This is a genomic window from Arthrobacter sp. ISL-28, from assembly GCF_018613875.1.
In the GTDB taxonomy this organism is placed as follows: domain Bacteria; phylum Actinomycetota; class Actinomycetes; order Actinomycetales; family Micrococcaceae; genus Arthrobacter.
The window spans coordinates 55,718-167,266 of the sequence record NZ_JAGGPJ010000017.1 but is presented as its reverse complement, the minus strand read 5'-3'; the positions used below and the strand labels follow the sequence as shown (position 1 = coordinate 167,266).

99 protein-coding genes and 4 pseudogenes (1 of these 103 running past the window's edge) are annotated in these 111,549 nt (G+C 64.7%); 42 read left to right on the top strand and 61 right to left on the bottom strand.

The window, feature by feature from the left end; all coding sequences use genetic code 11:
• The 3 genes and pseudogenes from J7E80_RS14420 to J7E80_RS14410 form a co-directional block, all read right to left on the bottom strand.
• Nucleotides 1-379, bottom strand: a pseudogene (locus tag J7E80_RS14420) (inositol-3-phosphate synthase); the annotation flags it as partial.
• A 260-nt stretch (nt 380-639) separates the two neighbouring features.
• Nucleotides 640-780 carry a hypothetical protein gene (locus tag J7E80_RS23865; RefSeq protein WP_311380843.1) on the bottom strand — a complete coding sequence of 47 codons (141 nt, stop codon included), beginning with the start codon at nt 778-780 and terminating at the stop codon, nt 640-642.
• Between the two features lie 145 nt (nt 781-925).
• Entirely contained in the window at nt 926-3,079 is a 2,154-nt protein-coding gene (locus J7E80_RS14410) for a glycogen debranching N-terminal domain-containing protein (protein WP_215052665.1), read from the bottom strand.
• A gap of 444 nt (nt 3,080-3,523) precedes the next feature.
• On the opposite strand from J7E80_RS14410, the gene J7E80_RS14405 reads away from it, so the two are divergent.
• A complete protein-coding gene (locus J7E80_RS14405) occupies nt 3,524-3,949 on the top strand; it encodes a nuclear transport factor 2 family protein (RefSeq protein ID WP_251036879.1) in 426 nt (141 codons plus the stop codon).
• 79 nt (nt 3,950-4,028) lie between these two features.
• Here J7E80_RS14405 and J7E80_RS14400 read toward each other — a convergent pair whose 3' ends face one another.
• Nucleotides 4,029-4,442: a thermonuclease family protein gene (locus J7E80_RS14400; RefSeq protein ID WP_215052663.1), complete on the bottom strand. Its 414-nt coding sequence runs from the start codon at nt 4,440-4,442 to the stop codon at nt 4,029-4,031.
• Between the two features lie 339 nt (nt 4,443-4,781).
• Nucleotides 4,782-5,048, bottom strand: coding sequence for a DUF1876 domain-containing protein (locus J7E80_RS14395; protein WP_215052661.1), 267 nt, complete (start codon nt 5,046-5,048; stop codon nt 4,782-4,784).
• Nucleotides 5,049-5,280: 232 nt separating this feature from the next.
• Here J7E80_RS14395 and J7E80_RS14390 point away from each other — a divergent pair, with 232 nt between their 5' ends.
• The gene (locus J7E80_RS14390) at nt 5,281-5,865 is read left to right on the top strand and encodes a histidine phosphatase family protein (protein ID WP_215052659.1); all 585 of its coding nucleotides are present in this window, start codon (nt 5,281-5,283) and stop codon (nt 5,863-5,865) included.
• 52 nt (nt 5,866-5,917) lie between these two features.
• Here the strand turns inward: J7E80_RS14390 and J7E80_RS14385 are convergent, their stop codons facing one another.
• The 7 genes from J7E80_RS14385 to J7E80_RS14355 form a co-directional block, all read right to left on the bottom strand.
• Nucleotides 5,918-6,082: a hypothetical protein gene (locus J7E80_RS14385; protein WP_215052657.1), complete on the bottom strand. Its 165-nt coding sequence runs from the start codon at nt 6,080-6,082 to the stop codon at nt 5,918-5,920.
• A gap of 68 nt (nt 6,083-6,150) precedes the next feature.
• Nucleotides 6,151-6,369 carry a hypothetical protein gene (locus J7E80_RS14380; protein WP_251036877.1) on the bottom strand — a complete coding sequence of 73 codons (219 nt, stop codon included), beginning with the start codon at nt 6,367-6,369 and terminating at the stop codon, nt 6,151-6,153.
• Nucleotides 6,370-6,503: 134 nt separating this feature from the next.
• On the bottom strand, nt 6,504-7,691 hold the full coding sequence (locus J7E80_RS14375; RefSeq protein WP_215052655.1) for a VWA domain-containing protein: 1,188 nt from the start codon (nt 7,689-7,691) through the stop codon (nt 6,504-6,506).
• Entirely contained in the window at nt 7,688-9,979 is a 2,292-nt protein-coding gene (locus J7E80_RS14370) for a DUF5682 family protein (protein ID WP_215052653.1), read from the bottom strand. Before J7E80_RS14370 ends, J7E80_RS14375 begins: the two co-directional genes overlap by 4 nt.
• 3 nt (nt 9,980-9,982) lie before the next feature.
• The gene (locus J7E80_RS14365; protein ID WP_215052651.1) at nt 9,983-11,089 is read right to left on the bottom strand and encodes an AAA family ATPase; all 1,107 of its coding nucleotides are present in this window, start codon (nt 11,087-11,089) and stop codon (nt 9,983-9,985) included.
• A complete protein-coding gene (locus tag J7E80_RS14360) occupies nt 11,086-12,543 on the bottom strand; it encodes a DUF5691 domain-containing protein (RefSeq protein ID WP_215052649.1) in 1,458 nt (485 codons plus the stop codon). Before J7E80_RS14360 ends, J7E80_RS14365 begins: the two co-directional genes overlap by 4 nt.
• Nucleotides 12,540-13,838, bottom strand: a complete 1,299-nt coding sequence (locus tag J7E80_RS14355; protein WP_215052647.1) for an SWIM zinc finger family protein — start codon at nt 13,836-13,838, stop codon at nt 12,540-12,542. Before J7E80_RS14355 ends, J7E80_RS14360 begins: the two co-directional genes overlap by 4 nt.
• 126 nt (nt 13,839-13,964) lie before the next feature.
• Here J7E80_RS14355 and J7E80_RS14350 point away from each other — a divergent pair, with 126 nt between their 5' ends.
• Entirely contained in the window at nt 13,965-14,567 is a 603-nt protein-coding gene (locus J7E80_RS14350; protein ID WP_215052645.1) for a dihydrofolate reductase family protein, read from the top strand.
• A 59-nt stretch (nt 14,568-14,626) separates the two neighbouring features.
• Here the strand turns inward: J7E80_RS14350 and J7E80_RS14345 are convergent, their stop codons facing one another.
• Nucleotides 14,627-15,220 (bottom strand): HhH-GPD-type base excision DNA repair protein, encoded by a 594-nt coding sequence (locus J7E80_RS14345; RefSeq protein ID WP_215052643.1) that lies wholly within the window; start codon nt 15,218-15,220, stop codon nt 14,627-14,629.
• Between the two features lie 85 nt (nt 15,221-15,305).
• On the opposite strand from J7E80_RS14345, the gene J7E80_RS14340 reads away from it, so the two are divergent.
• From J7E80_RS14340 to ggt, 4 genes are all read left to right on the top strand, one after another.
• On the top strand, nt 15,306-16,244 hold the full coding sequence (locus J7E80_RS14340; protein WP_215052684.1) for a 5'-3' exonuclease: 939 nt from the start codon (nt 15,306-15,308) through the stop codon (nt 16,242-16,244).
• A 244-nt stretch (nt 16,245-16,488) separates the two neighbouring features.
• Complete coding sequence (locus J7E80_RS14335) at nt 16,489-16,773, top strand: hypothetical protein (protein ID WP_215052641.1); 285 nt, start codon at nt 16,489-16,491, stop codon at nt 16,771-16,773.
• A 108-nt stretch (nt 16,774-16,881) separates the two neighbouring features.
• Nucleotides 16,882-17,307 (top strand): ChaB family protein, encoded by a 426-nt coding sequence (locus J7E80_RS14330; RefSeq protein WP_215052639.1) that lies wholly within the window; start codon nt 16,882-16,884, stop codon nt 17,305-17,307.
• A gap of 81 nt (nt 17,308-17,388) precedes the next feature.
• Nucleotides 17,389-19,215, top strand: coding sequence for a gamma-glutamyltransferase (ggt, locus tag J7E80_RS14325; RefSeq protein ID WP_215052637.1), 1,827 nt, complete (start codon nt 17,389-17,391; stop codon nt 19,213-19,215).
• Nucleotides 19,216-19,456: 241 nt separating this feature from the next.
• Here the strand turns inward: ggt and J7E80_RS14320 are convergent, their stop codons facing one another.
• The 7 genes from J7E80_RS14320 to J7E80_RS14290 all read right to left on the bottom strand — a co-directional run bounded on the left by J7E80_RS14320 (nt 19,457) and on the right by J7E80_RS14290 (nt 28,574).
• Nucleotides 19,457-21,616 (bottom strand): glycogen debranching N-terminal domain-containing protein, encoded by a 2,160-nt coding sequence (locus J7E80_RS14320; protein WP_215052636.1) that lies wholly within the window; start codon nt 21,614-21,616, stop codon nt 19,457-19,459.
• 89 nt (nt 21,617-21,705) lie between these two features.
• Nucleotides 21,706-22,935, bottom strand: coding sequence for a cytochrome P450 (locus tag J7E80_RS14315; RefSeq protein WP_311380842.1), 1,230 nt, complete (start codon nt 22,933-22,935; stop codon nt 21,706-21,708).
• The gene (bioD, locus tag J7E80_RS14310) at nt 22,932-23,609 is read right to left on the bottom strand and encodes a dethiobiotin synthase (protein ID WP_215052634.1); all 678 of its coding nucleotides are present in this window, start codon (nt 23,607-23,609) and stop codon (nt 22,932-22,934) included. Before bioD ends, J7E80_RS14315 begins: the two co-directional genes overlap by 4 nt.
• On the bottom strand, nt 23,606-24,763 hold the full coding sequence (locus tag J7E80_RS14305; RefSeq protein ID WP_215052681.1) for an 8-amino-7-oxononanoate synthase: 1,158 nt from the start codon (nt 24,761-24,763) through the stop codon (nt 23,606-23,608). The genes bioD and J7E80_RS14305 overlap by 4 nt, the downstream gene beginning before the upstream one ends.
• An 8-nt stretch (nt 24,764-24,771) precedes the next feature.
• Nucleotides 24,772-26,133 carry an adenosylmethionine--8-amino-7-oxononanoate transaminase gene (locus tag J7E80_RS14300; RefSeq protein WP_251036876.1) on the bottom strand — a complete coding sequence of 454 codons (1,362 nt, stop codon included), beginning with the start codon at nt 26,131-26,133 and terminating at the stop codon, nt 24,772-24,774.
• Between the two features lie 258 nt (nt 26,134-26,391).
• Nucleotides 26,392-27,399, bottom strand: a complete 1,008-nt coding sequence (locus J7E80_RS14295; protein WP_215052632.1) for a sugar phosphate isomerase/epimerase — start codon at nt 27,397-27,399, stop codon at nt 26,392-26,394.
• On the bottom strand, nt 27,396-28,574 hold the full coding sequence (locus tag J7E80_RS14290; RefSeq protein ID WP_215052630.1) for a Gfo/Idh/MocA family protein: 1,179 nt from the start codon (nt 28,572-28,574) through the stop codon (nt 27,396-27,398). Before J7E80_RS14290 ends, J7E80_RS14295 begins: the two co-directional genes overlap by 4 nt.
• A 139-nt stretch (nt 28,575-28,713) precedes the next feature.
• Here J7E80_RS14290 and J7E80_RS14285 point away from each other — a divergent pair, with 139 nt between their 5' ends.
• The gene (locus J7E80_RS14285; RefSeq protein ID WP_215052629.1) at nt 28,714-29,721 is read left to right on the top strand and encodes a LacI family DNA-binding transcriptional regulator; all 1,008 of its coding nucleotides are present in this window, start codon (nt 28,714-28,716) and stop codon (nt 29,719-29,721) included.
• Nucleotides 29,722-29,742: 21 nt separating this feature from the next.
• Here J7E80_RS14285 and J7E80_RS14280 read toward each other — a convergent pair whose 3' ends face one another.
• Complete coding sequence (locus tag J7E80_RS14280) at nt 29,743-30,915, bottom strand: Glu/Leu/Phe/Val dehydrogenase dimerization domain-containing protein (protein ID WP_311380841.1); 1,173 nt, start codon at nt 30,913-30,915, stop codon at nt 29,743-29,745.
• A gap of 184 nt (nt 30,916-31,099) precedes the next feature.
• On the bottom strand, nt 31,100-32,023 hold the full coding sequence (locus J7E80_RS14275) for a LysR family transcriptional regulator (RefSeq protein ID WP_215052625.1): 924 nt from the start codon (nt 32,021-32,023) through the stop codon (nt 31,100-31,102).
• A gap of 352 nt (nt 32,024-32,375) precedes the next feature.
• Here J7E80_RS14275 and J7E80_RS14270 point away from each other — a divergent pair, with 352 nt between their 5' ends.
• Genes J7E80_RS14270 through J7E80_RS14255 form a run of 4 tightly spaced genes read left to right on the top strand, consistent with a single transcriptional unit; the run spans nt 32,376 to nt 35,306 of the window.
• A complete protein-coding gene (locus tag J7E80_RS14270; protein ID WP_251036875.1) occupies nt 32,376-33,146 on the top strand; it encodes an amino acid ABC transporter ATP-binding protein in 771 nt (256 codons plus the stop codon).
• Between the two features lie 6 nt (nt 33,147-33,152).
• Nucleotides 33,153-33,791 (top strand): amino acid ABC transporter permease, encoded by a 639-nt coding sequence (locus J7E80_RS14265; RefSeq protein ID WP_215052623.1) that lies wholly within the window; start codon nt 33,153-33,155, stop codon nt 33,789-33,791.
• Nucleotides 33,788-34,441 carry an amino acid ABC transporter permease gene (locus tag J7E80_RS14260; RefSeq protein ID WP_215052621.1) on the top strand — a complete coding sequence of 218 codons (654 nt, stop codon included), beginning with the start codon at nt 33,788-33,790 and terminating at the stop codon, nt 34,439-34,441. Before J7E80_RS14265 ends, J7E80_RS14260 begins: the two co-directional genes overlap by 4 nt.
• 25 nt (nt 34,442-34,466) lie before the next feature.
• On the top strand, nt 34,467-35,306 hold the full coding sequence (locus J7E80_RS14255) for an ABC transporter substrate-binding protein (protein ID WP_215052619.1): 840 nt from the start codon (nt 34,467-34,469) through the stop codon (nt 35,304-35,306).
• Between the two features lie 65 nt (nt 35,307-35,371).
• On the opposite strand, the gene J7E80_RS14250 is transcribed toward J7E80_RS14255, so the two are convergent.
• The 4 genes from J7E80_RS14250 to J7E80_RS14235 form a co-directional block, all read right to left on the bottom strand.
• Complete coding sequence (locus J7E80_RS14250) at nt 35,372-36,721, bottom strand: FAD-binding oxidoreductase (protein WP_215052617.1); 1,350 nt, start codon at nt 36,719-36,721, stop codon at nt 35,372-35,374.
• A gap of 238 nt (nt 36,722-36,959) precedes the next feature.
• Entirely contained in the window at nt 36,960-38,498 is a 1,539-nt protein-coding gene (locus J7E80_RS14245; RefSeq protein ID WP_215052615.1) for an aldehyde dehydrogenase family protein, read from the bottom strand.
• A gap of 44 nt (nt 38,499-38,542) precedes the next feature.
• Nucleotides 38,543-39,955 carry a VOC family protein gene (locus tag J7E80_RS14240; RefSeq protein WP_215052614.1) on the bottom strand — a complete coding sequence of 471 codons (1,413 nt, stop codon included), beginning with the start codon at nt 39,953-39,955 and terminating at the stop codon, nt 38,543-38,545.
• A 67-nt stretch (nt 39,956-40,022) separates the two neighbouring features.
• Nucleotides 40,023-41,228, bottom strand: a complete 1,206-nt coding sequence (locus J7E80_RS14235) for an FAD-binding oxidoreductase (protein WP_215052611.1) — start codon at nt 41,226-41,228, stop codon at nt 40,023-40,025.
• Nucleotides 41,229-41,326: 98 nt separating this feature from the next.
• Here J7E80_RS14235 and J7E80_RS14230 point away from each other — a divergent pair, with 98 nt between their 5' ends.
• Together J7E80_RS14230 and J7E80_RS14225 are read left to right on the top strand one after the other, a co-directional pair.
• The gene (locus tag J7E80_RS14230) at nt 41,327-42,244 is read left to right on the top strand and encodes a LysR family transcriptional regulator (protein ID WP_215052609.1); all 918 of its coding nucleotides are present in this window, start codon (nt 41,327-41,329) and stop codon (nt 42,242-42,244) included.
• Nucleotides 42,245-42,474: 230 nt separating this feature from the next.
• A complete protein-coding gene (locus J7E80_RS14225; protein WP_215052607.1) occupies nt 42,475-43,080 on the top strand; it encodes a ferritin in 606 nt (201 codons plus the stop codon).
• On the opposite strand, the gene J7E80_RS14220 is transcribed toward J7E80_RS14225, so the two are convergent.
• A complete protein-coding gene (locus J7E80_RS14220) occupies nt 43,077-43,655 on the bottom strand; it encodes a flavin reductase family protein (protein ID WP_251036874.1) in 579 nt (192 codons plus the stop codon). The two genes, J7E80_RS14225 and J7E80_RS14220, sit on opposite strands and share 4 nt — an antisense overlap.
• Before the next feature lie 292 nt (nt 43,656-43,947).
• Here J7E80_RS14220 and J7E80_RS14215 point away from each other — a divergent pair, with 292 nt between their 5' ends.
• On the top strand, nt 43,948-44,268 hold the full coding sequence (locus tag J7E80_RS14215) for a metal-sulfur cluster assembly factor (RefSeq protein WP_215052675.1): 321 nt from the start codon (nt 43,948-43,950) through the stop codon (nt 44,266-44,268).
• A 233-nt stretch (nt 44,269-44,501) separates the two neighbouring features.
• The gene (locus tag J7E80_RS14210) at nt 44,502-45,323 is read left to right on the top strand and encodes a hypothetical protein (RefSeq protein WP_215052605.1); all 822 of its coding nucleotides are present in this window, start codon (nt 44,502-44,504) and stop codon (nt 45,321-45,323) included.
• A 10-nt stretch (nt 45,324-45,333) separates the two neighbouring features.
• Here J7E80_RS14210 and J7E80_RS14205 read toward each other — a convergent pair whose 3' ends face one another.
• A complete protein-coding gene (locus J7E80_RS14205; RefSeq protein WP_215052603.1) occupies nt 45,334-45,921 on the bottom strand; it encodes a hypothetical protein in 588 nt (195 codons plus the stop codon).
• 149 nt (nt 45,922-46,070) lie between these two features.
• On the opposite strand from J7E80_RS14205, the gene J7E80_RS24430 reads away from it, so the two are divergent.
• From J7E80_RS24430 to J7E80_RS14175, 6 genes are all read left to right on the top strand, one after another.
• Nucleotides 46,071-46,655, top strand: coding sequence for a DM13 domain-containing protein (locus tag J7E80_RS24430; RefSeq protein WP_215052601.1), 585 nt, complete (start codon nt 46,071-46,073; stop codon nt 46,653-46,655).
• A gap of 360 nt (nt 46,656-47,015) precedes the next feature.
• Nucleotides 47,016-47,924, top strand: a complete 909-nt coding sequence (locus J7E80_RS14195; protein ID WP_311380840.1) for an LssY C-terminal domain-containing protein — start codon at nt 47,016-47,018, stop codon at nt 47,922-47,924.
• Nucleotides 47,925-48,094: 170 nt separating this feature from the next.
• Complete coding sequence (locus tag J7E80_RS14190; protein ID WP_215052599.1) at nt 48,095-48,475, top strand: VOC family protein; 381 nt, start codon at nt 48,095-48,097, stop codon at nt 48,473-48,475.
• Between the two features lie 44 nt (nt 48,476-48,519).
• On the top strand, nt 48,520-51,231 hold the full coding sequence (hrpB, locus tag J7E80_RS14185) for an ATP-dependent helicase HrpB (RefSeq protein WP_215052597.1): 2,712 nt from the start codon (nt 48,520-48,522) through the stop codon (nt 51,229-51,231).
• A 184-nt stretch (nt 51,232-51,415) separates the two neighbouring features.
• Complete coding sequence (locus J7E80_RS14180) at nt 51,416-51,565, top strand: hypothetical protein (protein ID WP_215052595.1); 150 nt, start codon at nt 51,416-51,418, stop codon at nt 51,563-51,565.
• A 153-nt stretch (nt 51,566-51,718) separates the two neighbouring features.
• On the top strand, nt 51,719-53,899 hold the full coding sequence (locus J7E80_RS14175; RefSeq protein WP_215052593.1) for an elongation factor G-like protein EF-G2: 2,181 nt from the start codon (nt 51,719-51,721) through the stop codon (nt 53,897-53,899).
• Between the two features lie 59 nt (nt 53,900-53,958).
• On the opposite strand, the gene J7E80_RS14170 is transcribed toward J7E80_RS14175, so the two are convergent.
• The gene (locus J7E80_RS14170; RefSeq protein ID WP_215052591.1) at nt 53,959-54,627 is read right to left on the bottom strand and encodes an alpha/beta family hydrolase; all 669 of its coding nucleotides are present in this window, start codon (nt 54,625-54,627) and stop codon (nt 53,959-53,961) included.
• A gap of 312 nt (nt 54,628-54,939) precedes the next feature.
• Nucleotides 54,940-56,877, bottom strand: a complete 1,938-nt coding sequence (locus J7E80_RS14165; protein WP_215052589.1) for an amylosucrase — start codon at nt 56,875-56,877, stop codon at nt 54,940-54,942.
• 177 nt (nt 56,878-57,054) lie between these two features.
• On the opposite strand from J7E80_RS14165, the gene ligD reads away from it, so the two are divergent.
• Nucleotides 57,055-58,077 (top strand): non-homologous end-joining DNA ligase, encoded by a 1,023-nt coding sequence (gene ligD / locus J7E80_RS14160; protein WP_215052587.1) that lies wholly within the window; start codon nt 57,055-57,057, stop codon nt 58,075-58,077.
• Between the two features lie 34 nt (nt 58,078-58,111).
• On the opposite strand, the gene J7E80_RS14155 is transcribed toward ligD, so the two are convergent.
• Nucleotides 58,112-58,732 (bottom strand): L-threonylcarbamoyladenylate synthase, encoded by a 621-nt coding sequence (locus tag J7E80_RS14155; protein ID WP_215052585.1) that lies wholly within the window; start codon nt 58,730-58,732, stop codon nt 58,112-58,114.
• Between the two features lie 224 nt (nt 58,733-58,956).
• On the opposite strand from J7E80_RS14155, the gene J7E80_RS14150 reads away from it, so the two are divergent.
• Nucleotides 58,957-59,388, top strand: a complete 432-nt coding sequence (locus tag J7E80_RS14150; RefSeq protein ID WP_215052583.1) for a VOC family protein — start codon at nt 58,957-58,959, stop codon at nt 59,386-59,388.
• 11 nt (nt 59,389-59,399) lie between these two features.
• Here the strand turns inward: J7E80_RS14150 and J7E80_RS14145 are convergent, their stop codons facing one another.
• Nucleotides 59,400-61,799, bottom strand: coding sequence for a phosphoketolase (locus J7E80_RS14145; RefSeq protein ID WP_215052581.1), 2,400 nt, complete (start codon nt 61,797-61,799; stop codon nt 59,400-59,402).
• 240 nt (nt 61,800-62,039) lie between these two features.
• Between J7E80_RS14145 and J7E80_RS14140 the strand changes: the two genes are divergently transcribed.
• Nucleotides 62,040-62,375: a DUF1508 domain-containing protein gene (locus J7E80_RS14140; RefSeq protein ID WP_215052579.1), complete on the top strand. Its 336-nt coding sequence runs from the start codon at nt 62,040-62,042 to the stop codon at nt 62,373-62,375.
• A 77-nt stretch (nt 62,376-62,452) separates the two neighbouring features.
• On the opposite strand, the gene J7E80_RS14135 is transcribed toward J7E80_RS14140, so the two are convergent.
• The 9 genes from J7E80_RS14135 to J7E80_RS14095 all read right to left on the bottom strand — a co-directional run bounded on the left by J7E80_RS14135 (nt 62,453) and on the right by J7E80_RS14095 (nt 72,748).
• Nucleotides 62,453-62,656: a DUF1508 domain-containing protein gene (locus J7E80_RS14135; RefSeq protein WP_215052577.1), complete on the bottom strand. Its 204-nt coding sequence runs from the start codon at nt 62,654-62,656 to the stop codon at nt 62,453-62,455.
• Between the two features lie 234 nt (nt 62,657-62,890).
• Nucleotides 62,891-63,643 carry a maleylpyruvate isomerase family mycothiol-dependent enzyme gene (locus J7E80_RS14130; protein ID WP_215052576.1) on the bottom strand — a complete coding sequence of 251 codons (753 nt, stop codon included), beginning with the start codon at nt 63,641-63,643 and terminating at the stop codon, nt 62,891-62,893.
• Entirely contained in the window at nt 63,643-64,467 is an 825-nt protein-coding gene (locus J7E80_RS14125) for a fumarylacetoacetate hydrolase family protein (RefSeq protein WP_215052574.1), read from the bottom strand. The genes J7E80_RS14130 and J7E80_RS14125 overlap by 1 nt, the downstream gene beginning before the upstream one ends.
• Nucleotides 64,464-65,600, bottom strand: coding sequence for a cupin domain-containing protein (locus tag J7E80_RS14120; protein ID WP_215052572.1), 1,137 nt, complete (start codon nt 65,598-65,600; stop codon nt 64,464-64,466). The genes J7E80_RS14125 and J7E80_RS14120 overlap by 4 nt, the downstream gene beginning before the upstream one ends.
• A gap of 11 nt (nt 65,601-65,611) precedes the next feature.
• Nucleotides 65,612-67,285 carry a (2,3-dihydroxybenzoyl)adenylate synthase gene (locus tag J7E80_RS14115; protein WP_215052570.1) on the bottom strand — a complete coding sequence of 558 codons (1,674 nt, stop codon included), beginning with the start codon at nt 67,283-67,285 and terminating at the stop codon, nt 65,612-65,614.
• On the bottom strand, nt 67,282-69,321 hold the full coding sequence (locus J7E80_RS14110; RefSeq protein WP_215052569.1) for an acetate--CoA ligase family protein: 2,040 nt from the start codon (nt 69,319-69,321) through the stop codon (nt 67,282-67,284). The genes J7E80_RS14115 and J7E80_RS14110 overlap by 4 nt, the downstream gene beginning before the upstream one ends.
• Nucleotides 69,314-70,888, bottom strand: coding sequence for an FAD-dependent monooxygenase (locus J7E80_RS14105; protein ID WP_215052567.1), 1,575 nt, complete (start codon nt 70,886-70,888; stop codon nt 69,314-69,316). Before J7E80_RS14105 ends, J7E80_RS14110 begins: the two co-directional genes overlap by 8 nt.
• Nucleotides 70,889-70,974: 86 nt before the next feature.
• Nucleotides 70,975-71,805 (bottom strand): PaaX family transcriptional regulator C-terminal domain-containing protein, encoded by an 831-nt coding sequence (locus J7E80_RS14100; protein ID WP_215052565.1) that lies wholly within the window; start codon nt 71,803-71,805, stop codon nt 70,975-70,977.
• 109 nt (nt 71,806-71,914) lie between these two features.
• On the bottom strand, nt 71,915-72,748 hold the full coding sequence (locus J7E80_RS14095) for a PaaX family transcriptional regulator C-terminal domain-containing protein (RefSeq protein ID WP_215052563.1): 834 nt from the start codon (nt 72,746-72,748) through the stop codon (nt 71,915-71,917).
• Between the two features lie 161 nt (nt 72,749-72,909).
• On the opposite strand from J7E80_RS14095, the gene J7E80_RS14090 reads away from it, so the two are divergent.
• The 3 genes from J7E80_RS14090 to J7E80_RS14080 all read left to right on the top strand — a co-directional run bounded on the left by J7E80_RS14090 (nt 72,910) and on the right by J7E80_RS14080 (nt 75,143).
• Nucleotides 72,910-74,268, top strand: coding sequence for an aromatic acid/H+ symport family MFS transporter (locus J7E80_RS14090; protein WP_215052561.1), 1,359 nt, complete (start codon nt 72,910-72,912; stop codon nt 74,266-74,268).
• A gap of 75 nt (nt 74,269-74,343) precedes the next feature.
• Nucleotides 74,344-74,568, top strand: a complete 225-nt coding sequence (locus tag J7E80_RS14085) for an alpha/beta fold hydrolase (RefSeq protein WP_215052559.1) — start codon at nt 74,344-74,346, stop codon at nt 74,566-74,568.
• On the top strand, nt 74,469-75,143 hold the full coding sequence (locus J7E80_RS14080; protein WP_311380839.1) for an alpha/beta hydrolase: 675 nt from the start codon (nt 74,469-74,471) through the stop codon (nt 75,141-75,143). The genes J7E80_RS14085 and J7E80_RS14080 overlap by 100 nt, the downstream gene beginning before the upstream one ends.
• Before the next feature lie 55 nt (nt 75,144-75,198).
• On the opposite strand, the gene J7E80_RS14075 is transcribed toward J7E80_RS14080, so the two are convergent.
• Nucleotides 75,199-76,488, bottom strand: coding sequence for an ammonium transporter (locus tag J7E80_RS14075; RefSeq protein ID WP_215052554.1), 1,290 nt, complete (start codon nt 76,486-76,488; stop codon nt 75,199-75,201).
• A 289-nt stretch (nt 76,489-76,777) separates the two neighbouring features.
• Between J7E80_RS14075 and J7E80_RS14070 the strand changes: the two are divergent.
• Nucleotides 76,778-76,957: pseudogene (locus tag J7E80_RS14070) on the top strand (aldehyde dehydrogenase family protein); the annotation flags it as partial.
• A gap of 298 nt (nt 76,958-77,255) precedes the next feature.
• Here the strand turns inward: J7E80_RS14070 and J7E80_RS14065 are convergent.
• A pseudogene (locus J7E80_RS14065) lies at nt 77,256-78,295 on the bottom strand (LacI family DNA-binding transcriptional regulator).
• A gap of 88 nt (nt 78,296-78,383) precedes the next feature.
• Between J7E80_RS14065 and J7E80_RS14060 the strand changes: the two are divergent.
• Nucleotides 78,384-78,638, top strand: a complete 255-nt coding sequence (locus tag J7E80_RS14060) for a dihydrofolate reductase family protein (RefSeq protein WP_311380838.1) — start codon at nt 78,384-78,386, stop codon at nt 78,636-78,638.
• Nucleotides 78,639-79,442: 804 nt separating this feature from the next.
• On the opposite strand, the gene J7E80_RS14055 is transcribed toward J7E80_RS14060, so the two are convergent.
• Nucleotides 79,443-80,450 (bottom strand): zinc-dependent alcohol dehydrogenase family protein, encoded by a 1,008-nt coding sequence (locus J7E80_RS14055; RefSeq protein WP_215052673.1) that lies wholly within the window; start codon nt 80,448-80,450, stop codon nt 79,443-79,445.
• Nucleotides 80,451-81,875: 1,425 nt separating this feature from the next.
• On the opposite strand from J7E80_RS14055, the gene J7E80_RS14050 reads away from it, so the two are divergent.
• Together J7E80_RS14050 and J7E80_RS14045 are read left to right on the top strand one after the other, a co-directional pair.
• The gene (locus tag J7E80_RS14050; RefSeq protein ID WP_215052550.1) at nt 81,876-83,060 is read left to right on the top strand and encodes a sensor histidine kinase; all 1,185 of its coding nucleotides are present in this window, start codon (nt 81,876-81,878) and stop codon (nt 83,058-83,060) included.
• A gap of 20 nt (nt 83,061-83,080) precedes the next feature.
• Nucleotides 83,081-83,695 (top strand): response regulator transcription factor, encoded by a 615-nt coding sequence (locus tag J7E80_RS14045; RefSeq protein ID WP_251036871.1) that lies wholly within the window; start codon nt 83,081-83,083, stop codon nt 83,693-83,695.
• A 54-nt stretch (nt 83,696-83,749) separates the two neighbouring features.
• Here the strand turns inward: J7E80_RS14045 and J7E80_RS14040 are convergent, their stop codons facing one another.
• On the bottom strand, nt 83,750-84,268 hold the full coding sequence (locus tag J7E80_RS14040; RefSeq protein WP_215052547.1) for a hypothetical protein: 519 nt from the start codon (nt 84,266-84,268) through the stop codon (nt 83,750-83,752).
• Nucleotides 84,269-84,339: 71 nt separating this feature from the next.
• Here J7E80_RS14040 and J7E80_RS24320 point away from each other — a divergent pair, with 71 nt between their 5' ends.
• The 5 genes from J7E80_RS24320 to J7E80_RS14020 all read left to right on the top strand — a co-directional run bounded on the left by J7E80_RS24320 (nt 84,340) and on the right by J7E80_RS14020 (nt 88,925).
• Nucleotides 84,340-84,471: a hypothetical protein gene (locus tag J7E80_RS24320; protein ID WP_285291855.1), complete on the top strand. Its 132-nt coding sequence runs from the start codon at nt 84,340-84,342 to the stop codon at nt 84,469-84,471.
• Between the two features lie 754 nt (nt 84,472-85,225).
• Nucleotides 85,226-86,404: a type III polyketide synthase gene (locus J7E80_RS14035; protein ID WP_215052545.1), complete on the top strand. Its 1,179-nt coding sequence runs from the start codon at nt 85,226-85,228 to the stop codon at nt 86,402-86,404.
• Nucleotides 86,405-86,410: 6 nt separating this feature from the next.
• Nucleotides 86,411-87,112, top strand: coding sequence for a class I SAM-dependent methyltransferase (locus J7E80_RS14030; RefSeq protein WP_215052543.1), 702 nt, complete (start codon nt 86,411-86,413; stop codon nt 87,110-87,112).
• Entirely contained in the window at nt 87,105-88,238 is a 1,134-nt protein-coding gene (locus J7E80_RS14025; RefSeq protein WP_215052541.1) for an NAD(P)/FAD-dependent oxidoreductase, read from the top strand. The genes J7E80_RS14030 and J7E80_RS14025 overlap by 8 nt, the downstream gene beginning before the upstream one ends.
• Before the next feature lie 18 nt (nt 88,239-88,256).
• Nucleotides 88,257-88,925 carry a peptide deformylase gene (locus J7E80_RS14020; protein WP_215052539.1) on the top strand — a complete coding sequence of 223 codons (669 nt, stop codon included), beginning with the start codon at nt 88,257-88,259 and terminating at the stop codon, nt 88,923-88,925.
• A 4-nt stretch (nt 88,926-88,929) separates the two neighbouring features.
• Here J7E80_RS14020 and J7E80_RS14015 read toward each other — a convergent pair whose 3' ends face one another.
• Complete coding sequence (locus J7E80_RS14015; RefSeq protein ID WP_215052537.1) at nt 88,930-91,068, bottom strand: S9 family peptidase; 2,139 nt, start codon at nt 91,066-91,068, stop codon at nt 88,930-88,932.
• A 127-nt stretch (nt 91,069-91,195) separates the two neighbouring features.
• Here J7E80_RS14015 and J7E80_RS14010 point away from each other — a divergent pair.
• The 4 genes and pseudogenes from J7E80_RS14010 to J7E80_RS13995 form a co-directional block, all read left to right on the top strand.
• Nucleotides 91,196-92,065, top strand: a pseudogene (locus J7E80_RS14010) (methyltransferase domain-containing protein); the annotation flags it as partial.
• A 158-nt stretch (nt 92,066-92,223) separates the two neighbouring features.
• The gene (locus tag J7E80_RS14005) at nt 92,224-92,685 is read left to right on the top strand and encodes an NfeD family protein (RefSeq protein ID WP_215052533.1); all 462 of its coding nucleotides are present in this window, start codon (nt 92,224-92,226) and stop codon (nt 92,683-92,685) included.
• A gap of 103 nt (nt 92,686-92,788) precedes the next feature.
• Nucleotides 92,789-93,739: an SPFH domain-containing protein gene (locus tag J7E80_RS14000; RefSeq protein ID WP_215052531.1), complete on the top strand. Its 951-nt coding sequence runs from the start codon at nt 92,789-92,791 to the stop codon at nt 93,737-93,739.
• A gap of 251 nt (nt 93,740-93,990) precedes the next feature.
• A complete protein-coding gene (locus tag J7E80_RS13995; protein ID WP_215052529.1) occupies nt 93,991-94,338 on the top strand; it encodes an RNA polymerase-binding protein RbpA in 348 nt (115 codons plus the stop codon).
• Nucleotides 94,339-94,442: 104 nt separating this feature from the next.
• Here the strand turns inward: J7E80_RS13995 and J7E80_RS13990 are convergent, their stop codons facing one another.
• The 9 genes from J7E80_RS13990 to J7E80_RS24665 all read right to left on the bottom strand — a co-directional run bounded on the left by J7E80_RS13990 (nt 94,443) and on the right by J7E80_RS24665 (nt 104,797).
• Nucleotides 94,443-95,189 carry a polyprenol monophosphomannose synthase gene (locus J7E80_RS13990; RefSeq protein WP_215052527.1) on the bottom strand — a complete coding sequence of 249 codons (747 nt, stop codon included), beginning with the start codon at nt 95,187-95,189 and terminating at the stop codon, nt 94,443-94,445.
• Nucleotides 95,190-95,741: 552 nt separating this feature from the next.
• Nucleotides 95,742-97,409, bottom strand: coding sequence for an amidohydrolase (locus tag J7E80_RS13985; protein ID WP_215052525.1), 1,668 nt, complete (start codon nt 97,407-97,409; stop codon nt 95,742-95,744).
• 102 nt (nt 97,410-97,511) lie between these two features.
• Nucleotides 97,512-100,412 carry an RNA helicase gene (locus tag J7E80_RS13980; protein WP_215052523.1) on the bottom strand — a complete coding sequence of 967 codons (2,901 nt, stop codon included), beginning with the start codon at nt 100,410-100,412 and terminating at the stop codon, nt 97,512-97,514.
• Nucleotides 100,413-100,436: 24 nt separating this feature from the next.
• The gene (gene tatC, locus J7E80_RS13975; RefSeq protein WP_215052522.1) at nt 100,437-101,273 is read right to left on the bottom strand and encodes a twin-arginine translocase subunit TatC; all 837 of its coding nucleotides are present in this window, start codon (nt 101,271-101,273) and stop codon (nt 100,437-100,439) included.
• A 6-nt stretch (nt 101,274-101,279) separates the two neighbouring features.
• Nucleotides 101,280-101,549 carry a Sec-independent protein translocase subunit TatA gene (tatA, locus tag J7E80_RS13970; protein ID WP_215052520.1) on the bottom strand — a complete coding sequence of 90 codons (270 nt, stop codon included), beginning with the start codon at nt 101,547-101,549 and terminating at the stop codon, nt 101,280-101,282.
• Between the two features lie 36 nt (nt 101,550-101,585).
• Nucleotides 101,586-101,984, bottom strand: coding sequence for a hypothetical protein (locus J7E80_RS13965; protein WP_215052518.1), 399 nt, complete (start codon nt 101,982-101,984; stop codon nt 101,586-101,588).
• Nucleotides 101,985-101,994: 10 nt separating this feature from the next.
• Nucleotides 101,995-103,983 (bottom strand): YafY family protein, encoded by a 1,989-nt coding sequence (locus J7E80_RS13960; protein ID WP_215052516.1) that lies wholly within the window; start codon nt 103,981-103,983, stop codon nt 101,995-101,997.
• 143 nt (nt 103,984-104,126) lie between these two features.
• Nucleotides 104,127-104,522: an FKBP-type peptidyl-prolyl cis-trans isomerase gene (locus J7E80_RS13955; protein WP_215052515.1), complete on the bottom strand. Its 396-nt coding sequence runs from the start codon at nt 104,520-104,522 to the stop codon at nt 104,127-104,129.
• Between the two features lie 41 nt (nt 104,523-104,563).
• Nucleotides 104,564-104,797: an FKBP-type peptidyl-prolyl cis-trans isomerase gene (locus tag J7E80_RS24665; RefSeq protein WP_396020782.1), complete on the bottom strand. Its 234-nt coding sequence runs from the start codon at nt 104,795-104,797 to the stop codon at nt 104,564-104,566.
• Nucleotides 104,798-105,082: 285 nt separating this feature from the next.
• Here J7E80_RS24665 and J7E80_RS24660 point away from each other — a divergent pair, with 285 nt between their 5' ends.
• Entirely contained in the window at nt 105,083-105,370 is a 288-nt protein-coding gene (locus tag J7E80_RS24660; protein WP_396020780.1) for a hypothetical protein, read from the top strand.
• A gap of 228 nt (nt 105,371-105,598) precedes the next feature.
• Here J7E80_RS24660 and pafA read toward each other — a convergent pair whose 3' ends face one another.
• The 6 genes from pafA to arc form a co-directional block, all read right to left on the bottom strand.
• Entirely contained in the window at nt 105,599-106,963 is a 1,365-nt protein-coding gene (gene pafA, locus J7E80_RS13945) for a Pup--protein ligase (protein ID WP_215052511.1), read from the bottom strand.
• Nucleotide 106,964: 1 nt separating this feature from the next.
• Complete coding sequence (gene prcA / locus J7E80_RS13940; protein WP_215052509.1) at nt 106,965-107,672, bottom strand: proteasome subunit alpha; 708 nt, start codon at nt 107,670-107,672, stop codon at nt 106,965-106,967.
• 1 nt (nt 107,673) lies between these two features.
• The gene (gene prcB / locus J7E80_RS13935; RefSeq protein WP_215052507.1) at nt 107,674-108,495 is read right to left on the bottom strand and encodes a proteasome subunit beta; all 822 of its coding nucleotides are present in this window, start codon (nt 108,493-108,495) and stop codon (nt 107,674-107,676) included.
• Nucleotides 108,496-108,575: 80 nt separating this feature from the next.
• Nucleotides 108,576-108,776, bottom strand: coding sequence for a ubiquitin-like protein Pup (locus J7E80_RS13930; protein ID WP_215052505.1), 201 nt, complete (start codon nt 108,774-108,776; stop codon nt 108,576-108,578).
• Nucleotides 108,777-108,862: 86 nt separating this feature from the next.
• Nucleotides 108,863-110,482 (bottom strand): depupylase/deamidase Dop, encoded by a 1,620-nt coding sequence (dop, locus tag J7E80_RS13925; RefSeq protein WP_215052504.1) that lies wholly within the window; start codon nt 110,480-110,482, stop codon nt 108,863-108,865.
• A gap of 50 nt (nt 110,483-110,532) precedes the next feature.
• On the bottom strand, nt 110,533-111,549 hold the 3' portion of the coding sequence (arc, locus tag J7E80_RS13920; protein ID WP_215052502.1) for a proteasome ATPase. Its footprint extends 732 nt past the window's final position; 1,017 of the gene's 1,749 nt are visible here — the last part of the coding sequence; its start codon lies off the right edge, out of view — the gene reads right to left on this strand; its stop codon occupies nt 110,533-110,535.

Below are 111,549 nucleotides of genomic sequence, written 5' to 3'. Positions count from 1 at the left end.
CGTCCCTGAGTGCCTTGACCACGTCCACGGGCTCGGCCGGGGACTGCTCGATCGTCTCGAGGTAGTACCTGCCCAGGCCATCCAGCGTGTGGCCGCGCTGCACCGTCACGCCGGTGGGCGGCACGTCCGCGATCTTGATGGTGTTGTTTTCGCTGGCGAGGATGGCGTCCGCCAAATCGACGCCAACCTTCTTGCCGTCAACATCGAACGCGGCCACGAACTGGACATCGTTGACGTGGTACTTGCCGAACTCAACGTGCATCAGACCCGGGATCGTAGCCTGGGGGTCGGCATCCCGGTAGTAGTGGACACCCTGGACCAGCGAAGCGGCGCAGTTACCCACACCGACGATTGCGACACGAATCGGATTTGAAGACACGGAACTCCTTTGGGTAGAAACATCTCGTCCGTGGCAGACGAAAACAACTGAAGGCTACGCGGCGACACTTATATATCAGTTGCGTATCAGGATACCACCCGGTTCTGCTGCAGGTAAGGTCCCGGAACTCGTGGGGCTGGGTCCGCAGCAACGGCTTCCCCGGAGTGCGCCTTTTACCGGCTTTGTTGTGCATGACGTGCTTGGTGCTTGAGTAGTCGTCCAGGGCGTAGGCCGACAGGTCGCGCCCATAACCGGAGCTCTTAAAGCCGCTCCAGGGCATTTCGTTGGCCAGGACCAGGTGGGAGTTTGATCCACACGGTGCCGGCGTCCAAGGGTGAGGCGATGTCGTGGCCCAGCTCTGGGTTGAGGGTCCAGGCCGAGGCGGCAAGGCCATAGGGCACCTGCTTGGCCCGGCTGATGGCTTCTTCGCTCCGGCGACGGACTCGTGGACGAGTACCCGGCAGCCGGCACCGCACTCCTGTCCGGAGTTCCAGTAGCCGGCGGCGCGCAGGAGGAAGCCATCATGGCCATCACCCGAGCTTTTTCCTAATCCCTGCTTCCCAGCCCGGCTTGCTCCATCAGTTCTGTCAACCATGGACGGTGTTCCCGATGGAACACTATTCCTTCGGGTAGCCCCTGCACGGATGGTTCGGAGCCGGCGATATCGATGGTGATACGGCCTCCGGCCATCGGCGCATTGGTGATGTGCAGGTCACCGTAGGACTCCGGGAGTGCCGGATCCATCCAGAAGCCGCCGCGCGATATATGGGCGTCGTACCTCATCAGGCTCGTAATCAACATGATCGGAGTGGTCGCTGCCCAGGCCTGGGGGGAACATGCCGTCGGGTACGGCACGGGCTCGGCGACCTGGTCACGGCTGAAGCCGCAGAAGAGTTCCGGCAGGCGACCGTCGCTGTAATCGGCCGCCTCGAAGAGGGCGGTGGCGATCCGCTGCGCCTCCTTCACAAAGCCATATCGCATCAGGCCGGCCGCGATAACCGCATTGTCATGCGGCCAGACCGAGCCGTTGTGGTAACTGGCTGGGTTGTAAGCGGACATGTCACTGGCCAGGGTTCGGACGCCCCAGCCGCTGAACATTTCAGGGGACATTAGGCGTTCGGCGACCAACGGTACCTTGTCCTCGTCCACAATGCCGTGCCACAGGCATTGCCCCATGTTGGAGGCGCATGCGTCGACTTGCCGTTTCTTGCCGTCCAAAGCCACGGCGTAGTAGCCGCGGTCGGGGATCCAGAATTCCTCGTTGAACCTTTTCTTGAGCTGCGCCGCCTCAGCGGTGAATCGGGCCGCCAAAGGCGCGTCGCCGGCGTCGTATGCCATCCATGCCCGGGACAGATAGGCGCTGTAGACCAATGCCTGGACTTCGCAGAGCGCAATCGGCGGCTCGGCCATCCGGCCGTCGGCGAAGTTGATCCCGTCCCAGGAGTCCTTCCAGCCCTGGTTGATGAGGCCCTGGTCATTGAGGCGTTCATACTCGACGAACCCGTCGCCGTCCTTGTCCCCGTATTCCCGGACCCAATCCAGAGCACGGTCAGCGTGGGGCAGCAGGGCTGCGATGGTGTCCTTCGCAAAACCCCAACGGCTAACCGACGCCAGTGTCATCACGAACTGCGGAGTCGCATCGACGCTGCCGTAGTAGGCGGACTTGCCGCCCAGGGACAGTCCGCTGGAGACACCGAGCCTGACCTCGTGAAGGATCTTGCCCGGCTCCTCCTCGCTCATCGGATCCACCACCCTGCCCTGACGTTCCGCCAGCGTCTGCAACGTGCCCAGCGCCAGGGACGGGTCCACCGGTAGCGCCATTTCCGAAGCCCAGAGCGAGTCACGGCCGAAGAGCGTCATAAACCATGGCGCACCGGCGGCCACCACGATCCGCTCCGGATGGGCGGGATCCTCAATGCGGAGTGCGCCCAGATCGTCGTAGCTGCGCCGCAGAGTCCGTTCGATGGAACGGTTGGCTATATGGAGTCTGGGAATCTTCGCCACCCATTCCTGGCGGCGACGGTCGCTGCGGGATATTTCACCTCGAGACGGACGAACGAACGACGCCACCGGTGAGCCGTCAACGATGGGTACCACGCTCAGCACGGTGCTCCAATTTCCGTGTGGCGGGACAACCACCCTATAGCTCAAGGCCTCCGGGCTGACCTCGGCCCCGTTTGCCTTAACGACGACGGCCTTCCGGACGTCCTGCCAGACGGCTCTGATGGTCAACGAGTCACCGTCCGGTTGGCGGGATTCTTCCCAGGTTCGTTGAATGCGCGCTTCCTTTACTTCAAAGAGATCCGCGAAGTCGGATTCAACGCTGAGGTTGACCACGCATTCGGCCTCCTCAGAGGAGTAGTTCCGGATGGTGATCTCCTCCAGGATTCCAGCCCCGACTTCCCGCATGCGCTCCACAATCATGGGGCTGTCCGCATACCCGTCGGAGCGGGGAACGCGGCCGATAAACAGGGCCCGGTAGGGTTCCTTCGCCGATGCGGTCAGCGGCTCCAGGGGCTGACCATTGATCGTAAGGTTCCAGCGGGACAAAATGCGGGTGTCCTCATGGAAAACCCCGTGCGGATGCTCCGGATGGATGTCTCCGTTCGACAAAGAGATGCAGAAGGAAGAACCCTCCACCAAAGTAACTGTGCCGGGCCCCACAGGCCCTGCAGCCGTGTCGGCATTCCATCCAGTCATCCCCGCCTCCTTAAACGGCTCAAGACCGGGGCGGCGCTATACGAATCCGAGTCCGTCACTCGATCGCCGCCTTGTTCCGTTGGATAGACGCTACGCCTGTACTCCCTTTGATAATAGGCACGGGAGCCCTCAAAGTTGAGTCCCGCTGAGAAGATGCCATCATGACGCCGGACGCACCGGCAAAACCCTATTGGAACCCCCGCTGCCAGCAGGGGTTCCAATGGCAGTTACCGACGCAATGCCGGGCAGCGCGCCGGCGCTATGACTCCAGTACCAGCAGCTGGGCGTGCTCTGTTTCCCACCCCACCCACGTCCCGCCGTCCGTTCCAGGCTCCGCTGTGAGGTTGCTCACTAGTCAACAGTAGTAGCTTTTAAGAAACACAGCCCGGAGTGATCTCCCATCGACACGCATCTGAGCCAGGAATACTCTTAAGCCGTCCCAGCATGACCGACGAGGATGGCGGAGTGGTGTTTGACATGGGAGCTGCAGAAAACGCTGAGCTAATCAGGCAGGGGTACGAGGCCTTCAATTCAGGGGATCTGGCGACACTCAGCGAATTGTTCGCGGAGGACGCAGTCTGGTACGCCGCTGGAAGCGGCGTGCTGTCCGGAACGAAGCAAGGACGCGACGCCATCATGGCCTACTTTGGCGAGCTGGGAGCGCGTTCGCAGGGGTCCTTCCAAGCGAGCGTCCGGGACATCGTCGGCGGGGAAAACCACACAGTCGCGATCCAGCAAAGCCGTGCCGAAAGCAACGGAAAGACTCTGGACGTGGCAACGGCCATCGCCTACGTACTCCGCGACGGAAAGGTCGTCGAGGGCCGGGAGTTTTTCGAGGACACGGCCAAGCCGGACGAGTTCTGGGCCTGAGCTCCGGCATGACCTGACAAGAAGATTCGGGCGATTGCGCCCAGTGCCTGTCGTTGCGAAGGAGGCCAACCTGTCTGGGTCAATTCGTCTTGCCGGCGCATGTGTCGGGGTCCCATAGTCCAACTTCGGCAGTTTGGGCTGCCTGTTGCGCGTCACGGAAGCTGTCCCGGTACTTGTAGGGGTCGTCGTAGGTATATTCGTGCGCGAACCCTTCGCTGACCATTTGATGGTTGACGAGCAGGTTGTCGTTTAGCCAGACATATGCGAGTGTCCTGCCGAAGCGGTCATGCCGTCCCTGGCTGGGGTCATATTCCAGCCAGACCTGTGCACCGGTCATGAGTTCCTCGGCGCGCTTCGATGCTTCGCGTCCGAAGCACTGGACCGGCGTGCCTGGATCTTTCACCTCCGGCGTGTCGATGCCGATGAGGCGGACGCGGGTTGACTGTCCGTTGACGCTGACTCTGATGGTGTCTCCGTCGGTGACGGATAGCACGGGAAATGGCCCTTCGGCACTGGTTGGGCGGGAGGCTTGGAGCTGAGATTCTGGGCTGCACGCGGCGGCCCCTAAGAGTGTCAGGGAACCTGTGAGGACGACGGCGGCCCCGCGGACAATTCGTGTGCTTCTCAATGGTTCACCCATAACCGTGTGAAGGTTGACGTCTTCAGATGATGGTCACAGGAGTGAGATTCGGATGTAAGGTCCTTGACGGAATCCTTGGCCAACCTTGCGGCTTGGGGCAGACGGGTGGTTGCAGATGTTCCTGGCGTAAAGGGCCGCGCGCTCGCCTTAGGTGCCGTTATTCACGGCACCTTTAACCGATCAGCATTCAGGCTAGGCCCGGAGATGCGGCGTTTCTTTGGTGACTCTCTCGATGTCGGCCGCAGTGGCCTCGATCAGCTGATGCGCCAGATCCGCCAGGGCACGTGCGGTCGCCAGCTCGTCACCGATCACGGGGATATTTGAGTCCGCCGGATTGAGCCTTGCCATACCGACCCCGATCAGGTCTGACCGGTCTTCAGCGTACAACTGCGCCTTGGCCCGTGTCAGGCCTTCGTGTTCGTCGATGACAATGTTCACCGACCAGCCCTTTTCTTGCATGGTGGTCGCCTCCTCGAATCAGAACTCAACAGTGTCAAGCTCGAGGCAACCCGTCAAGAGTCCGCATTTACTCTGAATATTTCCGACGGAGCGGGGGAGTGCAACGGGGCAGCGAGATCCGCCGTCCCGGCTGAATCGCTCGCTCAGTCGCGCGGCTCTTCGACTGTTTGCTTCGCGGCTTCACATGGCCGCAGTTCCGGTTCCTGCCCGCTGTCAAGGCAGAATGGAAGCCATGACCCTTACAACGTTCGCCCTCGTCCGCCATGGCCAGACAGACTGGAATGCGCAGCGCCGGCTGCAGGGATCCACCGACATTCCGCTCAACGACGTCGGTCGCGGCCAGGCGCGCGACGCCGTCGCCGTCCTGTCCGGCTACAAGTGGGACGCGATCGTATCCTCTCCGCTGAGCCGCGCCGCTGAAACCGCCGATCTCATTGCCGCCGGACTGGGGCTCAGCGTGGCCCGGCGCGTGCCGGAGCTCATCGAGCGCAGTTTCGGACCCGCGGAAGGGCTGCAGAGTGGCCCTGAATTGGACGCACTCCGCATCCCAGGTGGTTTCCGCGGCGCAGAGAGCGAGGACGAGGCAGCCTGCCGCGGGTTGGCCTCGCTGGAAGCACTGGCCAAGGAGTTCCGAGGCCGGCGCGTCCTGGTCGTCGCCCACGGCACGCTTATCCGAGTGAGTCTCAGCCGCGCCATCGGCCGCACCTTGCAAAGCGTCGACAACGCAATGCTCAACCTCGCCCACCACCACGCCGTTGACGGCTGGCAGCTTGAATACTTCAACGGCGAGCGGGTAATAGCCACCGTTCAGGGCTGACCGGCACCGTTGAAACTCTGACGGTCTGAAGGGCATTCAATGAGCGGGGGTCTCACTGTTCCCTGTCCGGCAGGAGTTCCTGGGCCTTGGTCTTGACGCTCTCTTTGATGATGCCCCAGGTGCTGTCGTCGCCCTTGGCCAGGGCTTTGGCGGTGTTGAGTGCCTGCTCAAGCGTGGTGTGTGGAGGGATGGGTGGGATGTCGGGATTAGTGTGCACGTCCAGAACTGTGGGCCGATCCGCGGTGAGCGCTTTGTCCCACGCCGGCCCGACTCCATCGGGCGTGGTTACGGTAATGCTTTCCAGACCGAGGCTTGAGGGACGGCTGCGTAGTCGACGTCGGGAAGTGACTGGGGTTCCCGGAAGGCGGGGGCGGCGCCCATCGCCCGCAGTTCCCAGGTGACATGGTTCAGGTCGTTGTTGTGCAGCACGGCGACTATGAGCCGGGGATCGGCCCATTTCTGCCAGTACCGGTGAACGGTGATCAGCTCGGTCACGCCGTTCATTTGCATCGCCCCGTCGCCGGCGAAGGCGATGACGGGGCGGTCCGGATGGCCGAATTGTCAGGATACCGGCGGTTGTCGTCAGACAATAGGCGTCCGTTGTTCTTGCCCGGAACGGGCAGCGCGGCCACCAGGCGCTAGTCTTCGTGATTCGTCACAATGTCGTGAGTGGCCGCCCATTCGCCAACGTCCCGGCGTTCGATCGCCGCGGCCATCATCTCCGGGAACAGGTCCGGCGTGCATGCGAAGGCTGGGACGCCGATTCCGGCGAGGGCAGCGGCATGGTTTGAATCGAACGTCGGATGACCGCTGTCACTCAACGCCAGCAGGGCGATCATGGTTGCTCCCGATCCGACGATCGCCGCGGCCCTCCGCAGCATCTCCTCAGCTATTCCTCCCTCGTAGAGGTCGCTGATGAGCACCAGGATTGTCTCGGTCGGGTCGGTGATCTGCTCCTGGCAGTAGGCCAGTGCCCGGTTTATGTCCGTACCGCCGCCGAGTTGCACGCCGAAGAGCACATCCACGGGATCGTCCAGTTCATCCGACAGGTCAACAACTTCGGTGTCGAAGACCACCAGCCGTGTGCGGACCGACCGCAGCGAGCTAAGCACCGCTCCGAACACGCTGGAGTAGACCACCGACTCGGCCATGGACCCGGATTGGTCGATGCACAGGATGATCTCACGCTGCACTTCGGTGCTTCGTCGGGCATAGCCGACCAGCCGCTCGGGCACGACGGTGCGATATTCGGGCTGGTAGTGCTTGAGGTTGGCGGCGATCGTGCGGTTCCAGTCGATGTCCTGATGCCGGGGCCGTCGGGTCCGTGCCGCCCGGTTCAATGCACCAGAGACGGCTTGAATCGTCTTGGAGCGCAACCGATCCTCAAGCTGGCTGGTCACCTGACGGACCACCGCCCTGGCTGTTTCGCGTGAATGCTCAGGAATTACGCGGCCCAGCCCCACGAGGGTGGTCACGAGACCGATATCGGGCTGCACCGTGCGCAGCATTTCCGGTTCGAGGAGCAGCTGCCGCAAGCCCAGCCGGTCCATGGCATCGGCCTGCATCACCTGGACCACGGTGGACGGGAAATAGCCACGAATATCGCCGAGCCATCGGGCCACCCGCGGGCTGGACGCGCCGAGGCCTCCCGGGCCCTTTCTCGGGGCCTCATACAAGTCCTCCAGGGCCCGGTCGCGGAGATGGTCCGCGGCTGAGAGGACCACTCTTTGGCCTTCGGCTGTTGTAATGCCGTCGGCCCCGTGTCCGCCGAGCACCAGACGCCAGCGGCTCAGCCGGTCGCGGCCATCGGAATTAGCGTGGGTCATGCGTCCGCCTCCCAGCCGAGGTACCTTGCCATCGTCCGGATCGCCGGTCCCGCGCCAGTTAAGTCCAGCATCATCGGGCTTGCGGCCTGCCCGGGTTCGCTTCCGCGGCTCACTTGTTCGCCGATCTCCCGCCGCTCCGGAGGGCTGAACAGGGAAAATGTCCTGCGCAACAGGGGCAGAACGTCATCGAAGACGTCGTCGTGCACCCCGGCGACCCAATCATCCACGATCTGGAGTATGCGGCGATCGTGGATCAGCAGCACTGCGTCGCCGGATAGCAGGCCGTCCAGCCAAGCGGCGGCGGCGGGCGCCGGAGTGGCGATGGACAGCCGACGGCTGAGCCTGGCCGCGACCTCATCCCCGTCCACCAAACCCGCGTCCAGCAGCAGCCTGGTGGCGCGCCCCGCGACCGATCCGTGGATCCGGTCCGAACCTGCAACGGCAGCCAGCGCCCCATGCCAGTCGTCCAGCGGCAGTTCCGGCAACAGTGACAAACCATGCTGGGCCGAGTCGATGGCCCGCCGCATCGCGGCAGCGGCCTCATCGTCGAGCCCTGCGCAGGCAATCGGCAGGCCAACGCAGGTCCGCACCACCGTCGTATCGAGAATCCTCCGCACCTCCGTGACATCCACCTCCCGGACATTGCCGTACCGGCAGGTTCGGGCAAGAGGCGCGATGGTTTCCAGCAGCGGCGGAACGTCATGCTGCAGGGCGGTGCGGTCAGCCAGCACCGACACGACGCCTCTGATTCCGTCCGGCAGATCGGCGAGCAGACAGCGTGCGAGCAGGTCGCTGAGCTCCGCGAGGCTGGTGGCGACTTGGGCGCGTTCGGACACATATGTGGCGGCAGCCGAGGCGACAGTGGTGCCGTAGCGGCTGGCCTCCACCAGGGCGACCGCCAGTTCCGGCTCCCAGCAGAGTGTCCACGCCTCCTTAAACGTGCCCATGGTGCGGCCGGTTTCACTCGGGACGCCCCAGTCCACTCCGAGCAGTGCCAGCCGGTGCAGCAGTACCGAGCGGGCCAGCTGATTCGGCTTGCGCAGGTCAATCGTCAGCACCTCTTCCAGGGCGCTGGGTTTCAACCGCAGCCTGCGCTGAGCGGCAGTGAGATCAGCGGCCAGCGGCACGGTCGGCGCGGACTCCGGGACGTTCCCCAGCTCAAGTCCGATGGTGAGTTCGCGGTGCACCAGTTCCAGCGGCAGAGGTGAGCCGTCGCAGAGCACGGCCTGCGCGGCATCGTCCAATTCTGCCAGTCCAGGGCTGGGCCGCCCGCGTACCGCGGCCAAGGCGCCTGCCATTCGGCTTGCCTCCACCACGGAAGCTGTCGACGCATCGAGATTTTCCCGGCGCAAAGTACGGGCAACCCGGACCAGCCAGGTGGTGGCGACATCTCCATAGGATTCCTGGGCGGTCCAGTGGGCGAAGAGATGCTGATACCAACCCGGCGCCGTGACGCCCGCCCCGTATCCGCTGCGCAGACTGAGTCGATCCGAGGTCCAGGGCACCCAGGTGACGGCGACCTTGGCCTTGGGTAAGCCAGCCAGCAGCTTGTTGTCGGCAGCCGCCGGAGGAAAGTTAGTAGGGACCAGCGCCGGCGCGTGATAGGCACCGCACACAACAACGATGCGTCCATGCCCTTCACGGATCGCGGCCCGCAGCAGCCGCCGCATCGCCGCCTCCCGCAGGTTGTTCTCGATCACGTCCGGGTGGTCACTGGCCCTGTTGTCGACAGCGCGAATCTCCGCAATGGCCTCGGCGATGGTTGCGAACTGGTCGACGGGGCCGGCGTTCCGGTGCTCAATTGCGTCCTCCCACCAACGCTCGGCGTCGCTGTACCCGGCAGCCTCGGCCAGCGTCGCAATTGCATCGGGGCGGTACGGCTGTTGCAGCCGTACCTCCGGGACGGCGTCTTCACCTGAAGTGTCGCCGTCGTTCTCGGAGGAAGGCGCTTCGGCGAGCGCAGCGGCCATCGCGAAGCCGTGCGCCGCAGGCAGGTCGATTGCCCGCACTTCGGTTCCCGTCGACAGCGCCCAGCGGATGGCCACCCACTCCGGGGAGAAGCTCGCCAGCGGGTAGAACGAGGCCAGCCGGGGCTGCTCGACCGCGTAGATCAGTCCGGCAACGGGCGGCGCCATCTCCGGGTCGGAGAGCAGCGGCAGAACCTGATCAAGTTCCGGCGGCCCCTCGACCAGCACCAAATCCGGCCTGACGGTTGCCAGGGCTTCCGCGACCGAATGAGCCGAACCGGGTCCGTGGTGCCGGATCCCCAGGACGTGGACGTCTGTCATCTGTCAGTTCGACGTTTCAAGGTCGCGACAGGCCCGGTAGAGGTCTTTCCAGTCCGGCCGGTTGCGGACGATGGTCTCCAGGTACTCCTGCCAGATCACCCGGTCCTGTACGGGGTCCTTGACGACCGCGCCAACCAAGCTCGCCGCCACGTCTGGGGCCCGGACGGTCCCGTCGCCGAAATGCGCAGCCAGGGACAGGCCGTTCGTCATCACCGAGATAGCCTCTGCGGTCGATAGAGTTGCCGACGGCGACTTGAGCGTGGTGCGCTGATCCTGGGTTACGCCGGCGCGCAATTCCCGCATGACGGTGACCACCCGGCGGATCTCGGAGAGCGCCGCAAGATCAGCCGGCAGCTCCAGGGCTGCGCCGAGACTGCGAACCCGGGTGGTAACGATCTCCACCTCTTGGTCAAGGCTGTCCGGGAGCGGCAGCACCACGGTGTTGAAGCGGCGGCGCAATGCCGATGACAGGTCGTTGACCCCCTTGTCGCGGTTGTTGGCCGTGGCGATGACGTTGAATCCCTTGCGCGCCTGGACTTCCGAGTTCAGCTCAGGGATCGGCAGGATCTTTTCACTGAGGATCGTGATGAGGGAATCCTGCACATCCGACGGGATGCGCGTCAGCTCTTCCACCCGCACCAGGCTTCCGGTCTCCATTGCCCGCATCACCGGGCCGGCCACCATGGCCGCCCGGGACGGGCCGTCGGCCAGCAATCGCGCATAATTCCAGCCGTACCGCAGCGCTTCTTCCGGCGTGCCCGCCGTGCCCTGCACGATGAGGGTCGAGGTACCCGAAATCGCCGCGGCAAGATGCTCACTCAGCCAAGTCTTCGCAGTGCCCGGCACCCCGAGCAACAGCAGCGCCCGGTCCGTGGCAAGCGATGCCACGGCGATTTCCACCAGCCGGGCCGAGCCCAGATATTTCGGACTGATCTCGGTGCCGTTGGGCAGAGTCCCGCCGAGGACGTAAGTGGCCACCGCCCAGGGAGACAGGCGCCAGCTGGGCGGCCGGGGCCGATCATCCGCGGCGGCCAGCTCCCCGAGTTCCTCGGCGTAAGCGTTCTCGGCATGGGCGCGGAGGACGTCAGTGGGGGAGTAGGCATCGGTCATCGGAAGGCCTCCGTCAGCGATTGTCGGAATGATTGGTACTGTACGACATCCCGAAGCACTCGGCGCCGTGGGGCGTCGTCGTCAGAACGCTCGAGCAGGCGGCGGCACCGGTCGGCCGAGTCGAGCGGAAGCGCCATGGGCAGGAACGCGGCCAGCATTGTCGCCAGTTGGCCGCCGTTCTTGGCGGTAATCAACGTAAGTATCTCTTCTGCCAATGCAGGACCCCATGGTCTAGGCATGTCCCGCAGCAGCGGAACCAGAGCGAAGGGATTTACGCCGCCCCCGCGAATATGCCGGACGAGCGAGAGCTCGCGCTCGCCGTCGGGCAGGCAATTCAGCAACCGCACGTCCTTGCGGACGTCGAACAGCGCGCGCACCCAATCAAGGTCGGCCCGCAGCGCAGCGGTGGCGAGAATCGCGTTGACGACGCGCGTTTCACCGTCTAGCAGCGCAAGGGTTGCCGCCGGGCCACGACCAGCCACGGTCGTCCAAACGTCGAGCGGAGCACCGCGGATGATTGTGTCCAGCCGACCAAGCCGGTCGGGTTCGCCACTTCGGGGATTCGGCGCGATCCCGTCGCGCAGGGCCGCCGCATCCGGTTCTGGTGGCACGTCGATTTCGAATTGTTTGCGCAGCACGCCCTTGATACGCAGCAGCGGGCGCAGGCGGGCGGCCATGCGGGCGGCGCGGGCGCTGGCGGGGAGCCGGTCAAGCAGGCTGGCGGCGACCTCCCGCACACTCTTCGCCTTGTCGTCCAGGGCCCGTTCCAGGAGGTCTTCGTCATCGGTTTGAATGTTGACGGCGAACGTGCCCAGAAGGGCGGCGCGTTCCCGCGCACTGAGATCGTCCCATTGCTTGCCCAACAGGTTACGGGCGGCCGCGGGGTCGCTGCGCCGGAGACCTTCAAGTTCGACGGCGGCGTCGGCGCTGCCCAGCTCGGCCCATTCAGTCACATTCGCGGAAGAAGACAGGACGGAGTCCTTGGGCCGGGTGAGGACCTGAAGCCAGAGGCCGCGGGTTCCGATGGCCGGATGCAAATGCTCCGCCACACCGGGCTTCGTGTCTGCCAGGGCGAGCAGCGCCGCGACCAAGCGGTGCGGTACCCGCCGTCGGGACGTTTCGGCGAGCTGCAGCCAGTCGGTCACCAGTTGGGCGCGGAGCTCCAGACTGACCGGAGGCTGGGTGAGTAATAGGTCCAGCAACCGGGCGGCCTCGCCGGAGGCTTCGGGGGCGTCGTCGGGTGGCGACGGATCAGGGAGGTCAGCAGTGTCCAGACGGCTGGAGCGGCGGGCAGCGCGGGTGATGACGTCGGCCAAGGCCGCTTGGTCGAGCAGTGACTCCTCGCGGGACAGGCCGTCGGGCGGGCGAAAACCCAAATCTACGGGTGGCGACGGCGGTGCGTGCCGTCCCGTGCCGAGGAGAGCCGATGTTCGGAGCTCGGCCAGCCAGGTCATGGCGTCACCACCGCTTCGCCGACGACGACGGACAGCGGCCGCACGCGGCCGTCCTCCAGTTCTCCGAACAGGTCGACAGGATGGCCGCCGGTAAGTGCCAACAGGGAGTCCAAGGGCGCGTCGACAATCGGGAGGGCGTCACCTGATCCGTCCCGGATCCAGCCGTGATCACCTGGGGAGACGCGGACCCCGCCGAACAGCACCGGGTGACGCTCACGCCACGGCGAGAGAGCGACCGCGGCCGACTCCAGTTCCAACGCTTGGGCAATGCTGCAACCCTCACCGAGGCTGTGGACCAATCCGCGCGGGGTAACAGGACTCGTGAACATTGCCCGCTGAGGCGCGGAGCCCGGATACCGCGCGACGGTGACGTCCAACTCAGCCCCGGCCAGTTGGGGCGTCGTGAGTGCTTCACCCTGGGCCGCAAAATCAAGCACGACCGCGACCGTTCCGTCGGGTCCGCGAATCCAGGTGCGCTGTTGCTGGAGCCGCCCGTCATCGCTCCGGTGGGCGCCGAGCACCAACCATGGACCGGGCAAAACCTCGGTGCCCTGAACATCGGCAGAAGCCATGGCCCACCCGACGGCGACCCGGAGATCGGCAAACTCGTTGGGCGTCAGGTCGTCCCTCCTGCCCCAGGCTTTGGTCAGAGCCCACCAGCGGCCCGCATGAAAGAGCAGATGATCCGCCCAATCGGCGCGGGCATGCACATCCGATCCCATCGCCCGCACCTGCTCGGCCAGCCCCGGAAGCTGGGCATCGACCAAGCGGGCAGCCACACCATCCCACCAGCCATACGGCTGGTTGCGGGCGGCTGCCAGCCCAGTCCGCACCAGATCCGTCAGCCACCGGGTAAAGTCGGAGATTCCCGCATCCATCAGTGTCAACCGGTCGGCCAGCCGCTTGGCCTGGGCAACAGGATCCGTTTGCTGCTCGGACTGGCGCCGCTCCCGGGCCGCGGCCCGGTCCCCTCGCTGGTCCGCCCACTCCTGCGCGAAGTCGGCGGTCTCCGCGCCGACGTCGGCAGCCTCGCCCCGGGCCCACAGGAGAAGCAGTGCCAGTGCATGCTTGCACGGGAACTTCCGGCTCGGGCACGAGCACCGATACGCCGGCGTGGCAAGGTCCACGCTGACCTGATAGGGCGTTTTCCCGCTGCCCTGGCATTTGCCCCAGACCAGGACGTCGTTGCTGCCGGTATCGGACCATGGGCCCGGCCGTGCCAGCTTGCGGGCCGCCGCTATGGAAGATTCGTCCGGGGCGGCGCCGATCACCCTCTCCTCGCTCCAACGCGCCATGATGCTCATTGTGCCTGACGCCTCTGGTGCCGCAGGAGAGGCAGGGCAGCGTGGCGGAGCGGAAAGCTACGGCGGAGGGAGCATCTGGAAGCCATCTTAGAGAGTACGCCCACGTCAACCGCAAACATGGGACAACTTATTGTCCAGGAATTCGTGACGGCTGACGGGTTTGCCGCCAACACCAACAACGAATTCAATGCATACGAAATGCTCGAAGGGGGCACAGCCGAGTTCGACCAAAGCCAACTCGCGTGGCTCGACAACGTCGAGGCCATGGTGCTTGGAGCCTCCACGTACCGGATGTTCGTCGATTACTGGCCGACTCCGGCATCGGACGGGGAGGTCATAGCGCCAGCGCTCAATGGACTCCGCCGCTTCGTATTCTCCCAGCACCTCAAGAAGGCGCCGTGGGGGGACCTGCCGGAGGCAACCATCGAATCCGGTGATGCCGTCCAGGCGATCCGCCGCATCAAGAGTGAGATTGACGGCGCCATTGTTCTTTGGGGCAGCCTAACCCTGAGCGAGACGTTCTTTATGGCCGGAGAGGTGGATGCCGTGCGACTCGTCGTCATGCCCATCGCAATCGGCGCAGGGCGTGGCGTGTTTCCCGCCGGCCAGGATCCGACCCTTCTGAGCCTATTGAGCGCGAAGACCTACGACACCGGGCTGATCGAGCTCGAATACGCAGTCGGTGCCAGCCGGTCGAAAGGCCTGTCCACGAGCACCTGAGCCAGGCGGTCCGCGCGTACGACGTCGACGCCATCCTCACCAGAAGTCGTCACCAGAGGTCAGGGGCCGCCTGTGCCTGGCGCCTTCGCCGCTTTGACAGCAGCCTTGGCCGCCTGCTTGCTGGCGCGGACTTTAACCAGTGACTCCGGGTCCACGATGTCGGCGACGGAAAGAAATGCCCCCTCCTGGCCGTAGTGGCCTGCGGCCTCACGCCAGCCTTCTGCCCGGAGTCCGCACTGCTTGCCGAGCAGCGCCAGGAAGATCTTTGCCTTTTGCTCCCCGAATCCGGGCAGTCCTTTCAGCCTGCGGAGCACTTCCTTGCCGTCAGGGTCGCCCTTCGTCCAGATGGCAGTTGCGTCCCCATTCCAGTCGTGTTGCACAGTTTCGGCCAGGGCCTGGACCCGGCTGGCCATGGAGCCAGGGAATCTGTGGACGGCAGGACGTTCCTTAAAAACCTCAACGAAGCCGGCCGGGTCATACTCAGCGATCGCGGCAGGATCGATGGATCCGACGCGCGTCCGGATCTTTTCCGGTCCGGCAAACGCCGACTCCATGGTCACCTGCTGGTCCAGCAGCATGCCGGTTAGTAGCGCGAACGCGTCATCGCTGAGCAGTTTGTCGGCGGCCGGATCACCAGTGATATGCAGTTCCATGCGCCCATCCTCCCATCTGCGCCGCCCGACGAACACGACACCTCGCCGTCCTGCGCGGCCACGCGCATTTGTGTCAGGATCAGTTATGCCCGACCGCCTGATGCTGCTTGACACTGCCTCGCTGTACTTTCGCGCCTTCTACGGCGTGCCTGACACGATCCGCCGCGCCGACGGCTTACCGGTGAACGCCGTTCGCGGCTTGCTCGATATGATCGCACGGCTCACGACCGACTACGGCGCGACGCATCTCGTTGCGTGCTGGGACGATGACTGGCGCCCGCAGTGGCGCGTGGACCTCATTCCGAGCTACAAGTCGCACCGGGTCGCAGAGGTGGTACCGGGTGCCGCGGATGTGGAGGTGGTGCCGGACCTGCTTGAGGCGCAGATTCCGATGATCCGCCGAGTGCTCGAGCTCGCCGGCATCGCCGTCGTGGGGGCTGCTGAGCATGAGGCCGACGACGTCGTCGGCACCTACGCCAGCCACGCCGGGCTTCCCGTTGATGTGGTGACGGGCGACCGCGATCTCTTCCAGCTCGTCGATGACGCCCGCCAGGTGCGGGTCATCTACACCGCGCGTGGCATGAAAAACCTCGAACTCATCACTGAGGTCGTCGTCGTCGGCAAGTACCATGTGCTGCCCCAGCAGTATGCCGACTACGCGACCCTCCGCGGCGACGCCTCCGACGGGCTGCCGGGCGTCGCCGGCATCGGTGAGAAGACCGCCGCGTCGCTGCTCCTGCAGTACGGCACGCTCGAAGGGCTGCTCGCGGCGGCGCGGGACGCCGGAAGTGGGCTGTCCTCACCCGTGCGGTCGAAACTCGCCGCGGCCGCGGACTACCTCACGGTCGCCCCGGCCGTCGTGAAGGTGGTTCGCGACCTCGAGCTGCCGACCCTCGAGGAGGCGGGGGCGCAGCTGCACTCTGTCACAGGCGATTCGCGCGCCGACCTCGAGCGCCTCGCCATCGACTGGAACCTCGGCGGCTCAGTCAGGCGGCTCATCGATGCGCTGGACCGACACCACTGAGCTGGACCAACAGCATTGACCTGGAACAGCGAGGCGGAGGAATCCCGCACCGTGCATCGCCCCTCCGAAGCGCGCTCGGCCTGGACTGAAGCCGTCCCCGCGAAAGTGCAGCCGGTACGGTCTTGCGCCGGAGCCGTTCCCGGTAGTTACTAGGTGATGGGAGGTCTGCTCATGCCGGCAGAGATGCCGGTGGCCAGGAATCCCGTCGGTGCCAGCCGATTCATATTGAAGCCGGAGGAGAAAAATGTTTGCTCGAGTCAGCACCTACAAAACCAGCCCCGGCACCACGGGGGAACCCGCGGAGGAAACCGTGAGGCGCGTTCTGGAGCTGCCCGGATGCCGGGGTCTCTACTATCTGAAGGGAAAGGACGACAAATCCCTGTCCATCACACTGTGGGATACCCAGGAAGATGTCGTCGCGAGTCAAGAACCCGCTGGCAGGATCCGCTCCGAAACCAGCCGCGAGCAGAACATGCAGATCGTCGAAGTGGAAGAATTTGAGGTTCTGACCGAGCATCTCAAGCAGTGAGCGGCGGCCCGGCTCCGCACGAGGCCGGGGCCGTTCAAGCCCATGGCGAGCGAGCCTACACTGGTTCCATCCGGATGATCAGCCTGCTGATGAAAGGAGTGCGGTGCCATGCCCAAGACCGGCAGGAACGACCACGCCCGCAAGGAAGAGCTCCCCTCGACCCTGCAGCGCTCTGAGCAGAAAGCCCAGGACACATTCGCCAAAACCTACGATTCCGCCCTCGAGTCCTACGACAACGACGAGAGCCGTGCTGCCCGCGCCGCCTACGCATCGTTAAAGCACAGCTACGAGAAGGTGGGCGACCACTGGGAGCCCAAAGAGAAGCGTGGCCCCTCCGACCGGCGCGCAGAGGAGGGACTCGATTCATCGGAGCCCACCGCCGGGGGCGTGGACGCGAACGCCTCAAAGGAGCACCTCTACAAGCGTGCCCAGGAACTGAACATCGATGGCCGTTCGAAGATGAACAAGGACGAGCTGGTCAAGGCACTGCAGAAGGCCAACGAGACTGCCACCCGGAAGGCGCGTGGGGACTAGCACGGCGGTGTTGAGTGTCGCAGGACAGGGGAGTAGCGTGACACTACCGTCACCTCGCATCACCCAGACTCGGGAGCCATCATGCCCTATGTGAGACGTCGATTTGCTGCCCTTACGGCGGCTCTGGCTATGACAGTGACAAGCGGCGCGGCCATCAGTCCCGCGTACGCAGATCCTCGGGAGACTGAAAAGACGGCGACGGCGACCGGGTACGGCGGCGCGGTGAGCACCGTTGACCCGGAGGCATCCGCTGCGGCGATCGAAGTCCTTCGCGAGGGCGGCAACGCAGCGGACGCCGCCGTCGCCGCCGCCGCGACCCTGGGAGTGACCGAGCCGTACAGCGCGGGTATCGGCGGGGGCGGCTACTTCGTGTTCTACAACGCCAAGACCGGCCGGGTCGGCACGATCGATGGCCGCGAGACTGCACCGGCGGCAATGCCGCGTGACGCGTTCATCGACCCAACGACGGGTAAGCCCTACAATTTCACGCCCGAGCTCGTCACAAGCGGCATTTCCGTAGGCGTTCCCGGCACGCCGGCCACCTGGGAACGTGCACTCAAGCGTTGGGGCACCCTGGACCTTGATGATGCCCTGGAGCCGGCCATTGAGGTGGCGGACCGCGGCTTCGTGGTCGACGAAACGTTCCGCCAGCAGACCCTCGACAACAAGATCCGCTTTGAGGCGTTTACCTCCACGAGCGAACTCTTCCTCCCCGGCGGCGACGCACCCGCCGTCGGCAGTGTCTTTAAGAACCCCGACCTCGCCAAGACGTACCGGATTCTTTCAAACCAGGGGACCCGCGGCTTCTACCACGGCCCGCTCGCAGAAGAGATCGCGGCAACGGTCCAGACTCCGCCGAAGACGGCCAGAACGACGCTGCCCGTCCCGGCAGGCCATATGACGACGGCGGATCTCGCCGCCTACACCGCTCTGGATCAGGCACCCACGCAGGTGGAGTACCGCGGCCTGGACGTCTACGGAATGGCGCCGTCGAGCAGCGGTGGCACCACAGTCGGCGAGGCCCTGAACATCCTGGACACGTTCAACGTTTCGGAGATGTCCACACCCGACGCCCTGCACCACTATCTCGAGGCGAGCGCGCTCGCGTTCGCGGACCGCGGTAAGTACCTGGGCGACCCGGCCTTTGTCGACGTCCCCACGGCCGCGCTCACTGACCCCCTGTTCGGCAAGGAGCGCTCGTGCAGGATCGATCCGAAGCGCGCGGCCGCGAAGCCCGTGGCACCGGGGGACGTGTCCAACTACGACGGCGTATGCCCGGCTTCCGCTGCGGCGCCCGCCGACGAGAAGGACACCGAGAATATCTCGACGACCAACCTGACCGTCGCTGACCAGTGGGGAAACGTGGTCGAGTACACGCTCACCATCGAGCAGACCGGCGGGTCCGGCATCGTGGTCCCCGACCGGGGGTTCCTGCTCAACAACGAGCTGACTGACTTCTCGACCGTGTACGATCCCCAAGATCCGAACCGGATCGAACCGGAGAAGCGGCCGCGCTCCTCGATGTCGCCGACCATTATCCTCAAGGACGGGGAGCCATTCCTCGCGCTCGGCTCGCCCGGCGGGTCGACGATCATCACGACCGTCCTGCAGACGATCCTCAACCGGGTGGACCTGGGCATGAGCATCTCCGAGGCGGTCGCGGCACCGCGCGCCGCGCAGCGGAACGCTGCCAAGGTCACAGCCGAGCCGGCCTTCATCACCGCTTATGAACGCCAGCTGAAGCGGTACGGTCACCAGCTCATGCCGGCGGGTGACGCGTTCACCTCGGCGGCGGAGATCGGCGCGGCAACTGCGATCGAGTTCGAACGTGACGGGAGGATGGTCGCGGCGGCGGAGCCCGTGAGACGAGGGGGCGGCTCGGCGATGGTCGTCAACCCGTCGAGGTAGGGCCTGCAGAGACGGACGCGCCGGGGAACCAGGAGAACCGCAATGTCGACGGATGTTCCCGCAGACCCGACGAGCCTCCCCGAACGGACTGACGTCCGTGCCGCCCTTTCGATCTGAACGTGCCCGTCCGGACATCCGCTCAGATCTCGGCCTATGAGCCACCCCCGGACCATCTCAAGGGAGTTGGGCGCCAGCATAGACAGGGCATCCTGACTCTCACCCGCCTTAAGTAGCCCCGCCGTCACTCCCGCCGCAGCCTGTTGATCTCCATGAAGTCGGCCAGGGGTGGTCGTGTTCCCCTTCGGAACACCATGCCTTGGGGCAATCCCTCCACGTCCACATGGGACCCCGACACATCGAGAGTGACCCGTGCACCGCCCACCGGCAGGTTGGTGGTGTGCAGGCTTCCCCACGTTTCCGGCAACGCGGGATCCAACCAGAGCACGCCCAGGGCGACATCTGCCTCGTAGCGCAGGAGGCTCCGGATCAGCATGACGGGCGTCGCCGAGGCCCATGCTTGCGGAGAGCAGGCCGTCGGGTAGGGAAGCGGCTGGGGATAATCGGAACGGCTGAACCCACAGAACAGCTCGGGCAGCCGGTTGTCCGTGTATTCAGCGGCGTCCATCAGCGCGGAGGAAAGCCGCTGTGCTTCCTTCACGAAGCCGTACCGCATCAGGCCTCCAACGATGAGCGCATTGTCGTGGGGCCAGACGGAGCCGTTGTGGTAGCTGACAGGGTTGTACGCCCCCATGTCCGTTGCCAGGGTGCGCACGCCCCAGCCGCTGAACATTTCCGGGGACATGAGCCGGTCTGCAACCTGTCGTGCCTTATCCTCGTCCACGATGCCTGACCACAGGCAGTGGCCCATGTTGGAGGCGCAGGCGTCAACGGGCCGCTTATCCCGGTCGAGTGCGATCGCATAGTATCCGCGGTCCGGCAGCCAGAACTGCTCGTTGAACTGTTTTTTCAGCCGCTCCGCACGTTCCCGGAGATCATCGGCGAGAGCCTCGTCGCCGGCCTCGTATGCCATCCATGCCCGGGCCAGATAGGCGCTGTAGACATAGCCTTGAACCTCGCACAGTGCAATGGGCGGCTCGGCAAGCCTGCCATCCGCGAAGTTGATTCCGTCCCAGGAGTCCTTCCAGCCCTGGTTGGCGAGGCCCTGGTCGCTGAGCCGCAGGTACTCAACGAACCCATCTCCGTCACGATCCCCGTACTCCCGGATCCACTCAAGGGCACGGTCTGCATGGGGCACGAGCGCTGCGATGTCTTCGGCGGCAAGTCCCCAGCGGCTGGCTTCGCCGAGCAGGGTGACGAACAGCGGAGTGGCGTCGGCGGTGCCGTAGTAGGCAGACCTGCCGCCAAGGGCCAGGCCCGTTCCGACGTCGAGCCGCACCTCGTGCAGAATTCGGCCGGGTTGCTCTTCGGTCAGCGGATCCACTTTTGTGCCTTGCCGGTCGGCCAGCGTCTGCAGCGTGCCCAGTGCCAGAGTTGCGTCGACGGGCAGGACCATAAAGGAGGACAGCAGGGAGTCCCGCCCAAACAGTGCCATGAACCATGGGGCTCCTGCGGCCACAACCATGCGGTCCGGATGGTCGGGGTCCACAATCCGCAGGGCCCCGATGTCGTCGTGGCTGCGCAGGAGGCTTCGTTCGACGGTCGGATTGCCCACGCGCGGAAGCGGAATACGTGCATCCCATGCTTTCTGACGCCGCTCCTGCGCAGAGATCATATCCGCCGAAAGGACGAGTGTCGGCAGGCCTGCGTCGACTTCGGTTTCTGCTGTCAGCGGCAGCACGGTCGCCCGTACACTCCACTTTCCATGGGCCGGGACCATCATGCGCAGGAGCAGACCGTCGGCGCTGACCTCGGCATCGCGCATCCGCACGACGATCCCTTTCCGTGTTTCCTGCCAGGCCGCTTCGATCGTCACCGACCCGGGCCTCGTGCGACGCGTCTGATCCCACCTGCGGTGGAACCGGCCGTCTTTGACCTCGAAAAGGTCCGCGAAGTCCGCATCCACGGCCAGCGCGATCTCGCAGGAGGCGGGCTGAAGGGAATAGTTGTGAATCGTGATGTCCTCCACGATGCCGGCACCCAGCTCGCGTTTCCGCTCCACCGTCAACGGGCTGTCGGCGCGGCCGTCGGACCGCGCGGCCCTTCCCATGTACGTACCCTGGTAGGGCGAAGGGGTCCAGGCCCCCAGCGGCTCCACGGGCTGTCCGTTGATGGTGAGCGACCACCGTGACAGGATCCGGGTGTCCCGATGGAATACGCCGTGCGGGTGGTGCGCGAAGATATCGCCGTTCTGCAGCGATATGCAGAAGGATGATCCTGCCACCAAGGTCACGGCTCCCTGCCCGGGTGCCCCGGCCGCACTGTCTGCATTCCATCCAGCCATCTCAGGCTCCTTGTGAAAACGCCACACTGAACTGAGCTGAATCTACGCCCATCGCAGAACGCCTGCCAGACTCGGGCCAGGCTGTGCAGTCAGAGCGGATTGTTCGTGACGGTGACTGAACGAGGGGCTTGGAAGGATAGGAGCCGGATCCATTCGGGTTCATGATCGCGCAGTTGTATCCGGGGGAGCGCGGAGGCGGTTTCCTGGACAATGACGGCCGCCTCGAGTTCTGCCAGCTTGGCCCCGAGGCAGCGGTGGATGCCGGAGCCGAAAACCAGGCCGTAGCCGGTCGAGGGTCTGTGCCCGCCGCCCGATTGCAGTGCCAGGGACAAGCCCTGGGGTTCGGGATGGCCGGTGAAGTGGTTGCCGGACAGCTCGAGGAGGATCTCAGCGCCGGCCGGGATCAGCTCGCCGTCGAGCCTTGCCTCATGGGCAGCTACGCGCCGCCAGGTTGGCACGGAAGACTCAGTCACAAGCACGTGCCGGACCATGGTCTGGGCGCCGGCCCTGTCAGCGGCGTCTTTCCAGTTCTGAAGCGCCGGCCCCTCAAGGAGGCGTAAAAGCGTGGTGCTGATCAGCTGGGTGGTTGTTTCCTGGCCGGCGATCAGCAGGAAGTAACCGAGCGAACAGATCTCCGGGGTGGATAAGCCGTGTGCTGCGAGCGATTTGAAGAGGTTGCGTCCCGGGGCGTCCACGGACTCGGCGACGAGCCGGCGCAACCAGACGTAAAAGTCGGCGGCGCTGTGGGCCAGTTCGAGCTGCCGGTCCTCGCCCGGCCACCCCCAGAACAATTCCATGGAGTCGAGGCCCCACCGCTTGAGGGCCGCAAGATCCCGTACAGGCAGGCCGAGGAGTTCGAGCATGACGGTGGCCGGGGTAAACGCCGCCACCGCCTGCACGAGGTCCACTTGGCCAGTCCGTTCGAGCTGCGCCGCAGCAGCTCCCGCAGCTTCCTGGGCCAGTTCCCGGATCCTCGGCTCCATGGCGGCTACGGTGGCCGGTGTGAAATAGCCCGCCACCACCTTGCGGATCCCGGCATGCGTTTCCGTGTCATTGCTGGCCAGAACCGGCGGCAGTGCAAAACGCACGCGCTGCAGCACCCGCAGGGCAGAAGCCGAAAGGGGCGTCACGGCAACCAGGGCATTCGCCGGGCTGAAGTCGGCCGGCCGGTGCAGGACTTCACGGACAACGTCCGGGTCGCGGACCACCATGTACGGGCACCGCGCTTCTCCCGGGCTTTCGGTCTGTCCCCGGCCCTCGTTCTGTCGCGGGCCTTCCGTCGGCGGTTTCTCGGGCGTGGTTGTCGCTGCCGGCCTCATGCGGGCAGCCCATTCAGCCAGGCCGCTGCTTCGGCCCGGAAGGCTGCCGGATCCATTTCCGCGGCCTGCTCGGGAACGGCGCCGAGGAAGGGAACTGTCAACGTCCCGAGCACCTGCCGGTTGCTGTGGTGCACGACGTCCGGGCAGCCCGGCCAGCTGCCCAGCACGATTCCCAGCACCTGAAGCTCCCGGGCCGCCAGTGCTTCGAGGGTCAGGGCAGTGTGGTTCAACGTGCCCAGGGCAGGGCGGGCGACCAGCACAAAGGCCGCCCCCAGGAGCCCTCCGAGCTCCGCCATCGTTCCGCCGTCGGAATCCAGCTCCACCAGCAGGCCGCCTGCACCCTCGACCAGAACATGATCGTGGGATCCGGCGAGCTCACGGATCCTACCGGCGTGCTCGGCCACCGGCGGAAGGGGCTTCCGGTCGACGGCGGCAGCAGCCACGGGCGCCAGTGGCGCCTGCAGCTCGACTCCGGTTTCGGCTGTCACGGCGCCGGCAAGCCGGATAACTTCAGCCGTGTCGGAATCGCCGGCGGCGGCACCCGACTGGCAGGGCTTGTAAACCGCAACGCTGCGCCCCATGCGGCGGAGGACGGCGGCGAGGGCCGCAGTCGTCACGGTTTTACCGACTCCTGTGTCGGTGCCTGTGACTAGGATGATGGCGGGCAGGGTCATGTCAGGTCCTCCAAAATAGTGCGCAACACCGCGCAGCTGTGTTCAAGGTCTTCGGGTGTAAGAGTGGCGCGCGCGGTGAGACGGAGCCGCGAAATCCCGTCGGGCACCGACGGCGGGCGGAAGCAGCCGATCCGAACCCCCGCAGCCGCCGCCGCCTGGGTTGCCAGCAAGGCCGATTCGGCGGATGGCATGGCTATGGACTGGACGGCCCCTGCTGTTCGTTCGACCGTGACCCCTTGGACGCCGAGGACGTCGGCGAGCCCGGCCGTGAGGGCCGAAGCGTTGCGTCCGACCGCGCCGGCCCGCCATGGTTCGTCGCGGATAATCCGCACACCGGCGAGGGCCGCCGCAGCGGATCCCGGCGCCAGGCCTGTGTCGAATATGAAGCTTCGGGCCCTGTTGAGGAGGTGTTCGCGCAGCAGGGGAGATCCGAGGACGGCCCCGCCCTGGCTGCCCAGGGCCTTGGACAGGGTCGCCGTGACGATGACATTCGGGTGCCCGGCAAGGGGCGTGCCGGATACTGAGCCGCGGCCCTGGAATTCGCCGGTGCCTGTGACTCCCAGGCTGTGGGCCTCGTCAACGAGCAGTACGGCGTCGTGCCGCTCCGCCAGGGCCAGGAGCTCCCCGAGCGGGGCCTCATCGCCCAATACGCTGTATACGGATTCGACGGCGATGAGCGCCCGGGGCTCCGTCCGGTCTGCGAGCAGCCGGTCCACTTCGTCCAGGCCGTTGTGTGTGAACGATTCCGTGCGTGAGCGGCTCAGCCGGAATCCGTCGATCATCGAGGCATGGCAGTGTTCATCCGCGACGATCAGCGTCCCTGGGCCGCCCAATGCCGTGATCACACCGACGTTTGCCAGGTAGCCGGAGGAGAAGGCCAGTGCCGTCTGCATGCCGGTCAGCCGGGCCAGTTCCTCCTCCAGTTCGAGATGCAGTTGGGTGGTTCCGGCCACGAGGCGCGAGGACGTGGCGCCCGTACCCCACAGCGAAGCCGCTGCGGCGGCAGCCTCAGCAAGCCGCGGGTCCGCGGACAGTCCCAGATAGTCGTTGCTGGCCAGGTCGACGAACCGATCGTCTGCGGCACGGGGCACGGGCCGGCGGACCAGCCCCCGGCGGTCCCTGACCGCGGCCTGCCGCTCCAGCCATTGCGTCATCGCGGTGCTCATGCCGCGTCTCCGCGCCGGGCCGTGGAGGGTTCGTGGACCTCGGCGACGGCCGCCGTCATGCCCGCGGTGATCTGTTGAATGTCCGCGGCGGTGCTGATGTACGGAGGCATGGTGTAGACGAGGTTCCGGAACGGGCGCACCCAGACACCGTGTCGGATGGCCGCGGTGGTGACGGCCGTGACGTCAACGGCGTCATGCAACTCGATGACTCCGACGGCGCCGATGGTGCGGACATCCCGGACGGCCTCCAGTTCGCGGGCCGAGCCGAGCCCGGCAGTCAGACCCGCACCGATCCGGGCGACGTCGGCGCGCCAGCCGCCATCGCCGATGATTCCCAGGCTTGCATTGGCCACGGCACACGCCAGCGGGTTCCCCATGAACGTGGGGCCATGCAGGAGCGCCCCGGCACAGTCTTCGGAAACCGTTGACGCAACCTCGCCGGTGCAGAGCATGGCGGCGAGGGTCAGGTACCCACCGGTGAGGGCCTTGCCCACGCACATGATGTCCGGGACGACGCCGGCATGATCGGCAGCAAACAGCTCCCCGGTGCGACCAAATCCGGTGGCGATCTCATCGAAGATGAGCAGGAACCCGTACCGGTCCGCGATGAGCCGCAATTCACGCAGGCACTCGGCCGGATAGGCGTGCATGCCGCCGGCGCCCTGGAGAATCGGTTCGACGATGATCGCGGCCAGCCCCTCGGCGTGCGCAGATGCGATGTCCTGAACCTCCAGGGCCCACGCCTGCAGGGAATCCCGGGTTGCGGACGCCGCCGCCGGGGGACGGGGGGCAAACACATTGCCGGCCAGCAAGCCCGGGAAGGCAGAGTGCATCCCATCCACGGGATCGCAGACCCCCATCGCCGCAAAGGTGTCCCCGTGGTAGCCGCCGCGGATGCTCAGGAACCGTTGCCGGGCTGGCTTGCCCGCCGCGGTCTGGAACTGCACCGCCAGCTTGAGCGCGACCTCGACGGCAACCGAACCTGAGTCCGCAAGGAACACCCTCTCCAGGCGCGGCAGGCCTGGCGCGGCTGGCGCCATCTCCACCAGGCGCTCAGCCAGTTCCACCGCCGGCGAATGTGTCAGGCCGCCGAACATCACATGGCTGAACCTGTCCAGCTGCCGCTTCGCCGCGGCGTCCAGCGCCGGATGCCGGTAGCCATGGACCGCCGACCACCACGAGGACATGGCGTCCACAACCTCATGCTGTGTGCCGTCGTCGCCGCGCAGCCGCAGCCGCACGCCGTCGGCTGCCTCGACCTCCCACAGCGGAAGGTCCGGGGAAGCAGCTGCGTAGGGGTGCCAAAGCCGTGCCCGGTCGCGCTGGATCAGGCTCGTCGGCATCGATTCGTGCCTCATGGAGCAAGCACGCCGTGGGGTGAGCAATCGGTAAGCGCGGCGCGGTGTGCCGGAATCGTCATTGGTGCTCCTTTACGCTGGCTGGCGGCTGCGGTGTGGCTTCACAGCCGACGCTAGTTTCCAGCTGGCACGAGGATTTTGTCAGGTTCCTACAATTGAGCCGGAGGGCCCTTGGTGGCGACAGCACCTTACGTAGACGTTAAGCAGCCTGGCCCGGCACGAGGCCGGGCCAGGCTGGCATGTGCTGGCGGTTGCTGCTCAGGCAGAGACGGCCAGGGCCGCGTCTGCTTCTTTCAGAACCTTGGCCGCAACTTCGAGGCCTTCGACGCGGCCGAGCTCGACGTCTTCGTGTTCGATGTTGACCAGCATGTCCGGGTCGACGTCGTGGAGGGCGCGGAGGAACTCGGTCCAGTACGCCACGTCGTGGCCCTTGCCGAGGGCGACGAAGTCCCAGGCGGCGGGCTTGGGCCACTCGTTGGCCCATTCGTCTCCACCGAGATTGGTGCGGTTCTCGTCGGGAGACAAGCGGCGGAAGCGGTTGTCGAGGACCCCGTAAATGGCCGCCCTTTCGGTGTTGATGCGGACGTCCTTTGCCGCTGCCTGGAAGACAAGCGGTCCGAGTTCGCGGATCACGGCGACCGGGTCCATTTGCTGCCAGAACAGGTGTGAGGCGTCGAGTTCAACGCCGACGTGGGTGGCGCCTGTGAGTTCCACGAGCTTGCGCACGTCGGCGGGGTTGAAGACGAGGTTTTGCGGATGCAGTTCCAGGGCGACCTTGACGTCCACGTCACGGGCGAGCTTGTCAGTTTCCGTCCAGAAGTCCGCTGCGATCTTCCACTGGTAGTCGAGGACGTCCAGGGCTGCTGAGTTCCAGGCGTTAACGATCCAGTTGGGTACGGTGGCACCAGGCTCCCCGCCAGGGAGTCCGGACATGGTGACCACCCGGTTCTGTCCGAGGCGGTTGGCCAGGCGGATGGAGCGCCTGATGTCTTCGGCGTGCTTGTCCCCGATGGTGCGGTTGGGGTGCAGGGGATTGCCGTTGCAGTTCAATCCCGCGATTGAGACTCCGGTGCCCTCGAAAACGGCCAGGTAGTCGTCGCGGGCTGCGTCGCTTTCGAGGATGTCGTCGAAGGTGGGGATGTGGACCGGGGGAAGGAATCCGCCGGAATTGATTTCGATTCCGGTCAAACCGAGGTCGGCGATGACTTTCAGGGCTTCGGGGAGCGGCCGGTCGTGCAGGATCGCGTTGTAGACGCCGAGTTTCACAGGGTTACCTTCTTTCCGGATCCGAGCGCTGATTCTGCGACTGCGGCGAGCAGTTCCATGTTGTGCACGCCCTCATCAAACGTGGCGCAGCGGGGCAGGGACGTTGCTTCATCCAGGCCTGCGACTTCCTCGAGGAAGGCCCTGGCCTGGTAGCCGAAGGCGTCGTTCTGGCCGAAGCCGACGCTCGGTGCGTCCATGGCGAGACCACCCGCCAGGTATGGGTGTTCGGGGCCGAGGATGACCTGGCGGTAGCCGTTTTCCGCTGAGGGGCCGGAATTGAGGAAGAGCTCAACTTCGGCCGGGCGGCGCTGGTCGAACCTGGCCGCTCCGTTTTCACAGAAGACTTCGAAGATGAGGCTGTTTGCGTGCCCGGCGGCTACGCGGGAGACCTCGAAGCCTCCGGAGCCGTGGTCGAATTCGGCCGAGAATGCGGCGTAGTCGTCGTTTTCGACGGCCTCGAAAACGTCGATGACCGCGGCGTGGTCGTGGCCCATGACGGCGCCGAGGGGGAGCGGACGCTTGCCGATGGCAGTGCTAAAACGTCCGCCACTGATGGAGCGGATGTCGCCGCAAAGGAATTCGGCGACGTAGGTCAGATGGGAGCCGACATCAGCCAGGGCACCCGAGCCCGGGCCGCCCTTGTATCGCCAGCTCATGGGTGCGTCGGGGCTGAAGCCGTAGTCCGTCCAGTAGCGGCCGCTGAAGTGCAGCACCTTTCCAAGAGTTCCGTTCCGGATCAGGTCGCGGATGTAGGCAATCCCGGGCGTGCGGCGGAAGGTGAACCCGATCCGGGCGATGGACGATGCATTGCGGGCGGCTTCGGCCATGGCACGCGCGTCGTCCAGGGTGTCGCTCAAGGGCTTTTCGCACAGCACGTGCTTGCCGGCAGCGAGCAGGCCCTCAACCACCTCACGGTGCAGCGAATTCGCGATGACGACACTGACCACATCGATGTCCTCGGCCTCAGCGATCGCCTGCCAGGAGGTGTCGTTCCGTTCATAGCCGAAGCGCTGTGCCGCGATGGATCCGAACTCCGGATTGACGTCTCCGATAGAAACCAGCCGGACCGGCGGAAGGACCGGGTTGTACAGCGTGGATGCGGTGCGGAAGGCGGCGGCATGGGCCTTACCCGCCATGCCTGCACCGATGACGGCTACGCCGATGTCTTTGGGCATTGGTTTTCTCCTTTGAAACGGGCTTGTGTGGCTCCGCCGATTAAATAATGGGAACAAATGGAGCGTTCCAGAAAACGATAGGACTCGAAGTTTGTCCTGTCAATAGCCCTAAATCGACAGTATAGGTGACAATGGCAGGGTGACTCAGGAAACTGGCGGCAGACGCCCGAACATTTACGATGTCGCCTCCGAGGCGGGGGTATCAAAGTCGCTGGTCTCGTTGGTCTTGCGCGGCGCCCATGGTGTTTCGCCCGCCCGCCGCGCCGCAGTGGAGGAGGCTATTAAGCGGCTGAACTACCGGCCCAACCGCGCTGCCGCAACCTTGGCCGGCAACAGGTCCCGCACCATCGGCGTAGTTCTGGACGATTACCGGAACCTCTGGTTCGTCGGGCTCCTGGCTGGCCTGCACGAGCAACTCGCACCGTTGGGATTCCGCGTTGCCGTCGCTGATCCCTTATTCAATGCCCACCTTGACCGGACGCCGGTGGACGGCCTGATGTCGCTGCGCGTGGACGGCATCGTCATCGCAACCGAGCCATCTGAAGAGATGTTCGCCGCTCTCGACGTTCCGGCGGTTGTCGCAGGCAACCGAGACATCCGTGTTCCGGGCGCCGACATTGTGACGAACGACGACATGGTGGGCGGCCGGCTGGCCACGGAGCACCTGATCGGTATGGGCCATAGGGATATTGGACATGTCACCGGCGGCGGAGGCGCTGCACGTCTACGCGCCGCGGCGTACGAAGCTTCCATGCTCGAGAATGGGCTGCGGCCGCACATCACGCGGGGCCAGGGATTCACAATGGAATCCGATGGGTACCAGGCAGCACTGAAGCTGTTGGATCAAAACCCCTCACTCACAGCCATTTTTGCGGCCAACGACACCATGGCGCTCGGGGCAGCGGGAGCGGCGCGCGACAGGGGCCTGCGCATCCCTGAGGACCTGTCCCTCATCGGTTACGACAATTCGCCCCTCGCCTCCGCCAACCTCTTGCGGCTCACCACTGTCGATGGCCGCAACGGGGAAGTCGGAGCCAAGGCTGCGCAGGCTCTGCTGGACCGGATGAAAGATCCTCACGTGCCGGTCAGGACCATGCTGGTGGAACCGGAGCTGGTCGTCAGGGCTTCTACGGCAGCTCCGGCCTGACGGGCGGATCCGCGTAGCCCCCTACACAAGGACATCGATCGTGTCTGTCGCCATCTTGGGGATCTGGCGGCGCAGTTGCATGGCGTCCAGGACCCGCTTTTGTGCCAGTCCGTAGGCCGCTTCGTGGGGTGTCAGGCCGGCACGGCTGCTTTCGTCAAGGACCGCGCTGGTGTTGGCCCGCAGTTTCGTGGAGATCATGGTGAAGATGTCCTCGGGTTCCACCACGAACGGGGAGTACCTGGCGGCCATGGAGTGAGCAGCCGCCACGATGCCGCCGGCGTTGGCGATGAAGTCGGGGACGACTGCAATGCCGCGCTCGTGAAGGATTCTGCGTGAGCTGGGGGACGTGGGGAGGTTTGCCCCTTCGATCACGAGTTTCACATTGGTTGATGCAGCGATGACGTCATTGACCGTGTCTTCCCGGGCAGCGGGGATCAGGATGTCGGCATCCACGGTCAGGGCGGCATCCGCCGGCAGAACCGAGCCGTAGTGGTGTACACAGTCATCTCCGGCTGCCGAACGAAAATTGACCAGTTTTCCGATGTCAAGACCGTCAGGGTCGTGAACCGCGCCGGCCGCCGTCGAGACTGCCACGATGGTGGCTCCCAGTTCCACAAGGCGCGTAGCCGCGGCCTGTCCTACCGCGCCGAATCCCTGGATGGAAACCCGCGATCCTTTGAGCGGGATATTCCGGCTTTGGGCTGCAGCTTCCGCGGCTTCGGCAACGCCGTAGCCTGTGACGCCCAGTTGGTCGTAGGGAAGGCCGCCGAGTGCCCGGGGAAGGCCAGTCGATGCTCCGCGGTCTCCGAGTTCATCGAGGAATATCGCCGCGTCCTCCTCGGCCAGACCCATGTCGAGCCCGAATACATACTCTGATGGGACTTCGTTTGAAAGGGCGCGGGCGAAGGCACGCAGTATCGCTTCCTTGTTCGGGTCATTGGGGTCCCCCAAAATACCTGCCTTGGCGCCGCCATGGAAAAGATCCACCGCCGCCCATTTCCAGGTCATTGTCCTCGCAAGCCGTGCTACTTCATGCACTGTCAGGCTGGGACTCATCCGGGTTCCGCCCTTCCCCGTTCCCCGTGCCGTGTTGTCCAGGACCAGGACGCCACGCATGCCCGTCCTTCTGTCCGAGACGGCAACGATCTTTTCGGGGCCCCAGTCATCCATCAGTCCAAAAACGCTCTCAGTCACAGTAGATCCGTCCCTCTCTCCAAGCATTAGCAATTACTAGCCAGCTTGCAGTGCGGGCCACTGCGGATGCCATAGCCCCAGTGCCACAGTTGCTGCAGGCGGCATAAGGACTTCTTGCTCTGCTCGACGGATGGCAGTTGCGGGGGTGGTCACCGGCGACTGAAGGGGAATTACGACGGCGGCGCTAACCGGGTGCCACTCCGGGAGTTTGCTGTGCCGCCGCCGCCGCCGCTGTTCTGAAGGCGGCCACGGCGCCTTCTACTGCCGGGTTCACGGCAGTAGGGGGATAGAGAGCCAGGACATGCCGGCGAACATGGAGGTCGGTGATGCGGGCGGTGGAGATGTCGTCCGACGGGACGTGGGCCAATGCGGGGATCACGGCGATCCCCAAGCCCGACCGGACGAAGCCTCTGATGACGTCATAGTCGTCACTGCGGAAGTGGATCTCAGGTTCGAACCCGGCTGCCGCGCAGGCGCGCCGAAGAGAGCGGGCACCGGGGGTCCGTTCTCCCGTGGAAACCCATGACTCGTCGTCGAGCCCGGCCAGGGATATCTCTTGCCCCTCCACGCGGTGGCCCCTTGGCAGGAGCAGCATCAGCTCCTCGCTCAGGAGCGCAGCGGACTTGAGGGCCCGGGGCCAGGGGTGGGGAACAAGGTCATAGTGGTAGACGAGTGCGAGATCCAGATCGCGGTCCAGGAGCAGGGGGACGAGCTTGTCGGGCTCGCCTTCGTCGAGTTCGATCTTGACGTTTTCGTGTGCTTGGACGAAGGCGGAAAGGGCGAGCGGAAGCAGCTTCTGGCTGGCGGTGGGGAAGCTGCCCAGGCGGACGCGGCCGGCGTGGCCTTCAGACATGGCGCGGACTTCGTCTTCGAAGGCGCCAAACGCCGTGAGCACGTCCTGCGCTTTCTCGGCCAGAAACCCTGCAGCGGGCGTGGCCCTGATCCCGTGGGCGTCCCTCTCGAACAGCGCCATCTTCACTGATCGCTCCAGGGCGGCCATTTGTTGCGAGACGGCGGAGCCGGTGTATCCGAGCCGGCGTGCGGCCTCTGCGAATGAGCCGGTCCTCAGAACAACGATGAGAGTCCTCAGGTGCAGGGGATTGAGCATACGGCCAGCTAACCCCATGGTTGTGCCAGCCGCAAAGATGTGGCCGTGAACGTCACACAGCGGCTTGGAATCGTGGTGTTTACATCCGGCACCTCAGCTGTGGTCGCTCTGATTTCGGGGGATTCCATGCGATGGCGCGGCTGCGGCGCACCTCTCTACGCCAGCGAAAGTTTTGCTTGCCCTAGGACCACGATCGGTCATTCTGGGAACCTTCCGCTGGCCTAACCGCTCCGGCATAGTCATGCAGATAAGTCGGGCAACTGTCGGCCGCAGCACCCGGCACCACCCAACAGCCCTGCCCTACGCATTCCTTGCGTCAACCCATAGGAGCACAGCCAGAATGCCGCCACATATGCAGCAAAAACCCCTGACGAAACCCATGGCCATACAGCTTGATTCCGTTGCCAAGAAATACGGCGACCACACCGTCCTGAACAACGTCTCGCTGTCCGTCCGGGAGGGTGAAGTCACCGCCATGATCGGGCCCAGTGGCGCAGGCAAGAGCACGCTGCTCCGGTGCATCAACCTGCTGGAACGCCCGGACACCGGGTGCATCACGGTGGAAGGCAGCCAGATTGATGCCGGCACCAACTTCACTGCGAAGGACCTGGCCGCACTGCGCAGGAACGTAGGGATGGTGTTCCAGTCATTCAACCTCTTCCCGCACCTGAACGTCCTGCGCAACGTCAGCATCGCCCAGGAGCGCGTTCTGGGGCGTCCGCGCAAGGAAGCGGACGCCCGCTCCATGAAGCTGCTGGAGCGTGTGGGGCTCGCGGACAAAGCGAAACAGTACCCGTCCCGCTGCTCCGGTGGACAGCAGCAGCGCATCGCGATCGCCCGGGCGCTGGCCCTGGACCCGAGGGTGATGCTCTTTGATGAGCCCACGTCTGCCCTTGACCCCGAAGTGGGACTCGAAGTCCTGGCCGTCATGAAGGAGCTGGCCGCGGAGGGCATGACCATGGTGGTGGTGACCCACGAAATGCAGTTCGCGCGGGATGTTTGCGACCATCTGGTGGTCATGGCGAACGGGTCAATCATCGAAGAAGGGGATCCTGAGCGGATCTTCACCAACCCCGTGCAGCCGCGCACGCGCGAGTTCCTCCGCGCCGTCCTGGAGCGCTGAGGCAGCATGGACATTTTCCTCATTATTCTCCAAGGCGTCCCGATGACCATCGGGCTGACGGTAGCCGCCCTGGGCATCGGCGCCCTCGGAGGAATCCCACTGGCCTTGGGCCGGCGTTCCAAAATCCCCGGGGTCAGCTTCATCGCCGTCTCCCTGATCGAAATCCTGCGCGGCATCCCGCCCATCGTCTGGCTGTTCATCATCTACTTCGGCCTCGGCACGGCGCTGCCCATGCTCGATCCGCTCACATCCGCGATCACTGGCCTCGGACTGATCTCCTGCGCCTACATGGCCGAAATTTACCGGGGCGGACTCTCCGCCATCACGCACGGGCAGTGGGAAGCGGGTGAAGCCCTGGGCATGGGCAGGCCGTCCGTTCTCACGGTCATCATCGGGCCCCAGGTCTTCCGGGTCTCCATTCCGGCCGCGGCAAGCTACGCCATCGGCCTGCTCAAAGATTCATCCGTGGCCTACACCATCGGCGTCTCCGAAATCGTGTACTTCGCCAACGACCAGTCCCGCCAAAGCTCAGACGCACTCGGACCGTTCTTCCTGGCAGCCCTGGTGTACGTCATCATGACCATCCCCTGCGCCTGGGCCACCCGGGCGCTGGACGCCCGACTGCGGCAGAAAGTAGCCCGATGAACATCCTCAACGACTGGCCTTCCTTCCTGCCCGGGCTGCTGGCCGGCCTGGGCGTCAGCGTCCAGGTGGCACTGCTAAGCCTGCTCATCGGTGTTCCCGGCGGGCTGCTGCTGGCCATCGGTGCCGGCAGCAAGAAGAAACTCGTGAGAACCCTCATCATCGGCATCGTTGAGATAGGGCGCGGCACCCCGGCCCTGGTGGTCCTTCAGATCTTCTACTTCGGCCTCCCCGCCAGTGGCCTCACCCTGTCCTCGATAGGGGCGAGTGTGGTTGCTTTGGCAGCCACCACGGCCGCATACACCAGCGAAATCCTGCGCGGCGGTCTGCAGTCCGTGCCGCAGGGTGAAGTGGAAGCAGCAGGCGCACTGGGCATGAGCCGGGGCGACACACTCCGGTTCATCGTCATTCCCCAGGGCTTTCGGGTTGCCATTCCGTCCCTCATCGGTTTCGCCATCCTGATCTTCCAGGCCACGTCCCTGGCTTACACGGTGGCGCTGCCGGAACTGCTCAGCCAGGCGTATTCCATCGGTTCCACCACCTTCAACTACCTCAGCGTGCTGGTTCTTGCCGGTCTGATGTACGCCGCCATTACCATTCCGGCTAGCTGGCTCACCTGCAGGGCGGAAAAACGCCTTGCCCGCCACCTCTAAGTTCCCCACCTCAAGGAGAGAAACCATGAAAATCCAGAAAGCCGCCGTCGTCACTGTACTGACCGTTGCCGCCGCCACCGCCCTGACCGGCTGCGGGGCCGCCGCCAGTGGCGCCCCGAGTGCGGACTGCAAGCCCGCCCACACTTTCCCCACTGTCGCACAGGGCAAGCTCTCGGTGGTCCTGTACGACCTTCCCCCTTTCTCCAAGCTCCAGGGAAGCAAGGTGACTGGTGTCGACGGCGACATCGTCAATGCCATCGCCGAGATGGAGTGCCTGACAGTGTCGGCGAAGTCGGTCGCGACCGCAGCGAACATCCCCACCGTGCAGGCAGGCCGCGCCGACGTCTCGATTGCAGCGTGGTACCGCACAGCCGCCCGGGCGGAGATCGTGGGCCTCACCGAACCGATCTACACGGACCAGATGGCCATCATCTCCAAGGACGGGCTTGACGACGCCGAGCAGCTCAAGGGCAAGACCGTGGGCACGGTAGACGGCTACCTGTGGGTGGACGACATGAAGAAGCTCCTCGGGGATTCCCTGAGGGTCTATCCGACCACGCTGAACATGAACCAGGACCTCGCTGCCGGCCGCATCGACATCGGCATCGACAGCTACGGCTCCGCACAGTTCAACAAGAAGGGCGACTTCAAGGTCGCGGTCATCAAGCCCCACGAAGCGATAGCGGCATCCAAGGAAGCGGCCCAGATAGCCATCCCCGTGCCGCAGAAGAACACTGAACTGCTCGCAGCGTTGAACGCTGATCTCAAAACACTGCGTGAAAACGGCAAGCTCGCGGAGATCCTGAAGGCCAACGGCCTGGACGCCTCAGCAGCAGAAACCGGCGAGGCGCGCCTGATCAAGTAAGGCGAGCGGCAACAGAAGAGGCGGTCCCCGCAGGGGGACCGCCTCTTCGTGCGTGTGCGAGCGGGCTATACGCCGCGGCCCGGGGTGAGGATTCCCTGCGGGTCGAAAGCCTTCTTGATCCGCAGGTGCGCCGCATGTGAGGCGGGATCCAGCTGCTTTGTCAGGGACCCGAATTTGAGCGACCCCACGCCGTGCTCGCCGCTGATGGTGCCGCCCAACCGCAGTGCCTGGTCGGTGATGAGGTCCAGTATCCGTTCCGCTTCCGCGTAGGCCTCGGCCGACTCATCCGTGATCACAACGGACGGGTGGAGGTTCCCGTCGCCGGCATGGGCAAACGTCGGTATGGCCACGTTCTCCTCCGCACTGATCCTCTCCAGCGCTTCAAACATGTCGCCCAGCCGGGCGATCGGCACGGCGACGTCGCAGGAGGCACGCAGACCCCTGGCGTCGAGTGCCTTGCCGGACACGCGGCGTGCTTCGAGGAGCACGTCGCCCTCCGCCTGCTCCACGTTGGTGGCGCCTGCCTCCTCGCAGAGCCGTGCAGCAAACTCAGCGTCTTGTTCTGACGTCAGTGAAATGAACTGCCCGACGAGAATGGCCGCCCCGTCGGTCGAGAGCCCGGTCGGGTGAAACTTTTCGACGATCTCCACACTGGCCCGGTCCATCAGTTCCATGACATCGGGAACCACAGGGCTGTTCATCATGCTGGTAACAGCACGTCCGGCGGCCGCGACGGTAGGGAACGTCGCGCGGAAAGTGACGGCAGTGCCGGCGGGACGGGGCTTGAGCCTGACGATGGCCGAGGTGACGATGCCCAGCGTTCCTTCCGAACCGACGAACAGGCTGGTGAGGTCGTACCCGACCACGTTCTTCCGGGTCTTGGACCCGGTGCGGATGATCTCGCCGTCGGCCAGTACAACTTCCAGACCCGCGACACTGTCGGTGGTCACGCCGTACTTCACACAACGGAGCCCGCCGGCGTTGGTGGCGATGTTCCCACCGATCGTTGACTGGCGGTAGCTGGCGGGGTCGGGGGCGTACATGAGCCCGTGTTCGGCTGCGGCAGCGTCGATGTCGGCCGTGATGACGCCCGCCTGGACCTCAGCGAGCCTATTACCGGGATCAATGCTGAGGATCTTGTCCATCTCGGCGAGAGATATGACAAGGCCCTGGGGATAGGCGACGGCCCCGCCGGCCAGCCCGGTTCCGGCGCCGCGGACTGACACGTGGACATTATTCCTTGCCGCCCAGCGGACTCCCGCCGCCACTTCCTCTGTGCTGCGTGCTGCGAGGACGGCCAGAGGCAGCCCCTCGGGTACTGCGCGAGAGGCGTCGGAACTGTAGTGCAGCAGCTGGTAGGGGTCGGTCAGGATCCTGCCCTCGAGCCCTTCCGTCAGCTCCTTGATTGTATTCACTTTGGTCTTTCCTTTGTCTGGTGGGTCTGCCCTTGCCCGCCGTCAAAGCAAAAAAGCGGTGGCCGCCCGGAGGCGGCCACCGCAGTGTTCTTCTCAGTCGGTTTCCGGGCCTGTGCAGTAATAGCAGTCGCCTGCGCAGTCCGACGGGTCACGGAACTGTTCCGGCCGGAAAGCCGGCTGGAGTTCTGTGCATGCGTTCAAGGCTGTTCCTTCCGCCGTTGCGCCTGCGGGGCGTTGGCTAGAGGAACTTCACGCCTTGGGCGAGCGGCAGTTCGCCGGAGTAGTTGATGGTGTTGGTGGCCTGGCGCATGTAGACCTTCCAGGAGTCGGAGCCGGATTCGCGTCCGCCGCCGGTTTCCTTTTCGCCGCCGAAGGCGCCGCCGATTTCGGCGCCTGAGGTGCCGATGTTGACGTTGGCGATGCCGCAGTCGGACCCGCTGGCCGAAAGGAACCGCTCGGCCTCGGTCTGGTCCTGGGTGAAGATCGCCGAGGACAGCCCCTGCGGAACGCTGTTGTGGATTTCGATGGCCTCCTCCAGGGTTTCATACGTCATGACGTACAGGATGGGGGCGAAGGTCTCGTCATGCACGACGGCGGTCTGCGCAGGCATGCGCACGACGGCAGGTTCGACGTAGTAGGCGCCGGGCTGGTCCTCGGCCAGCACACGGTTCCCGCCGTAAACGACCTCGCCGCCCTCAGCCACGGCCTGGATCAGGGCGTCCTGCTGGGCCTTGAAGCTGGTGGCGTTGATCAGCGGGCCCACCAGGGTTTCTTCCTGCGTGGGGCTGCCGATGTTCAGTGTGCGGTATGCCTCGACGATCCGGCTGACGAGCGTATCGGCGATTGACGAGTGCACGATGAGGCGGCGCAGCGAGGTGCAGCGCTGGCCGGCGGTGCCTGCGGCGGCGAAGACGATGCCGCGCAGCGCCAGATCCAGGTCTGCGGATGGGGCCACGATGGCGCCGTTGTTGCCGCCGAGTTCCAGCAGCACCCGGCCGAAGCGCTTGGCGACCACGGGAGAGATCTCCTGGCCCATGCGCACAGAGCCGGTGGCCGAGACCAAGGCGACACGCGGGTCTTCGACCAGTTTCTGCCCGCCGACGCGGTCCGTCAGGAGCAGGTGGTGGATACCCTCAGGCGCTCCGACGTCCTTGACCGCCCGGGCGAGGAGCGCGTCCACGGCGAGCGCCGAGAGCCGGGTGGCATCGGCGGGCTTCCACACCACGGTGTCTCCGGCAACAAGGGCCAGTGCGGTGTTCCAGGCATAGACAGCGACCGGGAAGTTAAAGGCGGAGATGATGCCGACCACGCCGAGCGGGTGCCAGGTCTCGGCCAGGCGGTGGCCCGGGCGCTCAGAGGGCATGGTCTTGCCGTACAGCTGGCGGGACTGGCCGACGGCGAGGTCTGCGATGTCGATCATTTCCTGGACTTCGCCCAGGGCTTCGGAGCGGATCTTGCCCACTTCGGCGGTGATGAGGGTGGCGATATCGTCTTTGTGCTCGGTCAGCAGCTCACCCCAGCGCTTGACCAACGCACCGCGGACCGGTGCCGGGACGTTGCGCCAGGTCTTGAAGGCTTCCGCGGCCTCGGTGATGGCTGCGTCGATTTCTTCGCCGCTGTGGACCTTGGTGTGGAGGATGACTTCGCCGGTGATGGGGGTCCGGGTTGCCCGGGTGCCGTCCAGCGATGCGGGATCCACGCCGATGGCCTGGAGGCTCTTGCGGACCTCTTCGGTGATTTCTGCAGTGGCAGGGATGGTGGACGTAAGAGTGGTCATGATTGCCTTTCTTGGGAGTCTTGGCGGTACGTGTGCGGTTGGTATTAGGAGGGGCGGTCTGTGATGGTGATACCGAGTTGCTGTGCGGCTGCATCTATCGAGGCGTTCTGCTGTGCCGTATACAGCTCGTTGGGGTCGAAGATCCTGGTGCCCAGAACTTCGGAGAGCCGGTCGATGTCATAGCGGGTGCCGAGCTGTTCGTCGTCGCGGGAACCGTCATCCGTGAGGTTTGACTGGAAGATCCCGGCTGCCGAACGCGGCAGGAAGTCTTCGTAGACGATGGGTTCGGGGACAAGGACCCCGGCGCCGACGAGCTCAGGCAGGGACGCGGCGCTCTGTCGGGGCGCCTGGCCCGGTCCGCTGACCCGGTACGTAAAGTAAGCGAGCCCCTTCAGGGCAAGTTCCTGCTCCGTCCTCGGAAGGTGCTTCCGCCACACCTGCTCGGCGATCTCGACGCGGGTGGTCCCGGCCGGTGCTGCCGCCAGCCGGCTGTCGACTTCGGCCACCATCCTGTCGTAGATGTCCCGCCCGCGTTCGGTCAGGGCGATGCCGCGCTGTTCGACTTCGCCGAAGCGGACCCGGAGGGATCCCGGACGGACTTCGCCGTCCGCCTGGCGGAAGCTGCGCTCCTCGGCGAGGGCGCGGAAGGACGTTTGCCGGAGCAGGACATCGGGTCCTTCCCAGTTCGGCGGGCCCTGGATCTCATCGATCATCGCGATGCCGCGGGCCTGCATCCGGGCGTAGAGGTCATCAATGTCGAGCACGCGCGGAGTGAGGTGGTTAATGTGTGTCGAGGGGACGCCGCCGATGTCGGCGGCGACTGCGGAAATCTTTTCAAGCTTGAAGTACCAGTCGTGCTCCACGGGTTCCTGGGACAGCTCGAAGGCGGCAGTCGCAAGATCCAGGAGGCGTGCTGCCTCCTCCTGCTCCAGTTCTTGATCGGCGCTGGCCTTATCCGCCAGCGAGAGCAGCTCTTCGCTGAACAGTGTTCGGGCGCCGATGAAGGCCTCGAGCTGCTTTTCGGTCTCCTCATCGAAGAATCGCCTGTCGTCATGTGCCAGCATCGAGGTGAATACCCTGAACGGGTTCCTGGCCAGCTCATCGGAATCGACTGGGCGGAAGGCCGTAGACACCACGGGAACCGAGCTTTTGGACGCGTCACGGAGGTCGTAGAAACCGACCGGATACATCCCGAAGGCTGCGAAGACGCGGGCCACCTGGGCCAGTTCCCGGGCTGATCCGACGCGGATGGCTCCATGCCGTTCGGCGGTGACGCGTTGGATGCTTCCCAGGCGTTCAGCGTCTTGGCCGTTTTTGCGGATGAAGTCCTCGTTGACCTCGCGGGAGACGTCCACGAGGGTGTTGTAGGCCGGAACCTCGTTGCCGTAAAGCGTGGCCAGGCGCAGGGCGAATTCGGCCCGGAGTTCCCAGAGCTGCAGCTTCGTCGTCGTTGGCATGGGCTTGTCCTTTCTGGTGCTGTCTTTTTGGGTGGCGATGGTGCAGATGGTCGTTTTGTTGAAGGGCTCAGATGATGTGGACTTCTCTAACCTGGGAGAGTTCACCGGCAAACCTTGCTGCACTGAACTGTTCCGGATCCATGAAGGATTCCCGGCCCAGATACATGTCCCGGATGAGTTCGCCCACGGCTGGCCCCTGCAGGAAGCCGTGGCCTGAGAATCCGGTGGCGTACATGAAACCTTCCACGGTGTCCGAAGAGCCGATCATTGCGTTGTGGTCCGGGGTGTTTTCGTACAGCCCTGCCCAACCGACATCCAGGTCCTGGTGGGCCAGGGACGGGGCGACGATCTCCGCGGCCCGGTTGAAGGCCGGCAGCCACTGGTAGTCGAACTCCCGGCAGAAACCCGGTTCCTGGTCCTGGTTGGAAATTCCCAGAAGCATCCCGTTGAGGTAGTTGTGGAAGTAGAGCGTCGTCGAGAGGTCAAGGGTGAACGGAACCGTCGGAAGCGGCTTGAGCCCCTGCGGGGTCATGCCGATCTGGCGGCGGACAGGTTCAATCGGCAGATGGACGCCGGCCATCGCCCCAAGTCTCGTCGACCAGGCACCAGCGGTACAGACAACCGTGGAAGTCCGGATCGACCCCCGGTTTGTGTGAACCGCGCGGATCGCACCGCCGGTGGCGTCGATGTCCAGGATTTCCGTGTCCTGGCAGATCGTCACCCCCAGTTGCCGGGCGGCTTCTGCGTAGGCCTGGACTACTTTGGAAGGCTCGGCGAAACCGTCTCGCGGAGAATACGATGCCGCCACCAGCGCACGCGGGTCCAGGAAAGGGTTGATCCGATGTGCTTCGTCCGGCGAGACCATCCGGCTCGAACCACCAAGGTGGTTCTGGATATGTGTGCTGTCTTCCACCTGCAGAAGCTCGGTTTCGTTCCGGCACAGGAAGAGGTAGCCAACCTGCCGGAGTCCGATGTCCGTCTTGAACTTCTCATTGAACCGCTCGTAGGCCTCCAGGCTGCGTTGCCCGAGCCTGATATTGCCGGGATCGGAGAACGTGGCGCGGACGCCGCCCAGGGGCTTGGCTGAAGATCCAGAGCCCAGCACATTCCGCTCGACCAAGACGATGTTCTTTACGCCGGCCTCGGCCAGATGGTAGGCAATGCTCGTTCCCATGATTCCGCCGCCCAGAATGACGACATCGCCCGCCACCGGTAGGGCGTGGTCGGGTGATTTGACCAACGGAACAACATTGTCCACGTGTTTTATCTGCATTGTGATCCCTCCAACAAAGTCCTCTTGGAACAACCTTCGGCTAAATCCTTCGTTTAGGTCAATCGATGAGATTTCAACAGTTTGTATAGAATGTCTATATGAAGTGGACGTTCGAGCAGCTGAGGACCTTCAAGGTAGTAGCGGAACTGGGCACAATGACGTCGGCGGCTGAGGCGCTCGGCTTCACTCCGGGTGCTGTCTCGCAGCAAATGGCAGCGCTGCAGGCCGGTCTTCCACGACCGATCTTCGCCCGTGACGGCCGCCGGGTTACGCTCACCGACGCTGGAGTGACGCTGCTTCAGCACGCCGGAATCCTCCTGGAGGACGAACGAAAGGCGGCAGCCGCCCTCAGCGGGCCCCAGTCGGAGCAAAGAACGGTGGTTTCCCTCGGGGTCTTCGGCTCTGCTGCCGTCTCGGCGATGCAGCCGGCCATAGAGTACCTGCGCAAAACCACCCCGCACGTGGCCATCCAAGCGGTGGAGGTGGACGTTGAAATGATGCCCCAAGCGATTCTTAACCATCAGATAGACATAGCCCTGGGACTGAGCTATGACGACGCACCTCAACCTCCGTTGCGCGGTGTCGTCACCGAACTGCTGCACCGCGAGCCCTTCCTGATGGTGCTTCCCCCTGCGACCGGGGAAATGGTCGGTGACAAGGACGCCTTGGTGGACTACGCAAACGCTACGGACTGGGTTCTCCCGCCCATTGAGACGTACTTCGGCAGGGCGTGCCGCTTCGCCTGCGCGCAGGCAGGGATTGAGCCCAATGTCCGGCACACTGTGACAGACACCGCCGTCTCCATCGCACTGGCGGAATCTGGTGTGGGCATCACGCTCGCCACACCACTCATGATGGGTCTGCGGCCCACAAACAGCCCCGTAGCGACGCTTCCGGGCAACTCATACCGCAGCATCGTCGCCATCGCGCGCTCCTCGGCGCTTGAAAAGGAAAGCGTCAGTGCTGTGAGGGACGCGTTGATCCAGGCATTCTCGCCGCTCGGGCATCCACGATAGACGGTCTTGCTGTCACGCATCGGGAGCAGACTGTCGTGCCGGTGTTTCCGCTGCTCGAGGACGTTTTCGGCCTGCCGTCGGACACACGGAACGCTGCTCAAAACGGGAGCAGGCGGGTCTTGACCCGGAGTCGACAGCAGAGGATCCTCATTTATGCCTCCGCTGGCAGCACTGGCCGCCAAGGCCCCGGCGTCGGCAGCAGCCTTCAACCACGACCCGAGGAGACCCCGATGGCTAACCGTAGATTCGAAGAACTGCTGGCACACCAGGTCGGCAACGAGTTCGCCGCTTCGCAGCAATATATCGCCGTTGCAGCCTGGTTTGATAGGCAGGACCTGCCCCAGCTGGCCAGGCACTTCTACCGGCAGTCACTGGAAGAACGAAACCACGCCATGATGATGGTCCGATACATTCTGGACCGCGGACTCACCGTCACCATCCCGGGGGTGGAGCCCGTCCGCAACGACTTCAGCAAGGTTGAGGAACCGCTTGAACTCGCCCTCGCCCAAGAACAGGAAGTCACAGAGAACATCAAGGAACTCTTCGCGGCCGCAAGGGCGGAAAATGACGCCTTGGGAGAACAGTTCATGCTCTGGTTCCTTAAGGAGCAAGTGGAGGAAGTGGCGTCGATGACCACGCTGCTGAACATTGCCCGCCGCGCGGACAACCTCTTCGACATCGAAAACTTCCTCGCCCGCGAACGGGTCGGCGCCCACGGACATGGCGGCGCCCACGGACATGGCGGCCATCACGGACATGGCGGACACCACGGCGGCGGCCATGGTGGCGGAGGCCACGACTCCGGCACTCCGGACGCCGCGGGGGGATCTCTCTAGCTCACCGCTGAAGCAGGGCTGAGCGAATGCCAGGAGCGGTCGTGATACACCAGCGGGCGGGCGGGCTCGGCATCCTGGCCCTCAGCGGCGGGGATGTTGACCTGCAGCACCTGCACGGCGACCACAGTGGAGTCCCCGGCACTCATTTCGTTGACAATTGTCCCGCGCATCCAGGCATTGGCCCTGGATAAAACGGGCTCGCCCGTGATCAGGCGATGCCACGTGGTGGTGCCGCCGAAGCGGTCGATGCCGCCTGTCGCGAAGGTCTTGGCAACGTCAATCTGGTCTGCGCCCAGCAGGTGGACGACAACGGACCCGGCTTCCCGGATTGCAGACGCGGAGGATGACTGAGCGGAGAGGGAGAAGACCAGTAGCGGCGGGTTCACCGAGACGGAGAAGACCGAACTGGCGGTCAGGCCTACCGGGCCAGTGGGCCCTTGCGCGGTAATGATGGCGACGCCGGCAGGATGGTTGCGGAAAGCCGCCTTAAAGTCCTCAGTGCTGGGCGTCTCCGCAAACCGGTTTTTGGCTGTGCGGGTCATGCGGCGAGCTGCGAGAGTGTGCTGGATTGCCATGCAGGGGTCCTTGGTGGTTGGGCGGACGAGAGGACCACGTCCTTGCATTGACAGATTGCAATGAAGGCACACCCTCGGTATGAGGAGGGGTGTTTCCACGGTGTCGCTTTCGAACTATGATCTCAGGATGACAGATTTTTAGGTTAGGCTACCCTTTCTTCTGCCGTAGACTGTAGCAGGGTTTTTGAAGTGGACGAACAACCGCGTAACGCCATCGACTGGGCAAAATCACTTCATGCGGATGACGTGGAGGAGAGCAATGTCTAAGACGGAGTTCAGCCCTGCTCCGGCAATGAACCCCGTCCGCGCTCCTCTTGAAGATGTCAAAGCCGCCCTTAAGGACGTTGTCGACCCCGAACTTGGCGTCAATGTCGTCGACCTGGGGCTCCTCTACGGTCTTGAGTATGGGCAGGACAACGCACTGTTGATCAAAATGACCTTGACATCAGCGGCGTGTGCGTTGACCGAGGTGATTGCAGCCCAAGTAGCCAAGGTCTTGAACGGCGTTGTTGACGATTGGCGTTTGAATTGGGTATGGATGCCTCCGTGGGGTCCGGATCGGATCACTGAAGACGGCCGCGACCAGATGCGTGCCTTGCGCTTCAAAACCTAAGATCCTTGGCTGCGCCGCGCGGCTGCGAACAAGGCTCAGCGCCTAGACCCACCTACTTGTGCGCCCAGCCATGCGGTGCATGTGGCCACGGCGGGCAGCCGGGAGCACAATAGTCTCCATCCTGCTTTTGGAGTTGGTGATACTTGATGACTGCCGCAATCGTCGTTGGATGCTCTCTTCTCTTGTTTCTCGGACTCCTCGTAGTGATCGTTTGGGGAAACAGGCGCATTCGGGTGCCGGTTGATGAGGCCTCATCCCGGGATCAACGGGAGGGGTCCGTTCAGTACACCGATCAGCGCGAGGCCCGCACGGAGGCTAAGTTGCGCGCGCTCCGCCGGTACTTCTGGTGGGCTAACGTCGTCACCTTTTCGGCGCTGGTTTCAGCAGTGCTTGCCGCATGGCCGGGAGGGCGGCTGATCATGCGCATTCTGGCGCACACATCGCCGGATTCCGCCCAGGGCCGGCTCACTGAAGCTCAAGCCAACATCGGCTTCCCTACATTGGAGGGGTCGATGGCGCTACTGTTTTTCGGAGGGCTTCCGGCTGGCTATTTTGCCGCGTTGCTGTACGTTGTCCTGCGGCGCTGGCTTCCGACTGGCCGCCTCGCAGGCCCGTTGCTCGGCGCTGTCCTTCTCTTATGGTTTGGCGCGCTGTTGGATCCCTTGCGCGCTGACAATATCGATTTCAGCATCGTCGAACCCGGCTGGCTTGCGGTCGCGCTCTTTGGCGGCCTCGCGGTCCTGCATGGCGCGGTGGTCGCTGCGGCGGCAGGCTGGTGGAGCGGACGGGTTCCCCTGTGGCGCGACGAATCGTTCAGGTACTACACACCGCTGCTTATCGGCGCTGTAGTCTTTCCTCCCGCCGGCGTGGCCGTCGGCATAGGTGCACTGCTGCTGCTCATTTGGATGAGCACGTTTCCGCTTTCCTTTCTGCGCGCAGCGCATTCGTGGCGAATTCCGGCATGGGTTGGGACAGCAGTCGTAGTCCTGGCCTCCGCCGCGGCACTGCCTGTTTTCGTGACCGCGGTGATTTCCATCACCTCGCGCACCAGTTGACTCGCGCACCTCAGCCGGCGTCGATCGCCGGGAGGAATTGGCGGTTCCTGATCCGTGATGCGCCGAAATCGATCGCCAACGGTGCAATCTCCCACGCTCCGCCGCCCCTGGTTTTCGGGCGGCCCACCGCGATATGGGGCTTCCAGCGGGGATACCTGAACCCCAGCGCGCGTGAACTGAGAATAAAGTCGTCCACATTGTCCACGAGCAGCCCGTCCAGCAGTTCGCGCAGCGCCTGGACCAGGAACACCTGAAAGTCCCTGACCTGCTGGGGCACCTCAACTTCGAGTCCGTACACACTGCCGCCGCCCAGTACGACAAGCCTTTCGGCCTGTCCTGAAAACCCTCCAAGAATCGGTAGCTCCGGCAACCAGGCAACTGTCCGTTGGATGGCGTCGGCCGTGCTGGTGTTGCCTTTGGTCCATTCGGCGATGTCCCGGGAAAAGTCCTCCAGGACGCCGATGTGCAGCAGCGTCATATGCAGTCCCTGCCGCTTGCGCAGACCGTGGACGTAGCTGCCCAGTTCCTCATAGTCGGAGGGTGTGGACCCAATCTTGAGTACCGGCACCTCCACGGTGATGCGCGGAATCGTCTGCACCCGGACCCCCTCATCTACGCGCTAAGGTTGGCTCTCGATGTAATTATCCTCCCCGTTGCCCCTGCCACCAGGAGCGAGGACGATGATTGCATGGGCAGAAACAGCGTCCAACCTCATCTTCGGAAATCTTCAGGGGCAAGGTGTTCACTGTGAATGCAGATGGCCGGAAGCGAATCTGGGTGATTGTGGCGGCGGCGGTCGCCGTCGTTGTGATCGCTGTTGGACTCGCCCTGTTCAAGCCATGGCTCCTGTTTGTCGACGTCCGTGTGGATGAGCAGATCCCCACCGTGGCCGCATCCCCCTTTCCAGCGCCACCCTCGCCGGCTGCAACGGGCACACCTGTGCCATCCGCTGCCCCCAAGAGCCCGACGGCGTCTGCCGGGCCGGTTCAGATCGGCTCGGGTTCCTTGATCAGCCACGAACACGCAACAACCGGAACCGTTCGGATCATCCAGAAGCCGGACGGCTCCCGGATACTGACCTTGGAGAACCTCGACACGTCGAACGGGCCCGATGTGCATGTTTGGCTGAGTGCAGCAGACGTGGTGGAAGGACGGGCCGGCTGGTACACGGCAGGTTCTGCCGAGCATCATGACCTTGGCCTGATCAAAGGAAATCAGGGCAACCAGGTCTACGAAATCCCCAAGAGCGTCGACCTGTCCAAGTACAAGTCCGTTGATCTATGGTGCGTTCAGTTCAGCGTGTCATTCGGAGCGGCACGGCTGGCCGCCTGACAGGTCGCATAAGAAGCACACCCAGGCCCGTCGGCAGGTTTCTCGGCCGCGGTTCCACTTGGCCTCTCAAGGGCCAGCTGTCAAACTTCCGCCTTGCAGGCCTCGATTCGCTCCTGCTGCCTGCACACGCCGTCCTTTCATGCTTATCCTGAGAGGCGCGCCCCCCAGTTCTTTTGCTGGCTCACTGGGACGCCTGAGGGAACCACGGGGGCCTGGCCATCAGTGAGCAGCCAACCGTAAGAAGGAGAACACGCAGTGTCGTCGGGTAAGGACAACCGGACCGTTCCGACCGAACCGGACCATGCCCGGTCAGCCAGCCGGAAGGAGCGCTGGCAGGGCCGCTGGGCGACTGTGCTGGCCGTGCTCCAGCGCCTGCTGTACGCCGCCGTCACCGTGGCAGTGGGCTGGGCAGTCTATTATTTCCTGCTCGCCCGGCTGGCGCGCGGGCCTGAACAGGTCTGGGTGTTCTTGCCCGTGTGGCTGATTCTCGCCTATGCGCTGCTGCCGCGCGTGCACAAGATCCTCAGCAGCCTGTACATTCCGGACTACTTCATCGGCCGCACCCGGACAGGTGACGGCGTGCTCGGCGACCCGGTGAACGTGGCAGTGATCGGTCCGGCGGATGAGTTGCGGCAGGCGATGACTACCGCGGGGTGGGTCGAGGCTGATCCGCTCACTCCCGCCACTGCCTGGCGAACGCTCGAATCCACGGTCCTTGGGCGAAGCTATCCGGCAGCACCTGTCAGTTGGCTCTACGTTTTTGGGAACAGGCAGGACATGGCATTTCAACGTGAGATCGACGGGAACCCCCGCAAAAGGCATCACGTGCGGTTTTGGAAGTGCCCGGACGGCTGGATGTTGCCCGGCGGCATAGCGGTGGACTGGGTAGGTGCGGGAACGTATGACCGAAGCGTGGGCCTGTCCCTGTTCACCTTCCAGATCACTCACAAAATCGCTGACCACACCGACGAAGAGCGCGATTTCATCATTGAGACGCTTCGTGCTGCCAATGCGGGTGGAATCAGTGCATGTCATCAGGAACTTCTCTACCGGCTACCACCACCGCAACGGTGGTGGCGACTCTATCCGCACCGACGGCCACCTTCCGATCATCGATCTGAATTCTGTCGACCAGCATCGGACCCGGTCCGGCTGACGCCGGCGGCCCTACTGGATACAAAGGAGGCGCAGCCCTCTCCCGCTGGGTTTCCGCGCGGCATTGACACTGAAGGACCGAAGCCTACGATGGTGCCCATCAGCGCCCCTTGAAAGGAGAAGGGTCACGCCGGTCGCTGATCTTGACCAGGTAGATGACCTGGGAATCTGTGGAGTGGAACCGGCATTGGAGCGACTGGGTTTGCCCGCCTCACAGCAAGAATCACGTCGCCGCGCACTGGCAGTCCAAGCTGCCCGGAACCTGATAACGAAGGAGAACCATCATGCTAAAGGATCGTGAGGTCATCGCTGTCCTTCCCGCGAAGGACATTTCCAGGGCCAAGAATTTCTATCGGGATGTCCTCGGCCTGGAACCCTCGGAAACCTTGGACGAAGAGAATCTGCTCTACCGCTGCGGGAACGGAACGGCTTTCTTGCTCTATCTGACCGACAACGCGGGAACAGCGAAGAACACACAATTGAGCTGGGCGACCGATAATCTCGAGGGCGAGGTTGAGGACCTGCGAAGCCGTGGTGTTGTCTTTGAGGACTATGACTTCCCGGGACTGAAGACCGAGAACGGCATCGCGACGAGCAGCGCCGGAAAGGCCGCCTGGTTCCTGGACACTGAGGGGAATATTCTCAGCCTCTTCCAGCAGCCATAGCTCTGTGCGACCGGCGTAGCTGCCTGGCCGTGCACAATGGACGGGTGACTACCCTTCCCCCGGACCTCGCCGGCACCCTTGGCCCCTTTGACTTGCGAGCCATCGGTGCCGGCCTGGTCTTCGCGGATTCACTGGGGCAGCTGGCCGACGCCCTGCGCGCCGGAGGCCCCGCCGGAACTGCGGTGGTGCAGGCGCCGCCGGGCACGGGAAAAACCACGCTGGTTCCGCCGCTGCTTGCCAACCTCGCGGCCGGCGGCAGCGTGCAGGAGCGACGGCGGGCGGGCGCCCTGGCGCCGCGCATCGTGGTGACCCAGCCGCGTCGGGTTGCCGCCCGAGCGGCGGCGCGGCGCCTGGCCGCACTGGACAACAGCCGGCTGGGGGACCGGGTGGGCTACACGGTCCGCGGGGAACGCCAGGCGGGCACCGGAGCCCTGATCGAGTTCGTTACCCCGGGAATCCTGTTGCGCCGCCTGCTGGCGGACCCGGGACTTGAGGGCACAGACGCCGTGATCCTCGACGAGGTCCACGAGCGCGGACTCGAAACCGACCTCCTGCTCGGCATGCTTACCGAAGTCCGCCTGCTCCGCGGCGACCTCATGCTCGTGGCCATGTCCGCGACGCTGGACGCTCCGCGGTTCGCCGCCTTGATCGGATCGGCCACAGCAGGGGAGGAGTCGGCCGGGGATCACGACGGCGGCGGGCCGGCTCCCGTGGTCGACTGTCCCTCCGCGCTGTACCCCCTGACGGTGGACTGGGCACCCGCGGGCGTGCCGCGGCTGGACAGCCGGGGCGTGACGCGGGCCCTCCTGGACCATGTGGCCGTGGTGGCCGCGGCGTCGCATGCGGCGGCACTTGCGGCAGACCCGGGCACAGACGCCCTCGTGTTCCTGCCCGGTGCAGGGGAAGTGTCACAGGTAGCTGCCCGCCTGCGTGGCACGGTCTCTGCCGAGGTCCTTGAGCTTCACGGCCAGGCCAGCCCGTCAGAGCAGGACCGCGCCATTTCGGGACGGGAACCCGGCGGCCCCCCGCGGATCATCGTTTCCACGGCGCTCGCGGAATCCTCCCTGACCGTTCCCGGAGTCCGGCTGGTCATCGATGCGGGACTGGCCCGGGAGCCGCGGCGTGATACCAGCCGCGGCATGTCGGGCCTGGTGACGGTGTCCTGCTCCCGCGCGTCGGCCGAGCAGCGGGCCGGGCGGGCGGCCCGCCAGGGGCCAGGGCGTGTGGTCCGCTGCTATGACCAGAAGACCTTCGGTGCCGCACCGGCCCACCGGACACCGGAGATCGCGGCGGCAGACCTGACGGGCGCCGCCCTCATTCTCGCCTGCTGGGGATCGCCCGGCGGCCGGGGGCTGGCCCTGCCGGACGACCCGCCCCGGGCTGCGATGGATGAGGCCGTTGAAGTGCTGCGGGAACTTGGCGCAACAGGCCCCGACGGCCACGCCACGGACCTGGGCAAGACCCTCGCCCGGATCCCCGCCGACCCGCGGCTGGCCCGCGCCCTTCTGGATGGCGCCGCCGCTGTCGGTCACCGCACCGCCGCTGAGACGGTCGCCGTCGTATCCGGGGACCAGCGCGCCCCCGGCGCTGATCTGCCGCGGCTTCTGGCGACACTACGCACCAGCAGGGAGCCCGCCGCCCGGCGCTGGGCCGAGGACGTCCGGCGAATGGAGGCGATCGCCCGCCAGGAAGGCGCCGGTACTGAAGAGTCAGGTACCGGGACGCCAGAACGTTCCTGGCCCGCCGCTCCGGCAAGCGCCGCGGAAGCCGCCGGTTTCGTCGTCGCCCTCGCATTCCCGGACCGGGTGGCGCGCCGCGTCCCCGGCGCGGGGCCGGAGCGCTACCTGCTGACCTCCGGCACACGGGCGGGCCTGCCGGCTGGCAGCACCCTTTCCGGGCATGAGTGGCTCGCGGTAGCCGAGGTGTCGCGCGCCGAAGGGCGCGACGCGGCGGGGACCGGCGCCGTCATCCGTTCCGCCGCGCCGCTCACGGCTGATGCGGCGGAAGCTGCCGCCCGGCACCTCCTTGGCGAAACGGTGGAGGCGCAGTTCGGCCAAGGAAAGGTCTCTGCCCGGCAGGAACGCCGGCTGGGAGCGATCATGCTTTCTTCGACTCCGGTGCGGCCCTCCGCGGAAGAGGGTCGCACCGCCGTGGCTCGTGCCCTCGAGCAGGAGGGGCTTGGCATCATTGGATGGTCGACGGCGGCCGGCACCTTGCGCCGCCGGCTCGCCCTGCTGCACCGCGAACTGGGGGATCCGTGGCCGGACGTTTCCGACCAGGCGCTGCTGGCGGGGCTCGACACGTGGCTCGCGCCGGAGCTCGAGGCCCTGGCCGGCGGAGCACCGACGCACAGGATTGACCTGACCGAACCGCTGCGGCGGCTGCTTCCCTGGCCCGATGCTGCGCGGCTTGGCGAACTGGCGCCGGAGTCGCTCACGGTACCGAGCGGTTCCAGGGTGCGGATCGACTACCCGGACGTCGGGGACGGCGGCGGCCGGCCCGTGGTGGCGGTCAAGCTGCAGGAATGCTTCGGCTGGGCTGAGACGCCCCGGTTGGTGGACGGGCGGGTGCCGGTGCTGTTCCATCTGCTCTCACCGGCCAGGCGGCCGCTGGCGGTGACCGATGATCTAAGGTCCTTCTGGTCCGGCCCCTATGCGCAGGTCCGGTCGGAAATGCGGGGCCGCTATCCCAAGCATCCCTGGCCAGAAGACCCGTGGACGGCTCCCGCGACGGCAAGGGTCAAGAGCAGGAGCTGACGGCGGACTAACCCGCCGGAAGCGGGATTCGTGGAAGCATCAGGTGACTGCACCGGCATGGCGGTGCCTGGATAGATTACCGATACATACCGGAAACGTTGAGTCGTTGCAGCGAAACATTGCGCAGCTACGCTAGGGCGTACTCAGACACCGTGGTCTCAGTGACGCATGAAAGGACACAACCATGCTGCTTTGGAGTAACCTGACCCTCCTTCTCGATTCCCGCCCCAATGATGATGACTCCGAATTCGACGGCGGCAAGGCCGTCACCGACTTTCCCAGCGGCCAGCTGTCATCCGCTGCCTGGGAAGGGTGGTGGCACGACGAAGCCTAGGGGTGTCCGCGTCGGGTCACTTGCTGCGGCCTCCGGTTTCGCAGCGACACCGTTCTCCCTATTGCTGTTCGGCCGCCTCAGGGTGTCGAATCGTCTTACACAGGCCGCGCCACCATGCCGCGGAGCTGACGACTAGAACGCCAGGAGATGGTCATGTCGCTGAAAGGCACAAATGGCCGGGGCAAGGGCCCCGGCCGTGGTAGTTCTGATCTTCGGCGGGCTGATGCATCCGCCGGAGCGCCGGCCGATGCGCCGGAGAAGGTCCGCAACGTTGCACTCGTGGGCCACTCGGGCGCTGGAAAGACCCTGCTGCTCGACGCCCTGCTGGCCGCAACCGGCGTCATATCACGCAAGGGCTCGATCGAGGACGGGACTACCGTCAGCGACGCGGAGCCCTCCGAAATCCACCAGCAGCGCTCAGTGGTGTTGTCGGTGGCCCCGCTGGTGTTCGACGGTATCAAGGTGAATCTGCTCGACACTCCGGGCTATGGGGATTTCACCGGCGAACTGCGGGCAGGTCTGCGGGCGGCGGATGCAGCGATCTTCGTGGTGTCCGCCCTGGACGACATTGATGCCTCCACCACAGCGCTGTGGGCCGAGTGCGACCAGGTCGGAGTGCCCCGGGCGGTGGTTATCAGCCGGCTCGACCATCCGCGGGCGAACTTCGAGGCGACGGTCGCTGCCTGCCAGCGAGCCTTCGGCGATTCCGTGTTGCCGGCTTATCTTCCGGTGAGAACAGGGACCAACATCACCGGCTTGCTCGGGCTGCTCTCCCGGACCGTTTCGGACTACAGTGACGGAGACCCCACCCCGGAGGTGCGGGACGCCAACGCCGAGGAGCTGGCGGCATCGGAGACGGCTCGCGGAGCGCTTATCGAGGGGATCATCTCGGAGAGCGAAGATGAAACGCTGATGGACCGCTACCTCGGCGGCGAGGAGATCGACGTCGACATCCTGGTAGATGACTTGGAAACCGCGGTGGCCCGCGGTTCTTTCTTTCCTCTCCTCGCCACGTCGGCGGAAACGGGGCTGGGCCTGACGGAGCTGCTGGAAATGCTGACGCGCGCATTCCCGTCGCCGGCTGAGCGCGAGCTGCCTGCCGTGACGGACCTGGCCGGTAATCCTGCCGGCCGGTTGACATGCGATCCTGCGGGGCCGCTGGTGGGTGAGGTGGTGCGCACCACTATCGACCCGTTCCTGGGACGGGTCTGCCTGGTGCGCATCTTTTCCGGCACGCTGCGGGAGGATTCGGCCGTGCATGTCGGCGGCCGCGGGCTGGCGGAACGAGGCCATGAGGACCATGACAGCGATGAACGCCTCACGCATCTTTATTCACCGGTCGGGGCCAGCCTGAAGCCAGTGCCGTATTGCGTCGCCGGCGACATCTGCGCCATCGCCAAGCTGGCGAATGCAGAGACCGGTGACACTATTTCGGCCAAGGAGAACCCGCTGCTGGTGGAGTCGTGGGACATGCCAGAGCCGCTGATGCCCCTCGCCGTTGAGGCAGCATCGCGCAGTGACGAAGACGCCCTCGCCAAGAGCCTGGGAAAAGTGGCGGCAGGCGATCCGACGCTGAGGGTGGAACGCAACTCCGAAACCCACCAGCTGATTCTCTGGTGCATGGGGGAGGCCCACGGCGAGGTGGTGCTGGACCGGCTGCGGGACCAGGGCGTGAAGCTGCAGACTGTCCCGGTCGTGACGCCCCTGCGGGAAACCTTCGCCGCACCCGCTGCCGGCCACGGACGCCATGTCAAGCAATCCGGCGGTCACGGACAGTATGCGATCTGTGACATTGAAGTCGAGCCCCTTGAACGCGGCGCAGGGTTCGAGTTTGTCGATAAAACCGTGGGCGGTGTGGTTCCAGGGCACTATATCCCGTCCGTGGAGAAGGGCGTCCGCGCCCAGATGCAGAAAGGCGTGTCAGCCGGGTTCCCCGTAGTTGATATCCGTGTGACCCTCGTCGGCGGCAAAGCGCACAGCGTCGACTCCTCGGACGCCGCGTTCCAGTCCGCCGGTGCGCTGGCCCTGCGAGAGGCGGCTGCAGCTGGCCGGATCCAGCTGCTCGAGCCCGTCTCGTCGGTGACCATCAGCACGCCGGATGAGTTCGTCGGCCCGGTCATGAGTGATCTATCTTCCCGCCGCGGACGGCTGACGGGTACGACGTCGGCAGGCGGGGACCGCACGGAAGTCACCGCGGAGGTGCCGGACGGCGAGCTCCTGCGCTACGCCGTTCAGTTGCGTGCGCTCACCGCGGGGACGGGCCGCTTCCGGCGCAGCTACCTGCGGCACGAGCCGGTGCCTGCGAGCGCGACGTCGGCTGCCGCCAATGCGTGAGTCCGGCCCTTAGCGGGTGGGAAGCCGGCCAGCGGCCCGGTTCAGTTGTGCCGCCCGGTTCAGCCATTCGCGCGCATGAAAGCCGCGACGGGTGCGGCAAGGGACGCGCCGGTCTCTTCGGCGCTGCGCTTTTTGCCCGCGACGGCGAAGGAGTGGTCGCCGCCCTCGCACCATTCCAAGCTCGCGGCGCTGCCGATCCGGGAAACAACGTCCTCGAGCAGCTCCGGGGTCGCGAACGTATCGCGGGTCCCTTGAAGGAACAGCATGGGCTGCGTCAGCCCGTACAGGTGCTCGTCCCGCAGCTTTTCCGGCTTGCCGGGCGGATGCAGCGGGTAGCCGAGATAGACCAGCCCACTCACGGGCATCCCTTCGGCAACCGCCATCGAAGCCATGCGGCCACCGAAGGACTTGCCGGCCGCCCAGACGGGCTCCCCGTCTGACGCGCCGGTTCGGGCCGCCTCCATCGCTGCCCGCCATGTGGCGATGGCCAGCGGGGGCCGGTCCGGAAACTTCCTGCCTGCCTCGCGGTAGGGGAAGTTGAAGCGCAAGGTGGCGACGCCGTCGTCGTTGAGGGCGCGCGTGAAACCGGACAGGAACGGATGCTCCATGCCGGCGCCCGCCCCGTGGGCCACGACGAGGGTTGCAAACGCGTTCTCGGGCCGGGCATGGACGGCGGAGACCTGAAGATCTCCGACGGCAATGGTGACAGGGGATTCAGCAACGGGCATGAGTCAATAATGCCGGATTGAACTGCGGATACATCATTCTGGTGCAGGCGATGAACGACGGAGACCGACGGCGGGCTGGGTCGAGCACCAGGCATGGGGGAACCTGTCTCGCTGTCCGCCGCCGGCCTGTTGTAAGTCTACTCTCGAGTAGCCCAGAGTGCGCGGAGCCCACCGGCCCCGGCCCGGCTGATTAATCGTGCCGGGTCGGGCGGTGTGCCGGCCCTGGAGGGCTTTCCGGACCAGCACTGCCATTGTGGTCAAGGTTCCCTGTAGAAACCTTTGGATATGTATTGGGGAAGGCCGGTATGGCTGTCAGGAGAGGGGGCTGCCGAATCCTGGGGCTGCAGCCGTGACCCTGAGCCAGACGTAGTCCTGCGGGCCCAGGACGAACCCTTGGTCGATGCGGACCTGGGCATCCGAAAGGACGTCCAGGGCCTCGGCCGCGAAGCCGGACAGCGTTTCCGCTGAAATCACCTGGGGCTGGTCGCTGAAGTTTGCAAGGGCAAGTATCAGCGTCCCTTCGCCGGGACGCTGGTAGCCCAGCACGCCCCGTTTGTTCGCCGCGAAGGGAATGAGGCGGGTGCCGGCCAGCTCAGGCGCGCTGGCGCGGACCGCCGTCATTCTGCGCAGCCCGGCAAAGATGGCCCCCTCCGGCGTGGACGGGTCGTTGCGCTGGGCGTAGCGCTCCGCGGGAAACTGCGGCCGGTGCACCCAGCGGCTGTCGGCTTCATGTCCGTCCTCGAGCGCGTACTGGTAATCATTGAGCTGGCCCACCTCGTCGCCCAGGTACAGCAGGGGGACGCCGCCGGTGCTGAAAGCGATCGAATGGGCAAGCAGGATCCGCCGGATCGCCTCGGCTGTGCCGTCCTCCAGCCCGCAAAGGGAGGCCGTGGTTCCGGAAATGCGACAGTCGCCAGTGCGCGGGTTGTCCTGAAAGGGCACGCCGTGGGCGAAGCTGCCCGGGAAGCGGTTGACGTAGAAGGAATTCAGGAAGCGGCGGTGGTCGAAGCCGTTGATCCCCAGTTCGGCGGCGTCCTCATCGGCGAACGTCCAGCCAATGTCATCGTGGCTGCGGACGTAGTTCACCCATGAGGTTCCGGACGGAATGCTGTGGCGGCGCTCCAGGGCCTGCGCGAGCAGCGAAACGTCGCGCGTGGCCATGGCCTCCCAGATGAGCGCCATTTGCAGCGGGTTGTAGGAGAGCTGGCATTCGGCGGGATCGATGTACAGGGCCACTTCATCGGGGTGCACAATGGCTTCGGATTTGAAAAGCAGAGATGGTGCGGCGAGCCGGCAGACGGCGTTGAAGGCCCGGAGCAGCGTGTGGGCCTCGGGCAGGTTCTCGCAGGAAGTTCCCAGCCGCTTCCAGATGAATGCGACGGCGTCCATCCGCAGGATGTCTATGCCCTGGTTGGCCAGGAAGAGCATTTCTCCGGCCATGGCACGGAAGACTTCCGGATTGGAGTAGTTCAGATCCCACTGGAAGGTGTGGAACGTGGCCCATACCCACCGGCCGTCGGGGAGCGGCACGAAGGAACCAGGGTGGTCTTCCGGGAAGATCTCCCGCACGTTCTGCTCGAACGCGTCGGGCATGGTCCGGTCAGGAAAGATCCAGTAGTAGTCGCTGTAGCGTGGGTCGCCGTCGGCAGCTTTGCGGGCCCACTCATGCTCGTTCGACGTGTGGTTGAAGATGAAGTCAACGACCAGGCTGATGCCGTTGGCCCGCAGTTCAGCCGCCAGGTCGCGCAGCTGGTCCATCGTCCCGAGCCTGGGATTGACCACCCGGTAGCTGGATACCGCATAGCCGCCGTCGGACAGCGGTTCCGGGGCCAGGAACAGCGGCATCAGGTGCAGGTACGTCAGGCCGAGTTCCTTGAAGTAGGGAATCCGAGCGCGCACGCCTTCAAGATCAGTGGCATACCGGTCCACGTAGCAGACCCCGCCGAGCATGCGGTTGGACTGGAACCAATCGCTGTTGGCCTCCCGCTCGGAGTCAAGGACCTTCAGATTCGCGGGCCTATCCTTCCAGGCGCGGGCACACTCCAGCACAAGGGAAGTCAATTGGTCCTGGAAGTCCGGCCGTGAGCCGTAAAGCGAGTGGAACAGCCGGGCCAGATCGGGGAAGTGGCGGTTGAATCGCTGCTCGAAGTCTGCCCAGTCCCGGTCTCCCGGCGCGATGCCGGCCTGCCTGGCCACGGCGCCAAGCACCTGCTGGCCGGACACGTGGTCCAGACTGGCGGATTCGACCATGGAGTGTATCCCCTTCGACGGTTCTTGGCACCGGGCGGCGCAAGGTCAGTTCACATCCTTACAGATGCGCCAGCGGCTGCCCAGAGACACGGCAGATGTTTCTTCCCCCGTGTCCCGGTGCAAAGGTCCTGGCGCCGGGGTACTGACGCAGCGGGCCCCGCGGGGTAGGTTGTCCCCATGGCCAGCGAACAGACCACCCTTACCGTAGACGGCCCTAACGGTTCCCGGGACATGCGGATCTCCAGTCCCAGCCGGGTCCTGTGGCCGGAGGTGGGCCTGACTAAACTCGATCTCGCCCGTTACATCGTGGACGTCGGAGAGGCTTTCATCGCGGCAAACGGCGACCGGCCGGTATCGCTCCAGCGGTTCTCAGGCAACGTCGACGGCGAGCAGTTCTTCTCCAAGAATCCGCCGAAAGGGACGCCGGATTTCATCCGGTCGGTCATGGTGATCTATCCCAGTGCCCGCACGCATCCCCAGCTGGTCCTGGACGAGCCTGCGGCCGCGGTGTGGGCGGTGCAGATGAACACGGTGGTGTTCCACCCGTGGCCGTCGCGCGCTGAAAACTCGGACAACCCGGATCAGCTGCGCATCGACCTCGACCCCCAGCCCGGCACGGACTTCGACGACGCCGTCCCCGCGGCCTTGGCGCTGAGGGAGGTGCTCTCCGAGGCGGGGCTGAACGCCTTCATCAAAACGTCGGGGAACCGCGGGCTTCATGTTTATGCGCCGATCGAGCCGAAGCGCGAATTCCTGGACGTGCGCCATGCCGTTATCGCCGCCGCCCGGGAACTCGAGCGGCGGATGCCGGACAAGGTCACGACGAACTGGTGGAAGGAGGAGCGCGGCGAGCGTATTTTCCTGGACTTCAACCAGGCAAACCGTGACCGCACGATCGCAGGCGCCTACAGCCCGCGGGCCCTGCCGCACGCCCCCGTTTCCTGTCCGATTACCTGGGACGAACTGGAGAACATCAACCCGAAGGACTTCACCATCCTCACCGTCCCCGAACGGCTGAAGGCCGTGGGGGACCCGTGGGCGGACATGAACGCGGAACCGGGCACCATAGACACCTTGCTTGGCTGGTGGGACCGGGACCTCAAGGACGGGCTGGGTGAAATGCCGTTCCCGCCGGACTACCCGAAGATGCCCGGCGAGCCGCCTCGCGTGCAGCCGAGCCGGGCGAAGAAGCAGGAGTAAGCGCTCGTCTGCATACGGGCGGTGCCCGGCCGTCCTATTCGAAGCGCGAAGGATCGCCGGTTCCGCGGCGAACCACCTCGGCAGCGCCGCTGGAGAAGTCAACGACCGTCGTCGGCTCTGCCCCGCAGTCGCCTGAATCGACCACGGCATCCACGACATGATCCAGGCGCTCCTTGATCTCCCAGCCCTGCGTGAGCGGATCCTCCTCGTCCGGCAGCAGCAGCGTGCTGGACAGCAGCGGTTCGCCCAGCTCGGCGAGGAGTGCCTGGACGAAGTTATGGTCCGGAATGCGCACGCCCACGGTTTTCTTCTTCGGATGCAGCAGCCGGCGCGGGACTTCCTTGGTGGCGGGAAGGATGAAGGTGTAGCTGCCCGGCGTCACAGCCTTGATACGGCGGAAGACGTCATTGCCGATGTGCACGAACTGTCCCAGCTGGGCGAAGTCCCGGCAGACCAGGGTGAAATGGTGCTTGTCATCCAGCTGGCGGATGGTACGGATCCGGTCCAGCGCCTCCTTGTTGCCCAGTTGCGCACCTAATGCGTAACACGAGTCCGTGGGGTATGCGATCAGGCCACCGGAACGAACGAGCTCCACGATCTGGGAGACTGCGCGCGGCTGGGGATCCTGGGGATGAACGTCGAAGTATCTCGCCATGACATGAGCCTACGGCCCGCCGGCACTTCCCGCACTCGTCCCCGCGGAGCGTGTTCCCATGAATGATTCAGGGCAGGCCGCCGGACGTGCCCTTCAACTGACCCGGCTGCCCCCTATGCAGCCCGGACGGATTGGGGCACCATGTGAAGTGTTTCGTGTCCCGGCGGCAGCCGCAATCCCCGGCCCGCCACCCACCAATGAGAAACAGCCTGAAGGAGAATCCCGTGCCCACAGTGCTCAACCCTTACCTTGGCTTTCGCGACAACGCGCGCGAGGCGATGAGCTTCTACCAGTCCGTCTTTGGCGGAGACCTGGCCCTTAGCACTTTCGGCGAGTTCCATGCCAGCGAGGACCCGGCTGAGGCGGACAAGATCATGCATGGAATGCTGACCACGGACAAGGGGCTCGTGCTCATGGGCGCCGACACACCCAACAGCATGGAGTACACATCCGGCAGCAGCATCTCCATCTCCCTGAGCGGAGAGGACGAGGCCGAGCTGCGGGGCTACTGGGACAAGCTCTCCGGCAACGGCGGCACCGTGACGGTGCCGCTTGAACCGGCACCCTGGGGTGACACCTTCGGCATGTGCTCCGATAAGTTCGGGGTTGCCTGGCTGGTTAACATCACCGGGCCCCAGGCGGCGCCCAGCGCCTGAGCCCGCTCTGGTCAGCGGGGCGGGCTCCAGATCCACTCGCGGATTTCGGGGAGGTCCTCGAAGTGTTCGCGGATGTATTCGGCATGGGCAGCCAGCTGGCGGTTGCAATGGCCGGCCAACTCAGCAGCCCCGGGGAACTTCCGCGGCATCCGTCGGAGCGCTTCAAGCGCGAGATGGTAGCGGCTCATCCGGTTGAGCACCACCATGTCGAAGGGCGTGGTGGTGGTTCCCTGCTGGCTGTACCCGCGCACATGGAAACGTTCTGGGTTCGGCCGTCCGTGCAGCAGCTGGTGGAACGAGCGCGCATAGCCGTGCCAGGCGACAACGACATCGCAGCTGTCCGTGAACAGCGAACTGAACGTCCCGTCGTCGAGACCGTGCGGGTGGGTGTCCCGGGGAGGCAGCACCATGGCGTCCATGACGTTGACCATGCGCACGAGGGCGTCAGGGACGTGGCGCTGCAGGAGCCAGGCGGCAGCCAGCATCTCCTCGGTGGGGATATCGCCCGCGCTGGCAAGAACAATGTCCGGCTCCGCAGCGCTTCCGGCATCCTCGTTGCCCGCCCAGTCCCAGCGCGATGCTCCTGCCTCGGCATGAATACGGGCTTCGTCCAGGGTGAGGTACTGGGGATGTGACTGCTTGTCCACCACCACAAGGTTGACGTAGTCGGTGCTGAGCAGTGCGTGTTCGGCTGTGGCCAACAGAGTGTTGGTGTCCGGCGGAAGGTAGATGCGCGTCACCTCGCCCGAGAGGGAGAGGACGGTGTCGATCAGTCCGGGGCCCTGGTGGCTGAAGCCGTTGTGGTCGTTGCGCCAGCACGTCGATGTCAGCAGGATGTTGAGGCTGGGAACGGAGGAGCGCCACTCGAGTTCCCGCGCATGCTGGAGCCATTTGGCGTGCTGGACGGTCATGGAGGCGCTGATCATGGCAAACGCCTCGTAGGTGGCGAAGAAGCCGTGCCGTCCGCTTAGCAGGTAGCCTTCCAGCCAGCCCTGACAGAGGTGCTCCGAGAGGACTTCCATGACCCGGCCATCGGCGGAGACATGGTCTCCGGTCTGAGCCTCGCCATTGCGGAGCGGGAGCAGCAGACAGCGGTCGCTGGCCTCGAAGACGGCGCCCAGGCGGTTGCTGTTGGTTTCGTCCGGGCAGAAGAGCCGGAAGCGGGGATTGTCTTCCGTGGCACGGTAGAGGTCCCGGAAGAGTTCGCCGAGCGGCTTCGTGGTCTCCATGCTGGTGGAACCGCGCTCGCCGGGGTCCACGGCGTACTGCTCCAGCTGCGGGATCTCCAGCGGAACGGACGGCCGGCCGTTGGCCGCAGGTACAGATCCCATCCGGAGCGCGCCCTCGGGCGCCAGCGCCGCCAGTTCGGGTGCCAGCCGGCCGTCGGCGTCGAACAGTTTGTCGGGGTCGTAGGAACGCATCCACTGTTCGAGCAGTGCGAGATGCTCGGGATTGTCCCTGACCCCTGACAGCGGTACCTGGTGGGAGCGGAACGTTCCCTCCACCGGGGTGCCGTCCACTGTGTGCGGCCCCGTCCAGCCCTTGGGGGTCCGCAGGATGATGGCGGGCCAGCGGGCCGCGGCCGCCACACCCTTGCTTCCGGCGGTGTCCTGCAGGCTGCGGATGGTGGAGTAGGCGCTGTCCATGGCCGTGGCGAGTTCCCGGTGCACCTGTGCGGGGTCGTCTCCGGAGACCGCGACCGGCGCCCAGCCGTGGGCATGGAGGAGGGCTTCGACGTCCTCGTCGGAGCGGCGGCCAAGGACCGTTGGGCCGGAAATCTTGTGCCCGTTGAGGTGGAGAATGGGCAGGACAGCACCGTCCCGGGCCGGATTCAGGAAGAACGGTGCATCCCAGGACGCTGCCAACGGCCCAGTCTCAGCCTCGCCATCGCCGATCACGCAGGCAGCGATCAGTCCGGGGTTGTCCATGACCGCGCCGGTGCCATGCATGAGGGAATAGCCCAGTTCGCCGCCCTCATGGATGGAGCCGGGCGTGGCCGGCCCCACGTGGCTTCCCACGCCGCCGGGCGTTGAGAACTGGCGGGCCAGACGCCTCAGCCCCGCCGTATCCCGGCTGATCTCCGGGTACACCTCCGAATAGGTGCCTTCGAGATAGACGTTCGCCACGACTGCCGGTCCGCCGTGGCCCGGTCCGGCGAGGAAGAGGACCTCGGCGCCTGTCCGCTTGATCAGCCGGTTCAGATGCACGTAGATCAGGGAAAGCCCTGGCCCGGTTCCCCAGTGTCCCAGCAGCCGTGGTTTGATGTGGCCGGGCTTCAGCGGTTCCCGCAGCAGCGGATTCTCCTGGAGATAGATTTGGGCCACTGTCAGATAGTTGGCCGCGTTCCAGTACCGGTTCAGCAGCTCAAAATCTTCGGTCGAACCAGCCTCCGCTGCCGGGGTGTCGCCCATGCGCTTGCCTCTCGTCAGACCCGCTAGAGCGTTGACGTGGCACAGTCTATCCTCCGGTGCCCGACACTGACCGGGTGCCCACCACTGGCCGGGGGTCCAACACTGGCCGGGGCCCATCGAGCCCCGCCGAAGCCCCGGGCAGCGTGGACTGCTGCCGGGGACCGGATCTATCATGACCGGAGAGCTGTCGGCGGCCCATGACGCGTCCTGTCAGCGCAGGGAGAAACGGAGGCAAGTGCCATGTCCGGTTACTTCGAAATCATAGATTCCCCCGACGGCGGGTTTCGCGCCACGCTTCGTGGCCCGTCCGGTGAACTGCTGGCCGTATCGGAGGCATTTCCGACGAAACGACAGGCGGCCGCAGGAATCAGCCTTATCAGGGAAGTTGCCGGGACCGGCCTTATCCGGGACATGTCTTCGGGCCACCGTGGTGAGCCATTCCGACGCAGGTTGCGCACGCTGAGGGCACTTTCGGCCCACGAGAGTCTCAGAAGGAAACGCCTCCATGCAGAACTTGCGGTGAAGGACAGGATCGCCCTCGCCGCACACACGCATCGCACAGGTTCGCGCCGCTAGCAGAAGCCTGCTGCCAACCCCCGCCACGCCGGCAGTTACGGGGCGGCGATCCTAGCGGTTTTCTTGATCTCCTGCAGTTAATTGCCGCGCGAATGGGTGCTGGTGGTGCGGTCGATAATGTGCGCTGAGGCGGCATGCTCGCGAAGGTCCGCTACTGCAGCTGCGGCTTCCTCCGTATTCTCGAAGGTCTTCGACGTAGCCAGAGTTTCCCCCGCGGCACTGACAAGAAGTATGCGGATCCCATGCGGCTCTGCGTCAACGAGCTTGAATTGGCCTGGCATGGGGTTCCCTTCATCGGTCTTCGCTGAGCGGGCATCGCACCTGCAGACCCATCCGCGCGGCAGGCAATCGCGGCCTGCAATCCGGGTGATGCCTGTGAAGCTGCCCTCATCAGCCACTACCTAAACAACTATATGACATACCTGTCAATTTTTTGACATCCCCTGTAGGCCCCTTTGTCAGATGTGCCGCACTCAAAGCCCAGGCGCCCGGTGCCCGGCATTGTTGAGACTTGTTCAGATCCATTTCGGGGCGGCCGGGACCTCGGCAAGTGGCGTGCCGTCCTGTGTGGCTGTGACGCAGGTATGTCCGCGGCCTGCGGCCCATTGTGCGACGGCGGGCAGGGATCCGGTGATGACTGTTGGGTTGTCGGTGGTTGTGTCTCCGAGTGTCAGGTCCGTGCTGGTTGTCGTGATGAGGAGCCCGTGATCTGTGCCGCGGGTTTTCCAGGCGCCGGTGATGTCGTGGAGGAGGTGTTCCAGGACGGGGGTAGGGATGTCGTGGAACGTGGCGCCGCTGTTGAGGTCGACGGCGTGGATCCAGACTTCGCGGGTGCGCATCCAGACGGTTTCGGTGGCCGGGACCACCCGGCCCTGGATGGTGCGGACCTTGTGGTGCCAGGCGTCGGCGGGAAGGTCGCGCCATTCGACGTTCAGGTGTACTGCGGAGTGGTCGAAGAGGTTCCGCAGCGCGGTCGGGGACAGGGTGGCTCCGAAGGTGATTTCGTGGTCCCTGGCCTCGGGGGAGGGATACATCGGGGTTTCGATTCCGGTCGCGGCCCACTCGACGAGCCGGGCGATGGCGCGGGCGTTGTAGCCGATGTGGGACACGATGTGGCGGCGGGTCCAGCCCGGCAGCAGCGAGTCCGCGTCGAGGCCGGCGTCGGTGAGTTCGTTGAGTTTGCGGGCGAAGAACGCGGTGCCGCGCCGGGCCTGCAGGAGCTGTTCCTGCAGGTCCGGGTCGGTGGTCTGGTCGGTGCGGGCGACCATCAGCGTTCCTTGATGACGCGGTTGCTCAGCTGCCCCAGCCCGTCGATGGTGGTGACCAGGGTCTGGCCGTCCTGGAGGTAGCGTTTCGGGTTCTGGGCGTGGCCCACGCCGCCGGGGGTGCCGGTGGCGATCACGTCGCCGGGGTTCAGCGTGATGATGGTGGAGATGTAGGAGACCAGGAACTCCGGGGTGAAGACGAGGTCCCCGGTGGGGGTCTGCTGCTGGATTTGCCCGTCGACGGCGGAGGTCATCAGCGGCCCGGCGGTGAATTCGTCGCCGGTGACCAGGGCAGGCCCGAACGGGGTGGATTTTTCCCAGGTCTTGCCCTGCAGCCACTGGATGGTGCGGAACTGGTAGTCCCGCATGCTGACGTCATTCAGCACGGCGTACCCCGCGATGTGGTCGCCGGCGTCGGCTTCGCTGATCCGGCGGCCGGTTTTGCCGATGATCACGGCGAGTTCGGCTTCCCAGTCCACCGCGTCCGATTCCTGCGGCAGGGCCAGGTCATCGTTGGGCCCGATCAGGGACTCAGCGTACTTGGCGAACAGCGTGGGGTAGTCGGGGACCTCCCGGCCCATTTCCTTGATGTGGTTGCGGTAGTTGTGGCCCACGCAGATGATCTTGCCCGGAGCGGGCACGACGGCGGCGAGGTCCGCGCCGTCGAGTGGATGCGTGGCACCGGCCGCGGCGGCCGCTTTCTCCGCCCAGGCGGGATCACGGAGGAGTTCGCCGACGTCGGCGAAGCCGTCTATCTCCGTCAGGGTGCCGCCGTCCTGGCGGACCGCCGTCGTTCCTTCAGAAGTGCGCAGGGTGAGGAGTCTCATGACGTGGTGTGTCCTTGGGTGTAGGTGCGGTTGAAGCTCAGGCGTTCAAAAATCGGGGCGTCACTGAAGCGGAACAGGTCAAACCCGGAATCCGCGTGCGGGTCCGCGCGCAGGGACCACTCGGTCCAGGACGGCACGACGAACAGATCGCCCTTCGCCAGGGCCTTGGTTTCACCGTTCAGGACCACGATGCCGGCGCCGTCGAAGACCTGCCACACACTGGATCCGACCTCGCGCAGGGCGTCGGTGGTAGCGCCGGCGCGGAGCCGGTGGAACTCGGCCCGGATGGTGGGCATCACGTCCCCGCCCGTGGTCGGGTTCGAGAACCGGACGGCGGCGTGACCCTGGGACACAGTCGCGGGGTGGCCCTCGTCCTCCAGCAGCAGCTGTTCGGTCAGGGCCCGGTCGGTGTGTTCCCACCGGTACGCGGCGATTGGGGAGTTCGTGGTGTCCTCCAAGCCGGAGAGCGGGCGCAGGCCGGGATGGGCCCAGAGCCGCTCCGACCGGGAGACCACGGGGGTGGCCTCGTCGGTAACGCGGTCTGTGCCGAACTCGAAGAACCCGGCATCGGTATAGTGCACGAACGGGATGTCCAGTCCGTCGATCCACGCCATCGGTGCGTCGGTGTCGTTGTGGTGGCCGTGGAAGTTCCAGCCCGGGGTCAGCAGGAAATCCCCGCGGCGCATCGCCACCGGGTCCCCGTTCACCACCGTCCACACCCCTTCCCCCTCGACCACGAACCGGAAGGCGTTCTGCGAATGCCGGTGCTCCGGCGCCGTCTCCCGGGCGCCCAGGTACTGGATCGCGGCCCACAGCGTCGGCGTCGCATACGGCGTGCGGGCCAGGCCCGGGTTTGCCAAAGCAATCGCCCGGCGCTCCCCGCCCCGCCCGACCGGAACCAGATCACCGGCACGCGCCGCCAGCGGATACAGATCGTTCCAGCGCCACACATGCGGCACCGCCTTCGGCGACGGCACCCTCGGCATCAACTCACCGATCTCCGTCCACAACGGAATCAGGTTCTCCCGGTCAAAATCCCGGTACAGCTCCTCCAGCTGGGCAGCCTCTTCAGGCGTCGGCTCCGGCACAGCCTGCCCCGCGGCAACTGATTCATGCGTAATGTTTTGCGTCATAGTGTTTCCTTCTACTTGGCCTGCGTGCCGGCGTCGGCGAGGCGTTCGGCAATGTCGGAGCGGAGGTCTTTTTTGTTGATCTTGCCCACCTTCGTGGTCGGCAGTTCATCGAGGACCACGAGACGTTCGGGGATTTTGAAGGCAGCCACACCGGTCTGCCGCAGCATCTCCTGGATCTGCTGGAGGCTCACCTCGCGTCCCGGCTTGACGGTGATATAGAGGCAGAGCCGTTCACCCAGCAACGGATCCGGCATGGCAACCGCGGCGGCCATGGTCACGTCCTCGATCCGGTAAACAAGGCTCTCGATTTCCTCGGCTGAGATCTTCTCCCCGCCCCGGTTGATCATGTCCTTGTCGCGTCCCTGGACGATCAGATTGCCGTCCGCGCGCCGCTCGACGATATCCCCGCTGGCATACCAGCCGTCAGGGGTGAAGGCCCGTGCGTTGGCTTCCGGGGCACGGTAGTAGCCCCGGGGCGTGTAGGGACCCCGGGTGAGAATGGATCCCGGGACCCCGTCCGGAAGGTCCTCTCCGGCCTCATCCACGATGCGGACTTCGTCGGCTGCGGAGACGGGACGGCCCTGCGTGGTGCAGATGACTTCTTCGGGATCGTCGAGGCGGGTGGTGTTGATCAACCCCTCGGCCATGCCGAAGACCTGCTGCAGGGTTGCCCCCAGGACGGGCTTCACTTTCCGCGCGATCTCGTCCGGCAGGCGTGAGCCCCCTACCTGGAGTACTTCGAGGCTGGCGAGCTGGCCAGACCCTGTCTCCTGCTGGTATTCGATCCACCGCTGGGCGACGGCGGGGACGGCCGTGGAAAGCGTGACCTTCTCCCGTTCAATGGTCGCGAAGGCCTTGCGTGGTTCGGGGCTTGGCAGCATGACGACCCGGCCGCCGGCGAACAGGACCCCGAGGATGCCGGGGCAGGCCAGGGGGAAGTTGTGGCTTGCGGGCAGGGTACCCAGGTAGACGGTGTCCTCGCTGACTCCCGTGGGCACCGAGGTGGCCTTGACGTTGTAGGCGTAGTCGTTGTGGGTCCGGGTGATGAGTTTGGGCAGCCCCGTGGTGCCGCCGGAAAGCAGGAACAACGCCGGCGAGTCCGGTGCCGGCGCAGCGGCGTCCAGGCGTGAGCGGGCTCCGGCGACGTCCTGTCCAGGGGCGAGAATATCCTCGAGGCGTATGTTGGCGGGCTTCGCGGCACCGGAAACGAGGATGGTCTCCAGTGAGGGGACGGCTGATGCCAGTTCTTCGGCCAGCGCCTGGTGGTCAAAATCCTTGATGGCATCGGGCACGGCGATGGCCCGCGCTTCGGAGAGCTCAGTGAGGAAGGACAGCTCGTACTTCCGGTGAGCGGGCAACGCCATTACAGGGATGATGCCGGCCCGGAAACAGGCCAGGGTCAGCACGGTGAACTGCCATCCGTTGGGCAGCTGGACCATGATGCGGTCGTCGGCTTTCAGGCCCAGCTGCAGCAGGCGTTCGGCCGCGGCGTCCATTCTCTCCGCCAGCTCGGCGTAGCTGAGGCGCACGTCCCCGTCCACCACTGCGGCCTTGCCCGGAAGCCGGTCCGCCGCGTCGAGGACGTAGGCGCCCAGCGGACGGTCCTCCCAGTAACCCTTGCGGCGGTACTCCATGGCAAGGTCTGCGGGCCAGGGAACAGTGCCCTCGCTGGTGTGGCTGCTCATTTCATGTCCTCCTCGACATTGATCACTACGGCGTCCAGCGCGACGAGCCCGTCATGGGTAAGGCGCAGGGGATTGATTTCAATCTCGGCGATGCCGTCGTTGGCGCAGAGGGCATCTCCGAGATGGGTCAGGATCCTGGCCAGTTCGGTGGTATCCAGTGTCGGGCCTGACCGGAAGCCGTACAGCAGTGCGCGTGCCTGCAGCTCGCCGGGCATGCCTTCGGCCGTGCGGACGCTCAGCGGAGCAGAACGGATCGAGATGTCAGCGAAGATCTCGGCTGTGGTGCCGCCCAGTCCCAGGACAACGACCGGCCCGAAGACAGGATCGCGCCGCGCTCCGAGGACCAGGTCGATGCCGGATGCGGCCATCGCCTCGATCAGGAATTCGCGGGCACCGGCAGCTTCGAGTCCGTCCAGAGCACGGTCCATGGCCGCGGGGGAGTCCACGCCGAGGTGCACACCGCCGATCTCGGTTTTGTGCAGGACGGCGGCGTCGAGCAGCTTGACCGCTACCGGGCCGCCGCCGAGCTGGGCGAGAGCTTCATGGGCGGCGGTGCGAGTGCTGCAGCTGCGCCGCGCCGGAGTGGTGATGCCGAGAGCATCGAGCAGTTCCTTGGAGCGGTTTTCGTCCCACGGCCCCTCCACGTCCGGCCAGGTAAAGGTGCTGTCCGGAGCCTGCGCGCGCTGGAACCGGCCGCGTGCGTCGTTGACCAGAGCCGTGATCCCGTGGGCCAGCGACGTGGGTCCGCTGATCAGCGGCAGCCCATGCTGCTGCGCCGACTTCCGGGCGCGTTCAACGTCGCCGTCGGGTCCGTCAACGCCGATCAGGAATGGCAGGCTTCCGGATGCCCCGGATTCGGCCACGGAAAGGGGCAGGTCGGTGACCGGCTCTGTCAGGCCATAGACACCGACGACGTCGATGGCCTGGTCGGCGGCGACGGCCGCCAAGATTTTCTGGTACCCCGGCCCGGGCCGGCCTGTGTCCACGGGATTGGCCTGGAAGGTCAGCGGTGGCAGCAGCCCGCCGATGGTGTCCTGGCTGGCCTGCGCGAGTCGGGGCAGCGTCACTCCAGCGCTGTGCAGGGCATCGGCGATCACCAGCCCGGGACCGGCCTGGCCGGTGATGAGCCCGACGCCGGGATCGGCTGCCGGTGCCAGTCGGCGTGCGGCCAGAACGGTAACGGCGGCAACGAGCTGGCTTTCGTCGTCGACGATCACCGCGCCCGCCTGCTTGAGGACCGCCCTCGTGGTCCGCCACGAGGTGGCCAGGGCTCCGGTGTGGGACTGGGCAAACTCTGACACGTCGTTGCGGCCGACCACCAGTGCCACCACGGGTTTGACGGAACTGAGGCGGGAGACCGCGTCGACGAGGGCGGGTCCGTCGGCGACGCTTTCCAGATGCAGGGCCACGGCCTTGGTCTGCTCATCGGAAATCAGGTAATCCAGGACATCGGGGGCAGTGATGTCCGTGCCGGCACCGATCCCGACGCCGAGGCTGACGCCCACTCCGGCGTGCTGCAGGTGGAAGGCAAGGACATGGTTGACTCCGCCGCTGGCTGCCACCACGGCTACGGAGCCGGGTTCCAGTTCCGCGACGCCGGGCACGAAGCTGGCACGCAGGCTGCGGTGGGGGACGAAGAAACCGGAGGTGTTCGGGCCCAGGAGCCGGATTCCGGTTTCGCTGGCAGCAGCCTCAACCTGGCGACCGAACTCAACGCCTGGACCGCCCGCCTCGGCGAAACCGCCCGCGCAAACCAGGGCAGCCTTCGCGCCGTTGGCCGCACTGTCGCGCAGTGCCTGGGCGGTGGCCGCGGCGGGCACGCAGAGCACTGCCAGATCCGGACCATCGCCGATGGCTGCTGCTGCGTCGGCGATGCTGGTGTGCATGCCGTTTTCACCGCGGCTGTTCACCAGGGCGACGGCAGCGTGGTAGGCGGACAGTGATTGGGCCATGACGGCGCCGAGCTTCTCCGGGCTGGCTGAGGCGCCGACGACGATGATGCCGCCGGGCGCGAAGAGAGGGGTGAGGCTATGCATCGGTTGCCTCCCCGGCGGCGGTGGCGACGGCGTCTGCACGGCCGGAGAGCACCAAGGTGAGGGCCGAGACGGGGCCGCGGTCATCCACGATGACGCTAGCGAGGCCTCGGCCCAGCCGCGCCTCTTCAGAGGCCAAGCTCCGGGTAAACGGGTTACCGCCCTGGATCACGATGGCTGCTGCCTGAGCCGGCAGCCGGCCAAAACAGGCGGCAAGGCCCTCTTCCGTGTCCGGTGCGGTGAGCAGGAAACCGGTCTCGGCGTCGGCGTCGGCCGGGTCGGTGACCAGGGGAACCCGGCCGCCTGGCCCGGTCAGTGCGGGCTGGCCGGCCTCGCTGGTGAGGGAAAGCAGGCGCCCGCTAAACCGGGCCGCTCCGGCCGTGAACGGCGTTTCCAGTGGTTCGTTTCCGTGCCTGGCCAGCCAGTCCTGTTCTGCGGACTTGGCCAGCATTGGGTCGCGCTGGCGGATTTTGTCGATGTCGATGCTGCGGGAAAAGAAGTGGAAGGTGAACTGAGTCGGGTCGAAGGAGTTGTAATACCGGGCGAAGTGTTCCCACCAGCTCAGGCCGCCGCGCGCGGCGTTCTGGATCTTGGCGACCAGGGGCTGGCGCTCGGCTTCATAGTTGGTGAACGCCGCTTCCAGGTCACCCTGGTGCGCGGCGACTTCCCGGACCAGGGTGATGGCGTCTTCCATGGCCATCTTGGTGCCGGATCCTACAGAGAAGTGCGCGGTGTGCATGGCGTCGCCGAGCAGGACGACGTTGCCCTTGTGCCAGGAGCGGGTACTGCGGGTGCGGAAATTTGCCCAGCGGGAGTTGTTGGCCACGAGCGGCTCGCCGGCGATGTCTTCGGCGAACAGCTTCTCGAGGAACCGCTGGGTCTTCAGGTCTGAGGGTCCCGGAGGCTGGGTTGCATCGAATTCGTCAAGGCCGGCTTTACGCCAGGTCTCCTCATCGGTTTCAACGATGAACGTGCTGAGGTCGTCGCTGATCGGGTAGCCGTGGACGGCGAAGTTGCCGAACTCGCTCTGCCGGTGGACGAAGGTGAGGCCGCTGAACTTATAGGTCGTGCCGAACCAGATGAACTTGGCGGTCGCGGTCTCAGCGGTATGGCCCAGGCTCTCGCCGAGTTGCTCGCGGGTCGATGAGTTGGCTCCGTCCGCGCCGACGATCAGGTCGAAGCCGTCCAGTTGAGACAGGTCGGGCACGTACTGGCCGAATCGCATGTCGACACCGACCTCCGCCGCCCGCTCCTGCATCAGCTTCAGCAGGGTCTTCCGGTAAATGGCAGCCATACCGTTTCCGCCGAAGGACTTTCGCTCGCCCTTGAGCCAGACCTCGATGTCGTCCCAGTGGGTGCCATGGTCCCGGAGCCCGTTCAGCACCACACGATCGGCATCGTTGATCTGACGCAGCGTCGCGTCCGAGAAGACGACGCCGAACCCGAAGGCGTCTGTGGCCTGGTTCCGTTCGAAGAGTACGACTTCGGCGTCGGGAACTGTCTGCTTGAACAGGGTTGAGAAGAACAGTCCTCCGGGACCGCCGCCAATGCAGGCTACGCGAAGTGCCATCGATGCCACCTTCTAAGTTTGGGGGAGTGGTGAGATACGTCTCCCCTCAATTATGTAACTCAGTTCTGATGAACGTCAACTATTTGTTACATATCGACCGGCGACGGCTGGAGCTTGCGCCCGATCACGCTCTCCACGTACGCGTTCGCCTGGGGTCGCAGCTGTTCGTGCACGCGACTGAAGAGGCTGAAGGCGGCAGGGCCCGGCCAGTCCTCGGGTTGCAGCTCATGCGGCAATTCGGGGTCACGGAACGGGAAGCGGCGAAAATCGTCGATGATCCGGGTGCGTTCCATCAGCGCCTGCCGCCCGTCCCGGCTCGAGTTGCCGCGCTCATTATCCAAGTGGGCATAGGTGTTAAGGAAGTTCCTGTAGTCCCGCCCCAGAGCGTCGAGGTCCCAGCATCTGGCAGCCAGATCCCGGGCTGCTTCTGCATCATCGGAACCGCACCAGAGGATATCCATCCGGGCCATTTCGTACTCGGACGCGAGCTCCTTGGCTTCCCGCGAAAGATCGTGCGGGGCCAGCCAGGTTGAGGGTGAGAGCTGGCCGAACCCCGTCCACGCCAGCTGCTTGCGAAGCTGTTCACGCACGGCCCGCTCGGACTCCGGCACCTGGTAGATGACCATCGTCCAGCGCCCGGCCCAGGGCTCCTCCCGGCGTCGAAAGATCCGCGCACGGCCTTGGATGAGCACGTCGAGCATGTGGCCACTCAGGACGTAGACGGTTTCCCGCCCATCCTTGCGCGTGGTGAACCACCCTTCCTTCTTGAGGCGGGACATGCTGACCCTGATCGTGGCGGGTTCGACACCGAATGCCACCATCAGTTCGGTCAGTTCGCCAAGCTTGACCTCACCGCCGGCATACCGAAGGTAGTCGCCGAAAAGATTCAGGACGAGAGATCGGGGCGTCTCCGCCATGGGGACTCCTGGGGGATCGAAGTTAGATGTAACCGGCGGCTCAACGGACCACTAAATAATGTTACATTCAAGCTCAATCACCGATTTTGCTCCTCGACCCCGGCCCGACTTACGTCAAAACCTCCCTGCCCGGGCCCACCGGTTGCCCAATCACGCCGGAAACGAATTCTGTGGCTGCAGGACCAAGCTGGCGGTGAACGGCGCCGAAGAGATTGTACGCTTCACCGCTCGGCCAGTCCCGCGGCTGCAGGGCCCGGGGCAGGTGGGGGTCGCGGAACGGAAATCGGCGAAAGTCGCCGATGACCTGCATGCGCTCGATGAGTGCTGTGCGCCCATCCTTGTCCGCATTCACCGCCTCGTCATTCAGGCCCGAGTAGGTGCGGATGAACTGCTGATAATCCACGCCGAGCTGCTCCAGATCCCAACAGCGCGCGGCAAGGTCCCTATCCTGCTGAAGGTCGCCGGTGCCGCACCACAGAACGTCAATTCTTGCCAGTGGGTACTCTGCGGCGAGTTCGCGGGCTTCTGCTATGAGGTCATGGGGGCTCAGCCACGTGGAGGGCGACAGCTGGCCGAATCCGTGCCAGGCGAGCCGTTTCCGCAACTCCTCGCGGACGCCGCGCTCGGATTCCGGAACCTGGTAGATCACCATCGTCCAACGGCCCTCCCAGTCCTCGTCCCGGTGGCGGAAAATCCGCTCCCGCCCCTCGTTCAGGATCTCCAGCATGTGGGGAGTGAGGGAATAAACCGTCTCCCGTCCGACGCGCCTGGTGTCGAACCAGCCCTCCTTGCGGAGACGGGACAGGGTGACGCGCACCGTCGCTGGCTCAATGCCAAACACCGCGAGGAGCTCGGTGATGTCAGCAAGCCGGGCCTCGCTTCCGGCGTAGCGGAGGTAGTCTCCGAAGAGATCCAGGACCAGGGCTCTGGGCTTCCACTGCATAAGACTCCTCCAACTTCGGGACCTAAAGCGGTCAGTCCCGAGACGTGCAACAAATCTATTGACGGACAGCAGCTTTGTGTTACATTCGATGTGGGTCAGGTCACAGGCCACCCGCATCTCTGGCACAGCCACACCGTCGTGTATACCACCTGGAGTCCCCAATGGCTTTCTCCCCGCAACTCTCGTCGCCGGCCCGCCCACGTAAATCGCCCGCCGTCGTCATCTTTCTTTGCTTCCTTGCCATCGTCTTTGATGGCTATGACCTTGTTGTCTACGGTGCAATCGTTCCCAAGCTCCTGGCACACCAGCCCTGGGCCCTGACCCCCGTGGAGACGGGCGCCATTGGCAGCTACGCCCTGGCCGGCATGTTCATCGGCGCCATCCTGATCGGATATCTGACCGACATCGTTGGGCGCCGGAAGGTCATGATGGTGTCCATCGCCTCCTTCTCGTTCCTGATGCTGCTGACCGCCTGGGCACCCACCCCCGAACTGTTCGGACTCTTCCGTTTTCTTGCCGGGCTCGGACTGGGCGGGGTCATTCCGACAGCCATCGCCCTGACCGTCGAGTTCTCCAAATCAAACCGACGCAACTTTAACAACGCGCTCATGTTCTCCGGCTATGCGGTGGGCGGCATCCTCGCCGCGCTGCTCTCCCTTGCCTTCCTGTCCACGCTGGGATTCCAAGGCATGCTCGCGCTTGGCGGCATCCCGCTCGTCGCCGTCGTCCCGCTGCTGTTCAAATTCCTCCCGGAATCTCCCGCTTATCTCGCTGCCAAAGGGGACCGGGACCAGGCGGAACGACTTATTGCCGACTACGGACTGGAGCAGCTCACCCCGATACGGGTTTCAGGCGATGTGCCGGAGGCGGGCCGGTTCCGCACGCTTCTGACGGGGCGCCTGCTCGCTGCGATGATCCTCTTCTGCCTGGCCGGCGTCTGCGGCCAGACCCTCGTCTACGGCCTGAACACCTGGCTTCCCCAACTCATGGTCATTGCCAAGTACTCGCTCGCTTCATCGTTGACCTTCCTTCTGACAGTCAACATCGGCGCCGTGGTGGGCGTGCTTGTGTCCTCCCGCCTGGCGGACCGCTTCGGCCCCCGGCCGGTCACCGCCACCGCCTTCGCCAACTCCGGATTCGCCTTGGTTCTCATGGGAACAGGGATCATGCCGCTTCCCGCCATGTACCTGCTGGTCGCCGTCGTGGGCTTCGGCTCAGTGGGAGCCCAGATCCTGGTCAACGGCTTCGTGGCAACCTACTTCTCGGGCGCCACTCGGGCCACAGCCCTTGGCATCACACTCGGCATCGGCCGGATTGGCGCAGTACTGGCGATTTCGGGCGGCGGCGTCCTGGTCGCCGCATCACTCGGCACCTTCATCAACTTCTCCGTCTGGGCCATTGCGGCAGCCGTGGGCGTCGTCGCTGTTCTGTCTGTACCGCGGCTTCAGGCCGCTGCCGCGACGACCGGCGTGGGCATGGCTACGGAGCCGGCAGTCTCCACGGATGCCATCCCGCACTGACGCCTGGTTCATGAGGCGGTGCGACCGGAGCGCACCCACGTCCAACAATTAACCGAACAATGACAAAGGAGTCCCATGCAAACCCAACTCGTCAGCAGCCACACCGTCGAATCCGCCGACGGCACCGTGATCGGCTACCGCAAGCTAGGGTCCGGCAGCCCGATCGTCCTGGTCCACGGAAGCATCTCGACCGGCGAGCAATGGCTGGCCGTGGCCGAACAACTGGCCGATGCCAACACGTGTACATCATGGACCGCCGCGGGCGCGGGCTCAGCGCCGACGCCGAAGACTACTCAATGAACACCGAATCCGACGACATTAAGGCTGTGCTCGACGTCGCCGGTGAAGGCGTTGCCCTGCTCGGGCACTCCTACGGGGCGATCTGCGCCCTCGAAGCCGTGCGCACCGGAGCGGCCGTCGCCTCACTCGTGCTGTACGAGCCCCCACTGCCTGTCGATGCGCCTACAGCCGGGGCAGCCTTGGGGGAGTATGCCGCAGCCGTGGAGGAGGGAAACGGAGACAAAGCGATGCGCGTAGCAGCAGCCCACTTCCTGCGCATCTCCCCGGAGGAAACCGAGGCCCTGGCTGCGTCCCCGCTGTGGCCCGGGATGATTGAGCTCAGCCCTACATGGACCCGCGAACTCACCGAAATCGACATGACCGACGTTCTCATCCAGCAGTACGCGGAGATCGATGTGCCGACTCTGTTGCTTGTTGGCGAGGCGAGTCCGGCACACCTGGTCGGAGCCTCACAACACCTCCGGCAGAGGCTGGCGAACGTGACCGAGAACCTTTTCCCCGGTCAGAACCACTTTGCCCACGTGACGGACCCCGCCGGCGTCGCCGAGGCCATCAACGTGTTCCTCCACGGATGAGTCTCGGCGTCGGGCACGTCACCCTCGGGTAAGCCCGACACCCGCCGGGCTTCGGCTATCCACGGTGCGGGGAGCCCAGCTCGACGGGCTCTTCGTCCGTGAGGTAGGCAGCCTCGGAGTGGGCTGCGATGTCGATACCTCGGAGTTCATCGGCCTCGTGGATGCGCAGGCCCATGGTGATGTTGAGGACCTTGGCGATGACCCAGGTGACCACGAAGGAGTAGGCGAGCACGGCCACGGTTGCCACCGCCTGGATGCCAAGCAGGCCGAAGCCTCCGCCATAGAACAGCCCGCTGACCTTGTTCGGGGCTGCATCTGTGGCGAAGAGCCCGATCAGCAGTGTTCCGATAATGCCGCCGACCATGTGGACGCCGACGACATCGAGCGAATCGTCGAAGCCCAGCCGGAACTTCAGTTCGATGGCCAGGGAGCAAAGGGCTCCGGCGATGAGTCCGATGGCCAGGGCACCAAGGGGGCTGACGGCGCCGCATGCGGGAGTGATGGCAACGAGGGCGGAGATCAGGCCAGAGGCGGCGCCCATGCTGCTGGCGCTGCCGAGCCTGATCCGTTCCACGAGCGCCCAGGCGAGCAGGCCGGCGGATGCGGCGACGGCGGTATTGAGGAACACCACTGATGCGGACTGTCCGGCGGTGAGCGCGGAGCCGGCGTTGAATCCGAACCAGCCTGCCCAGAGGAGCCCTGCGCCGATCAGGACGAGCGGGCGGCTGTGGGGCTTGGTGTGTTCGCTCTTGGGCCAGCCCGCGCTGCGCCCGAGGACGAGGGCAAGGGCGAGGGCGGCGATTCCGGCGTTCATGTGGACGGCGGTCCCGCCCGCGAAGTCGATGGCTTTGAGGTTGTTAACGATCCAACCGCCGGTTACCGAGCCGTCGGCAGAACTGAAGGCGAAAACCCAGTGCGCGACGGGAAAGTAGACCAGGGTGGCCCAGAGCGCGGCGAAGGTCATCCAGGCGCCGAATTTCATCCTGCCGGCGGCTGCCCCGGCGATGATCGCTGTGGTGATGCCGGCGAAGAACAGCTGGAAGGCGGCGAAGAGGGCGGCGGGTATGGGTGCGTCCGGGTCCTCTGTCAGCAGTCGCTCCATGCCGAAGTATTCGGTGACATTGCCGATGAGGCCGACGCCGCCCACGGAATTTCCGAAGACCATCGAGTAGCCGAACACGGCCCAGAGCACGGCGACGATGCTCATTCCGCCAAAGCACATCATCATCATGTTCAGGATCCGGCGCGATCCGACCATGCCGCCGTAGAACAGCGCAAGGCCGGGAATCATGATGCACAGCAGGGCGCCTGCGGCGAGGACCCAGGCGACATCTCCAGAATTCATGGAACTCCAATCAGGGGAGGTGGTGTTCTGTTGTCCGCAGACCTGGCGGATGCAGTGTCATGGCGCTTCGGTTCCATCAGCAGTACGGACTGCTGCTGCGCGAGTTGCTGTCAAGTCGCTGGCCTCCATCAAAGCCGCTGGAACTGACGCATCGCCCAAACGGCGACAGGTGAAACCATAATTCACCTCAGTAAACTGCCGTAGGTTTCCGGGACGTTAATTTCTTGTTGCATTTGACCCAGCCTGGATCGTGCCGATTTAACAGTTCGACGCTCGTATTTACCGTCGCGGTCGAAGGCTGCGCGTGGCTGAACAGATCGAGTTCGGTATGCTCGGCTTCAACGTTGGCATCATCTCCAATGCCGCAGCTCCGTTCGGAGGCGTGAAGCAGTCTGGGCTCGGCCGTGAAGGCGGATCCGAAGGCATCGCCGCGTACACCTCGACCCAATACATCGGCATCACAGACCCCTCGCAAACTAGAGGGAATGCGGCGGCGGCTCTTGAAGGGCCGACGACGGGCTGGGGGGACCGCCTTGGTCTCAGGCAGGCGGTGACCGCCGCCGGCCCAGCTCCGGTGATCAGTTCTAATTATCGTCCGCCCCGGGATCGGGGGACAGGGGCCTGAAGGACTTTTTACGTTGGCGGAGGAGTTGCCGCGGTGACGCTATTTGGAACGTTGTGCTGTAGCAGTCCGGGCTCCTCCAACGGCGGCCTTCCTTCCCGACCCGCCCGGGAATTTGGCGGGCCTTACGGTTAAGGTGAAGGTGTTAGCGTGAGGGCGGAGCGACGGAATCGCGCACGACAAGCGGACATTCCAAGACCGTCGGGTGGGCTGCAAAGATCGCCAGATCAGTCTTCCCCTCAATGGCGTCAATGAGATTTTCGGTGGCCCAGGCGCCCATTTTGTAGTGCGGCAGGGCCACGGTTGTCAGCGCAGGGTGGAGGTTTTCGGCGATGAGCTGCTGGTTGTCGAAGCCGACGAAGGAAACATCCTCGGGGATCCTGAGGCCCATTTCGGCGGCCGCCCGGTAGGCACCCATGGCCATCCGATCGTTGTAGCAGAAGACGGCTGTCGGCGGGCCAGGCGGTTTCAGCAGGCGCAGTGCCGCCTGGTAGCCCCCGGGAACCTCCGAATGCTCGGACTGGACGAGCTCGTCGTGGAATGGCAGCCCGGCGTCCGCCAGTGTTTCCATGTAGGCCTGCAGTCGGGAATGGGTGGCCGGGACGTCGTCCGTGCTGTTGATCATGCCGATTCGGGTGTGTCCGGCATTTATCAGGGTTTGAACGGCCGATCGTGCGCCGCCCGCTTCATCCGGGATGACGGAGGAAACAGTTTGGCTGATGTCTTCGGAGTCCACGAGGACGGCAGGCACTCCGGCCAAATTCTTTGGGATGGCCAGCTTGCGGTGGTACATGGTTGCATACAGGATCCCGTCAACCTGCCGGTCCACCAGATCCGCCACATCGCTTTCCCTGGAGCCCTGTGAGCTGGTGCTGGCGGAGTTGATGATCATGATGTTGTAGCCCCGCGCCCGGGCTGTTTCCTCGGCACCAGGATGATCCTGCCAGCGTGGGGGGTGGTGGCGATTTCCTCGCTGATTAACCCGATCATGCCCGACCGCTGGGTGCGCAGGGCCCGTGCGAGCCGGTTGGGGCCGTACCCGAGGCGCTGGGCAGCCTCGTGGACCCGTTCCCTCGTCTCAGCCCCGGCCCGGCCGTAGGCAACGTCATTAAGGACGTGGGAGACAGTCGTGACGGAGACCCCGGCTGCGGCTGCAACGTCCTTGATGCCCACTGACTTGTTCATTGTCCTCCCACGTCCTTATGTTGTTGCTGATTCTACGTGCGGATACTGTCGGGTACGGCCCGGCATATTCGCCGAGCCGAAATCGACCGTGACGCGTGACCCAGCCGCCACCATCCGGGAGCTCAAGGAGCAGAGCGGCAAGGACATCTGGCTATGGGGTAGCTTGAGGCTCATGCACTCCCTGCTGGATTCCGGCGTCGTCGACGAAGTCCGGATGCTGGTCCGCCCGGTGTCACGCGGCAAGGGCAGGCGCCTTTTCGAGGATCGGCAAGGCCTCAAGCTGGTCGAGGCCACCTCGTTCGAAAACGACGTGGTACTGCTGCGCTCCGAGATCAAGAAATAAGCGGAAAATCCGCACTCTAGTTTCTTCCTGGACCGCTTCTCATGCTCTCGGCCTGTGAGACTATCGGGATATGGGTAAAGACGGCAGCGTCGATGGGGATGAAGCAGTTCCCAAGACCGGCGTGAACGACCATGCATGGGAACGGGAGCATCGGCATCCGACAACGGGCCAGCTACGGTCCATTGGTTATCGGAGGAGGGACGCTGAAGCAAAACTCGACCAGCATCAGCAGCAGGCCCGGCACAGGGCCGAGGAAGAACACGACAAACACGACGATTAACGCCTCAAGGCTCGGTGAACCGTCTGGCATTATGTGGAGTTGCCGGGCAACTGGTTCTCCTGTGCTGACCTCCCTGACTTAGGACTGTGCGATATCCCTTTGTCTCCTTAAAATTTAAGAGCTAAAAGGACTACCGACAGTCCTAAGTCCTGTAAGGGGTGCGTGCAGTGAATGATGAGTTCCGGCCCGTTGCCTACACGGCGCTGGAGAGGGGAACGCCGGTTACCTCCAAGCGCGGACACACGTTTGGAACACTGGACCGCGTTTTGGACGACGGCAAAGGGAATATTCTGCACGGCATCGTCGTCACGACCGACCGAGGCCTTAAATTCGTAGCCCGGGACTCCATCGAGCTGATGACCACTAGGCAGATCCGGTGCTCCCTGACCGACGAACAAGTCGGAGAACTGCCTCCGGCCCCATCCGGCCGACGTAGGACCAGACCGTGGTTCGCGCGGGGGCGTAGAACCCGTCGTTCCTCGATGTGAGGCCGCCCTCAGTCGGACAGATCTCGCTTAGCTTGACTATCGTGGGTTCGTCACAAGCACGGCGGCCCCGGTAACCCTGCCCTCCGACAAATCTTGCAGGGCGTGGTCCGCTTCCTCCAGCGGGTAGGAAACCGTGGTTGGCTGCAAAGGTATCTTCCGGGCTAGATCGAAAAACTCCTGGCCGTCGGCCCTGGTGTTCGCTGTCACACTTCGAAGCTGCCGCTCCTGGAATAGGTCTGTTTCATAGTCGAGCACCGGTATGTCGCTCAAGTGGATACCGGCAACGGCTAAGGTCCCGCCCCGGTCCAGCGCCTGCAGTGCCACGGGGACAAGATCACCGGCAGGCGCGAACAAGATAGCAGCATCCAAACGTGCAGGCGGCCGTGCTTCAGCGCCGCCTGCAAACGTCACGCCCAGCCGGAGCGCCAGACGTTGGGCTGCTTCCGAACGCGTCATGACGTACACGCTGGCACCCTCAAACATCGCCATCTGAGCCGTTAGGTAGGCAGACCCACCGAAACCATAAATGCCAAGGCGACCGCCAGGCGGAAGTGCGGCACGACGCAGGGCCCGGTAGCCGATGATGCCGGCACACAGCATCGGCGCCGCCTGCTCGTCCGAGAAGACCTCCGGTATCCGATATGCATAATCTTCGGCCACAGTCATGAGTTCTGCGTAGCCGCCGTTGTAGTCCCAGCCGTTAAAACTTGGGGACAGGCAAAGATTCTCGGCACCTCGGAGGCAAAACCGGCAGGAGCCGCAGGTGCGGGCCAACCAGGCAGCACCAGCTCTGTCGCCTACACGGAATTTCACACAACCCGTGCCAAGCGCAATCACTTCCCCGACAACCTCGTGGCCAGGAATCACATGCTGTACATGTGGCGCCAGGTCTCCCTCGGCCAGATGGAGGTCAGTGCGGCAGACGCCGCAAGCGTGAACAGCTAGAAGGATTTCCCCGGCACGGGGTGAGGGATCCGGCCGGTAGCCCATCCGCAACGGGCGTGTCGCCATTGGGCCAGGCCGTTCAACCCACCAAGCCAGCATCACTGGTCATCCCTTCGAATGGCATGGATTACCCTGTCACTCTAATCCCGCCCGCGTTGCACTGTCAGCGGGTTCCACCGTCTGAGAGGCGGCGTGATGCACTGACTGGATGGTCGACGGCGAAGGACGCCGCCTCGCAAAGACCGGGAATTTACGGAGGTCACCGTCTCGCTGCCCCGATGATCGCAGAAAGTTGGTACGACCCGGGCCGCGAAACCATCGTTGCCATTGAGGAGGCTGCCGTTGTGGTTGCTTCCCTGGACATCACCGCCAGCACGCGCATGGCGGCCACAGCGGCTTCCTGCTGCGCAGCGAGGCGGGATCAGACGGGAGGGACGATGTCACTCACTATTCGCGATGGATCGCGGCCGACGTCCAATCCCGTAGAACTGCCTGGGCGCTCTGTTGGCTCAGCAAAATCTGGTCTCCAGCCCATTTGATGACCCTCCTGGCATAAAATTGCTGTATGGGCGGCCAGGAAGCGATTGCTCTTGTCTTTCTGTTTCTCGTCATCTGGGTCGGTACGATCCTGGTGTTGCTGTCTCGTGTTGACCGCGATGAGAGGCGGGAGCGACGCCACGAACGGAGAGCCAGTCGAAAGGCTGCGCATCATGCGCGCTAAGTAGTAGGCGTCTGGAGGGGTTGTCGACACGCGCGGCAGCTCCGTTGTTCCCTGCTATATGACGGTTTGAGAATGGCGGGTCCGTCGCTCTCAACTGAGGAAGCCTGCCAGGTTTGAGCCGTCCGACCACAAAGTATTTCCGGACGCCAAAAGCCTATTTGCGGTTCAAGCCTTTCCATTGGTAGGGGAGAGCCTAGGGCCCCAACGATATTGCATCAGATGCAATAACCATCGATCTACTGGCACCTCTGCATATCAAGGTGCTCTCGCGGAGGGAAACGAGCGCCATTTTCCGTGCCGGCGAAGATTCCTCCCAACAGCACCAAAAGAGGACCAACAGGAAATTGACCAGGGTGTTGCTGGTCCATGAACCGACACCACCGAATGGGCGGACAGCGTAGCGGAACCGGCGGTGGGATTCGGCTGCATAACGCTGTGCATTGTTGATCCCAAGCTTTCTTAAAGGTGGCGAGGGTACCAATGGTGAGCTGATGCTGCCAATTTAGTTGGGTTCGAAGTACGTCGGGGAAGATGGGATCTTCGCATCCGGCCTGGTTAGGGGACCAATGTCGGGTGACGACCGCTTTGATGAGGGAAGGTTCCGCCGTGCCGCCCGGCTGACGCTGTCTGGGTGGGCGGTCGGGCTCGTCGTGACTGCCCTTGTGGTGTGGAGCCCTGATGTGCTGTTTGGATACCGCAGTCCGACCTTGCACTTAGTAGTCGACTCGGTAGACGCGTGCGTGGCCTTGTTAGTTGCATATTTGCTGGCCGGCCGTTTCGTGCGTCGTCGAAGGCTGCAGGATTTGCTGCTGGCCCAAAGCCTCGTGCTTCTGGCGGTCGCCGGGAGCGGCATGTCGTGGGTGACCGGATCGTTGAGTGGGGACCGCGAGGGAAGCCTTGATGTCTGGCTTCCCCTGGCGCTCAGGTTTATCGGTGCAATCCTCGTTGTGGCCGCGGTACTGGTGAGCCCGAACCGGGAAACACCGTCCAAATCTGGGCTGTGGACGGTGACCGTACCTGTCGCTGTTGTCATTCTGGTGTCTTTGGTCATGTGGGCCGGGCGGTTCCAACTGCCCGTGGCCCTGGACGGGTCTGCGGACGCGGCCACGCAACCTATGCTGCTTGCCGTCCATCCGCTGTTCTTGGCGGTCCAGAGTGCCGCGGCCCTTTGCTTTTTCGTGGCGTCGATTGCCTTTACCAGGCGCGCGGCAGATCGTGACGACCCGCTGCTGCGCTGGCTTGGCCCAGCTTGCGCTCTTGCAGCGTTCGCCCGCGTCAATTACGCACTGTTCCCCTCGCTGTACACGGACTGGTTCTACACGGGTGATCTGTTGCGGACCGGCTTCTACGTCGTGCTGCTGATTGGAGCCAGCCTAGAGATCAAGCAGTACTGGGACGCTTATTCCCGCCTGGCTGTGCTTGAGGACCGGCGGAGACTCTCCCGCGAGTTGCACGACGGGGTCATTCAGGAACTGGCGCTGCTGCGCATGGAAGGTTGTTCCCTTCCGCCCGGCACCCCGGCCAAGAACCGGATCCTCGCTGCCTGCGATCGGTCGCTGGATGAAGCCCGTGCTGCGGTGTATGCCCTTGGCCGCGGCGGAGACGAGCCACTGGGCTTCGTCCTGCGCCGGACGGCGCGGGAGCTGGCGCAGAGGTACCGTGTGCGCGTGGACACCGAGGTTGACGATTCCATCGAAGCCAGCGCCGAGCAGCAGCAGCACGCGCTGCTGCGCATTACCCGCGAGGCCGTGGCAAACGGAGTGCGTCACGGCCTCGCTGAAAACCTGTCCGTGCGTCTGAGCAGGGACGGCTGCCGCCGGCAACTGATCATTGAAGATGACGGCAAAGGTTTCGACATCGCCGGCGCCACGGGCGTTAATGCGGGCTACGGGTTGATCAGCATGCGGGACCGGGCCCGGACCTTGCCCGGATCTCTTGACATCACGTCTCGGGCGGGAGAAGGAAGCGTGGTTACGGTGACATGGTAGAGCAGCGGCTAAGGGTAGTGATGGCCGACGACCACGCCCGAATCCGGGCGAAGGTCCGTCTGGCACTGGAGGCGGGCGGCTGGGAAGTGTGTGCAGAAGGGGCCACCGCAGGGGAGGCGATAGAGGTCGCTATGGAACACCGCCCCGACGTAGTTTTGCTCGACATCAACATGCCTGGCAACGGGATTTCGGCCGCTCAAGAGATTAGCCGGAGGTTGCCCGAGAGTGCTGTCGTGATGCTTACCCAATCCGCTGATGATGAGGATCTCTTCGATTCCCTGCGGGCAGGAGCTTCCGGATACCTGCTCAAGAGCACGGACCCGGCGGCTCTGACTGACGTCCTGAGGGGGGTACTTTCCGGTGAGGCGGCGATGTCCCCGGCGCTCGTAACCCGCATTCTCCAGGAGTTCAGGGCGCCCAGCCGAAGGGTCCTGCGCTGGAAGCCGGCGGCCGTTGCAAAGTTGAGTCCACGGGAGTGGGAGGTCATGGAGCTCCTCGCCCAAGGGCTGGGCACTGAGGACGCCGCCAACAAGCTGTTCGTCTCCCCGACGACGGTCCGGGTCCACGTTTCGACGGTTCTGCGAAAACTTCGAGTCAAGGACCGGGAGAGCGCCTTTCGTGTGCTGAGGGAGTAGCAGGCGAGGGTGCGTGACTCCATAATGGCATCACGCACCCTCGGATCCGAACTGCTAGTAAATTCGAACCGTTGTCGAGAGGTGGTTGACGTAGAGGCCGCCGCCGGAGGAGCTGGTCAATTCAACCGCTGTCCATGTCCCCTCCCTGCCATCACCTTGGCAGGCTTCCCCAACTACCGGAACCGTTCCGGACGTGGTGGTTGTACCGAAACCGGTCAGATTGAAGCCGGTGATTTGATTCCTCACCCGGGGATCGTAGGCGACCGTACTCTGTACGCTCGTGTGCCTCTTATACGTGACCTGGTGAAGCTGCTCGCCCTTGGTACCTTCGCCTGTGACCCATTCACATCTGGCCGAGTAGAGGTCCTCCGACTCATAGGAGAAGGAGATGGCAGAGGCGTTCTTCTGCAACTGTTGGTTGTTCCAAACCAGTGCGGTCTGTACGTCGCCCTTTCCGACAAAGCCAGTGCCGGTAGCCGGATCGAACGTCACAGCCGCGGTGGCGGGCGTAGCCAGCGCCAAGGTTGCCGCGAACGCGGTGGCCGCTGCGCCGGTCACAACTCTTTTAAGCATGTTAATCTCCATAGGTTTGTGCCCCCAATGAGGCGTCCGTTTGAAAGGGCAGGGATAAACTTTCCCGCAAGATGTCGACTCAACTGCGGATTCCCGAACCCGCTCAGCAGATCGGCGAGGACGTCGGTGTCCTACTAATTGCTGAGTCTTGGTCCAAGGCTTATCCCCTGATGCGCGGCAGCCGGCTTGCCGCGTTGAATTAAGGCTACGTCGGAAAATGGCAATAATGCCGTCTTCGAGCGTTCAAAAGCCTAAACGCACAAGCGGGGCCCATTGGTGGCCATTGAGGCAGCCTTGCGTCGTGCTGGTCGTTGCGGTCATTGGGCTAGCGTTAATAGAAGGCCCTCGTAGTTCCGTTCCACGAACCGTTTTCTCAGGCAACCAACGCCTCCAGTTTCTGATACCGGCCTAACATTCCTCACGAATCGCGCAGAAAATATTCACGACACTCAGGCCCGTCGTGGGTCAGGGGAGTCTGTCCGCTCGCAAGGCGGTCGGGAGCGCCTGGACCTTGGCAGAGCGTTTCCAAGTGATGATGCTTTCCGGTCGATCGGCTTGACAGAGGTCGTCGATCAGGCACCTTGCGGTTGTCGGGTCGGCCGGATGAGTGAGCAGCAGTGCGGTGAGGTCGTCCCGGAGTGCGCAAGCCGGCGCAGATGCCGCGGACCCTTGAATGCCGCGCACAAGGGCATTAGGAGAGGGCCGATTCGATTCATCTGATGAGGCACGCAGAGTACTACTTTACATAATGTGGATTATCGGCGTTTCAGGCATGGGCCCGAGCGGAACCCGGCACGCCGCTTTTCCGCCGGCTTGCCGCACCACATGACATAAGGCGTTTTCCTGCACGGATCCGCGGCACGGCGCCCCCAATCCGCCAGCCGGGCCCGGCTGGAGCAACCGTAAGCGCCGGGCACATCCATTGTCTTATCGAGAAACCTCGCTAAGAATGAACGAATGACGGTCTATGTGAGATCACTCGAAACTGCTGTTCCACCAACAGTGCTGATCCAGACGGAAGCACGCGACGTGTTTGCCGCCCAGCCCGGGCTCACCAGGCTCGGTTCACGGCTGGTCACGACATGCTTTGACTCTGCCGCCATTGATACGCGTTACACGGCCGTCCAGGAACTGACGATGGATTCAAGGGCGGAGAACCCGCTGTTTTTCGATCCCGACACGGGGCTGCTGCGGAGTCCAAGCACGAAGTCGCGCAACGATCTGTTCGCCCGGGAGGCCACAAAGCTCTTCATCGAGGCGGCCTCCGCTGCCGTCTCCAACTGCGCGGGAATCGATCCACTTGACATAACTCATCTCATCACCGTTTCCTGTACCGGATTTTTCAACCCCGGCCCCGACTACAAGATCGTCCGCGCGCTGGGGCTCAACCCCGCGGTGCAGCGCTACCACCTCGGCTTCATGGGCTGTTACGCGGCCTTTCCAGCGCTCCGGGCCGCGAAGTCCTTCTGCGAGGCGGACCCCGAGGCGGTGGTCCTCGTGGTCTGCGCCGAACTCTGCTCGCTCCACGTCCGAACCTCCAACGACCCGGACACCATCATGGGCTCGGCGCTGTTTGCGGACGGCGCGGCAGCCGCCGTCGTCACAGCCCGCGAGGTGCCCGAAGCAACGGCGCTGCTGCAGTTGGACCACTTCGAAACGGTCCTGACACCGGTCGGTGAGGATTCCATGGCGTGGAACATCGGCGACGAGGGTTTTGAAATGGTGCTCGGCAACTACGTTCCACACATCATCGATGACCATATCGTTGGCGCCCTGGAACCGCTGCTCGCCCGCGACAGTTCGCTCCGGGAACTCCCCTACCGGGACATCACCCATTGGGCCATCCACCCCGGCGGACGCAGCATCCTGGACAAGGTGCAGTCCCGGCTCGGCCTCACCGACGTGCAGCTGGTTCCAGCGCGGGAGACCCTCCGGAATTTCGGCAATATGAGCAGCGCCACTGTGCTCTTCGTGCTCAAGCACATCCTGGACCTTCCGCCGCAGGACGGCGACGAACGGATCTGCTCCATGGCCTTCGGGCCCGGCCTGACAGTGGAAACCGGGCTGTTCACCAAGGTCAGTCAGGCCCTGGCAGATGACCGGCTGCCGGATGAGGCCGAATCGTCCCTGGCCTGATCCACTATGGGAATCCTGGGCGCACGCGACGCCGACGCGATCGAGGACATGGACCGGCCGGACTGCGACCCCGAACGACTCGACCGCACGTACCGGCAGTTCGCCCTCGTCAACCGCGTCGTCTCAGGCTGGCACAGCCTCTACCGCAGCAGGGTCAGGCCGCTCCTCCGGCCGGACGTCCCGTCCACCCTGCTGGACATCGGCTGCGGCGGCGGCGACCTGGCGCTGATGTTCGCACTCTGGGCTGCCCGGGACGGCGTCCGCCTCAGCATTACGGGCATTGACCCCGACCCCCGCGCCTACCGATTCGCAGCGCGCCGGGATCCGGTGCCGCGGGTACACTTCCGGCAGGCCACCAGCGCCGACCTCGTGGCGGAAGGCGGCGCCTACGACATCGTGGTGTCCAACCATGTCCTCCACCACCTGGACGCTGCAGAACTGCAGGCTTTGCTCGACGATTCCGTCAAGCTGTCCCTCCGGCTCGCCCTCCACAACGACCTGCGCCGCAGTGCCCTCGCCTACGCTCTGTTCTCCGCGGGCGCGCTGCCGCTGACCGGCTCCTACATCCGCCGCGACGGCCTGACCTCCATCAGGCGCAGCTATACCGTAACGGAACTTGCCGCCGTCGCCCCTTCCGGCTGGACAGCGGAACCCCACTCCCCCTTCCACTGCCTGCTCACCTACCGTCGGGACCAGGGCCGTGACTGACGTCCTGATCATTGGCGGCGGGCCGGTGGGCCTGTATCTTGCCGCGCTGCTGCTGCAGCACGGTGTGGCCGTCCGGATCCTCGAGAAGCGGACGGGCCGAAACGGCCATACCAGGGCCATCGGCATTCATCCCCCGGCCCTGGCTGCGCTGGAGCGCATCGGCGCCGCCGACAACCTGATCGCCCGCGGCGTCCGCATCCGCCATGGCCACGCCGTCTCGGCCGGTCGCGAAATCGCGCAGATGCCGTTCGCGCCCGTGTCGGAGCGCTACCCGTTTGTGCTGGCCGTCCCCCAGCCCGTCACCGAGACCGTCCTGGAGTCACGGCTGCTGCAGCTGGACGGCGGTGCGCTGCTTCGCGGTGCCGAGGTGACGGACATGCACGACGACGGCGGCCGGGTTACGGTGGGCGTCACCATTGCCGGTACCCGGCAAAGCTTTGCCGCTCCCATCGCAGTGGGCGCTGACGGCGCCAATTCCACCGTGCGCCGGCTGCTAGGGGTGCCGGCACCGGAAAAGCGCTATCCCGACCACTACCTGATGGGTGATTTTCCCGAATCCAGCCCGTACGGCGAGGATGCCGCCCTGTTTCTCGAAGCCGGCGGGATCGTTGAATCTTTTCCCCTCCCGGCCGGGGTGCGCCGCTGGGTCGTGAGGCTGTCCGGACCGCCCAGCAGGCCCGACGCGCCTCTGCTGGCCGGCCTCGTTGGGGCGAGGACCGGGATTGCCGTGGATGCCGCCGGCAACAGCATGCTCAGCAGCTTCGGCGTGCGCTCCCGACTGGCCACGCGCATGGTGGCCGGAAGGGTTGCCCTCATCGGTGACGCTGCACACGAGATCAGCCCGATTGGCGGACAGGGCATGAACCTTGGCTGGCTGGACGCAGAAGCTCTGTTGCCCATTATCCTGGCCGCGTTGCGGGGATGCCCAACGGGGACCGAACTCCGACGGTTTGAGGCGTTCCGGCGCCGGGCCGCGGCGGCGGCGAAACGCCAGGCCGAGGTGAACATGGCGCTGGGCAGGCCCCTCCCGGCCGGACTGCTGCGAACGAGGAACGCAGCCATTGCCGGGATTGCGGCAGCGCCGGCGCTCAATACGCTGGTGGCCAAGCGGTTCACCATGCAATGACCGCATTAGGCTGTCTCCATGAGCCACGCATCTCCGCCCACGTCCTGGACTCCTGACCAAATCCGGGAGACCGTGCAGGCGCTGCTCGCGATGGACACCCTGCCCCCCATCGTTCAGGCAGGCAATCCGGTGCTGAGGCAGCATTCCGCTCCTTTCGAGGGGCAGTTGAGCGCGAGGGAACTCCACGAGTTGGTTGAGCTGATGCGGAAGGTCATGCACGCGGCTCCCGGTGTCGGGCTGGCAGCACCTCAGCTCGGGATTCCGCTTCAGCTGGCCGTCCTCGAAGACCAGTTTGAAATCGACGACGACATCGCGGCGGCACGGGCCCGCATGCCGCTCGAATTCCTCGCTGTCCTCAACCCGTCCTACTCGCCGCTGGGAATCCGGACAGCGGCCTTCTTCGAAGGCTGCCTCTCCCTGTCCGGCCTGCAGGCCGTGGTGGAGCGCCCGGAGAGCGTCCGGCTGGAATACCTGACGCTATCGGGAGATCCGGCAAGCCGGGACTTTAGCGGCTGGCAGGCACGGATCGTCCAGCACGAAACGGACCACCTCCAGGGCACGCTGTACATCGACAGGGCCGAGATCCGCTCCCTGAGCACCAATGACGAATATGCGGCGCGCTGGGCGGAAGCAGGAATCGGCCGCGCACGCCAGGAGCTCGGGTTCCTGACGGGCACCACCTCCTGAACTGTCAGTCCCCCGAGCCCGGATCTCCCGCCGCACTCTCTCCCGCCGCATGGTTGTTTGGCATCGGAAGGTACCGTGCCCACCACGCCAAGATGTGTTCAAAGCGCTGGCGGCGGTGGTGGGGCGTGCCGGACCTGGACAGTTCATGGTCTTCTCCCGGAAAGACCAGGAACGCCGCATCCACGCCCTGCTGCTTGAGAGCGGTAAAGTACCGCTGGCCCTGTTCCACCGGGCAGCGCAGATCGTCCTCGCTATGGATGACCAGGGTGGGCGTCCGGACGCCGGAAATCGTGGCCATGGGGCTTTGGGCCGCCATTTGCTCCGGAAGGGGCCCGGTGTACTCGCCCCCGAAGAACCAGCCAATGTCGGATGATCCGGTAAAACTGACCGGATCGAGGAAACCGCGCTCAACAATGGCTGCTTTGAAGCGGCGGTCCTGGCTGATGATCCACGCCGTGAGATATCCGCCGTACGACCCGCCCATGATTCCCAGGGAGCCCGAGTCGAGCGAGGAGAATTTTTCGAGTGCCCCGTCCAGGAAAGCGAGCACATCCTGCATGTCCACGGTGCCCATCCGCTCCTTGATGGCCCTGCCGTGGGCCTGCCCGTAGCCTGACGAGCCGCGGGGGTTACACATGACCACCGCGTAGCCGGCCTCCGCGTCGACCTGCCCTTCGTCAAAGAGTGCCACCGTGTATTGGGAGAAAGGTCCGCCGTGGATGTTGAGCAGCACAGGATGGGGGCCCCTGCCCGGCGGCATCAGCACCCACCCGTGCACCTCGTAGCCGTCGGGCGACGGGACGACCAGCTCCCGGGGTTCAATGATGCCCGCTTCCGTGCGGAGGGCAGCCGAAAAATCCGTCAACAGCCGCAGCTGGCCGTGGTCGAGACAGGCGACATCGCCTGCCGTGGCGCAGTCCGTGAAGGTGATGAACACGGAACCGCCGGCCGCGCCCGCTCCCGTCACCACCCTGTCGCCGTGGACCAGGAGGGCGTGGCTGCCGGTGGCGCTGAATTCGAGCAGTTCCACGGTGCCCTGGGCGTTGTTCAGCACGAGGGCGCTGTCGCTGCCGCGGAGCTCGATCCGGGCGCCCGGGCCGGCAATGTCCATGTTCTCGGCGTCGCTGAGTACCCGGGCATCTCCGCCCGCGGCCGGCATGATGTGCAGCACCGTGTTCTTCGCGACGAAATCGCGGCCAGAGCTGCCGAGGTCCTGGGCGGCGAAAAACAGCCACTTTCCGTCCTGCGATTCGCGGACGTGAAGAACGGTCTGGAGGCCCACATTGGGCGCCTTGACAGCCACTGGTTCTCCGCCGCCGGCAGAAACCCGGTAGATTCCGCTGACCAGGTCCTGGTCGCTCGTATCGTGCAGTTCAGCCACGAAGTACACGGCGGTGCCGTCGCTGCTGAAGGATTCACCGGTGTGGTCCGCTGCCCCCGTGGTGAGCTGCCTTGCTTGAGGAAGTCCCGGGACGGCTGCCGCGCTGCCGCCGGACGCCCCGGGCAAACCCCCGCCGCCCCTCAGCGCAGGATCGCCGGGTACCTGGTTCCGAAGTGCCTGGTCCCGGAGTGCCTCCCGAAGTGCCCGCCCGGCAGGCGGAACCGGGGGCTCCTCGCCCAGGCCCGGAACGTCCAGGATGAATAGCTGGAGCGGCTTGTCCTGGATATAGCCCACGCCGTTCATCCTGTATTTGAAGCTAGTGATAAGTCGGGCATCTTCGCCGCCGGCGCCTACACCCTCCGTGGTGCCGTACCGGCCGTCCTCAGGCTCCCTTGAGCCAAAAACGATCCGTTGCGAGTCCGGGGACCAGGCAAAGGAGGACACCCCGAGCGATCTGTCCGTAAGGGGCCGGGGCTCGCCACCTGCGGCCTCCACAACATGCAGCTGCGGTTTCCCGCCAGGGGCTGACCGCAGGAAGGCGAGAACCCGGCCGTCGGGCGAAATGGCCGGAGCAGTGTCCCGGAACCCGCGTGTCAGGCGCCGTGCCGCCTTTTCGGGATCCTGCGGAACGTTCCACAGCTGGCCTACGTAGGCGTCGGCGTCGAAGTCGGGACGGGTGACCGACACAATGGCTCGGGTGCCGTCGGGGTGGACTGCGGGGGCGGAGACGGACTTGAGCAGTGGCAGGTGTTCAGGCTTCACCCACGTGAGCCTAGCTGCTCCCCCGTGGCGTGTGAACGAATTCTTTTGCCGCTGCTTCCCGTCCGGCGAATCACGTACCGCGGCGGTTGTTCTGGCCCGGCCGATCGACGGCCCTAGGATGGTCCATATGCCTTTCCGCCTGCCGTCCCTGGTCTGTCCTGTCTGCCGGAACAGTCTCCTGCCCCTCCCTGTTCAGGGAGATACTGTTCAGGGAGATACCGTTCAGGGAGATGCCGCCGGTGAGAGGGACGCCGCCAGGGCAACCCGAAGCCGTGCCCTGGTCTGCCGAAGCGGACACAGCTTTGACGCCGCCAAGCAGGGCTACTTCAATCTGCTGGTGGGCAAGGGAACCGCCTTCGCGGCGGACACCGCCGACATGGTGGCGGCCCGCACCGCGTTCCTCGACGCCGGACACTACCGGCCGCTGGCAGCGGCGGTGGCTGCTGCCGCCCAGCCAGCACTGCAGGACGCGGATCCTGCAGTGCTTGATTCCGGCACCGGAACAGGCCACTACCTGCGGGCGATCCTCGACACGCTTGGCGCTGACGCTCCGGTCGCCGCCGTCGGGCTGGACATCTCAAAGTTCGCCCTCCGGCGGGCTGCGCGGCTGAACCCCGAAGCGGTGAACCTCGTCAGTGACGTGTGGCAGCCCTTCCCGGTGGCGGACGCCTCCATCGACGTCGTGACTGTCGTGTTCGCGCCGCGGAACGCTGCCGAATTTTCCCGCGTCCTCAAACCGTCCGGCCGCCTGGTCGTGGTGACGCCCCGGCAGGGGCATCTTGGGGAGATCGCCGGCCGGACCGGAATGCTGGGGATAGAGCCCGCCAAGGACGAGCGGCTGGCCGAAGGGCTTGGGGACCACTTTGAACTGCTGTCCACCGAGGATCTTCACCTTGATCTCCAGCTCTCGCCTGACGATGTGGCCAACCTGGCCCTCATGGGTCCTGCCGGGCACCACACCGGCCGCACCGAACTCGCGGCGAAACTGGCCGGCCTTCAGCGTCTTCCTCCCCCGCCTGGCGGCCATCAAGTAACGGCTTGGCCACGTTCCGGCACGGGATACCGGCCACCTGCCCGGCAGTGCTGCTTCGGTCTAGGATGGAAGAAAGTCACTGAGGGTCTGCCCCGCAGCCCCCGGGATCAAGGGGGAATCGAATGTTTGAATGGATCGGCGAAAACTGGTGGGCGCTCTGGCTCACGCTCTTCCTCGCGTTCGCAGCCGTGGAGATGCTGACCCTCGATCTCTTCTTCATCATGCTTGGCGGCGGCGCCCTGGCGGCATTGGTGGCCGACTTCGCCGGCGCCGACCTGTGGCTTCAAAGCGTCGTCTTCTGCGTCGTATCCCTGCTGATGATCGCCTTCGTCCGCCCCATCACCCTCAAGCACCTTCATAAAGGGCCAGCTGAAAAGCGCACGAATGTTGACCGTCTGATCGGCGAAACAGCGCTTGTCATGGAGGCCGTGTCCTCTACCGGCGGCCGGGTCAAGATTGGCGGCGACATCTGGAGCGCCCGCTCCGATTCGGGAATCCTGCCGGAAGGCCAGCGGGTGATCGTCGCTGCCATTGAAGGCGCGACGGCGGTCGTGGCACCGCAGTCGGAGACAGCCATCCAGTAAGTCCGGGAACACCAAGATTTCCGCTGCCGCGAGGGGCAGCGGATACGGCGGCTGAGCCGCCAAGCCACAGCTTCACTGAAAAATTGGGGAATAAAGGAGAAGTATGGACAGTCCAGGAGGATTCGCCGTCACCATCGTGATGCTGGTCCTGATCGTCTTTGTCGTCATCGTGCTGGTTCGTTCAGTGCGGATCGTTCCGCAAGCCCGGGCCGGCGTGGTTGAACGTCTCGGCAAGTACCAGCGGACCCTCAACCCTGGCCTGACCATCCTGATCCCGTTCATTGACCGGCTGCTGCCGTTGCTCGATCTTCGCGAGCAGGTTGTCTCGTTCCCGCCGCAGCCTGTGATCACCGAGGACAACCTCGTGGTGTCCATTGACACGGTGGTCTACTTCCAGGTCACCGACCCCCGCGCTGCCACCTACGAAATCGCCAATTACATCCAGGCCGTGGAACAGCTCACCACTACCACGCTCCGCAATGTGGTGGGCGGATTGAACCTGGAAGAGGCGCTGACATCACGTGATCAGATCAACGGCCAGCTCCGCGGCGTGCTGGACGAGGCCACCGGCCGCTGGGGCATCCGGGTATCCCGCGTGGAGCTGAAGGCGATCGACCCGCCCCACTCCATTCAGGATTCGATGGAAAAGCAGATGAGGGCTGAACGTGACCGCCGCGCCGCGATCCTGACAGCCGAGGGCACCAAGCAGTCTGCCATCCTGACCGCCGAAGGCCAGCGCCAGGCGGCGATCCTCAAGGCTGAGGGTGACGCCAAGGCGGCCATCCTTCGTGCCGACGGCGAGGCCCAGGCGATCCAAAAGGTGTTCGATGCCATCCACAAGGGCAATCCGGACCAGAAGCTCCTCGCCTACCAGTACCTGCAGACGCTTCCCAAACTTGCCGAAGGCTCGTCCAACAAACTCTGGATCATTCCGAGTGAGGTGGGCGAAGCGCTGAAGGGAATCGGCAACGCGCTGGGCGGAACGAATGCAGACGTGCGCTCAAGTGACCTGTTCGGCCCGGCTGAGGACGAGGACAAACAGCCGGCAACGTAGAATGCAGGACCTGAGGGAGGCACGCCGCCTGGCGGGCCTCCCTCCTTCGCGTCCTGCCAGCGATTGCCGTGGGCGCAGCAAGGCCGTATAATAGGATATTTGTCCGGTCGGATCACTCCGGTCGGAACAACATTGCTTGGCAAAGCGTTCCATTTAGTGATGCTACGTAGAGCACAACGTAGTCCGGAGGCAGCTTTGAAACCTCCGGCTAGCGCGGAGTCCGCTCCGCGAACCGACCAGAGGGAGAAATCATGAGCGATCGCAGCCTGCGGGGCATGCGTCTTGGCGCCCAAAGCATGGAGACCGAATCCGGCGTGGAGCCGGCTCCGCGTCAGCGGGTTGAGTACCGGTGTGAGGACGGCGAACAGGTCTTCGTAACCTTCTCGTCCGAAGCCGAAATTCCCCCTGTATGGGTTTCCAAGACCGGCAAGGAAGCGCTGCTCGTTGATGGCGAACGCCCGGACATCAGCAATGAAAAGGCTGTCCGTACACACTGGGACATGCTGCTGGAACGCCGCTCGCTTCCCGAGCTTGAGCAGATCCTCGAAGACCGCCTCACCATTCTGCGCGAACGTCGTGGCGAAAGGCGCTCGGCCTAACCGCCCGGGTTAATCGCCGAAAGGCCGGATCCGCTGCGCACATGCAGCGGATCCGGCCTTTTGCTTTGCCGGCGGAACTGTGCCGGGCCAGCCCCGAGGAGCGGCTAGCTCCGGCTGCCCACCGGCGTCTTGCCCGTGAGTTTGTTCCAGCGGGCCGTCAGGCCCCACTTCGTTACGTTGATCATGGCTTCGACCACGATGTGTCCGCTCATCTTGGAGGCTCCCAGTTCTCGTTCCACGAACGTGATGGGGCACTCCACAATCTTCAGGTCCATTTTGGCGACCCGCCACGCCAGGTCCACCTGGAAGCCATAGCCCACCGACTCAACCTGGTCGAGGTTCAGCTTCTCCAGCGTTGTGCGGCGGAAGGCACGGTAACCGCCCGTTACGTCCTTGATGTTGACGCCCAGCATGATGCGGGAATACGTGCTGCCGATCCGGGAAATCGCCTGCCGGTACAGGGGCCAGTTCACGACGCTTCCGCCGCGTACCCAACGTGAACCCATTGCAAGGTCTGCACCCTGGTCCACGGCGTCGAGCAGCTGTGGCAGCTGCTCGGGCTGGTGCGATCCATCCGCATCCATTTCGACAAGGACGTCGTAGCCGGCAGCGAGCCCCCACTTGAAACCGGCGATGTAGGCGGCTCCGAGCCCTTCCTTGCCCTTGCGGTGGAGGACATGGACCTGATTGTCTTCGGCAGCAATGCTGTCCGCCAGCTGTCCAGTCCCGTCCGGGCTGTTGTCGTCCACAACGAGGACGTCGGATGCCGGCACCGCCGCACGCAGGCGTCCCAGCGTGATGGGGAGCGACTCCAGCTCGTTGTAGGTGGGAATGATGGTGAGGACACGCACAGGGAGGCCTTTCCTGGATGGGAGCGGTCAGTACGCGTGGAGTGCGGCGGGACCGCCGACTCGCAAAGCGCAACTCTCCATTATAAGGGCGTTCCGCCGCCCGGTTTTCCGCCCGTCCTTCTCCCCTAACTCGAGCCAGTCCAGGATGCACGCCCCAGGATGCACCGCCACGCTTCGTTTTCGGGAGAAGGCCAGCTACGCCACGGGCGGGTCCATGCGCCTCGGGCCAGTTCCGGAATACACGACGCCGGTACGGGAACTGTTTTCTGCTGCGCTACGGACCCGCCCACGGAATGCCACTGCCGCATGTCGCCGGGCGGCTTCTGCGGTCCGATCGTCTCGATAGTGGCCAGACAGACACCGCTCCAAATGCGTCCGTCCGTTGACCCTCAATGCTACGGACCACCGATGCCCTGTCAACCGGCACCTGACCTGCTCTTTCACGTATCGCCGCAGGTCAGAGCCGGATTCAAGAGGGCCACGCCGCCGCAAATTCACGCCGTTGCGGGGTTTGTTGCGACGGTTTGTTGCGGCACCGCCACTGCCCGGACGTCAGCCGCGGAGGGACTCTGCTGAAAACAGTTCCTGCCCGTTCCGCACGGTCTGGAGGCAGTGCGGATCGGTACCGGTGTCAAGGGCCGGAAGCAGGGGTGTACGCGCCCTCGGATCGGTGCTCCAGGACTGGACCCTGCCGTCGGCCACCTGGACCATGAGCTCCTCGACGTCCCAGACAGCAAATGTGGCTGGCGCACCCGGCACCAGCTGCCCTGCCATCGGGTTGACATGTTTGGCGGCCCGCCAACCGGCGCGGGTATGGCCAAGGAAAGCCGCCCGTGCGGAGATCCGTTGGGCAGGGTTGCTGTGCTCCAGGCATGCCCTCACCGTGGCCCACGGACGCAGCGGCGTCACCGGGCTGTCGCTGCCGAAGCAGACGGGAACGCCTGCCGCGTAGAAGGAAGCGAAAGGGTTCAGGTGCTGGCTCCTGGCGCCGAGCCGCTGTTCGTAGAGCCGCCCCGGGCCGCCCCAGGCAGCGTCGAAGGCGGGCTGGGCGCTCACCGTGACGGAATACTTGGCGAGCCTGGCGATTGCCTCAGCATCAGCCATTTCCACGTGTTCAAAACGGTGCCCTGCGGCGCGGATCCGCTGCGCTCCCACTTCGGCCGCAGCCTGCTCCAGCGCGTCCAAAGCGGCATCGAGGCCTGCATCACCGATGACGTGGAAACCCCCTTGGATGCCGAGCATCGAGCAGGCAGCCAGATGGGCCGCCGCCTCGTCCGTGGAGAGATATGTGGTCCCCTTCTCCCCCGCTGCGTCAGCGTATGGTTCCCGGAGGGAGGCAGTACGCGAGCCGATCGAACCGTCGATGTTCAGATCACCCGCCAGGCCGTGGACGGGAACTCCCAGCTCGGCGAGCAGTGCCTCCGCTTCGTCCACCGACGTCGTCAGCTGCCCCCAATAGGGCAGAACCTCCGGCAGCGTGGTGCCTGACTCCCTTCCGGCATTCCAGCCGGCGGCGAGCTGCAGATCGAGCACGCTTCCGATGTGGGGTGCACCCATTTCCGCCAGCGCGACATAACCGTTCGCGGCAGCTTCTGCCAGAGCCCGCCGCTGATACCGTTGCAGGGCTGCCGCCGGGAGGTTCCGGGCCGCCTTCCGGGCCGCGCTGTGGGCCTGCCGCGTGACGTGTCCGCTTGCGGCGAAGCCATCCAGTTCTTCGAGCCGTGCCGTGGCGGCAAGTGAGGGCGAAATGAGCGCAGAATGGGCGTCCACACGGGACAGGTAGACGGGCCGCCCCCCGGCGGCCCGCTCCAGTTCGCCCGGCGCCGGGAGCGCTGGATCTTCCCACAGTGACTCGTCCCAGCCATGGCCCAGGACAGGGCCGGCGGCCACTGCCGCCCCCTCAACAGCCTGCAGGAGCTCCCGTGCGGAACGGACCCCACCCAGCTGCAGCGTTTCGAGCGCAACGCCGGTCTCCGTCAGGTGTACATGGGAGTCGACGAACCCCGGCGCCAGCAGAGCTCCGCGGAGGTCGATGACTTCCATGGAACTGTCAGCGATCGACGTTGCGGCCTGCTCCGACCCCACCCATGCGACGGTGCCGCCGTCGACCAGCATGGCTGTGGCGAACGGATCCGCGGCGGTGTAGACGGAGCCGTTGCGGTACAGCGTCACTGCCGACGGGCGGGGACTGGCGTTGCCGCGGGTCGTTGCGTCTGTCATGAGGGATGGAACTCCTTGTTCGTTCTTGCGCTGGCGGTGCCGCGCGGGTCAGGCGCTGGGGATCCGGCCCCACGGATCACCGTGGGTTTCAGCCCAGGGGGCTCAGACCACCATGGAATATGCCACGACGCCCCGGCGGACAGATTTGATGGCTTCGCTGCACAGCCTGGCAAGCCGCGGATCCAGCCCGGGAATCTTGGCCAGCTGGTCGAGCAGGTCGATTACCTGCTTGACCCAGCGGACGAAGTCCCCGGCGGCCAGTTCGGTGCCGTTGAGCACTTCCTGGAGATGCCGGCCTCGGGCCCACTTGTAGATCGGCCAGACGAGTCCCAGCTCCGGCTCGCCGGTGAGGGGCAGCTTGTTCTGTTCCTCCACGTCCTCCAGCGCCGACCATTCACGGACCACAATGTCCACGGCTGTCTCCAGCGAAACGCTGGGCATGCGCGGACGCAGGCCGCGGTCCTCGCGCTTCGCCTGGTAAACCAGCACGCTGGCAAGGGCAGCGACCTCCACGGCATCGAGGTCGTCAAAGGCGCCTTGGCGCAGAGCCTGCGAAATCAGCAGGTCCTTCTCGCCGTAGATCCTGCGCAGGCGCTGGCCGTCAATGCTGATTCTGTGCTTGCCCGGTTCCGGCGTTTCCAGGTATCCGTAGGCGGACAGGACGTCGCAGACGCGGTCAAAGGTCTTGGCGATGGTGTTGGTGCGGCCCTGGATCTGGCGGACCAGCCCGTCGGTCTCCTTGCGCAGTTTCCACCATCGTTCGGACCACCGGGCGTGGTCCTCGCGTTCGCTGCAGCCGTGACAGGGGTGCGCGCGCAAGGCACGCCGAAGTTCAGCAATCTTCTTTTCCTGATTGGGAGAGCCGGCACCGAGCCCGAAGTCGGTGTTCCGCGGGTTGCCGGGAGTGGGCGGACGGTTCTCCCGCAGCGCATTGCGGACGGAAGAGGCCAGATCACGCCGGGATTTGGGGACCTTGGCGTTGAAGGACTTGGGGATCCTGATCCGGGTCAGCGGGGAGATAGGTCCTTCAAGATCGTCGATTCCTATTCGGCGCAGCTGGTTTTCGATGGTGAGCACGGCCGGTCGCGGTTCGCGCGAGCTGTGGTCCGAGCTCAGCACCACCGCGTAACCGGGGGCACGGCCGCCCGGGACGTCCACCACATCGCCAGGCAGGAGGCGGCTGAGTGAATCCTCGTTGAGCGACTTCCGCGCCCTGGACTTCGTGCGTGAGGTGAAGTTTTCAGCGTCGGACAGTTCGCGCCGGAGCCGGGCGTACTCGGTGAAGTCGCCGAGGTGGCAGGTCATGGACTTGGCGTACCCTGCTAGCGATTCCTCCCGACTGCGCACCTGCTTGGCCAGGCCCACCACTGAGCGGTCAGCCTGGAACTGGGCGAACGAGGATTCAAGGATTTCCCGGGCCCGCGCCCGGCCAAATTGCGCCAAGAGGTTGATGCTCATGTTGTAGGTGGGCCGGAAGCTGGAGTTCAGCGGATAGGTGCGCCTGGACGCGAGGCCGGCGACTGCCGCCGGATCGGTCCCCGGCTGCCACAAGACCACGGCGTGGCCTTCGACGTCGATGCCGCGGCGGCCTGCCCGGCCGGTGAGCTGGGTGTATTCCCCTGCCGTAATGTCGACATGCGCTTCGCCGTTGAATTTGTCGAGCTTCTCAAGCACCACGCAGCGTGCCGGCATGTTAATGCCAAGGGCCAGGGTTTCGGTGGCGAAGACAGCCTTGACCAGGCCGTCGGCAAACAGCTTTTCGACGACTTCCTTGAAGGTGGGCAGCATTCCGGCGTGGTGGGCGGCGATGCCCCGAAGCAGCCCGTCGCGCCAGTTCCAAAACCCGAGCACTTCAAGATCGTCGGACGGGATGTCCTGCCCTGCCTCGTCGACGCGCTGGGCGATGATCCGCTGTTCCTTCTCGGTGGTGAGCCACAGCCCGGCCGATACACACTGGGTCACCGCCGCATCGCAACCGGCCCGGGAGAAGATGAACGTGATGGCGGGCAGCAGGTCCTGCCGGTCCAGGCTGGCTATCACCTGCGGCCTGCTGGCCCTGCGCACGGCAGTTCTGGTCTCCTGCTGGGGCCTGTCGCCGTTGCGCTGGCGCTGCTGCCGCCGCTGGCTGCGGCCGCCATGGCCGAAGCGGCCCTGGAAGTTCAACTGGCTTTCCTCCCTGGAAAGCCTCAGCAGCTCAGGGTTGACTTCGAAGCCACGCCGGCCGGCGTCGTCGGGGGAAGGCGCTGCGGGCACGGCAGAGATGGTGGCGGGATTGCCTGCTGGAGCTATTTCATCGAAGGTGGTTTCTCCGGCAAACAGGTCGACTATTTCCCTGCCCACCATCACGTGCTGGTACAGCGGTACGGGACGGTGCTCGGACACGATGACATCCGTGTCGCCCCTGACAGTGTCCAGCCATGCACCGAATTCCTCGGCGTTGGAGACGGTGGCGCTCAGCGAGGCCACCTGGACCTCGCTGGGGAGATGGATGATGACTTCCTCCCAGACGGCACCCCGGAAGCGGTCTGCGAGGTAATGGACCTCATCCATGACCACGAAGCCAAGGTCGTCAAGGGAGGCGGAGTCGGAGTACAGCATGTTCCGCAGGACCTCGGTAGTCATCACCACTACGGGTGCTTCGCCGTTGATGCTGGTGTCCCCGGTCAGCAGGCCCACATTGGCCGGGCCGTATTTGTCCGCGAGCTCCGTGTACTTCTGGTTGCTGAGCGCCTTGATGGGGGTGGTGTAGAAGGCCTTCAGCCCCCGCTGCAGGGCCAGGTAGATGGCGAACTCGCCCACGATCGTCTTGCCCGCGCCGGTGGGTGCGGCCACCAGCACGCCCCGGCCCTCCTGGAGCGACCGGCACGCCTGGCGCTGGAAGTCGTCCAGCTCAAACTCAAGGGTGCGGACGAACGCCCCGAGGTCCGTTTTGGATTCGGCGATCCGTTCGGCGCTGGCTCTGTAACGTTCAGCCGGCGACATTGAATCCGATGATGTGGACATGCCTCAAGCCTAGCGGGGCGGGCGCTAGAGATTCCTCAGCTCACTGTCCGGAGTCGCAATATCTGCAGTGGCCTCGGTCTCAGCTGCCTGCTTGGCGGCCCGGCGGTCGCGGCGGCGGTCGTTGAGGAGGCAGAGGCCGATGGCGGCGAAGAACAACAGCAGCATGGGCCCGGCGAGATAGAACATGCTCATGGCGTCAGCCCCGGGTGCAGCCATGGCGGCGAAAAGGCACACGAGAAAGACGGTGATGCGCCAGCTTTTGACGAGTTGCTGCCCCTTCAGGATGCCCGCCAGATTCAGCCCGAACAGGACAACCGGCAGCAGGAAGGCAATGCCGAACGCAAGCAGCAGCCGCAAAACAAACGACAGGTACACCTGGGCGCTAATGAAATTTGATCCGCCCGCCGGCGTGAAATCGGTCAGTACCCGCACAGCGTTCGGCAGGACCAACCACGCCAGCGTGACGCCACCAACGAACAGCGGCACGGCGGCCGCAACGAACGACAGCGCCAGGCGCCGCTCCTTCTTGTGGAGTCCGGGAACGATAAAAGCCCACAGCTGGTACAGCCAGACGGGGCTGGCTAGGATCAGGCCCAGGAAGACGGAGACCTGGATCATGAGGTCAAACGAGCTGGCCACGCCGTCGAAATTGAGGGACGCCTGACGGCCCTCGTTTTCGTTCAGATCCCGGATTGGCTTGATCAGGGCCGCGAGCATGGGCTGATAGACCATGAACCCCGCGACAGTTGCCAGGACAACCGCGATGGCGGACTTGAACAGACGGTTCCTGAGCTCTTTCAGATGGTCGAGGAGGGCCATCCGTCCCTCAGGATTGGATCGCCGACCCATGGTTACTGCCATGCGGGCTTAGGCGCGGTTCGGGGGCGGAACGTCGTTGCCGTCTGTGGAATGGTTCTCCGGGGCGGCGGTACGCGGGTGGTTCACGACCTTGCCTTCAACCGGGTCTGAACCGTCCTTGGCATCAGCCGCGCCGTCCTTCTTCATTTCACGGACTTCCGACTTAAAAATGCGCATCGACTGGCCGAGGCTCCTGGCCATGCCAGGAAGTTTCGGTGCGGCGAAAAGCACCAAAGCCAGAACGATGATGATGATGAGATGCCAGCCTTCAAGCCTCATGACAGGGTGGTCCTTTCGTTTAGATACATCCTATGTCTATCTGAATTCGATGTCGCGCAGCGTCTGGGGCTGTCCCCGTTCGGCCTTGCGCCGGATCCGGCGCCGGCGCCGCGCTTCCACCCGGGCCGATTTGGAGGCGTGGTATTCCTCCCGCACGTGGCGCGGCGAGGCAAATACGGCAGCGCCAGGCACGATGTGCGGCATCTGGGGGCGTGCGCCGTCGGAATCGCCTGTCTCGGGATCCGGATCAGTCAGGATGCCCGGATCAGTCAAGCTGCCCGGGTCAGCCAGGCGCCCCAGCTTGTCCCCGGCAGCACCGAGTTCCTTTGCGGTCGCCATGAACTTCCGGAACAGCCGGATCCCCATGAGCACGTAGAACAGCAGGGAAAGCGCTATCAGCGCAATCCAGATCAGGATCCAGGACCACCAAGGCATGCTGAGTAGTCTAGCTGGCGTACTGGGCCAGGGCCGCGTCGATCCAGTCCCGCGACGCCTCCGCCAGCACGGCCGGCTCGAGAATCCGCACGGCTCCGCCGTGCTGGGCCACGAACATCGGCAGCCATGACGTGCTTCCGAACCTTATTTCGGCGACCAGTCCGCCGTCAGGCAGCACCGCCGTCCGCTCCGCGTAGTAGTCGTCCGCGAGCCCGACACCCCGCCCGGTGAGCTGAACGGTCACCAGGGTGTCGTCGTCGTTGGGCGTGAACAGCTTTGCCGGGAACCCGCCGTCGGGTTTGACCGGCGATGAGACCGGCTTTCCGTTCGGTTTGAGATCTTCTATCCGGTCCAGCCTGAAGTTCCGGAGGCCGGCAGCCGAGTGGCAGTACGCCTCGAAATACCAGGTGTTGTCCATGGAGTAGAGCCGGAGTGGGTCGACGTCTCGCTCCGAAAGCGAATCCTTCTGGGCCGAGAGGTAGACAAGGTGAAGCTGCGACCCGGAGGAAATTGCGCTGCGGATCATTTCGAGGTTGACGGTATTGTCGGGCCCCACCTCCGGCCCGGAGAGCGCGCCGGCACGGAGTCCTTCCTCCCCTGCAGCCGCCATGAGCTTGAGCGTGACGGACTCCAGGGCGCTTCCCTCGGCGAGCTCAGGCAAACCGTTGAGTGTCTCCAGCCCGGTCAGCAGGGCACAGGCCTCGTCCACGGTGAATCGGACCGGGCGGTTCAGTTCCAAGGACTGGGTGATGAAGACGTGGTCGTCCTCCCATTGGATGTCGAGCAGTTCGTCGGGATAGCCCTGCGGAAGTCCTGAGCAGATGAGGATCAGCAGGTCATTTTCGAGTTCCTTGCGTGTTATCCCGAACTGGTCCGCCACGTCCTGAATGTGAAGCCCCTGGTTGTGGACGAGAAACGGCACGAGCTGGAGCATGCGCTTCAGCTGGTCTTCGGAGGTCCGCTTGCGGGCGCGCTTTCCTGGTGTCCCGTCGGAGAACGCATAGGAGTGCAACGGAGCGGCCAGGAAGGCGGCGGCACCCGTGAGGCGGCGCTGCACCGCATCGGCAATCTCTTTGGGCTCCACGACCTTGGCGTTCGGACCATAAGATGCAAGTTCCTCCCCCAGCAGCTCAGCGTCCCGGTAGGGAACCGCCAGGCGGTCCCAGCCGTCGTCGGGCCTCCCTTCCGGATGGCCCGAAGCGACGGGTTCGGACCGCTTCCGCAGTCCCAGCAGCCGGTCCTCCCGGACATCCACGACGGCGGACCGGAGCGGCAGCTCCGGGAGGCTGTCGAGTTCTGCGCGGACGTTGAAGCCGACCGGCGGCGTGAAAGTCTCCTTCGCCAGCACTGAAACCGCCGACGTGAAGCGCGACAGCCGGAAGTACCGCTGCGCATTACGGCCCCGGTCGTGACCCACGAGGTACCACTGGCCGAATCGGCTGCCCAGGCCCCAGGGCTCGACCACCCGCTCCTCTTCCCTGCGGGTGCTGCCCGCGAGGTAGCGGAAACGGACGGGGTGCTGGGCGTGCATCGCGGCCACAAGGTCCTCGAAGGCCTGGCCGGCGGGCTTGATCCGGGGCTGCACGCCGGCGGGCAGTTCCACGTCAGCCAGGCCGCTGGACGCCTGAAGCTTGCGCATGGCATTTGTGGCGGCCGGGCCGAGTGCCGCCTGCTCCCACAGCTGGGAGGCCAGCAGCAGTACGGTCCATTCGTCGGGCGTAAGCTCCACGTCAGGTAAGCGGTTCGATTCCTTACCGATCCGGTACCGTGTGGTGGCGGGATCGTCGGAGCTCCAGCCGAGGTCCGTCACTGTTTCGACCTCGAAACCAAAGTCCCGCAGATCGTTCTTGTCCCGCTCGAACATCCGGCTAAAAGCGGCGTCACTGGCCGCGCTGGTGGAGTAGATCTTGTCCCGAAGCTCGCTGCGGCGCAGCCCGTACCTGGAGTTCAGGAGGGCGATCAGGAGGTTCAGCAGGCGTTCAGTACGTATGGCGGACACCCTCATCACGTTACTAAAGCTGTTCCGGGAAAAATGCGAAAGCGCGGCAACAAAGCGGAAATTCATTCCGATTGTTACCGCGCTCTCCCGTGGCGCCGCCGCAGTGTCCGGTGGCGCTGGGCGGGCAGGAGCAGTCCTTGGGGTTAGCGGACGCCCACGAGGTCCACAACGAAGATCAGGGCTTCGTTGGGGCCGATGGCTCCGCCGGCACCGCGTGACCCGTAGGCGAGTTCCGCGGGGATCTCGAGCCGGCGGCGGCCGCCGACCTTCATGCCGAGCAGGCCCTGGTCCCAGCCCTGGATGACCTGCCCGACGCCGACCCGGAAGTCCAGCGGAGCGCCGCGGCCCCATGAGGCGTCAAACTCTTCACCAGTGGACCAGGCAACGCCGACGTAGTGGGTCGAGACGGTGTCGCCGGCCTTTGCCTCGGGGCCGTCGCCTTCGATGAGGTCCTTGATCACGAGATCAGTGGGCACCGGGCCTTCAGGGAAGTCGATTTCCGGCTTCTGGCGGTCGAGGTCTCGCTGACCAAATGACATGGTTGCTCCTTCTGCTTGGTAGGGGAACTGCTGTGGAAAATTTACTTGGCGCCGAGGATGTCCACGACGAACACCAGGTCGCCCTTGGCTTCGCCCTGGCCGGCGTCGCCGTACGCGAGCTTTTTGGGGATGACGAGGAGCACGCGGGAGCCGACGGTCTTGCCGGTCAGGCCCTGGGTCCAGCCCTTGATGACATTGTTCAAAGGGAAGGATGCCTTTTCCTTGCGGTCGAAGCTTGAGTCAAACTTCTTGCCGCTGGCCAGGGCGACGCCCACGTAGTTCACGGTCAGGGTGTCAGTAGCCTTGACCTCGGGGCCGTTGCCCTTGATCAGGTCCTGTGCAATGAGCTCCTTGGGGGCTTTGACGCCCTTGACGTCAAGCTCCGGCACGCCGTCCTTCTCGGTGACGGTGGGCAGGCCTGGCGGCGGGGTGACAGTCTCGCCCTCAGGCTTGTCCAGCACTTTGGGGGCGTCCTTGGCGGACAGGACCTTGATGATGAGCAGCTGTGACGGCTGTGCCTTACCGTCCGCGCCGGCCTGGCCCGGAGCGGCCAGGGCGAGGTGAGAACCGACCTTCGCGCCTACGAAGGCGTTGTAAATGATGGGGCTCTGGGTCTTGAGTTCGTCGTTCAGCTCAACGGGCTGGGGTTCCTTGGGGAAGCTGTCATCGAGGGTGGCTCCGTCTTTGCCGTTCAGGGCCAGAACGGAGACCTCTGCGATCTGGTTGGCCTTAACCCGGTCCCCGCCGCCTTCGGTCACAACCTTGACCGTGGGTTCGGTGACGTCCAGAGGTTTGGTGAATTCGACCTTCGGAGCCTTCTTGTCTCCGTTTTCCGTCAGCTTCACTGAATCCAGCTTGGCGGTCTCGCCCGCGGACTGGCTGGTCGGTTCCGGGGCTGCAGGCTCTCCGCCGCAGGCGGTCAGCAGAAGCAGTCCGGGAATGAGAATTGCTAGTATTCGGCGCACGTAAGAACTTTCGTTGGGGCAAGATGGATGCCATGCCGGGGCGTGGAGTGCCGCAACACAACGGTCGGGCCGCAAACGGCCTCTTTCCAGAGTAACGCCTGAACCTGAGTATCAGCCCATAGAATCCAGAAGCGCGTCCACCCGCTCATCGACGCTGCGGAATGGATCCTTGCACAGGATTGTCTGGTGGGCGCGGTCGTTGAGCTTCAAGTGGACCCAGTCCACGGTGTAGTCGCGCCCCAGTTCCTGGGCCCGGCGGACAAAGTCGCCGCGCAGTTTTGCCCGGGTTGTCTGCGGCGGAGCGTCCACAGCATCCTTGACGGCTGTCTCTTCAGTAACCCGGCGGACGGCACCGCGTGACTGGAGGAGATAGTAGAGGCCGCGGGAGCGGGAGATGTCGTGGTAGGTGAGGTCCAGCTGCGCGATGCGCGGGGCATCCAGTCCGAGTCCGTGGCGGTTCCGGTAGCCGTCCATGAGCTTCTTCTTAATGGCCCAGTCGATTTCGGTGTCGATGGAACTCGTGTCGCCGCTTTCAATGGCCCGCAGCGTCCTCCCCCACAGGTCAAGGATCAGCGGGACGTGCGGATTGTGGGCGCCGTGCTCCTGGACGAAGGACGTGACCTTGTTCAGGTACTCCTGCTGGATCTCCAGCGCGGTCAGCTGGCGTCCATTGGCCAGCCGGACCAGAGCGCGGCCGCTCAGGTCGTGGGAAATTTCCCGGATGCTGCGGATGGGGTTCTCCATCCGCATGTCACGCATGATCACGCCGGCCTCGATCATCCTCAGGATGAGGTCAACCGTGCCGACCTTGAGCAGGGCGGTAGTTTCCGACATGTTGGAATCGCCGACGATGACGTGGAGCCTGCGGTAGAACTCGGCATCCGCGTGCGGCTCATCGCGTGTGTTGATGATCGGCCGGGAGCGGGTGGTGGCAGAGGAGACGCCCTCCCAGATGTGGTCTGCGCGCTGCGAGAAAGCGTACGTTGCCCCGTGGGGTGTCTTGAGGATCTTCCCCGCCCCGGCAATGAGCTGGCGGGTCACCAGGAAGGGGATGAGGATTTCGGCGAGCCTGGTAAATTCGCCCCGGCGTGGAATCAGGTAGTTCTCGTGGCTGCCGTACGAATTGCCGGCGGAGTCAGTGTTGTTTTTGAACAGGTACACCGTTCCGTTGAAGCCCTCCGCGGCGAGCCTGGACTGGGCTTCGTCCACGAGGTCGTCAAGAATGAGCTCCCCGGCGCGGTCGTGGGCGATCAGCTGCGCGAGATCGTCGCACTCGGCAGTGGCGTATTCCGGATGCGAGCCCACGTCCAGGTAGAGGCGTGACCCGTTGGTCAGGAAGACGTTGGATGACCGGCCCCAGCTCACAACTTTGCGGAACAGGTAGCGTGCCACTTCCTCAGGCGCCAGCGGACGGGAGTCCGGGCTCGAGTATGAAATGCCGAATTCGGTCTCAATGCCGAAGATTCTCTTGTCCATCTCAGCTCTCCTCAGCCAGCAGGTCCATAACATCGGCGTCCGACAACCTCCGGAAAGCGCGCCGGGTACCCCTGCTGCTTTCCGATCCCCGGTCCAGGACCGCAACTTCCAGGGCAGCTGCGGGAAGATCGGGCGACTCGTTGTCCGTGACGAGGCCCTTGACGGCGAGCCGGATCGCGGCGGCGAACGACAGGTCCCGCTGCCACCCGGTCTCGACGGCGCCAGAGACTTTGTCGGCCTGCCCGCCCATCACAATGAAGCCCTGCTCATCCGCGATCGAGCCGTCAAAGGTTAGCCGGTACAGGTGGTCCTTGTCCTGAGACGTCCCCACTTCGGCAACAGCAAGCTCTACTTCGAAGGGCTTCTGCTCCGCGGTGAAGACGGCACCAAGGCTCTGGGCGTAGACACTGGCGAGCCCCCGTGCGGTGACGTCTTCGCGGTCATAGGAATAACCGCGGATATCCGCGTAGCGCACTCCGGCCTGGCGGAGGCTCTCAAACTCGTTGTACTTGCCCACGGCGGCGAAGGCGATTTTGTCGTAGATCTCGCCGATCTTGTGAAGCGAGGGTGACGGGTTTTCCGCCACCAGGGCAATGCCGTCCTCGCAGCTCACGACCACCACAGACCGTCCCCGTGCAATGCCTTTCCGTGCGAAGTCCGCACGGTCTTTCATCAGCTGCTCGGGGGAAACATAGAACTGCTGGGTCATATCAGGCCTCCCGCCGGGCAGCTGCCCTGGACTCGATGATGGTGCCGGCGACAGCGGCGAGCTCCCGCTCGGCAACCCGCCGAGCTCCGGCCCGGTTGACGGTAAAAACCACCGGCCACAACTGCCGCACAGGATCCGGGCCGCCGGTGGCGGAGTCGTCGTCGGCAGCGTCGTAGAGAGATTCAACAGCTACGGATACTGCCTCCTCTTCCGTGAGGTTCGGCCGCCACAGTTTTTTCAATGCACCTCGGGCAAACATGGCTCCGGAGCCGACGGCGTGGTGTTCCTGTTCCTCGTACCGGCCTCCGGTCACGTCGTAGGAGAAGAGCCTGCCCACGCCGGCCACTGTATCGAATCCTGCAAACAGCGGAACCACGGCCAGTCCCTGCATAGCCATCGGGAGGTTGCCGCGGATCATTGCACCGAGCCTGTTGGCCTTGCCGTCCAGGCTCAGCAGCGTGCCCTCGATTTTTTCGTAGTGTTCCAGCTCAACCTGGAACAGTCGTGTGAGATCGATGGCGATGCCGGCCGTTCCGGCGATGCCGAGCACCGAGTACTGGTCCGCCGGAAAGACTTTTTCGATGTGCCGGCTGGCAATGATGTTGCCCATCGTCGCCCGGCGATCACCGGCCATGACAACTCCGCCGGCGTACGTCATGGCGACGATCGTGGTGGCATGGGGCACCTGCAGCGGCTGGCCGGCAGACTCGCTGTTTCCGAGCGGCCGGTTGTAGGGAAGCAATTCCGGACGGTCGCGTTGGAGATGCTCAGTGAACGACGATGTCGCGTTGGCGGCTACCTTGTTGGCTGTTGTCTCCTGCACTGGTGCACTCCTTCAACGTAATTCAGCGGGGTCCGGTACCTCAGGCTTCCGTGCCCGGTGCGGGGTGGGGCGCTGCCGGGTTACTGGCCGCCTTTTTGCACGAACGCCCGGACGAACTCCTCGGCGTTGGATTCCAAGACGCCGTCGATTTCGTCCAGAAGGTCATCAACACCCTGGGTGGATGCGGATGCCTGTCCCTCCGCCGGCGCGGGCGGTACGGGGACCTCTTCCTCGACCTCGCTGTCGCGTGGCTGCGGCTGCTGTTGCTCCTGCCCTGCCATCTTCATCTCCTTCATCCAGTCCCGCCTGGTCCGGTGGGACATCCTGTATGCCCATATTGCCACGCAAAGCGGCTCTTCGGGGGTCTTTATGCCGGTGGCGGAGCCGGTGTGGATCCGAGCAGTTCGGCAAGGAACGAACCGGCCTCCCGGTGCCGCGCAAACAAGGGGCCCGTGAGGGCTTTGGTGCCGCGCAGCGGCTCCCTCGTCGGAACGCGCTGGAGCCTTCCGTAGCCGGGAACGTCGAAGATGACCGAGTCCCAGGAGGCGCCCACCACGTCCTTGCTGAAGCTGCTCACGCAGCGCCCGCGGAAGTAGGCACGCGTGTCCGACGGCGGTTCCGTCACCGCGGCGGCGATGGTGGCGTCGTCCACTATGCGCTGCATGCGGTCTCGGGACAGGAGACGGTAATACAGCCCTTTTTCGGGCCGGATGTCCGCCCACTGCAAGTCCACCAGGCCCAGCCGGGCGTCGTCCCAGTCCAGGCTGTCCCGTTGCCGGTACCCCTCGAGGATGGACAGTTTGGCGAGCCACTCAACGGAGGTGGAGGCGGCGGCGCGGTCGCTGTCCAGCTGCGTCAGGGTGTTGGCCCATCGTTCCAGCACCGCATGGGTGTGTCCGTCGCCGTCCACAGCATCGGCCACGCCGCTGTCCTGCGCTAGCTTGGCTGCGGCCTCATAGTAAATCCATTGGAGATCCAGCGCGGTGACACGGCGGCCGTCCACCAGCCGGAGTTTTGCCGTCAGCGACGTGTCGTGGCTGACGGTCTGCAGCGCCGCCACAGGCTCATGGACCTCAATCCTCGGCGCCAGCCCCGCCTCAATGAGGCTCAGAACCATGGCGGTGGTGCCGAACTTGAGGTAGTTGGAGACCTGGCTGAGATTGGCGTCGCCAATGATCACGTGCAGCCTGCGGTACTTGTCGGCTGTAGCATGCGGCTCGTCACGGGTGTTGATAATCGGGCGGCGGATGGTGGTTTCCAGTCCGACTTCCGCCTCGAAGAAGTCCGCCCGCTGGCTGATCTGGTAGCCGGGACGGGAGCTGTCCTGGCCGATCCCCACGCGGCCGGAGCCGCAAATGATCTGGCGCGTCACGAAGAACGGGGTCAGGCCCCGGACGATGTCGCTGAAAGGAACCGACCGCGGCATGAGGTAGTTCTCGTGGGAGCCGTACGACACCGCTTTATTGTCGGTGTTGTTCTTGTAAAGGTTGACCGGAGGAAGTTCGGGGTCGCCTGCCAGCCGGCGGACAGCGGCCAGCGCCACGAGGTCGCCGGCAGTGTCCCAGGCTACGGCGTCAACCGGGTTGGTCACTTCCGGGCTGGAGTACTCCGGGTGGGCATGGTCAACGTAGAGCCTGGCCCCGTTTCCAAGGACCATGTTCATCAGGAGAGAGCCGGACTCATCCTCGCCGTCAAGCTCCAGCTCGTCCCGGCCGTAGGCCAGGGCCACCGCCTCCGCATCGAGCACCGGAGGCTGGTCGGTGAGCTGGCTCGGATGAGCCTGTCCCCGCTCGAGTGTCCAGCCGCGGGCATCGTGGAGGGGTTCCTCATCCGTGTAGTCCCACCGGGTTTCAGCGCCGCCTGCCGCACGCAGCCGCGTGACCTGGGCGTAGGCCTGGACCACTCTGGCGGACATCATGGTGGCATTGGCCCCCGGAGCGGAGGGCGCGTGGATACCGTATTCGGTTTCCGATCCCATCACACGCATGGCGCCTCCCGGGGGCAGTGCTCCCCCGGGTGCAACCTCGGACCCCGCTGTCACAGGTACTGGCCCGTGTTCGGCATGGTCTCAATGGACTTGCCTGGCTCCTGCCCCGCCTTGCCTTGGACGATGGTGCGGATGTAGGTGATACGTTCGCCCTTCTTACCGGAGATGCGGGCCCAGTCGTCAGGGTTCGTGGTGTTCGGCATGTCCTCGTGCTCGCGGAACTCCTCGACGACGGCACGCAGCAGGTGATCAATCCGCAGACCCTTCTGATTGGTCATCAGCAGGTCCTTGATCGCATACTTCTTGGCGCGGTCAACAACGTTCTGCACCACAGCTCCTGAATTGAAGTCCTTGAAGTACAGCATCTCGGTGTCGCCGTTGGCGTAGGTGACTTCGAGGTACTCGTTGGACTTCTCCGTGGAGTACATGGCCTCCACGGTCCGCTGGATCATGGCATCGACAGTCTCCTGGACATCGCCGTCGTGTTCCACGAGGTCGTCCTCATGGAATGGCAGGTCCGTGGTGATGTACTTCTTGAAGATGTCCGCCGCGGCCTCGGCGTCGGGCCGCTGGATCTTGACCTTCACATCCAGGCGTCCCGGCCGCAGGATGGCGGGGTCGATCATGTCCTCACGGTTCGAAGCACCGATGACGATCACGTTGTCCAGGCGCTCCACGCCGTCGATCTCGCTGAGCAGCTGCGGCACGATGGTGGTCTCGACGTCGGAGGAGATGCCGGTGCCGCGGGTGCGGAACAGGGAATCCATCTCGTCGAAGAACACCACTACGGGGCTGCCGTCCGACGCCTTTTCCCGTGCCCGGGAAAAAATCAGCCGGATATGGCGCTCCGTTTCGCCCACATACTTGTCGAGCAGTTCCGGGCCCTTGATGTTGAGGAAGTAGCTCTTCAGGTCCACGTTGCCGGACCGCTCGGCTGCCCGGGCAGCCAGGGAATTGGCCACCGCCTTGGCGATCAGGGTCTTGCCGCAGCCCGGGGGGCCGTAGAGCAGGATGCCCTTGGGCGCCTTGAGGCCGTGCTCGCGGTACAGGTCCGGGTGCAGGAACGG

What these genes read in the sequence shown, in the direction of transcription:
- tatA (WP_215052520.1), bottom strand. Translation starts at nt 101,549, where the DNA reads ATGAGGCTTGAAGGCTGGCATCTCATCATCATCATCGTTCTGGCTTTG.
- J7E80_RS14020 (WP_215052539.1), top strand. Translation starts at nt 88,257, where the DNA reads ATGAGCCACGCATCTCCGCCCACGTCCTGGACTCCTGACCAAATCCGG.
- J7E80_RS14190 (WP_215052599.1), top strand. Translation starts at nt 48,095, where the DNA reads ATGCTAAAGGATCGTGAGGTCATCGCTGTCCTTCCCGCGAAGGACATT.
- J7E80_RS14265 (WP_215052623.1), top strand. Translation starts at nt 33,153, where the DNA reads ATGGACATTTTCCTCATTATTCTCCAAGGCGTCCCGATGACCATCGGG.
- J7E80_RS14175 (WP_215052593.1), top strand. Translation starts at nt 51,719, where the DNA reads ATGTCGCTGAAAGGCACAAATGGCCGGGGCAAGGGCCCCGGCCGTGGT.
- J7E80_RS14145 (WP_215052581.1), bottom strand. Translation starts at nt 61,799, where the DNA reads ATGGGCGACACCCCGGCAGCGGAGGCTGGTTCGACCGAAGATTTTGAG.
- ggt (WP_215052637.1), top strand. Translation starts at nt 17,389, where the DNA reads ATGCCCTATGTGAGACGTCGATTTGCTGCCCTTACGGCGGCTCTGGCT.
- J7E80_RS14180 (WP_215052595.1), top strand. Translation starts at nt 51,416, where the DNA reads ATGCTGCTTTGGAGTAACCTGACCCTCCTTCTCGATTCCCGCCCCAAT.
- J7E80_RS14360 (WP_215052649.1), bottom strand. Translation starts at nt 12,543, where the DNA reads ATGACCTGGCTGGCCGAGCTCCGAACATCGGCTCTCCTCGGCACGGGA.
- J7E80_RS14245 (WP_215052615.1), bottom strand. Translation starts at nt 38,498, where the DNA reads ATGACCACTCTTACGTCCACCATCCCTGCCACTGCAGAAATCACCGAA.
- J7E80_RS14220 (WP_251036874.1), bottom strand. Translation starts at nt 43,655, where the DNA reads ATGGCAATCCAGCACACTCTCGCAGCTCGCCGCATGACCCGCACAGCC.
- J7E80_RS14355 (WP_215052647.1), bottom strand. Translation starts at nt 13,838, where the DNA reads ATGGCGCGTTGGAGCGAGGAGAGGGTGATCGGCGCCGCCCCGGACGAA.
- J7E80_RS13985 (WP_215052525.1), bottom strand. Translation starts at nt 97,409, where the DNA reads ATGACAGACGCAACGACCCGCGGCAACGCCAGTCCCCGCCCGTCGGCA.
- tatC (WP_215052522.1), bottom strand. Translation starts at nt 101,273, where the DNA reads ATGGCAGTAACCATGGGTCGGCGATCCAATCCTGAGGGACGGATGGCC.
- J7E80_RS14410 (WP_215052665.1), bottom strand. Translation starts at nt 3,079, where the DNA reads ATGACTGGATGGAATGCCGACACGGCTGCAGGGCCTGTGGGGCCCGGC.
- J7E80_RS14165 (WP_215052589.1), bottom strand. Translation starts at nt 56,877, where the DNA reads ATGGTCGAATCCGCCAGTCTGGACCACGTGTCCGGCCAGCAGGTGCTT.
- J7E80_RS14225 (WP_215052607.1), top strand. Translation starts at nt 42,475, where the DNA reads ATGGCTAACCGTAGATTCGAAGAACTGCTGGCACACCAGGTCGGCAAC.
- J7E80_RS13930 (WP_215052505.1), bottom strand. Translation starts at nt 108,776, where the DNA reads ATGGCAGGGCAGGAGCAACAGCAGCCGCAGCCACGCGACAGCGAGGTC.
- J7E80_RS14075 (WP_215052554.1), bottom strand. Translation starts at nt 76,488, where the DNA reads ATGAATTCTGGAGATGTCGCCTGGGTCCTCGCCGCAGGCGCCCTGCTG.
- J7E80_RS14120 (WP_215052572.1), bottom strand. Translation starts at nt 65,600, where the DNA reads ATGACGCAAAACATTACGCATGAATCAGTTGCCGCGGGGCAGGCTGTG.
- J7E80_RS14230 (WP_215052609.1), top strand. Translation starts at nt 41,327, where the DNA reads ATGAAGTGGACGTTCGAGCAGCTGAGGACCTTCAAGGTAGTAGCGGAA.
- J7E80_RS14235 (WP_215052611.1), bottom strand. Translation starts at nt 41,228, where the DNA reads ATGCAGATAAAACACGTGGACAATGTTGTTCCGTTGGTCAAATCACCC.
- J7E80_RS14390 (WP_215052659.1), top strand. Translation starts at nt 5,281, where the DNA reads ATGACCCTTACAACGTTCGCCCTCGTCCGCCATGGCCAGACAGACTGG.
- J7E80_RS14005 (WP_215052533.1), top strand. Translation starts at nt 92,224, where the DNA reads ATGTTTGAATGGATCGGCGAAAACTGGTGGGCGCTCTGGCTCACGCTC.
- J7E80_RS14090 (WP_215052561.1), top strand. Translation starts at nt 72,910, where the DNA reads ATGGCTTTCTCCCCGCAACTCTCGTCGCCGGCCCGCCCACGTAAATCG.
- J7E80_RS14255 (WP_215052619.1), top strand. Translation starts at nt 34,467, where the DNA reads ATGAAAATCCAGAAAGCCGCCGTCGTCACTGTACTGACCGTTGCCGCC.
- J7E80_RS14300 (WP_251036876.1), bottom strand. Translation starts at nt 26,133, where the DNA reads ATGAGGCACGAATCGATGCCGACGAGCCTGATCCAGCGCGACCGGGCA.
- J7E80_RS14260 (WP_215052621.1), top strand. Translation starts at nt 33,788, where the DNA reads ATGAACATCCTCAACGACTGGCCTTCCTTCCTGCCCGGGCTGCTGGCC.
- J7E80_RS14375 (WP_215052655.1), bottom strand. Translation starts at nt 7,691, where the DNA reads ATGACCCACGCTAATTCCGATGGCCGCGACCGGCTGAGCCGCTGGCGT.
- J7E80_RS14095 (WP_215052563.1), bottom strand. Translation starts at nt 72,748, where the DNA reads ATGCAGTGGAAGCCCAGAGCCCTGGTCCTGGATCTCTTCGGAGACTAC.
- J7E80_RS14105 (WP_215052567.1), bottom strand. Translation starts at nt 70,888, where the DNA reads ATGGCACTTCGCGTAGCCTGCATTGGCGGCGGTCCCGGAGGACTGTTC.
- J7E80_RS14140 (WP_215052579.1), top strand. Translation starts at nt 62,040, where the DNA reads ATGTCCGGTTACTTCGAAATCATAGATTCCCCCGACGGCGGGTTTCGC.
- J7E80_RS14240 (WP_215052614.1), bottom strand. Translation starts at nt 39,955, where the DNA reads ATGCCAACGACGACGAAGCTGCAGCTCTGGGAACTCCGGGCCGAATTC.
- J7E80_RS14320 (WP_215052636.1), bottom strand. Translation starts at nt 21,616, where the DNA reads ATGGCTGGATGGAATGCAGACAGTGCGGCCGGGGCACCCGGGCAGGGA.
- J7E80_RS14345 (WP_215052643.1), bottom strand. Translation starts at nt 15,220, where the DNA reads ATGGAACTGCATATCACTGGTGATCCGGCCGCCGACAAACTGCTCAGC.
- J7E80_RS14340 (WP_215052684.1), top strand. Translation starts at nt 15,306, where the DNA reads ATGCCCGACCGCCTGATGCTGCTTGACACTGCCTCGCTGTACTTTCGC.
- J7E80_RS14330 (WP_215052639.1), top strand. Translation starts at nt 16,882, where the DNA reads ATGCCCAAGACCGGCAGGAACGACCACGCCCGCAAGGAAGAGCTCCCC.
- dop (WP_215052504.1), bottom strand. Translation starts at nt 110,482, where the DNA reads ATGCGTGTGATGGGATCGGAAACCGAATACGGTATCCACGCGCCCTCC.
- J7E80_RS14055 (WP_215052673.1), bottom strand. Translation starts at nt 80,450, where the DNA reads ATGCTGGCTTGGTGGGTTGAACGGCCTGGCCCAATGGCGACACGCCCG.
- J7E80_RS14405 (WP_251036879.1), top strand. Translation starts at nt 3,524, where the DNA reads ATGACCGACGAGGATGGCGGAGTGGTGTTTGACATGGGAGCTGCAGAA.
- J7E80_RS14045 (WP_251036871.1), top strand. Translation starts at nt 83,081, where the DNA reads ATGGCCGACGACCACGCCCGAATCCGGGCGAAGGTCCGTCTGGCACTG.
- J7E80_RS14000 (WP_215052531.1), top strand. Translation starts at nt 92,789, where the DNA reads ATGGACAGTCCAGGAGGATTCGCCGTCACCATCGTGATGCTGGTCCTG.
- J7E80_RS14115 (WP_215052570.1), bottom strand. Translation starts at nt 67,285, where the DNA reads ATGAGCAGCCACACCAGCGAGGGCACTGTTCCCTGGCCCGCAGACCTT.
- J7E80_RS14290 (WP_215052630.1), bottom strand. Translation starts at nt 28,574, where the DNA reads ATGCCCAAAGACATCGGCGTAGCCGTCATCGGTGCAGGCATGGCGGGT.
- J7E80_RS14395 (WP_215052661.1), bottom strand. Translation starts at nt 5,048, where the DNA reads ATGCAAGAAAAGGGCTGGTCGGTGAACATTGTCATCGACGAACACGAA.
- J7E80_RS14335 (WP_215052641.1), top strand. Translation starts at nt 16,489, where the DNA reads ATGTTTGCTCGAGTCAGCACCTACAAAACCAGCCCCGGCACCACGGGG.
- J7E80_RS14125 (WP_215052574.1), bottom strand. Translation starts at nt 64,467, where the DNA reads ATGAGACTCCTCACCCTGCGCACTTCTGAAGGAACGACGGCGGTCCGC.
- J7E80_RS14305 (WP_215052681.1), bottom strand. Translation starts at nt 24,763, where the DNA reads ATGACGCAATGGCTGGAGCGGCAGGCCGCGGTCAGGGACCGCCGGGGG.
- J7E80_RS14155 (WP_215052585.1), bottom strand. Translation starts at nt 58,732, where the DNA reads ATGGCGAGATACTTCGACGTTCATCCCCAGGATCCCCAGCCGCGCGCA.
- J7E80_RS14380 (WP_251036877.1), bottom strand. Translation starts at nt 6,369, where the DNA reads ATGAACGGCGTGACCGAGCTGATCACCGTTCACCGGTACTGGCAGAAA.
- J7E80_RS14370 (WP_215052653.1), bottom strand. Translation starts at nt 9,979, where the DNA reads ATGACAGACGTCCACGTCCTGGGGATCCGGCACCACGGACCCGGTTCG.
- J7E80_RS13965 (WP_215052518.1), bottom strand. Translation starts at nt 101,984, where the DNA reads ATGCCTTGGTGGTCCTGGATCCTGATCTGGATTGCGCTGATAGCGCTT.
- J7E80_RS13980 (WP_215052523.1), bottom strand. Translation starts at nt 100,412, where the DNA reads ATGTCCACATCATCGGATTCAATGTCGCCGGCTGAACGTTACAGAGCC.
- J7E80_RS14110 (WP_215052569.1), bottom strand. Translation starts at nt 69,321, where the DNA reads ATGCATAGCCTCACCCCTCTCTTCGCGCCCGGCGGCATCATCGTCGTC.
- J7E80_RS13955 (WP_215052515.1), bottom strand. Translation starts at nt 104,522, where the DNA reads ATGTCATTTGGTCAGCGAGACCTCGACCGCCAGAAGCCGGAAATCGAC.
- J7E80_RS14350 (WP_215052645.1), top strand. Translation starts at nt 13,965, where the DNA reads ATGGGACAACTTATTGTCCAGGAATTCGTGACGGCTGACGGGTTTGCC.
- J7E80_RS24320 (WP_285291855.1), top strand. Translation starts at nt 84,340, where the DNA reads ATGTCGACTCAACTGCGGATTCCCGAACCCGCTCAGCAGATCGGCGAG.
- prcA (WP_215052509.1), bottom strand. Translation starts at nt 107,672, where the DNA reads ATGACCCAGCAGTTCTATGTTTCCCCCGAGCAGCTGATGAAAGACCGT.
- J7E80_RS14130 (WP_215052576.1), bottom strand. Translation starts at nt 63,643, where the DNA reads ATGGTCGCCCGCACCGACCAGACCACCGACCCGGACCTGCAGGAACAG.
- J7E80_RS14100 (WP_215052565.1), bottom strand. Translation starts at nt 71,805, where the DNA reads ATGGCGGAGACGCCCCGATCTCTCGTCCTGAATCTTTTCGGCGACTAC.
- J7E80_RS13995 (WP_215052529.1), top strand. Translation starts at nt 93,991, where the DNA reads ATGAGCGATCGCAGCCTGCGGGGCATGCGTCTTGGCGCCCAAAGCATG.
- J7E80_RS14030 (WP_215052543.1), top strand. Translation starts at nt 86,411, where the DNA reads ATGGGAATCCTGGGCGCACGCGACGCCGACGCGATCGAGGACATGGAC.
- J7E80_RS14035 (WP_215052545.1), top strand. Translation starts at nt 85,226, where the DNA reads ATGACGGTCTATGTGAGATCACTCGAAACTGCTGTTCCACCAACAGTG.
- J7E80_RS14170 (WP_215052591.1), bottom strand. Translation starts at nt 54,627, where the DNA reads ATGCCCGTTGCTGAATCCCCTGTCACCATTGCCGTCGGAGATCTTCAG.
- pafA (WP_215052511.1), bottom strand. Translation starts at nt 106,963, where the DNA reads ATGGACAAGAGAATCTTCGGCATTGAGACCGAATTCGGCATTTCATAC.
- J7E80_RS14315 (WP_311380842.1), bottom strand. Translation starts at nt 22,935, where the DNA reads ATGAGGCCGGCAGCGACAACCACGCCCGAGAAACCGCCGACGGAAGGC.
- J7E80_RS14365 (WP_215052651.1), bottom strand. Translation starts at nt 11,089, where the DNA reads ATGACCGATGCCTACTCCCCCACTGACGTCCTCCGCGCCCATGCCGAG.
- J7E80_RS14215 (WP_215052675.1), top strand. Translation starts at nt 43,948, where the DNA reads ATGAACCCCGTCCGCGCTCCTCTTGAAGATGTCAAAGCCGCCCTTAAG.
- J7E80_RS14275 (WP_215052625.1), bottom strand. Translation starts at nt 32,023, where the DNA reads ATGCTCAATCCCCTGCACCTGAGGACTCTCATCGTTGTTCTGAGGACC.
- J7E80_RS14085 (WP_215052559.1), top strand. Translation starts at nt 74,344, where the DNA reads ATGCAAACCCAACTCGTCAGCAGCCACACCGTCGAATCCGCCGACGGC.
- bioD (WP_215052634.1), bottom strand. Translation starts at nt 23,609, where the DNA reads ATGACCCTGCCCGCCATCATCCTAGTCACAGGCACCGACACAGGAGTC.
- ligD (WP_215052587.1), top strand. Translation starts at nt 57,055, where the DNA reads ATGGCCAGCGAACAGACCACCCTTACCGTAGACGGCCCTAACGGTTCC.
- J7E80_RS14270 (WP_251036875.1), top strand. Translation starts at nt 32,376, where the DNA reads ATGCAGCAAAAACCCCTGACGAAACCCATGGCCATACAGCTTGATTCC.
- J7E80_RS14040 (WP_215052547.1), bottom strand. Translation starts at nt 84,268, where the DNA reads ATGCTTAAAAGAGTTGTGACCGGCGCAGCGGCCACCGCGTTCGCGGCA.
- J7E80_RS14080 (WP_311380839.1), top strand. Translation starts at nt 74,469, where the DNA reads ATGGCTGGCCGTGGCCGAACAACTGGCCGATGCCAACACGTGTACATC.
- J7E80_RS14135 (WP_215052577.1), bottom strand. Translation starts at nt 62,656, where the DNA reads ATGCCAGGCCAATTCAAGCTCGTTGACGCAGAGCCGCATGGGATCCGC.